The 110,926-nt window shown below is 70.0% G+C and carries 112 protein-coding genes, 1 tRNA gene and 1 pseudogene (1 of these 114 cut by a window edge); 38 read left to right on the plus strand and 76 right to left on the minus strand.

Features of this window, described 5'->3' with window-relative positions; all coding sequences use genetic code 11:
* Positions 1–342 precede the first annotated feature (342 nt).
* From RAC81_RS15515 to RAC81_RS15560, 10 genes are all read right to left on the minus strand, one after another.
* Positions 343–774: a heat shock protein transcriptional repressor HspR gene (locus tag RAC81_RS15515; RefSeq protein WP_375083187.1), complete on the minus strand. Its 432-nt coding sequence runs from the start codon at positions 772–774 to the stop codon at positions 343–345.
* Positions 775–819: 45 nt separating this feature from the next.
* Complete coding sequence (locus RAC81_RS15520) at positions 820–1,803, minus strand: DnaJ C-terminal domain-containing protein (protein ID WP_375083188.1); 984 nt, start codon at positions 1,801–1,803, stop codon at positions 820–822.
* A gap of 7 nt (positions 1,804–1,810) precedes the next feature.
* Positions 1,811–2,449, minus strand: a complete 639-nt coding sequence (locus RAC81_RS15525; protein ID WP_375083189.1) for a nucleotide exchange factor GrpE — start codon at positions 2,447–2,449, stop codon at positions 1,811–1,813.
* A 2-nt stretch (positions 2,450–2,451) separates the two neighbouring features.
* Positions 2,452–4,317 (minus strand): molecular chaperone DnaK, encoded by a 1,866-nt coding sequence (dnaK, locus tag RAC81_RS15530; protein ID WP_375083190.1) that lies wholly within the window; start codon positions 4,315–4,317, stop codon positions 2,452–2,454.
* Between the two features lie 151 nt (positions 4,318–4,468).
* Positions 4,469–5,836: an NtaA/DmoA family FMN-dependent monooxygenase gene (locus RAC81_RS15535; RefSeq protein WP_375083191.1), complete on the minus strand. Its 1,368-nt coding sequence runs from the start codon at positions 5,834–5,836 to the stop codon at positions 4,469–4,471.
* Positions 5,833–7,020, minus strand: a complete 1,188-nt coding sequence (locus RAC81_RS15540; protein ID WP_375083192.1) for a hypothetical protein — start codon at positions 7,018–7,020, stop codon at positions 5,833–5,835. The genes RAC81_RS15535 and RAC81_RS15540 overlap by 4 nt, the downstream gene beginning before the upstream one ends.
* Before the next feature lie 19 nt (positions 7,021–7,039).
* Positions 7,040–7,867, minus strand: coding sequence for a carbohydrate ABC transporter permease (locus tag RAC81_RS15545; protein ID WP_375083193.1), 828 nt, complete (start codon positions 7,865–7,867; stop codon positions 7,040–7,042).
* Positions 7,864–8,790, minus strand: a complete 927-nt coding sequence (locus tag RAC81_RS15550; protein WP_375083194.1) for a carbohydrate ABC transporter permease — start codon at positions 8,788–8,790, stop codon at positions 7,864–7,866. The genes RAC81_RS15545 and RAC81_RS15550 overlap by 4 nt, the downstream gene beginning before the upstream one ends.
* Positions 8,787–10,058 carry an ABC transporter substrate-binding protein gene (locus RAC81_RS15555; protein ID WP_375083195.1) on the minus strand — a complete coding sequence of 424 codons (1,272 nt, stop codon included), beginning with the start codon at positions 10,056–10,058 and terminating at the stop codon, positions 8,787–8,789. Before RAC81_RS15555 ends, RAC81_RS15550 begins: the two co-directional genes overlap by 4 nt.
* A gap of 174 nt (positions 10,059–10,232) precedes the next feature.
* On the minus strand, positions 10,233–10,694 hold the full coding sequence (locus RAC81_RS15560; protein WP_375083196.1) for a DUF3817 domain-containing protein: 462 nt from the start codon (positions 10,692–10,694) through the stop codon (positions 10,233–10,235).
* Between the two features lie 93 nt (positions 10,695–10,787).
* On the opposite strand from RAC81_RS15560, the gene RAC81_RS15565 reads away from it, so the two are divergent.
* Positions 10,788–11,702 (plus strand): helix-turn-helix domain-containing protein, encoded by a 915-nt coding sequence (locus RAC81_RS15565; protein ID WP_375083197.1) that lies wholly within the window; start codon positions 10,788–10,790, stop codon positions 11,700–11,702.
* Positions 11,703–11,837: 135 nt separating this feature from the next.
* Here RAC81_RS15565 and RAC81_RS15570 read toward each other — a convergent pair whose 3' ends face one another.
* Positions 11,838–13,049 carry an MFS transporter gene (locus RAC81_RS15570; protein WP_375083198.1) on the minus strand — a complete coding sequence of 404 codons (1,212 nt, stop codon included), beginning with the start codon at positions 13,047–13,049 and terminating at the stop codon, positions 11,838–11,840.
* Positions 13,050–13,346: 297 nt separating this feature from the next.
* Between RAC81_RS15570 and RAC81_RS15575 the strand changes: the two genes are divergently transcribed.
* Positions 13,347–14,216 carry a serine protein kinase RIO gene (locus RAC81_RS15575; protein ID WP_375083199.1) on the plus strand — a complete coding sequence of 290 codons (870 nt, stop codon included), beginning with the start codon at positions 13,347–13,349 and terminating at the stop codon, positions 14,214–14,216.
* A gap of 187 nt (positions 14,217–14,403) precedes the next feature.
* On the opposite strand, the gene speB is transcribed toward RAC81_RS15575, so the two are convergent.
* From speB to RAC81_RS15595, 4 genes are read right to left on the minus strand one after another with little or no spacing between them, the layout of a single operon-like run.
* A complete protein-coding gene (gene speB, locus RAC81_RS15580; RefSeq protein WP_375083200.1) occupies positions 14,404–15,354 on the minus strand; it encodes an agmatinase in 951 nt (316 codons plus the stop codon).
* Between the two features lie 35 nt (positions 15,355–15,389).
* Complete coding sequence (locus RAC81_RS15585; RefSeq protein WP_375083201.1) at positions 15,390–17,009, minus strand: thiamine pyrophosphate-binding protein; 1,620 nt, start codon at positions 17,007–17,009, stop codon at positions 15,390–15,392.
* Between the two features lies 1 nt (position 17,010).
* Positions 17,011–18,678 (minus strand): amidohydrolase, encoded by a 1,668-nt coding sequence (locus tag RAC81_RS15590; RefSeq protein ID WP_375083202.1) that lies wholly within the window; start codon positions 18,676–18,678, stop codon positions 17,011–17,013.
* A gap of 49 nt (positions 18,679–18,727) precedes the next feature.
* Complete coding sequence (locus RAC81_RS15595) at positions 18,728–20,050, minus strand: MFS transporter (protein ID WP_375083203.1); 1,323 nt, start codon at positions 20,048–20,050, stop codon at positions 18,728–18,730.
* A 221-nt stretch (positions 20,051–20,271) separates the two neighbouring features.
* On the opposite strand from RAC81_RS15595, the gene RAC81_RS15600 reads away from it, so the two are divergent.
* Genes RAC81_RS15600 through RAC81_RS15610 form a run of 3 tightly spaced genes read left to right on the plus strand, consistent with a single transcriptional unit; the run spans position 20,272 to position 23,739 of the window.
* The gene (locus tag RAC81_RS15600) at positions 20,272–21,186 is read left to right on the plus strand and encodes an Lrp/AsnC family transcriptional regulator (protein WP_341933104.1); all 915 of its coding nucleotides are present in this window, start codon (positions 20,272–20,274) and stop codon (positions 21,184–21,186) included.
* Positions 21,187–21,234: 48 nt separating this feature from the next.
* Positions 21,235–22,644, plus strand: coding sequence for an MFS transporter (locus RAC81_RS15605; protein WP_375083204.1), 1,410 nt, complete (start codon positions 21,235–21,237; stop codon positions 22,642–22,644).
* A gap of 39 nt (positions 22,645–22,683) precedes the next feature.
* A complete protein-coding gene (locus tag RAC81_RS15610; RefSeq protein WP_375083205.1) occupies positions 22,684–23,739 on the plus strand; it encodes a cation diffusion facilitator family transporter in 1,056 nt (351 codons plus the stop codon).
* Here the strand turns inward: RAC81_RS15610 and RAC81_RS15615 are convergent.
* Positions 23,736–24,281, minus strand: coding sequence for an HNH endonuclease (locus RAC81_RS15615; protein WP_375083301.1), 546 nt, complete (start codon positions 24,279–24,281; stop codon positions 23,736–23,738). The two genes, RAC81_RS15610 and RAC81_RS15615, sit on opposite strands and share 4 nt — an antisense overlap.
* 187 nt (positions 24,282–24,468) lie before the next feature.
* A pseudogene (locus RAC81_RS15620) lies at positions 24,469–24,690 on the minus strand (DUF222 domain-containing protein); the annotation flags it as partial.
* Here RAC81_RS15620 and RAC81_RS15625 point away from each other — a divergent pair.
* Positions 24,595–25,269: a hypothetical protein gene (locus tag RAC81_RS15625; protein ID WP_375083304.1), complete on the plus strand. Its 675-nt coding sequence runs from the start codon at positions 24,595–24,597 to the stop codon at positions 25,267–25,269. The pseudogene RAC81_RS15620 and the gene RAC81_RS15625 sit on opposite strands and share 96 nt — an antisense overlap.
* A 130-nt stretch (positions 25,270–25,399) precedes the next feature.
* Here the strand turns inward: RAC81_RS15625 and RAC81_RS15630 are convergent, their stop codons facing one another.
* On the minus strand, positions 25,400–25,969 hold the full coding sequence (locus tag RAC81_RS15630) for a MarR family winged helix-turn-helix transcriptional regulator (RefSeq protein ID WP_375083206.1): 570 nt from the start codon (positions 25,967–25,969) through the stop codon (positions 25,400–25,402).
* Between the two features lie 105 nt (positions 25,970–26,074).
* Here RAC81_RS15630 and RAC81_RS15635 point away from each other — a divergent pair, with 105 nt between their 5' ends.
* The gene (locus RAC81_RS15635) at positions 26,075–26,887 is read left to right on the plus strand and encodes a hypothetical protein (protein WP_375083207.1); all 813 of its coding nucleotides are present in this window, start codon (positions 26,075–26,077) and stop codon (positions 26,885–26,887) included.
* Between the two features lie 104 nt (positions 26,888–26,991).
* Here RAC81_RS15635 and RAC81_RS15640 read toward each other — a convergent pair whose 3' ends face one another.
* The gene (locus tag RAC81_RS15640) at positions 26,992–27,576 is read right to left on the minus strand and encodes a TetR/AcrR family transcriptional regulator (protein ID WP_375083208.1); all 585 of its coding nucleotides are present in this window, start codon (positions 27,574–27,576) and stop codon (positions 26,992–26,994) included.
* A gap of 83 nt (positions 27,577–27,659) precedes the next feature.
* Between RAC81_RS15640 and RAC81_RS15645 the strand changes: the two genes are divergently transcribed.
* Positions 27,660–28,091 carry a DUF6069 family protein gene (locus RAC81_RS15645; protein WP_375083209.1) on the plus strand — a complete coding sequence of 144 codons (432 nt, stop codon included), beginning with the start codon at positions 27,660–27,662 and terminating at the stop codon, positions 28,089–28,091.
* Positions 28,092–28,184: 93 nt separating this feature from the next.
* Here RAC81_RS15645 and RAC81_RS15650 read toward each other — a convergent pair whose 3' ends face one another.
* Both RAC81_RS15650 and dcd read right to left on the minus strand, forming a co-directional pair.
* Positions 28,185–28,703: a hypothetical protein gene (locus RAC81_RS15650; protein ID WP_375083210.1), complete on the minus strand. Its 519-nt coding sequence runs from the start codon at positions 28,701–28,703 to the stop codon at positions 28,185–28,187.
* Between the two features lies 1 nt (position 28,704).
* Positions 28,705–29,310 carry a dCTP deaminase gene (gene dcd / locus RAC81_RS15655; protein WP_375083211.1) on the minus strand — a complete coding sequence of 202 codons (606 nt, stop codon included), beginning with the start codon at positions 29,308–29,310 and terminating at the stop codon, positions 28,705–28,707.
* Positions 29,311–29,402: 92 nt separating this feature from the next.
* Here dcd and RAC81_RS15660 point away from each other — a divergent pair.
* Positions 29,403–29,476 (plus strand) — tRNA-Gly (locus tag RAC81_RS15660).
* Between the two features lie 123 nt (positions 29,477–29,599).
* Here the strand turns inward: RAC81_RS15660 and RAC81_RS15665 are convergent.
* The 6 genes from RAC81_RS15665 to RAC81_RS15690 all read right to left on the minus strand — a co-directional run bounded on the left by RAC81_RS15665 (position 29,600) and on the right by RAC81_RS15690 (position 35,821).
* Positions 29,600–30,529 carry a carbohydrate ABC transporter permease gene (locus RAC81_RS15665; RefSeq protein WP_375083212.1) on the minus strand — a complete coding sequence of 310 codons (930 nt, stop codon included), beginning with the start codon at positions 30,527–30,529 and terminating at the stop codon, positions 29,600–29,602.
* Positions 30,519–31,469 carry a carbohydrate ABC transporter permease gene (locus tag RAC81_RS15670; RefSeq protein WP_096714479.1) on the minus strand — a complete coding sequence of 317 codons (951 nt, stop codon included), beginning with the start codon at positions 31,467–31,469 and terminating at the stop codon, positions 30,519–30,521. Before RAC81_RS15670 ends, RAC81_RS15665 begins: the two co-directional genes overlap by 11 nt.
* A 4-nt stretch (positions 31,470–31,473) precedes the next feature.
* Positions 31,474–32,781, minus strand: coding sequence for an ABC transporter substrate-binding protein (locus RAC81_RS15675; RefSeq protein WP_375083213.1), 1,308 nt, complete (start codon positions 32,779–32,781; stop codon positions 31,474–31,476).
* Positions 32,782–32,831: 50 nt separating this feature from the next.
* On the minus strand, positions 32,832–34,457 hold the full coding sequence (locus tag RAC81_RS15680; protein WP_375083214.1) for an FAD-dependent oxidoreductase: 1,626 nt from the start codon (positions 34,455–34,457) through the stop codon (positions 32,832–32,834).
* On the minus strand, positions 34,454–35,560 hold the full coding sequence (locus tag RAC81_RS15685; RefSeq protein WP_375083215.1) for a LacI family DNA-binding transcriptional regulator: 1,107 nt from the start codon (positions 35,558–35,560) through the stop codon (positions 34,454–34,456). The genes RAC81_RS15680 and RAC81_RS15685 overlap by 4 nt, the downstream gene beginning before the upstream one ends.
* Before the next feature lie 117 nt (positions 35,561–35,677).
* Complete coding sequence (locus RAC81_RS15690; protein WP_375083302.1) at positions 35,678–35,821, minus strand: helix-turn-helix domain-containing protein; 144 nt, start codon at positions 35,819–35,821, stop codon at positions 35,678–35,680.
* On the opposite strand from RAC81_RS15690, the gene RAC81_RS15695 reads away from it, so the two are divergent.
* Together RAC81_RS15695 and RAC81_RS15700 are read left to right on the plus strand one after the other, a co-directional pair.
* Complete coding sequence (locus RAC81_RS15695; protein ID WP_375083216.1) at positions 35,793–35,960, plus strand: hexameric tyrosine-coordinated heme protein; 168 nt, start codon at positions 35,793–35,795, stop codon at positions 35,958–35,960. The two genes, RAC81_RS15690 and RAC81_RS15695, sit on opposite strands and share 29 nt — an antisense overlap.
* A 78-nt stretch (positions 35,961–36,038) precedes the next feature.
* Positions 36,039–36,503: a sigma factor gene (locus RAC81_RS15700; RefSeq protein WP_375083217.1), complete on the plus strand. Its 465-nt coding sequence runs from the start codon at positions 36,039–36,041 to the stop codon at positions 36,501–36,503.
* 2 nt (positions 36,504–36,505) lie between these two features.
* On the opposite strand, the gene RAC81_RS15705 is transcribed toward RAC81_RS15700, so the two are convergent.
* Positions 36,506–37,492 carry an alpha/beta fold hydrolase gene (locus RAC81_RS15705; RefSeq protein WP_375083218.1) on the minus strand — a complete coding sequence of 329 codons (987 nt, stop codon included), beginning with the start codon at positions 37,490–37,492 and terminating at the stop codon, positions 36,506–36,508.
* Between the two features lie 88 nt (positions 37,493–37,580).
* Between RAC81_RS15705 and RAC81_RS15710 the strand changes: the two genes are divergently transcribed.
* Together RAC81_RS15710 and RAC81_RS15715 are read left to right on the plus strand one after the other, a co-directional pair.
* Positions 37,581–38,648: a spore photoproduct lyase family protein gene (locus RAC81_RS15710; protein WP_375083219.1), complete on the plus strand. Its 1,068-nt coding sequence runs from the start codon at positions 37,581–37,583 to the stop codon at positions 38,646–38,648.
* 128 nt (positions 38,649–38,776) lie between these two features.
* A complete protein-coding gene (locus RAC81_RS15715) occupies positions 38,777–40,426 on the plus strand; it encodes a RecQ family ATP-dependent DNA helicase (RefSeq protein WP_375083220.1) in 1,650 nt (549 codons plus the stop codon).
* Here the strand turns inward: RAC81_RS15715 and RAC81_RS15720 are convergent.
* Both RAC81_RS15720 and RAC81_RS15725 read right to left on the minus strand, forming a co-directional pair.
* Positions 40,360–41,124 carry a hypothetical protein gene (locus RAC81_RS15720; protein ID WP_375083221.1) on the minus strand — a complete coding sequence of 255 codons (765 nt, stop codon included), beginning with the start codon at positions 41,122–41,124 and terminating at the stop codon, positions 40,360–40,362. The genes RAC81_RS15715 and RAC81_RS15720 overlap by 67 nt on opposite strands.
* Before the next feature lie 85 nt (positions 41,125–41,209).
* Positions 41,210–43,675, minus strand: a complete 2,466-nt coding sequence (locus RAC81_RS15725) for a glycoside hydrolase family 2 protein (protein WP_375083222.1) — start codon at positions 43,673–43,675, stop codon at positions 41,210–41,212.
* A gap of 244 nt (positions 43,676–43,919) precedes the next feature.
* Here RAC81_RS15725 and RAC81_RS15730 point away from each other — a divergent pair, with 244 nt between their 5' ends.
* Both RAC81_RS15730 and RAC81_RS15735 read left to right on the plus strand, forming a co-directional pair.
* Complete coding sequence (locus RAC81_RS15730) at positions 43,920–45,080, plus strand: YihY/virulence factor BrkB family protein (protein ID WP_375083223.1); 1,161 nt, start codon at positions 43,920–43,922, stop codon at positions 45,078–45,080.
* A gap of 64 nt (positions 45,081–45,144) precedes the next feature.
* Complete coding sequence (locus RAC81_RS15735; protein WP_375083224.1) at positions 45,145–45,342, plus strand: hypothetical protein; 198 nt, start codon at positions 45,145–45,147, stop codon at positions 45,340–45,342.
* Between the two features lie 89 nt (positions 45,343–45,431).
* Here RAC81_RS15735 and hisD (RAC81_RS15740) read toward each other — a convergent pair whose 3' ends face one another.
* On the minus strand, positions 45,432–46,748 hold the full coding sequence (gene hisD / locus RAC81_RS15740; RefSeq protein ID WP_375083225.1) for a histidinol dehydrogenase: 1,317 nt from the start codon (positions 46,746–46,748) through the stop codon (positions 45,432–45,434).
* Between the two features lie 77 nt (positions 46,749–46,825).
* On the opposite strand from hisD (RAC81_RS15740), the gene RAC81_RS15745 reads away from it, so the two are divergent.
* On the plus strand, positions 46,826–47,752 hold the full coding sequence (locus RAC81_RS15745; protein WP_375083226.1) for a LysR family transcriptional regulator: 927 nt from the start codon (positions 46,826–46,828) through the stop codon (positions 47,750–47,752).
* A gap of 64 nt (positions 47,753–47,816) precedes the next feature.
* Here RAC81_RS15745 and RAC81_RS15750 read toward each other — a convergent pair whose 3' ends face one another.
* The 3 genes from RAC81_RS15750 to RAC81_RS15760 all read right to left on the minus strand — a co-directional run bounded on the left by RAC81_RS15750 (position 47,817) and on the right by RAC81_RS15760 (position 51,221).
* On the minus strand, positions 47,817–48,986 hold the full coding sequence (locus RAC81_RS15750; protein WP_375083227.1) for a cupin domain-containing protein: 1,170 nt from the start codon (positions 48,984–48,986) through the stop codon (positions 47,817–47,819).
* Positions 48,987–49,017: 31 nt separating this feature from the next.
* Positions 49,018–49,998, minus strand: coding sequence for an ester cyclase (locus RAC81_RS15755; protein ID WP_375083228.1), 981 nt, complete (start codon positions 49,996–49,998; stop codon positions 49,018–49,020).
* A gap of 221 nt (positions 49,999–50,219) precedes the next feature.
* Positions 50,220–51,221, minus strand: a complete 1,002-nt coding sequence (locus RAC81_RS15760; protein WP_375083229.1) for a LacI family DNA-binding transcriptional regulator — start codon at positions 51,219–51,221, stop codon at positions 50,220–50,222.
* 100 nt (positions 51,222–51,321) lie between these two features.
* Between RAC81_RS15760 and hisD (RAC81_RS15765) the strand changes: the two genes are divergently transcribed.
* Genes hisD (RAC81_RS15765) through RAC81_RS15775 form a run of 3 tightly spaced genes read left to right on the plus strand, consistent with a single transcriptional unit; the run spans position 51,322 to position 54,148 of the window.
* Positions 51,322–52,653, plus strand: a complete 1,332-nt coding sequence (hisD, locus tag RAC81_RS15765) for a histidinol dehydrogenase (RefSeq protein ID WP_375083230.1) — start codon at positions 51,322–51,324, stop codon at positions 52,651–52,653.
* Entirely contained in the window at positions 52,650–53,408 is a 759-nt protein-coding gene (locus RAC81_RS15770; protein ID WP_375083231.1) for an SDR family NAD(P)-dependent oxidoreductase, read from the plus strand. Before hisD (RAC81_RS15765) ends, RAC81_RS15770 begins: the two co-directional genes overlap by 4 nt.
* A complete protein-coding gene (locus RAC81_RS15775) occupies positions 53,405–54,148 on the plus strand; it encodes an HpcH/HpaI aldolase/citrate lyase family protein (RefSeq protein WP_375083232.1) in 744 nt (247 codons plus the stop codon). Before RAC81_RS15770 ends, RAC81_RS15775 begins: the two co-directional genes overlap by 4 nt.
* A 90-nt stretch (positions 54,149–54,238) precedes the next feature.
* Here the strand turns inward: RAC81_RS15775 and RAC81_RS15780 are convergent, their stop codons facing one another.
* The 6 genes from RAC81_RS15780 to RAC81_RS15805 form a co-directional block, all read right to left on the minus strand.
* Complete coding sequence (locus tag RAC81_RS15780; protein ID WP_375083233.1) at positions 54,239–54,964, minus strand: alpha/beta fold hydrolase; 726 nt, start codon at positions 54,962–54,964, stop codon at positions 54,239–54,241.
* Between the two features lies 1 nt (position 54,965).
* Positions 54,966–55,862, minus strand: coding sequence for a carbohydrate ABC transporter permease (locus RAC81_RS15785; protein ID WP_375083234.1), 897 nt, complete (start codon positions 55,860–55,862; stop codon positions 54,966–54,968).
* Complete coding sequence (locus RAC81_RS15790; RefSeq protein ID WP_375083235.1) at positions 55,859–56,731, minus strand: carbohydrate ABC transporter permease; 873 nt, start codon at positions 56,729–56,731, stop codon at positions 55,859–55,861. The genes RAC81_RS15785 and RAC81_RS15790 overlap by 4 nt, the downstream gene beginning before the upstream one ends.
* A 71-nt stretch (positions 56,732–56,802) precedes the next feature.
* A complete protein-coding gene (locus RAC81_RS15795; protein ID WP_375083236.1) occupies positions 56,803–58,110 on the minus strand; it encodes an ABC transporter substrate-binding protein in 1,308 nt (435 codons plus the stop codon).
* Between the two features lie 118 nt (positions 58,111–58,228).
* The gene (locus tag RAC81_RS15800) at positions 58,229–58,870 is read right to left on the minus strand and encodes an HAD family hydrolase (RefSeq protein WP_375083237.1); all 642 of its coding nucleotides are present in this window, start codon (positions 58,868–58,870) and stop codon (positions 58,229–58,231) included.
* The gene (locus tag RAC81_RS15805; RefSeq protein ID WP_375083238.1) at positions 58,867–59,607 is read right to left on the minus strand and encodes a GntR family transcriptional regulator; all 741 of its coding nucleotides are present in this window, start codon (positions 59,605–59,607) and stop codon (positions 58,867–58,869) included. Before RAC81_RS15805 ends, RAC81_RS15800 begins: the two co-directional genes overlap by 4 nt.
* A gap of 88 nt (positions 59,608–59,695) precedes the next feature.
* On the opposite strand from RAC81_RS15805, the gene RAC81_RS15810 reads away from it, so the two are divergent.
* Genes RAC81_RS15810 through RAC81_RS15820 form a run of 3 tightly spaced genes read left to right on the plus strand, consistent with a single transcriptional unit; the run spans position 59,696 to position 63,828 of the window.
* The gene (locus RAC81_RS15810; RefSeq protein WP_375083239.1) at positions 59,696–61,189 is read left to right on the plus strand and encodes an APC family permease; all 1,494 of its coding nucleotides are present in this window, start codon (positions 59,696–59,698) and stop codon (positions 61,187–61,189) included.
* 42 nt (positions 61,190–61,231) lie between these two features.
* Positions 61,232–62,416 (plus strand): NAD(P)/FAD-dependent oxidoreductase, encoded by a 1,185-nt coding sequence (locus tag RAC81_RS15815; protein WP_375083240.1) that lies wholly within the window; start codon positions 61,232–61,234, stop codon positions 62,414–62,416.
* Positions 62,413–63,828 (plus strand): FGGY family carbohydrate kinase, encoded by a 1,416-nt coding sequence (locus RAC81_RS15820; protein WP_375083241.1) that lies wholly within the window; start codon positions 62,413–62,415, stop codon positions 63,826–63,828. The genes RAC81_RS15815 and RAC81_RS15820 overlap by 4 nt, the downstream gene beginning before the upstream one ends.
* A 29-nt stretch (positions 63,829–63,857) precedes the next feature.
* On the opposite strand, the gene RAC81_RS15825 is transcribed toward RAC81_RS15820, so the two are convergent.
* Positions 63,858–64,490, minus strand: a complete 633-nt coding sequence (locus RAC81_RS15825) for a DUF1684 domain-containing protein (RefSeq protein ID WP_375083242.1) — start codon at positions 64,488–64,490, stop codon at positions 63,858–63,860.
* Between the two features lie 56 nt (positions 64,491–64,546).
* Here RAC81_RS15825 and RAC81_RS15830 point away from each other — a divergent pair, with 56 nt between their 5' ends.
* The gene (locus tag RAC81_RS15830; RefSeq protein ID WP_375083243.1) at positions 64,547–65,449 is read left to right on the plus strand and encodes an SDR family NAD(P)-dependent oxidoreductase; all 903 of its coding nucleotides are present in this window, start codon (positions 64,547–64,549) and stop codon (positions 65,447–65,449) included.
* 21 nt (positions 65,450–65,470) lie between these two features.
* On the opposite strand, the gene RAC81_RS15835 is transcribed toward RAC81_RS15830, so the two are convergent.
* Complete coding sequence (locus RAC81_RS15835; protein ID WP_375083244.1) at positions 65,471–65,839, minus strand: DUF4406 domain-containing protein; 369 nt, start codon at positions 65,837–65,839, stop codon at positions 65,471–65,473.
* Positions 65,840–65,901: 62 nt separating this feature from the next.
* Here RAC81_RS15835 and RAC81_RS15840 point away from each other — a divergent pair, with 62 nt between their 5' ends.
* Positions 65,902–66,636, plus strand: a complete 735-nt coding sequence (locus RAC81_RS15840) for a DeoR/GlpR family DNA-binding transcription regulator (protein WP_375083245.1) — start codon at positions 65,902–65,904, stop codon at positions 66,634–66,636.
* A 25-nt stretch (positions 66,637–66,661) separates the two neighbouring features.
* Here RAC81_RS15840 and RAC81_RS15845 read toward each other — a convergent pair whose 3' ends face one another.
* Positions 66,662–67,351 carry a GPP34 family phosphoprotein gene (locus RAC81_RS15845; protein WP_375083246.1) on the minus strand — a complete coding sequence of 230 codons (690 nt, stop codon included), beginning with the start codon at positions 67,349–67,351 and terminating at the stop codon, positions 66,662–66,664.
* Positions 67,352–67,514: 163 nt separating this feature from the next.
* On the opposite strand from RAC81_RS15845, the gene RAC81_RS15850 reads away from it, so the two are divergent.
* Entirely contained in the window at positions 67,515–68,918 is a 1,404-nt protein-coding gene (locus RAC81_RS15850; RefSeq protein WP_375083247.1) for an APC family permease, read from the plus strand.
* Positions 68,905–69,150: a multidrug transporter gene (locus tag RAC81_RS15855; protein WP_375083248.1), complete on the plus strand. Its 246-nt coding sequence runs from the start codon at positions 68,905–68,907 to the stop codon at positions 69,148–69,150. The genes RAC81_RS15850 and RAC81_RS15855 overlap by 14 nt, the downstream gene beginning before the upstream one ends.
* On the opposite strand, the gene corA is transcribed toward RAC81_RS15855, so the two are convergent.
* Complete coding sequence (gene corA / locus RAC81_RS15860) at positions 69,147–70,163, minus strand: magnesium/cobalt transporter CorA (RefSeq protein ID WP_375083249.1); 1,017 nt, start codon at positions 70,161–70,163, stop codon at positions 69,147–69,149. The genes RAC81_RS15855 and corA overlap by 4 nt on opposite strands.
* A gap of 34 nt (positions 70,164–70,197) precedes the next feature.
* A complete protein-coding gene (locus RAC81_RS15865) occupies positions 70,198–71,481 on the minus strand; it encodes a serine hydrolase domain-containing protein (protein ID WP_375083250.1) in 1,284 nt (427 codons plus the stop codon).
* Positions 71,482–71,567: 86 nt separating this feature from the next.
* Between RAC81_RS15865 and RAC81_RS15870 the strand changes: the two genes are divergently transcribed.
* Together RAC81_RS15870 and RAC81_RS15875 are read left to right on the plus strand one after the other, a co-directional pair.
* On the plus strand, positions 71,568–71,882 hold the full coding sequence (locus tag RAC81_RS15870; protein WP_375083251.1) for a DUF2470 domain-containing protein: 315 nt from the start codon (positions 71,568–71,570) through the stop codon (positions 71,880–71,882).
* Positions 71,883–72,055: 173 nt separating this feature from the next.
* A complete protein-coding gene (locus RAC81_RS15875; protein ID WP_375083252.1) occupies positions 72,056–72,703 on the plus strand; it encodes a heme oxygenase (biliverdin-producing) in 648 nt (215 codons plus the stop codon).
* 55 nt (positions 72,704–72,758) lie between these two features.
* On the opposite strand, the gene RAC81_RS15880 is transcribed toward RAC81_RS15875, so the two are convergent.
* The gene (locus tag RAC81_RS15880; protein WP_375083253.1) at positions 72,759–74,156 is read right to left on the minus strand and encodes an ATP-dependent RecD-like DNA helicase; all 1,398 of its coding nucleotides are present in this window, start codon (positions 74,154–74,156) and stop codon (positions 72,759–72,761) included.
* Positions 74,157–74,261: 105 nt separating this feature from the next.
* Here RAC81_RS15880 and RAC81_RS15885 point away from each other — a divergent pair, with 105 nt between their 5' ends.
* Positions 74,262–75,326 (plus strand): hypothetical protein, encoded by a 1,065-nt coding sequence (locus RAC81_RS15885; RefSeq protein ID WP_375083254.1) that lies wholly within the window; start codon positions 74,262–74,264, stop codon positions 75,324–75,326.
* A 28-nt stretch (positions 75,327–75,354) separates the two neighbouring features.
* Here the strand turns inward: RAC81_RS15885 and RAC81_RS15890 are convergent, their stop codons facing one another.
* From RAC81_RS15890 to RAC81_RS15900, 3 genes are all read right to left on the minus strand, one after another.
* Entirely contained in the window at positions 75,355–77,364 is a 2,010-nt protein-coding gene (locus RAC81_RS15890) for a cytochrome c oxidase assembly protein (protein WP_375083255.1), read from the minus strand.
* Between the two features lie 85 nt (positions 77,365–77,449).
* Complete coding sequence (locus RAC81_RS15895) at positions 77,450–77,737, minus strand: HU family DNA-binding protein (RefSeq protein ID WP_050724056.1); 288 nt, start codon at positions 77,735–77,737, stop codon at positions 77,450–77,452.
* 198 nt (positions 77,738–77,935) lie between these two features.
* Complete coding sequence (locus RAC81_RS15900) at positions 77,936–78,520, minus strand: TetR/AcrR family transcriptional regulator (RefSeq protein WP_375083256.1); 585 nt, start codon at positions 78,518–78,520, stop codon at positions 77,936–77,938.
* A gap of 149 nt (positions 78,521–78,669) precedes the next feature.
* Between RAC81_RS15900 and RAC81_RS15905 the strand changes: the two genes are divergently transcribed.
* Positions 78,670–79,494: an alpha/beta hydrolase gene (locus RAC81_RS15905; RefSeq protein ID WP_375083257.1), complete on the plus strand. Its 825-nt coding sequence runs from the start codon at positions 78,670–78,672 to the stop codon at positions 79,492–79,494.
* Between the two features lie 163 nt (positions 79,495–79,657).
* Here the strand turns inward: RAC81_RS15905 and RAC81_RS15910 are convergent, their stop codons facing one another.
* The 16 genes from RAC81_RS15910 to RAC81_RS15985 all read right to left on the minus strand — a co-directional run bounded on the left by RAC81_RS15910 (position 79,658) and on the right by RAC81_RS15985 (position 94,095).
* Positions 79,658–80,482: a DUF559 domain-containing protein gene (locus RAC81_RS15910; protein WP_375083258.1), complete on the minus strand. Its 825-nt coding sequence runs from the start codon at positions 80,480–80,482 to the stop codon at positions 79,658–79,660.
* A gap of 296 nt (positions 80,483–80,778) precedes the next feature.
* Positions 80,779–81,084 carry a 30S ribosomal protein S14 gene (gene rpsN / locus RAC81_RS15915; RefSeq protein WP_067195802.1) on the minus strand — a complete coding sequence of 102 codons (306 nt, stop codon included), beginning with the start codon at positions 81,082–81,084 and terminating at the stop codon, positions 80,779–80,781.
* Between the two features lie 3 nt (positions 81,085–81,087).
* The gene (gene rpmG / locus RAC81_RS15920) at positions 81,088–81,258 is read right to left on the minus strand and encodes a 50S ribosomal protein L33 (RefSeq protein WP_017203558.1); all 171 of its coding nucleotides are present in this window, start codon (positions 81,256–81,258) and stop codon (positions 81,088–81,090) included.
* A complete protein-coding gene (gene rpmB / locus RAC81_RS15925) occupies positions 81,258–81,494 on the minus strand; it encodes a 50S ribosomal protein L28 (RefSeq protein WP_025102729.1) in 237 nt (78 codons plus the stop codon). Before rpmB ends, rpmG begins: the two co-directional genes overlap by 1 nt.
* Positions 81,495–81,649: 155 nt before the next feature.
* Complete coding sequence (locus RAC81_RS15930; protein ID WP_375083259.1) at positions 81,650–82,348, minus strand: DNA-3-methyladenine glycosylase; 699 nt, start codon at positions 82,346–82,348, stop codon at positions 81,650–81,652.
* Positions 82,349–82,353: 5 nt separating this feature from the next.
* On the minus strand, positions 82,354–83,961 hold the full coding sequence (locus tag RAC81_RS15935) for a hypothetical protein (protein ID WP_375083260.1): 1,608 nt from the start codon (positions 83,959–83,961) through the stop codon (positions 82,354–82,356).
* On the minus strand, positions 83,951–84,748 hold the full coding sequence (locus RAC81_RS15940; protein WP_375083261.1) for a TIGR03943 family protein: 798 nt from the start codon (positions 84,746–84,748) through the stop codon (positions 83,951–83,953). Before RAC81_RS15940 ends, RAC81_RS15935 begins: the two co-directional genes overlap by 11 nt.
* The gene (locus tag RAC81_RS15945; protein WP_375083262.1) at positions 84,741–85,775 is read right to left on the minus strand and encodes a permease; all 1,035 of its coding nucleotides are present in this window, start codon (positions 85,773–85,775) and stop codon (positions 84,741–84,743) included. Before RAC81_RS15945 ends, RAC81_RS15940 begins: the two co-directional genes overlap by 8 nt.
* Entirely contained in the window at positions 85,772–86,188 is a 417-nt protein-coding gene (locus tag RAC81_RS15950; protein ID WP_375083263.1) for a Fur family transcriptional regulator, read from the minus strand. The genes RAC81_RS15945 and RAC81_RS15950 overlap by 4 nt, the downstream gene beginning before the upstream one ends.
* 119 nt (positions 86,189–86,307) lie before the next feature.
* On the minus strand, positions 86,308–87,186 hold the full coding sequence (locus RAC81_RS15955) for a metal ABC transporter permease (protein ID WP_375083264.1): 879 nt from the start codon (positions 87,184–87,186) through the stop codon (positions 86,308–86,310).
* Positions 87,183–88,025 carry a metal ABC transporter ATP-binding protein gene (locus RAC81_RS15960; protein ID WP_375083265.1) on the minus strand — a complete coding sequence of 281 codons (843 nt, stop codon included), beginning with the start codon at positions 88,023–88,025 and terminating at the stop codon, positions 87,183–87,185. Before RAC81_RS15960 ends, RAC81_RS15955 begins: the two co-directional genes overlap by 4 nt.
* Positions 88,022–89,026 (minus strand): metal ABC transporter substrate-binding protein, encoded by a 1,005-nt coding sequence (locus RAC81_RS15965; RefSeq protein WP_375083266.1) that lies wholly within the window; start codon positions 89,024–89,026, stop codon positions 88,022–88,024. Before RAC81_RS15965 ends, RAC81_RS15960 begins: the two co-directional genes overlap by 4 nt.
* A gap of 168 nt (positions 89,027–89,194) precedes the next feature.
* The gene (locus tag RAC81_RS15970) at positions 89,195–90,886 is read right to left on the minus strand and encodes a glycoside hydrolase family 13 protein (protein WP_375083267.1); all 1,692 of its coding nucleotides are present in this window, start codon (positions 90,884–90,886) and stop codon (positions 89,195–89,197) included.
* A gap of 43 nt (positions 90,887–90,929) precedes the next feature.
* Positions 90,930–91,808 carry a carbohydrate ABC transporter permease gene (locus RAC81_RS15975; protein WP_375083268.1) on the minus strand — a complete coding sequence of 293 codons (879 nt, stop codon included), beginning with the start codon at positions 91,806–91,808 and terminating at the stop codon, positions 90,930–90,932.
* On the minus strand, positions 91,808–92,776 hold the full coding sequence (locus tag RAC81_RS15980) for a carbohydrate ABC transporter permease (protein ID WP_375083269.1): 969 nt from the start codon (positions 92,774–92,776) through the stop codon (positions 91,808–91,810). Before RAC81_RS15980 ends, RAC81_RS15975 begins: the two co-directional genes overlap by 1 nt.
* Complete coding sequence (locus tag RAC81_RS15985) at positions 92,773–94,095, minus strand: ABC transporter substrate-binding protein (RefSeq protein ID WP_375083270.1); 1,323 nt, start codon at positions 94,093–94,095, stop codon at positions 92,773–92,775. Before RAC81_RS15985 ends, RAC81_RS15980 begins: the two co-directional genes overlap by 4 nt.
* A gap of 101 nt (positions 94,096–94,196) precedes the next feature.
* Here RAC81_RS15985 and RAC81_RS15990 point away from each other — a divergent pair, with 101 nt between their 5' ends.
* Entirely contained in the window at positions 94,197–95,417 is a 1,221-nt protein-coding gene (locus RAC81_RS15990; protein ID WP_375083271.1) for an ROK family protein, read from the plus strand.
* A gap of 12 nt (positions 95,418–95,429) precedes the next feature.
* Here the strand turns inward: RAC81_RS15990 and RAC81_RS15995 are convergent, their stop codons facing one another.
* Positions 95,430–96,485 carry a dipeptidase gene (locus RAC81_RS15995; RefSeq protein WP_375083272.1) on the minus strand — a complete coding sequence of 352 codons (1,056 nt, stop codon included), beginning with the start codon at positions 96,483–96,485 and terminating at the stop codon, positions 95,430–95,432.
* Positions 96,486–96,530: 45 nt separating this feature from the next.
* On the opposite strand from RAC81_RS15995, the gene RAC81_RS16000 reads away from it, so the two are divergent.
* Complete coding sequence (locus RAC81_RS16000) at positions 96,531–97,067, plus strand: 2'-5' RNA ligase family protein (RefSeq protein ID WP_375083273.1); 537 nt, start codon at positions 96,531–96,533, stop codon at positions 97,065–97,067.
* Between the two features lie 18 nt (positions 97,068–97,085).
* Here RAC81_RS16000 and RAC81_RS16005 read toward each other — a convergent pair whose 3' ends face one another.
* From RAC81_RS16005 to RAC81_RS16020, 4 genes are all read right to left on the minus strand, one after another.
* The gene (locus RAC81_RS16005) at positions 97,086–98,441 is read right to left on the minus strand and encodes a dihydrolipoamide acetyltransferase family protein (protein WP_375083274.1); all 1,356 of its coding nucleotides are present in this window, start codon (positions 98,439–98,441) and stop codon (positions 97,086–97,088) included.
* A gap of 52 nt (positions 98,442–98,493) precedes the next feature.
* Positions 98,494–99,474, minus strand: coding sequence for an alpha-ketoacid dehydrogenase subunit beta (locus tag RAC81_RS16010; RefSeq protein WP_251585330.1), 981 nt, complete (start codon positions 99,472–99,474; stop codon positions 98,494–98,496).
* A complete protein-coding gene (locus tag RAC81_RS16015) occupies positions 99,471–100,628 on the minus strand; it encodes a thiamine pyrophosphate-dependent dehydrogenase E1 component subunit alpha (protein WP_375083275.1) in 1,158 nt (385 codons plus the stop codon). The genes RAC81_RS16010 and RAC81_RS16015 overlap by 4 nt, the downstream gene beginning before the upstream one ends.
* Positions 100,629–100,714: 86 nt before the next feature.
* Positions 100,715–101,782, minus strand: a complete 1,068-nt coding sequence (locus RAC81_RS16020) for a histidinol-phosphate transaminase (protein ID WP_375083276.1) — start codon at positions 101,780–101,782, stop codon at positions 100,715–100,717.
* Between the two features lie 62 nt (positions 101,783–101,844).
* On the opposite strand from RAC81_RS16020, the gene RAC81_RS16025 reads away from it, so the two are divergent.
* Genes RAC81_RS16025 through RAC81_RS16035 form a run of 3 tightly spaced genes read left to right on the plus strand, consistent with a single transcriptional unit; the run spans position 101,845 to position 102,896 of the window.
* Complete coding sequence (locus RAC81_RS16025) at positions 101,845–102,051, plus strand: ribbon-helix-helix protein, CopG family (RefSeq protein WP_375083277.1); 207 nt, start codon at positions 101,845–101,847, stop codon at positions 102,049–102,051.
* The gene (locus RAC81_RS16030; RefSeq protein WP_375083278.1) at positions 102,048–102,443 is read left to right on the plus strand and encodes a type II toxin-antitoxin system death-on-curing family toxin; all 396 of its coding nucleotides are present in this window, start codon (positions 102,048–102,050) and stop codon (positions 102,441–102,443) included. The genes RAC81_RS16025 and RAC81_RS16030 overlap by 4 nt, the downstream gene beginning before the upstream one ends.
* A gap of 48 nt (positions 102,444–102,491) precedes the next feature.
* Positions 102,492–102,896 (plus strand): phage holin family protein, encoded by a 405-nt coding sequence (locus RAC81_RS16035; RefSeq protein ID WP_096713494.1) that lies wholly within the window; start codon positions 102,492–102,494, stop codon positions 102,894–102,896.
* Positions 102,897–102,913: 17 nt separating this feature from the next.
* On the opposite strand, the gene RAC81_RS16040 is transcribed toward RAC81_RS16035, so the two are convergent.
* Together RAC81_RS16040 and RAC81_RS16045 are read right to left on the minus strand one after the other, a co-directional pair.
* Positions 102,914–104,194, minus strand: a complete 1,281-nt coding sequence (locus RAC81_RS16040; RefSeq protein WP_375083279.1) for a hypothetical protein — start codon at positions 104,192–104,194, stop codon at positions 102,914–102,916.
* Positions 104,191–104,451, minus strand: coding sequence for a hypothetical protein (locus tag RAC81_RS16045; protein WP_375083280.1), 261 nt, complete (start codon positions 104,449–104,451; stop codon positions 104,191–104,193). Before RAC81_RS16045 ends, RAC81_RS16040 begins: the two co-directional genes overlap by 4 nt.
* A gap of 155 nt (positions 104,452–104,606) precedes the next feature.
* Here RAC81_RS16045 and RAC81_RS16050 point away from each other — a divergent pair, with 155 nt between their 5' ends.
* Positions 104,607–105,146 (plus strand): low molecular weight protein-tyrosine-phosphatase, encoded by a 540-nt coding sequence (locus RAC81_RS16050; RefSeq protein WP_375083281.1) that lies wholly within the window; start codon positions 104,607–104,609, stop codon positions 105,144–105,146.
* Entirely contained in the window at positions 105,143–106,525 is a 1,383-nt protein-coding gene (gene purB / locus RAC81_RS16055) for an adenylosuccinate lyase (RefSeq protein WP_375083303.1), read from the plus strand. Before RAC81_RS16050 ends, purB begins: the two co-directional genes overlap by 4 nt.
* A gap of 74 nt (positions 106,526–106,599) precedes the next feature.
* Here purB and RAC81_RS16060 read toward each other — a convergent pair whose 3' ends face one another.
* From RAC81_RS16060 to RAC81_RS16070, 3 genes are all read right to left on the minus strand, one after another.
* Entirely contained in the window at positions 106,600–108,063 is a 1,464-nt protein-coding gene (locus tag RAC81_RS16060) for an MFS transporter (protein WP_375083282.1), read from the minus strand.
* Between the two features lie 64 nt (positions 108,064–108,127).
* Positions 108,128–108,481: a hypothetical protein gene (locus RAC81_RS16065; protein ID WP_375083283.1), complete on the minus strand. Its 354-nt coding sequence runs from the start codon at positions 108,479–108,481 to the stop codon at positions 108,128–108,130.
* A complete protein-coding gene (locus RAC81_RS16070) occupies positions 108,478–109,116 on the minus strand; it encodes an acyl-CoA synthetase (RefSeq protein ID WP_375083284.1) in 639 nt (212 codons plus the stop codon). Before RAC81_RS16070 ends, RAC81_RS16065 begins: the two co-directional genes overlap by 4 nt.
* 301 nt (positions 109,117–109,417) lie before the next feature.
* Here RAC81_RS16070 and RAC81_RS16075 point away from each other — a divergent pair, with 301 nt between their 5' ends.
* Complete coding sequence (locus tag RAC81_RS16075) at positions 109,418–110,326, plus strand: helix-turn-helix domain-containing protein (RefSeq protein WP_375083285.1); 909 nt, start codon at positions 109,418–109,420, stop codon at positions 110,324–110,326.
* 18 nt (positions 110,327–110,344) lie between these two features.
* Here the strand turns inward: RAC81_RS16075 and RAC81_RS16080 are convergent, their stop codons facing one another.
* Positions 110,345–110,926: the 3' portion of a sulfurtransferase gene (locus RAC81_RS16080; RefSeq protein ID WP_375083286.1), read on the minus strand. Its footprint extends 255 nt past the window's final position; the window shows 582 of its 837 coding nt (coding positions 256–837); its start codon lies off the right edge, out of view; it ends in the stop codon at positions 110,345–110,347.

A 110,926-nucleotide genomic window follows, 5' to 3' on the forward strand; every position in this document is an offset into this window, starting at 1 on the left:
TGTGTCTTTCCGGCTGTCAAATCGACACGCCGTGAAGCTCAGGAGCAGTTCCGTGCCAGGCGCTGATCGCGCCGAGGCAACTTCACTAGTTTATCCGTTCCGTTCTGGCTGTCAAATCGACCGCCGTCCCGTTCGGGAAGCTCCCACGTCGGACAGAAGTGTGTCCGCGACCCGCTCCGAGGAGCTGATCTGAGGGAGGTGGTTCTCCGCTTGAGGGGGGTGAAGCTCTTCGGCCTCTCCGCTTCCCTGTGGGGCGAACAGGTAATAACTTACGTGGGATCCGCGAGTCCGGCAAATCGCGCTGATCCGCCGGGCGTGTCGAGGCGGATCAGGCACGTGCGTTCAGCCGCGACCGCTGCCCGGGTGCCAGAGCACCACGTCGGTGGATCGGCGAAGGCGACGCCCGCTGGGCATCGGCACGACACCCGACGAGCCCGCGGCGAAGACCCTGACCCCCGGGCGGCTCTCCCGCTCCGCGCGCAGGGCGGCATCGAGCTCGGACACACGGCGGCGCAGCATCCGATTCTCGTCTTCCAGATCGAGCAGTCGGGCGATGGCAGGAAGGCTCATGCCCTCCGACGAGAGCTGCGCGACCTCGCGGAGCTGCTCGATGTTGCGGGTCGAGTAGCGGCGAGAGCCGCCGGAGGTCCGGCCCGGCACCACGAGCCCGATCCGGTCGTACTGCCGCAGGGTCTGCGGGTGCATCCCGGCCAGTTCGGCCGCGACGGCGATCGCGAACACCGGGGTGTCGGCGTCCATCTGCATGTCAGCCATGGAGTGTCACCTTCTTCCGTCCGGTGTTCGTGATCGTCGTCATGGTCATCGCCGCGCCTTGGCCATGAGGTCGGCGCGGGGGTTCTCCGTGGGTTCGAGGGCCTGGAACTTCTGCAGCGCCTCCTTGGCCTCCTCGTCGAGGTGCGACGGCACCGCGATCTGGAGTTCGGCGAGCAGGTCCCCGGTGCCCTTGGATGTGGTGACACCCCGACCCTTGACGCGCAGGACGCGACCGGAGGGTGTGCCGGGCGCGACGCGCAGCTTCACCGTGTCGCCACCAAGGGCCGGAACCTCGATCGTCGCACCGAGCGCGGCCTCGGTGAACGTGACCGGAACCACGATCCGCAGGTTGAGGCCGTCACGGGTGAAGACGGGATGCGGTCGCACGGTGATCTGCACCACGATGTCGCCGCTCTCGCCGCCGTCCGGCGACGGGCGCCCCCGGCCGCGCAGGCGGATCTTCTGTCCGTCGGAGACGCCGGCGGGGATCTTCACCTTGAACGGCTTGCCGTCTTCGCCCTGCAGGGTGATGGTTTCGCCCTGCACGGCGGTGACGAAGTCGAGCGTGGTGCGCGCGGTGACATCGGCGCCCCGCTGGGGGCCGCCGAAGCCGCGGAACCCACCGGAGGTCTGACCGAACCGGCCGGAGCCGAACGAACCGCCCTGCCCCTGGTTGAACATCGCGAAGATGTCCTCGAAGTCGGCGGACTGTCCGCGCCCCTGCTGGCCGAACCGGCTGAAGACGTCTTCGAAGCCGCCGCCGGACTGGCCGCCCGCCGTGAAGCGGGCGCCCGAGCCCATGGCGCGGATCTCGTCGTACTCCTTGCGCTGCTCGGAGTCGGAGAGCACCGAGTACGCCTCGCTGATCTCCTTGAACTTCGCCTCCGCCTTCTCGTCACCCTGATTGGAGTCGGGGTGGTACTTGCGTGCGAGCTTGCGGTACGTCTTCTTGAGATCGGCGTCGCTGACGTCCTTCGAGACCCCGAGGGTCTTGTAGAAGTCCTTGTCGAACCAGTCCTGGCTAGCCATTCATCACCTACTCGGCAGGTACGGCGACGACGACCTTCGCTGGCCGCAGCTCGACGTCGCCGAGGCGGTATCCGACCTCCACCACCTCGAGGATCGTGGGGGTCGTGGCGCCGGGGGTGGGCTGCTGGAAGATGGCCTCGTGGCGCTGCGGGTCGAACTCCTCACCCTTCTCGCCGTACGAGACCACACCGAGGCGATCGACCACGGCGCGCACCTTGTCGGCGATCACGGCGAAGGGCGTGCCCTCGACGAGGTCGCCGTGCTGGGCCGCGCGGGCGAGATCGTCGAGCACGGGGATGAGCCCCTTGGCGGCCTCGCCCTTCGCGCGCTCGATCTCGACCTGACGCTGCTCCTCGGTGCGGCGGCGGTAATTGGCGTACTCGGCCTGCAGGCGCTTGAGATCGTGCAGCAGCGCGTCCTCGGCATCCGCCAGCGCGGCGTCGCCTGCCGCGGCCTCCTCGGTCTGTCCCGCATTGAGGATGTCGTCGACCGTGAGGTCGTCGGGGGCGCCGTCGACCGGCGTCTCGTCCGACCCCTCGGCGGCCATCGCCTCGCGGGAGTCCTGGTTCTGCGGCTCGGGGCCGGATGCCTGAGCATCCGACCCCTCGCTGCGAACCTCGTCGTCGTCGAAGTTCTTGTCCGTCATGATTACTTCTTCTCGTCCTCGTCGTCGACGACCTCGGCGTCGATGACGTCCTCGTCGGAGGAGGAGCCGTCGCCGGCCGGGGCGTCGCCCTCGGCGCCGGCGCTCGGAGCGCCCTCCGCCTGCGAGGAGGCGTACAGGGCCTCGCCGATCTTCGACTGCGACTGGTTGAGCTTGTCGAACGCCGTCTTCACGGCCTCGTCGTCGTCGCCGGCGAGCGCCGTCTTGAGCGCGTCGACGTCGGCCTTGACCTCGGTCTTCACGTCCTCGGGCAGCTTGTCGTCGTTCTCGGTCAGCAGCTTGTCGATCGAGTACGCGAGCGTCTCGGCCTGGTTGCGGACCTCGGCGGCCTCGCGGCGCTGCTTGTCTTCAGCGGCGTGCTCCTCGGCCTCGCGCACCATGCGCTCGATGTCCTCCTTCGACAGCGACGAGCCGCCGGAGATGACGATCGACTTCTCGGTGCCGGTGCCCTTGTCCTTCGCGGACACGTGCACGATGCCGTTGGCGTCGATGTCGAACGTGACCTCGATCTGCGGGATGCCGCGGGGAGCCGGCGCGATGCCGGTCAGCTCGAACGTGCCGAGCGGCTTGTTGTCACGCGTGAAGTCGCGCTCGCCCTGGAAGACCTGGATCGCGACGGACGGCTGATTGTCGTCGGCCGTGGTGAAGGTCTCGCTGCGCTTGGTCGGGATGGCCGTGTTGCGCTCGATGAGCTTGGTCATCATGCCGCCCTTGGTCTCGATGCCGAGGCTCAGGGGGGTGACGTCGATCAGCAGCACGTCCTTGCGCTCGCCCTTGAGGACACCGGCCTGCAGGGCTGCGCCCACGGCCACGACCTCGTCGGGGTTGACGCCCTTGTTGGCCTCCTTGCCGGTCTCGCGCTTGACGAGCTCGGCCACGGCGGGCATACGGGTCGATCCACCGACCAGCACGATGTGGTCGATGTCGGCGACCTTGATGCCGGCCTCGCGGATGACGTCCTCGAAGGGCTTCTTGGTGCGGTCGAGCAGGTCCTTCGTGAGGTCCTCGAACTTCGCGCGGGTGATGGTCTCGCTCAGCGACACCGGGCCCGACTCGGTCAGCGACAGGTACGGCAGGTTGATGCTGGTCGAGGTCGAGGAGGAGAGCTCCTTCTTCGCCTGCTCCGCTGCCTCCTTGAGGCGCTGCAGGGCGATCTTGTCACCCGAGACGTCGACGCCCGTGGTCTCCTTGAACTGCTTGATCAGGTAGTCGACCAGGCGCTGGTCCCAGTCGTCGCCGCCGAGGCGGTTGTCACCGGCGGTCGCGCGCACCTGGATGGTCGAGAAGTCGTCGTCCTTGCCCACCTCGAGGAGGGAGACGTCGAAGGTTCCGCCACCGAGGTCGAAGACGAGGATGAGCTCGTCCTCCTTGCCCTTGTCGAGGCCGTAGGCCAGAGCGGCGGCGGTCGGCTCGTTGATGATGCGCAGGACGTTGAGGCCCGAGATCTCGCCGGCCTCCTTGGTGGCCTGACGCTCGGCGTCGTTGAAGTACGCGGGGACCGTGATGACGGCATCCGTCACCGTGTCGCCGAGGTAGGACTCGGCGTCGCGCTTCAGCTTCTGGAGGATGCGCGCGGAGATCTCCTGCGGCGTCCACTTCTTGCCGTCGACGTCGAACGACCAGTCGGTGCCGATGTGACGCTTGACCGACGCGATGGTGCGGTCGACGTTGGTGACGGCCTGGCGCTTCGCGGTCTCGCCGACGAGCACCTCGCCGTCCTTCGTGAACGCGACGACCGAGGGGGTCGTGCGGAAGCCCTCGGCGTTGGCGATGACCTTCGGCTCGCCGCCCTCGAGGACGCTGACGACGGAGTTCGTCGTACCGAGGTCGATTCCTACAGCACGTGCCATGTTCTTCTCCTTTGTGTTGCTGAGTCTGATGGCCGGAAAGTCCGGGGCGATCAGGGAAACCTGAGTCGCGATGGCTCAACTGTACTCCGGAGGTCGGATGCTGTCAAACAAACTTGATATGAATCGGCTCAACTTTGATCGGGTGGAGCGGCTAGAGGTTCTCACCTCCGCGGTACCGCGCGGCAGGATGCCGGTCCGGAACGCGCGGACCCTCGCCGAAGATCCGTTCCCGCAGCGTCTCCCCCGGCTCGTACCGCTCACGCATCCGCCCGCGCCGCCGCAGCTCGGGCACGACCAGCTCACCGAAGTCGCGCGCCGTGTCGAACGAGTGGTACTGGCGCAGGTTGATGCCGTCGATCCCATCGTCGTCGAGCCAGCCCTCGATGACGTCGGCGACCTGCTGCGGGTCGCCGACCGCGAAGAACCGCGAGTCCCAGGCCTCGTCGACCGCCGCGGCGAACTGCCCCACCGTGAGGTGCAGGGGCAGGCCGCCGGCCTCGATCACGTCGTGCCGCCCCTCCCGCTCGAGGGCCTCGCGCACGGTGATGTCGGCCGGGTGATCCAGCGGATGGAACGGCACGCTCATGTGGATGAAAGGCCCCTCGGAGTCGCGGAACGAGCGATAGCGTTCGAGCTTCTCGCGGGCCTCCGCCTCGGTGCGCCCCACGATCACGGTCGCCATCACCAGGAACCGCGTGTCGTCGGGCCGACGGCCGCGCCGAACGCTCTCGTCGCGGATCGCGGCGATGTTGCGCTCGAGCGCACCCGGCGGGCGATCGGCGGTGAACAGCACCTCGGCGTGCTGCGCGGCGAACGCGATCCCGGCCTTCGACGCGGATGCCTGGAACAGCACCGGCACCCGTTGGCGCGAGGGCTCGCTGAGATGAGGGCCTGCGACACGGAAGTGCTCGCCGTCGTGGTCGATCGCACGCACGGATCCCGGCCGGCTGTACACCCCGGCGTCCTTGTCGACGACGACCGCGTGGTCGTCCCACGAGCCCTCCCACAGCTTGTAGAGGACCTCGACGTACTCGGCCGCGATCTCATAGCGGGTGTCGTGCTCGATCTGGTCGGCGAGACCGAAGTTGCGCGCGGCGTTCGGCAGGTACGAGGTGACGATGTTCCAGCCCACCCGACCGCCGGTCAGATGATCGAGGGTGGCCATGCGCCGCGCGAACGCGAACGGGGGCTCGTACGTCGTCGAGAACGTGACGCCGAAGCCGATGTGGTCGGTGACCGCCGCCATCGCCGCCACGAGCAGCAGCGGGTCGAGATTGGGTATCTGCAGTCCGCGCTCCAGCGCCGGCTCGAAGCTGTCGTCGTACACGTCGTACGCCCCGACGACGTCGGCGAGGAAGATCGCGTCGAAGCCGGCGTCCTCCGCGATCCGCGCCAGTTCGGTCCAGTACGCGATGTCGGCGTAGCGCTCGCGCTGGTTGTCGGGCTGCCGCCACAGACCGTGGGTGATGTGCCCCGGGGTCGCCATCTCGAACAGATTGACGATCAGGCGCTTCGTCATGAGGCCGTGACCGGACGGGTGGACGGCTGAGGCTGATTGAAGGCGGGCACCACCCCATTCAACTCCCAGTCGCCGAGAGCGCGCTGCCGCTGCACCGACGGGTTGTGCGTGGCGATCGTGCGCGCGTTGCGCCAGTGCCGATCGAGGCCGCGGCCGGTATCGACCGACGACGCCCCGCCCACCTCGAAGAGCTCGGCGGTCGCTGCGATCACCGTGGGCAGCACGGTCTGCTGCGCGCGGTAGACGTCGAGCTGGGCGCGGGTGAAGGCCGCGGCATCCGGGTCTCCGGCGCGATACCCGTCGAGGGCCGCATCGAGAGAGCGGGCGGCCTCCAGCACCGTCGCACGGGCGGCGAACGCCGCCGACGACAGCCGCCCGACGACCGCCTGCACCAGGGGATCCTCGCGCGGGAACGCCTCGCCCCCGTAGCCGAAGATGCGCCGACGCGGCTGCACGAACGCCACCGCGTCGTCGACCGCGGCCCGTCCGATGCCGGCGACGACCGCGAGCAGCACGAGCTGGAAGAACCCCATCAGATACGGATGCCGGAACCCGTCGTCATCGAGCGCATAGGGTCGCACGAGCGCCGGGTCGACGACGACGTCGGTGAACGTCGTCGTGCCGCTGCCGGTGAGGCGCTGCCCGAACCCGGCCCAGTCGTCGACCGACTCCACACCCTCGACGTGCGTCGAGACGATCACCTGATGGTCTTCGCCGCGGTAGCGGGCGGAGAGGTCGATCCAGTCGGCGTAGAGGCTGCCCGTCGTGTAGTACTTGCGCCCGTCGAGGCGCAAGATGCCGTCGCGCTCGGTGAGCGTCGTCGCGATGTCGGACGTCGCGGTCTGCTCGGACTGCGCGTTGCCGACCAGGTCGCCGGCGAGCACTCGCTCGTACCAAGCGCTGCGGCGCGCGGCATCCGGCTCGAACCACTGCTGCTCGACGACGGCGAGGTGACCTCGGAACACGTGCGCGACGTTCGAATCGGCCGCGGCGAGATCGATCAGCCGTGCGAACAGGATCGCCGCGCTCACTCCCTCGCCCCCGGCGGATGCGGGCACCCGCGCGCTGCCGAAACCCGAGTCGAGCACTTCCCGGATCTCGGCGCGTGGCAGCTCGCGCACCTGATCGCGCGTGGCGGCGCCCTTGCGCAGGCGCTGGAGGAACTCCGGGGACAGGTCAGGCATGATCTCTCATCTCACACGGTCATTTCACGGCGCCGAGCGAGAGCCCGGCGATCAGGCGTCGCTGCGACACGACGAACAACAGCAACAGGGGCAGGGAGGTGATGACGGCGAGCGCCATGAGGCTGTTCCACTCGGCCGAGTACGTCGAGTTCTGCTGTGCGAGCAGTCCGCTCACCGGGAGCACCACGCCCTGCGGCAGGAAGTTGATCGCGTACACGAACTCCCCCCAGGCCGAGATGAACACGATGCACACGACGGTGAGGATGCCGTTGCCCAGCAGCGGCACGGTGAGCGAGCGGAAGGTGCGCCAGCGCCCGGCGCCGTCGAGCTCGGCGGCCTCGTAGAGCGCCCCCGGGATGGCGAGCGCGAACGGCCGCAGCAGCATGATCGCGAACGGCAGCAGCAGAGCAATGTCGGCGACGATCACTCCGCCGAGCGAGCCCAGCAGCTTCCACGACGCCAGCACGCTGTACAGCGGGATCACCGTCATGGGCTGCGGCACCATCTGCAGCACCAGAAGGGCCGCGAGGAACACCGTGATGACGCGATTCCAGCCGCGCGACACCCGACGGGCGAGCGCCGCGGCCGCGGGGACCGCGATGAGAAGCGTGACCGCGGTGACCCCGATGCCGATCTGCACCGAGGTGAGGATGGCGCCGAGCCCGTCGCCGATCACGTTCGCGTAGGTGTCGAGAGTGGGCGTGAAGATCACACCGTTGGGCTCTTCGAGCACCTGCTGCTTCGTCTTGAGCGAGGTCAGCACGATCCAGAGCAGGGGCAGCAGGTACGCCAGGCCCAGGACGACGGCGAGCGCGCGGAACAGTGTGCGGGCGGGGCGGCTGATCATGCGTGCTCCTCCCGCCGCACGGCGCGGATGTACGGCACGGCGAAGATCGCGACCGCGAGCATCGACACCAGCGCGATCGTGGCGCCGGTGCTCATCTCGAACCCGGAGAACGCCGTGTTGTACGCCAGCACGGGCAGCGTGTTGGTCGTCGTCCCCGGACCGCCCTGTGTGGTCACGTAGAAGAAGTCGAAGCTCTTGAACGCGTACAGCACGGTGAGGATCGCGAGGATGCCGAGCGTCGGGCGCACCTGCGGCAGCACGATGCGCGCCTGGGTGCGCCAGTAGCCCGCGCCGTCGAGAGCGGCGGCCTCGACGAGGTCGACCGGCACGGCGAGGAGGGCGCCCCGGATGACCAGCACGGAGAACGGAAGCGCCGCCCACGCGATGATGCCGGTGACCGACCACAGCGCGAGATCCGGCGAGCTCAGCCACGACACCGGGGGGATGCCGAGGGCGCCCAGCGCGTCGTTGATCGGGCCGCGATCGTCGAGCAGGAACGAGAAGGCGCTTCCCGACACGATCGGAGGCAGCGCCCAGACGAACACCATCACCGCGAGCACGGTCTCGGTCACGCGACCGCCCACCGAGAGGATCGATGCGCCCACGAAGCCCAGCACGAAGTTCGAGACGAGCAGCACCGCTGCGACGCCGATCGTGCGCAGCAGCGCGAGCCAGATCTCGTCGTCGCCCAGCACCGCGGCGAAGTTCTCGAGCCCGGTGAACGGCCACTCCCCCACGATGTTGCTCGGCCCCACATCGCTGAGCGCCATGCGCACGAGCACGATGAGCGGGTACACCGCGAAGCCCCCGAGCAGACCGATCGCGGGCACGAGGAACCAGATCGGCGTGCGGGAGAGCGCGCGCGCGAAAGCGGAGCGCCCGGTCGGGCGCCCCGCATCCGTCAGGGAGAGGGAGGAGCTCACGAGCAGCCGCCGCCGCCGTCCTCGATCGCGGCCTTGATGTCGGCGATCGCCGCCGCGCTGGCCTCCGCCGCCGATGTCTGGCCGGAGATCACGCTCGACACGGCCTCGCCGAGTACGGTCTGGATGTTGGCGGTGTTCTCGTTCCTGGGCCACGAGCCCGAGGTCTGCGCCGCGGCGACGAACGGCTGCACGGCGACGTTCTCCTTGATGGCGGGAAGCTCGGCGACGTCCGCGCGCACCGGGATCGACCCCGCGATCTCGAAGATCGACTCGCCCGCCTCGGGTGTCAGCACCGCCTCTTCGAGGAACTTCCAGGCGAGGTCCTTCTTGTCGGAGTTCGCGCCGATGCCGAAGCCCTCACCGCCCGGGTAGACGATGCTCTCGCCTCCCGCCGGCGCGGGGTACTGCGTCGTGCCCCACTCGAACGACGCCTCCGCCGCATTGCCGAGCTGCCAGTTGCCGTTGATGCCGAAGGCGTAGTCGCCGGTCGCGAACTGCTGCCACGAGTCGTTCTGGTCCCACGTCGCGGTCGCCTGCGGGGTGTAGCCGGCCTTCGCCCAGGTCTCGGCGCGCTGGAACGCGGCCTCCACCTCGGGTCCCTCGAAGTTGCAGTAGTCGATGCCGAGGCCCAGCAGCTCGGGAGCGAACAGCCAGGCCCCCTCGACCGTCGGCGCACCCGACAGTGCGATGCCCTGGTACTGCCCGTGGGCCTTGACGGCCTCGAGGTCGGTCTGCAGCTCGTCGAGCGTGGTCGGAGGGGCGTCGATGCCGACCTCGGTCAGGATGTCCTGGTTGTAGTACAGCCCGATCAGGTTGGTGAAGGGCAGGAGGTTGTAGACCTTGTCGTCGGTCGACCAGGCGGCCGACTCCGCGAACTGGTCCTTGTCGGCGAAGCCCTCCCAGTACTCGGTGAGGTCGGCCGTGACGCCGCCGGCGACGAGGGTCGGGTAGTCGACGACGATGTTGTTGATGAACAGATCGGGGGTGTCGCCGGTCGCGACCGAGGCGAGCAGCTTCTGATCCTGCTGGTCGCCGACCGTCTCGACGATGTCGACCGTGACCCCGGGGTTGTTCTTCTCGAACTCGTCGGCCTGCGCCTGCAGCCAGTCGGCCTGGGTGCCCTGGTAGTAGCTCCAGAACGTCAGCGTCTGGTCGTCGGACGAACCGCCGCCCGCGCTGCCGTCGGAGATCGCGCAGGCGCTGAGACCGAAAGCCAGACCTGCCGTGATGATGAGCGCACCGCTGCGCCGTGCTCGGGATGAGTGCATGGGGGATCCTCGGATGCGGGGACGGATGCCGGTCGAACGACCGCGTCAGAACGCTAGGGGAACCCTCGATCACCGGCGACACGCCCGACGCAATTCGTCACGGGGCGTCATACGGGGCGTCACACAGCGCTATATACCGTGCGGTGCGCGCAGGTGTGCAAGCGGAGTGCGCTGTTACTTGCCGCCGGGAGGACCCACGAGCAGCAGGATCACGTACAGCGCCACGATCGCGACCACGAGCAGGATCGCCAGCACCCACGGCCGCTGCAGGAACCAGCGCATCAGACGGTCGTACCAGCGGGCGTCGCGCGGGTCGTCGGTCGCGGCGAGGCGCCACTCCCCGGTCAGCCGACCGGTGCGGTGCAGCCAGATCTCGGCGGGGATCGTCGCGTACGGCACGACGGCGCTCGCGATCGCGACGACCGCGACTCCGACGTGCCAGCGCTGGTTGAGGGCGACCAGCACGGCGGTCGCGCCGTAGGCGAGGAACACGAACCCGTGGATGCCGCCGCCCACCGTCACCACGATGCCGGGAGCGCCGAGCGCGCGGGCGATGATCGCCGCGATGAGGATGGTCCAGGTGATCGCCTCCGCGATCGCCAGAACACGGAACAGACGGCCGGGTGAGCGGAACACGGAACTCCTCGGATGGGTGTCCTGCCAGCGTAACCGGGGGCGCGTCGACGCTCGAATCGGAATACCGGTCGCCGCGCAGACGTTGCCGAAGGCATGGTGACGACCGTTCCCTCCGCCCTCACCCGGGTGCTCGACGGCGTCGACCTCACGGTCGGCGTCGCCCGCCGCGCCGCGTTGCGCCCCGGTGACCGGCTCCCGCTCCCAGCGGGGGCGGCGACCCTCGTCTACATCGCGGAGGGCACGGTGCACGGACACCCGCCGCTGAACACGGGATGCCGTCTCGACGTCGACCGCGTCTCGACACTCATCGAGGTCGACGACCGCCCGGCGGACACGGCCCTCACCGTCGGCGACGCATTCCTCACGCTGGGGCGCACCGCGTTCGCGCTCGAGGCCGACGAGCAGGCCGACCTGGTCGTCTTCGATCTCGAGTTCTCCGACGCTGCACGGACGCTCGTCGCCGGCATGCCGGATCCGATCACCGTGACCGCGTTCGACGCACTCGAGCCCGCGGCCGCCGCGCTCGCCGGCAGCATGGGGCCGACCGACCCTCCCGGCTCCCCCGCGCGCCAGGGCGATCCGCTGATCTGCCGCATGATGGCGAAGACCGTGCTCCTCTCGGTCATCCGGGCGTGGGCGTCGAACGGCTGCGCGCCGGAGGGCTGGCCCTCGGCATCCCCCGATCCGTTCCTCGACCGCGTCGTCGCGGCGATCCACGAGCAGCCCGGTCGCGAGTGGACCGTGGAGAGCCTCGCGACCGTGGGCGCGATGTCGCGGTCGGCGTTCGCCGAGCGCTTCCGCCACGCGATCGGCCGCTCGCCCGCCGACTACGTCACCGAGGTGCGCATCGACGTGGCCAAGGGAATGCTGTCCGCCGGCCGGTCCGTGTCGGAGACCTCACGCGAGCTGGGCTATGCGTCGGACGAGGGATTCAGCCGGGCGTTCCGTCGCCGCACGGGGCTGACGCCGTCGGCCTGGCGGGCGTCGCGCGCGGCCGTCCCTGTCTGAGCCCGCCGTCCCTGTCTGAGCCCCCCGGTCCGTGCCTGACCCCGCCCGGAGAACCCGGGTCCCCGGCGCGGAACGCGGCGTGTCGGCCCGCGACACGCCGTCGTGACACCCTGCGGTCTGCGTTTCCCGGGCCCCTCAGCCGAGCGCCCCGAGCGCCGCGCGCGAACTGACCCGGTTCGACGCCCCGAACAGCACCGCACCCAGCACGAGCACGACGGCGCCGATCACGTAGACAGCCTCGACGCTCAGGGTGTCGACGAGCAGTCCGCCGACGCCGGCCGCGAGCGTGATGGCGCCCTGGAACCCGACGACGACCAGGCTGCCGCCCGCCTCGAGCCGGTCCGGCATGCGGTGTCCGACCCAGGTGTTCGCGACGAGCAGCCACGACGAGAAGAAGAAGCCCCACACGAGCACGACGATCCCGACCCCGATGACGGTGCGGGAGAGCAGGATCATCGACAGCACCGACACCGCGATCACGGCGGGTGCGAACACGGCGAAGAACGCGAAGCGGCGGTCGATGATGAACCCGATCGACAGGTTGCCCGCGAGACCGCCGAGACCGAACAACGCGAGCAGCACCACGATCGTGGAGGCGTCGACGTCGGGGATCCGCTCGAGCGCGAGTCGCACGTACGTGTAGGCGAGGAAGTGCCCGAGCACGACGAACACGTGGCCGACCATGCCGAGCCCGATGCCCGGTCGGCGCAAGGTGTCGACGAGGAGTCGGATGCTGGACGCCTGCTCGGCCGGCACCGACGGCAGCGCGAACCGCAGCGCCACGGCCAGCAGCACCATGAGCACGCCGGCGATCGCGAACACCGTCTGCCAGTTCACGAACTCGCTGAGCATGACGCCGAGCGGCACGCCGGCGACCGTCGCGAGCGAGACCCCCGCCGAGGTGAACATGACCCCGCGGCCGAGGTGCTCGGGCCCGGCGAGACGCACCGCCACCGTGATCGACATGGCCCAGAAGGCGCTGATCGCGGCCCCGAGCAGGAACCGTGCGAGGAGCACGATCACGAGGTTCGGCGCGATCGCGACCACGAGGTTCGACACCGCCGCGGCGAGCGCCATCCACACGAGCAGCGACCGCCGATCGAGCCGCGGGAAGATCAGGCCGACCGTGGGGGCGACCACGAGGCCGACCAGCGCGGTGACCGTCACGGTCTGCCCCGCCTGACCGGGCGTGACGCCGAGCGCGTCTGCCATCTCGGTGAGCACGCCGTTGGGAAGGAACTCGGCCGTGACGAGCAGGAAGCCCATCAGCATCAGCACGACGAGTCCGCCGTAGCGGATGCCGTCGGCGCGGGAGGTCGTCACGGGAACGGGGGCGGTCGTGGTCATTCCTCCAGCATCGTCGGGCTGCGGCGCGCCCGCCCGACGGGGCGTCCACGGCATCCGACCGTTCGTCCGGACAGCTGGGCCCGGACAGCGGGGCCCGGACAGCGGGGTCCGGACAGCGGGTCTGGACAGCATCCGTCTCGCGCTCTAGGCTCGACGACGCACCGGGACCCGCCCGGAAGGCCACAGGAGAGGAGCCGCTGAGATGAACACCGTCTTCGTCGCGCCCCTCGCCGACATCCTTCCCGAGGCCGCCCGCTCCTGATCCGCGCGTGGCCTCCCTCTCCCCGGAGCCACACCGTGTCTGATCACTCCGCTTCCTCCGAAGCATCCTTCGTCTTCGACGCCTCTCCCTTCGAGGCCGTTCCCGTGTTCGCCGACGTCGAGCCCGGCGTCAACCAGAGATGGACGACCTGGCCGTCCGTCACTCCTTCCGAGCGAGGCCCTGAGCCGAGACCCGGATGGGTCGTGACCAGCGCCGGCGCTCTCGACACAGAACTCGGCATTCTCAAGACCGGCAAGGAGGCCGACGTCTTCCTCATCGAACGAGCAGTGCCCGGCGATCCGCGTCGGCGCACGCTGCTCGCGGCCAAGCGGTACCGCGACAGCGACCGCAGCGGTTTCCACCGGTCGGCGATCTACACCGAGGGCCGTGCGACGCGGAACACCCGCGACACCCGGGCGTTGGCGAAGAAGTCCACCCACGGTCGCGAGGTCGCCGCAGCCCAGTGGTCGTTCGCCGAGTTCGCGGCGCTGAGCCGGATGCACCAGCTCGGAGCTCCTGTCCCGTACCCCGTGCAGGTGAACGGGACGGAGGTGCTCATGGAGTTCCTGGGGGATGCCGACGGCGCTGCCGCCCCGCGCCTCTCCCAGGTGCGCTCGAGCCACACTGAGCTCACCGAGTACTTCTCGCAGGTCGTCGACCTCATGCGCGTGTTCGCCGCCGCGGGCTTCGCGCACGGCGACCTCTCGGCGTACAACCTGCTCGTGCACGAGGACCGCGTGCGAGTCATCGACCTGCCGCAGATCGTCGACGTCATCGCGAACCCACAGGGTCTCGACCTTCTGCACCGCGACTGCGTCAACGTGTGCGACTGGTTCGCCCGCCGTCGCGTCGATTGCGACGCCGAGGAGCTGTTCGCCGAGCTGGTGGCGGTGTCGTTCGGGTGAGTGCGGGTGCGGTCATTCGCTCCCGTCGCAGTTCGGGCCGCCTCGGAGGCGGACCCGTTCGCTCCCGTCGCAGTTCGTGCCGTCGCGGAGGCTCACGGGCGGCGCGAAGTGCGACCGGAACGAGTTGACTGCCCAGCCCGGCGGCACGAGGTGCGACAGGAACGGGATGCAGGCCCGGAGTTCCGGGTCAGTCCCGTGCCAGGCGCGCGGCGAGCAGGGTCACGAGCTCGTAGACGACGTGACTCGCCGCGATCCCGGTCATCTGCGCGTGGTCGTACGCGGGCGACACCTCGACGACGTCGGCGCCGACGATGTCGTGGTCGCGCAGCGCCCGGAGGATGCGCAGCAGCTCGCGGCTCGTGAGACCGCCGGCCTCGGGGGTTCCGGTACCGGGCGCGTGCGCGGGGTCGAGCACGTCGATGTCGATCGACACGTACAGCGGCCGGTCGCCGACGCGCTGCAGGATGCGCTGGATGCCGGCCTCGACGCCGTGCTCCTCGATGTACTCGCTCGACACGATCGAGAAGCCGAGGCGGGCGTCGTCCTCGAGGTCCTGCTTCGAGTACAGCGGCCCCCGCGTGCCGACGTGGCAGCTGGTGGTCAGGTCGATCAGCCCCTCCTCGCTCGCCCGGCGGAACGGCGTGCCGTGCGTGATCGGGGCGCCGAAGTACGTGTCCCACGTGTCGAGGTGGGCGTCGAAGTGCAGCACGGCGACCGGCCCGTGCTTCGCTGCGACCGCCCGCAGCAGCGGCAGCGCGACCGTGTGGTCGCCGCCGATCGTGACGATGCGCTGCACCTGCTCGCCCAGGGCGCGCGCTGCCGTCTCGACCTCGGTGACCGCCTCGGTCAGGTCGAACGGGTTGACCGGGATGTCGCCGGCATCCACCACCTGGGCCAGCTCGAACGGAGACACGTCCTGCGCGGGGTTGTACGGCCGCAGCAGTCGCGACGACTCGCGCACGTGCGAAGGACCGAAGCGCGTGCCGGGGCGGTAGCTCACCCCGGAGTCGAAGGGGATGCCGACGACCGCGATGTCGGCGCGCTCGACGTCTTCGATCCGAGGCAGCCGCGCGAAGGTCGCGATGCCGGAGTAACGGGGGTTCGCGGAGGCGTCGATGGGGCCGATGGGGTCGGTCATGGTCGTTCCTGTTCGTCTCGGAAGCGGGGGTGTGATCAGTCGAGGAGGTGCTGCGGGAGATGCACGAGCTGCACCCCGCCGGCCGCGATCGCGTCGCGGATGCCGGGCACGACGTCGTCGCGACGCTCGATACGACGCCCCTGCGCGCCGAAGGCGGCGGCGAGCGCGGCCCAGTCCGGCTGCACGAGGTCGACCCCGACGGGCTCCATGCCACGGTCGACCTCGTTCTGGCGGATCTCGGCGTACCCGCCGTTGTCGACGCACACGACGGTCACGTCGAGGCGCTGCTCGACCGCGGTGACGAGCTCGTTGACGCAGAACATGAGCGCGCCGTCGCCGATCACCGTGACGACCGGATGCTCGGTCTGCGCCACGCGCGCGCCGATCGCGGCCGGGAGTCCGTAGCCGAGGGTCGCGTAGGTCGGCGTGTACAGCAGTGCGTGCGGTCGGGATGAGGGCAACACGCTGCCGAGCGCCATGTACACGATCTGCGAGGAGTCGCCGGCGACGATCGCGTCGTCGGGCAGGGCCTCTGCGATGAGCTCGGCGAGGGCGACGGCCTCGGGAGCCGTCTCACGGGACTCCCGCTCGATCGCCGCACGCTCGGCGGTCATATCGCGTGCGGTCCGCTGACCGGCCGGCAGCAGGCGCAGCAGCTCGCCGGTCACGGCGGCGGCGTCTCCGACGAGGCCGACCGTCGCGGCGAGGTTCTTGTCGAGCTGCGCCGGGGAGATGTCGACCCGCACGACCGAGCCCGTGGCCTCGAGCCGCGGGGCCCACAGCTCGGCCTCGCCGAGCTTCGACCCGACCACGAGCAGCACGTCAGCGTCCTCGGCGACCGCGCGGGCGGCGGCCAGGCGCAGGTTCGACCCGAGGGAGAGCGGATGCCGTTCGTCGACGACGCCCTTGCCGTTCAGGGTCGTCAGCACCGGTGCTCCGAGGCGTTCGGCGAGCGCGGTGAGCTCGTGCGCGGCATCCGTCGATCCGCCGCCGGCGACGATGACCGGACGCTCGGCGCCGCCGAGGAGTCGGGCCGCCTCGGCGAGCGCTGCGGGGTCGCCCGACGCACGCGGCGGGAGGGGCCGCGGACGACGCGCTTCGGCGGGCACGCCGGCCGGCGCCTCGAGGACGTCGAGCGGGATCTCGATGTGCACGGGGCGCGGACGGCCGGTGCGGAACAGAGCGAACGCGTCGTGCACGGCATCCACCGCCTCCGCCGCGCTCGTGACCCGGCGCGACCACTCGGCGATCGCACTGACCATGGCCGTGGCGTCCTTCGTCTCGTGCAGCGTGCCGACGTCGGCGAACTCGGCGCCGAGTGCCACTCCCGGCGAGACGACGAGGAGCGGACGCGACTCGCAGAAGGCCGTGCCGATCGCGCTCATGGCGTTCTGCAGGCCGGGCCCCGAGGTGGTGATGACGACGCCGGGCAGGCCGGTCTGCTGAGCCCAGCCGTCGGCGCCGTAGCCCGAACCCTGCTCGTGACGGTTCGTCACGACGCGGATGCCGAGGTCGGCGAGCGGTCGGTACAGCTCGAGGTTGTGCGTGCCGGGGATGCCGAACACGGCGTCGACGCCGTACCCGCGGATGGTCTCGAGCACCGCCCGCCCCGCGGTGTCGGAGTGGTCGGGAGCGGCTGCGGAGACGGCGTTCACCTCAGGCACGGTACCGCCGCTCGCCGTCGACCCAGGTCTCGCGCACGGCGATCTGCGCGATGTCCACACCGGCCACCGAGAGCGGGTCGTCCGACAGCACGACGAAGTCGGCGTACTTGCCGACCTCGAGCGAGCCCAGGTCGTCTTCGCGGCCGATCGACACCGCTCCCTCGTACGTGTGCGCGCGGAGCGCGGCTGCGGCCGAGATGCGCAGATCATCCGAGCCGAGCTTGTGACCGCGCCGCGTGACCCGCGTGACGGCGGTCTGGATGGCCTCGAGCGGGATCGGCTCGGCGACCGGCGCGTCCGACGAGATCGTCATCGGCACGCCGGCGCGCTCGAACTCGCCGAGCGGGTTGAAGCGCTCGCCGGGGGTGCCGATGGCCTCCTCGACGCCCTCACCCCAGTTGAAGTAGTGCTGAGTCTGGTTCACGGGACGGATGCCCGACGCGGCCATCCGCTCGATCTGCTCGGGGGTCGGCAGGCCGCAGTGCTCGATGCGGTGACGGGCGTCGGCATCAGGATGCGCGGCGAGTGCCGCCTCGATCGCCGACACGACCATCTCGATCGCCGTGGGCGACTGGGCGTGCGTGGCGGTCTGCAGTCCGGCCGCGTGCGCCTTCGCGATGAGCGCCGCGTAGTCGGCGGGCTCGTGGTAGAGCTGCCCCGTGCGGCACGGGTCGCCGACGTAGCCGTCGGGGAAGTACGCCGTCCACCCGCCGAGCGTGCCGTCGGCGTAGAACTTGATGCCCGCGAAGCTCAGGTGCGCGTTGCCGAACTGTCCGACCAGGCCCATCTCGAGCGCCTCGTCGAGCAGGTGCGACAGCAGGTACATCGACACGCGCAGTTCGAGGCGTCCGGCCTCGGCGAGCCGCAGGTACATGTCGAACTCGCGCCGGGTGACCTGACAGTCGCCGATCGACGTGACCCCGCCGGCGAGGAAGCGCTGCGTCGCGGCATCCAGCTGCCTGAGGTGCTCCTCCGGTTCGTCGGCGAGATGGAAGTTGGGACCGTGATGGCCGATCTTCACGCCGTGCACGCCGGTGAGGATGTTGCACGCGGCATCCGACAGCTCTCCCGTCAGCTCGCCGCCGGCGTCGCGGAAGAACTCGCCGCCGTCGGGGTTCGGGGTGTCGCGGTCGACGCCGTTCAGGTCGAGCGTGTACGAGTTCACGACGCCGCCGTGACCCGAGGCGTTCATGAGGTACACCTCGCGGTCGCGGGCGACCTCGTCGAGCTCGAACCGGGTGGGGTGCCGCTTCTCGGCGAGGTTGCGCTGCTCGTAGCCGTACCCGCGCACCGGTCGTCCGGCCGGGGCCTCGGCCGCCGCGGCCGACAGCAGCGCCACGATCTCGGGGATGCTGCCGGCCTTCTCGGGCCCGCAGTCCACCCACGTCATCATCTGGCCGAACATCAGCGGGTGCGCGTGCGCGTCGACGAAGCCCGGCACCACGACCGCATCGCCCAGGTCTACCCGCTCGGGGCGCAGTCCCGCCCGCTCCGCCGCCTGTTCGCACTCCGCGAGGGAGCCGATCGCGACGATCCGACCGCGGTCGGTGAGCAGGGCCGTCGCGGTGGTGGCGTCGGCATCCACCGTGTGGATCGCTCGGGCCGTGATCAGTCGCGGCGTCGTCTGGGCGGAGCGGTCGAAGGGGGTGAGCTTTCTCATGGGCCTGTTCGCTGTCGATGCGGTCGGGGTGGGGCGGGAGCGGCGCGGGTCAGGGGAGCCGGTTCGCCGTCGTGTCGGTGCGGGCGGTGAACGATGCCGTGACCGGCGCCTCGTCGGAGTGCTGCGGCGCGAGACGCGTGCAGATGCCCGCGATGATCGCCATGCCGATGAACATCGCGATCACCGACCAGACGCTGCCGGTCCAGGCGATGAGCTGCGTCGCGAACCAGGGCGAGAAGCCGGCCCACACCGCGGCGCCGACGCCGTACGACAGAGCGATCGACGTATAGCGGGCCTGCGGCCGGAACATCTGCGCGAGGATCGCGGCGATCGGCGCGTAGGTCGCGCTCATCGCGATGCGCACGAGCGAGGCGAACAGGAAGATGAGCGGTTCGACGCGGCCCGGCATGATCAGCAGGAAAGGCACGAACGTGAGCACCGAGGTCACGAGGCCGATGTACATGACGTTCTTGCGGCCCCACTTGTCGCCCAGCCAGGCGACCGGGAGGGTCACGAGGAACTCGACGAACGAGGCGATCGTCATGGCGTCGAGGATGACCTGCTCGCTGATCGCAATGGGCTCGCCGGTGGCGTACGCGGTCGCGAACGTCGTGGCCAGGTAGTAGCCGCCGGTGGAGATGGGCAGGATGCCGATGCCGAGCAGGATCGGCTTCCAGTTGGCGCGCAGCGCGAAGGCGAGGGGCATGGACTGCTTGCGGCCCTCGATCTTCTTCTCGAAGACCGGCGACTCCTCGACGCGGTACCGCACCCAGAGGCCGACGCCCACGAGCACGATCGAGAGGAGGAACGGGATGCGCCAGCCGCCGTCGATGATGAAGTCCTCGCCGCCGCGCGACATGATCGCGAAGATGCCCGAGGCGAGCAGCGCACCGGCCGGATTGCCGAGCTGGGTGAACCCGCCGTAGAACGTCTTCGACTTCTCGGGCGCGTGCTCGACGCTCATGAGCACGGCACCGCCCCACTCGCCGCCCACCGCGAGACCCTGGATCGCACGGAGCAGGATGAGGAGGATCGGCGCGAGGATGCCGATGTTCTCGTAGGTGGGCAGGCAGCCGACCAGCACCGTCGCGACGCCCATCAGCAGCAGCGTGATGACGAGCGAGACGCGGCGGCCGAGCTTGTCGCCGATGTGGCCGAAGATGATGCCGCCGAGGGGACGCACGAGGAACGCGACGGCGAAGGTCGCGAACGCGGCGGCGGTCTCGGCGAGACGGTCGCCGCTCGGGAAGAACAGCGGGCCGAAGACGAGCGCCGCGGCGGTCGCGTAGACGTAGAAGTCGTACCACTCGATGGTGGTGCCGACGAAGGCGGCGATGCCCGCGCGCCGCGCCTTGCTGTGGGTGGAAGCCATGAGGCCCGCTCCTTTGCGGAAGTGTTCGGATAGCGAAGGATGCTACGGACGGGACCGGGTCTGCGACAAGACCAGAACTCCAGCGTGACAGACGATTCACTGGACTTCTGACTGCCAGGTGACGCATCTCTCGCCTTCCCGCCCGTGGTGAGTGCGCTTACACTGCAGATGTGTGCGCGCATCCGCGCGTTCGCGGGAAACTGACGAATGTGGGCTGACCCATGGATTTCGACGCCGAACTGATCCGCGCCCTGCAGGAGGACGGTCGCGCCAGCATCCGTTCGCTGTCGGTGCGACTCGGTCAGTCGCGCGCGGCCGTGGCGGCGCGGCTGCGGACGATGCTCGACGACCGCACGGTGCGGGTGGTCGCCGCGGTCGACCCGGTGTTCCTGGGGCAGCACGTGCTCGCGCACGTGTCGATCCGCACCGACGGATCGGTGGAGGTGGTCGCCGAGCACCTGCGTGACATGAGCGAGACCGTGCTCGTGTCGGCGGTCGGCGGAGCGCACGACCTGGTCACGGAGGTGCGCCTCGGGTCGATGGCGGAGCTGCACGACCTGCTCGCGCAGATCCGCGCGATCGGGGGCGTGCTCGACATCAACACGATCATCTACTCGACGGTCGTGAAGGGGTTCTTCGTGTCGGAATACCACGGCGACGTGACGCTCGACACGATCGACGAGGACCTCATCGAGCACCTGCAGTCGGACGGGCGGATGAGCTTTCGCGCACTCGGCGAGGCGGTGCGGCTCTCGCCGTCGGCAGTGGCGACCCGGGTGCAGCGGCTCATCGACGGCGGCGTGATCAAGATCAGCGCGGTCGAGGCGCGCGGTCTCGCGCACCGGCAGCTGTCGATGGGCGTGGGCCTGAACCTCAACCACGACGACGATGCGGTGATCGAGGAGCTGCGCACCGGGCGGGGCATCGACTTCGCGGCGCGCACCCTCGGCCGCTTCGACGCGGTGGCGACCCTCGTCGAGCCGTCGGCGGGGGCGCTGTACGCGAGCCTGGAGCGACTGCGGTCGCTTCCCGGCGTCACGCGCATCGAGGCGTGGCTGCATCTGGCGGTGCTTAAGGAGGATTACGCCCGCACCCTGCATGCGCCCGCGCTCACCCGGCTGGTCGGGCAGGGCTGAACGGCGCGCCGTCACCGTCCGTTCACCGCGCGCCGCCAGACTGCGAGGATGAGCGAATCCCCGCAGAGCGGCGCGGTACCCGACCCCGCCGCGACGGCGAACAGCGGCGCGGTCGGCGTCATCGGCCTCGATCTGCGCGGCGACACCCCCGCACCCAAGAAGCAGGTGTTCTCATGGGCGCTGTGGGATTGGGCGACGCAGCCGTTCAACACCGTCATCCTCACGTTCATCTTCACGGCGCTGTACCTGACGACCGAGGCGTTCCTGCCCGCCGACGTCGCAGCCCTCGGCGACAAGGATCCGGTACGACTGGCGGCCGAGGCCGACCTCGCCTCGGGCCTCGGTCTCGGTTCGACCATCGCGGGGATCGCGATCCTGCTCATCGCGCCCGTGTTGGGTCAGCGCGCTGACGCGGCCGGCAGGCAGAAGCTGTGGCTCGGGATCGGCACAGGTGCGCTCATCGCGTGCATGTTCGGCCTGTGGTTCGTCGAGCCGACGCCTGCCCTGTTCTGGCTCGGGGTGGCGCTGATCTCGGCGGGATCGGTGTTCGGCGAGATCGCCGCCGTGAACTCGAACGCGATGCTCATCGGCATCGCGAACCCGAAGACGGTGGGCCGCATCTCGGGTCTCGGCTGGGGATTCGGCTACATCGGCGGCATCCTCGCCCTCGTGCTGGTGGTCGTGTTCTACATGCTCGACTGGTTCGGGCTGCCCGAGGACGGCGGGCTGCCGTTCCGGATCATCGCGGTGGGGTGCGCGATCTGGGCGATCGTGTTCTCGATCCCGATCTTCCTCAACGTGCCCGAGCCGTCGCTCGGGCGTCCCGACCGCAAGGTCGGCTTCTTCGCGTCGTACGGGCTGCTGGTGAAGGACGTCGTCGGCCTGTACCGCAATCCGGAGACGCGCAACACGTTCTGGTTCCTGCTGTCGAGCGCGGTGTTCCGTGACGGGCTGGGCGGCGTCTTCGCGTTCGGTGCGATCATCGCGGGGCAGGTGTTCGGGTTCGGGTTCCTGGAGCTCGTGATCTTCGGTATCGCGGCGAACCTCATCGCGGGCGTCTCGACGATCATCGCCGGGCGTTTCGACGACACGTACGGCCCGAAGCGCATCATCCTCGTGTCGCTCGCCTCGATGATCGTCGCCGGTCTCGCCGTGTTCTTCCTCGTGGATGCCGGGACGGTCGTCTTCTGGATCGGCGGTCTGATCCTCTGCGCGTTCGTCGGGCCCGCGCAGGCGGCGGCGCGCTCGTTCCTCGCCCGAGTCACGCCCGCTGGCCGGGAGGGTGAGATCTTCGGCCTGTACGCGACGACGGGTCGCGCGGCGAGCTGGATGTCGTCAGGTGCGTGGACGGTGCTGATCGTTCTGACCGGCGCGACGGCGTTCGGCATCGTCGGGATCGTGATCGTGCTCATCGCCGGGTTCCTCCTGCTTCTGCCGGTCAGGGCCACGGCGCGCTGAGCCGCGCCCACCCCGCGTGGACGGGAGTAGCCTGACCGCGTGACGGTCATCATCGCGTTCCTCGCCAACGTCCTCGTGGCGATCGCCAAGACGGTGGCGGCCGTGCTCACGTCGTCGGCGTCGATGGTCGCCGAGGCCGCGCACTCGTGGGCGGATGCCGGGAACGAGATCTTCTTGCTCATCGCCGACCGGCACGGCGCGAAGGCGAAGGACGAGCGGCATCCGCTCGGGTACGGTCGCGCGGCGTTCGTGTGGTCGCTGGTCGCCGCGTTCGGCATCTTCACCGCCGGATCGATCGTGTCGATCATGCACGGCGTGCAGGAGCTGTCGGACTCCGGCCCGGTGGAGAGCCCCGGCATCGCCTACGCGATCCTCGGCATCGCGTTCGTGCTCGAGGGGGCGTCGTTCACACAGGCGCTCGTGCGGTCGCGCAAGCTCGCCCGCGAGCGGGGTTCGTCGACGTGGGACTACGTGCTCGAGACGAGCGACACCACCCTGCGGGCGGTGTTCTTCGAGGACGCCGCCGCCTTGATCGGCCTGGCGATCGCGGGCGGCGCGATCGCGATGCATCAGATCACGGGGGTCGCGGCCTGGGATGCCGTCGGCTCGATCCTCGTCGGCGTGCTGCTCGGTGTCGTGGCGCTCATCCTGATCCGGCGGAACATCGCGTTCCTCATCGGGTCGAACGCGTCGCCGGCTCTGCGGGAGCGGGTGGGGCGCGCGCTGCTGACGTCGCCGCAGATCCAACGGCTCACGTATCTGCACATCGAGTACGTCGGTCCGAACCGGCTGTTCATCGTCGCGGAGGTCGACCTCGCGGGTGATGCGCGCGAGCACGACGTCGCTCGCCGCCTGCGGAAGGTCGAACGGCAGATCGAGTCGCACCCGGTGGTCGAGACGGTCGTGCTGTCGCTGTCGGTCGACGACGAGACGTCGCTGGACTTCGGGACGAGCGCGGACGCACGAGCGAACGCCGACGCACGAGCGAACGCAGATGCAGGAGAGAACGCAGGATCGAGTGCCAGCACGGGCACCGCCACCGGCACCCACACCGAAACCGGCACCGGCACCGGCACCGGCACCGGCACCGATTAGCCCGCCCGAACGAGCCGAGGCGGCGCGCTGAGCCGAGGCGTTCGCCATCGTTGCTCGCGGTCCCACCACGCCGGACCTCGTACCCGGGGAACGCCGTCGTTCATGCGGATCTCCCACCCGGAGCCGTCAAGCGATCTGTGATGCCACCAGCACAGCGGCACTCCGTTGTCGGTGGTCGTCGGTCCGCCGCGGGCATGCTCGGTGACGTGATGGATCTCGCACCAGGCTGCCGGGACATGGCATCCCGGAATGAGGCATTCCTTGTCGCGAGCGACGATCGCGCGTCGCTGATGCGCGGTGAACACCCTGTCGGTGCTGTCGATGCCGACGATCCGCCCCTCGCGCATCGTGACGCGCTGGATCGTTCCGGAGCACCCCGCCTGCGCGGCGACCCTGACCGGCACCTGACCATGCGGATCGCCGTGGGCACCGGGCAGGCTCGCCCATCCCGCGCCCGCTTCGAGATCCCGCACGTCGACGGTGACGACGAGTGTCGGCGCCGCACCGCCCAGGGTCGGCATGTCTCGGTGGCGCGCGGCGATGCCGAGCGCGGCAGCGAACGCATCGTGACGCTTCTGCGTCGCCGTCGATCACCGCACGCGAATCGGAGTTGAAGGGGTCGGAGTCGAACGGATCGGAGTCGAGCGGATCGGAGCCGGACAGGTCTGGATCGTCGGCCTCGGCCCCGTCTGATCGCTCGGACGGGACGAACGCCACTCGCGACGCCGACCTCTCCCCCGCCGGATTGTTGACCGCATCCATCACGGCCTCGAGCTGCGCGGCGACCTCGGGCGAGAGCCATCCGCGGATCGATCGCAGGCCGTCACGAAGCCGCCCCAGCGTGATGCCGCGGCGATGCTGCGCATTGCGGTCGTCGGGCTCAGCGCCGTCCGGATCGAGCACGGCGACGATCGTGTGCGCGAGATACGCCAGGTCATCGGGAGTCGGCACCGGCCCCGCCGCGCCGGCCGGGCCGTCGGTGCCAGTGAGCTCGCCAGTGCTCTCATCGGCTTCAGCGCCGGTCTCGATGTCGGCGCCGCTCGCACCCGCACGAGCCGCCTCCGCGAGGCATTCGTCGGCACCCGCTCGCTCGTCGACGGTGAGGCGCTCCCACGCCTTCTCCACCGGCGCGGTCGCCGCGAGCATCCCCGCGATCCCGACCCGTCCGGCGAGCAGAGCATCTCGGAGCGCAGGCCATCGCGCCGGCATCCGCTCTCCGGACAGCAGATTGACGTCGCGTCGCACGAGGTCGACGACCCGGCCGAACCGTGTCGCGGCGGACGACTCGACGGCGAGAGCGCGCTGCAGCAGCTCGTTCTGCGAGCGGCACCCGGCGAGGTGCGGCAGGTCGACGGCGTCTCCGGTGGCGAGCGCCTCGACGACGACCGCCTCAGCGCGCCGCATGACCGCACCCGCCGCCGCGATGATCGCGATGCGCTCCTCGTCGGTTACTCCGGCGAGCGCGTCGTCGCCGAGCGCACGATCGAGGTCGGAGACGACCTGATCGAGGAGTTCGCGGGTGCGGGATGACATGCCCTCATCCAACCCGCGGCCACCGACATTCAGACGCGAAAACCGGTCGATTTATCCCAGTTCACAGCAGTATTCCGAAACACGCGACCATCGTTCCGGCATATCCCCGTAATCGCCGGGGGCGCACCTACGAGCCCCAGTTGTCGGCCAGCTTGCCCAGCAACCGAGCCAGCTCCGCCCGCTCCTCCTCGGTGAACGCGGCCAGAGCATTCCCCAACATCTCCCGCCGCTCGCCGCGCATCCCCTTCGCGAGCGCACGACCCTCGTCGGTCAGAGCGATCCGCGTCCGCCGGGCGTCGTCGGGGTCCGCCTCGCGCCGCACCCAGCCGTGCGCGACGCCCTGCTGGACCAGGCGGGAAGCCCGCGGCTGATCGACGCCGATCGCGGCACCGAGATCACTCACACTCAAGGGAGAGGATGCCGCGGCGAGCGCCTCCAGCATCCGCATCCGCGCCGGTCCGCCGAATCGCCCCGACGGGTCGGCCATCCAGGGCGGCATCCCGGGACGACCCGGGTCACCCGGGTGACCCGGGTGACCAGGATGTGCGTGCTCGACGTGGTCGGAATGCGGTCCGCCGTGCCACCCGTGCCGCCCATGCCCGCCCGGACCCCGCTCCCGCTCGCCCGGGCGTCTGCTACGCAACCGCGCGAGTGCGCGGGCGATCGCCTCGGTGGGGTCGTCATCTGAAGTCGTCACAGCTCGATTTTACATGCGACTTGACATGTAATCGGACTGCATGTCACACTACATATACATGCCCTATGACAAGCACATGCACACTGACATCTAAGGACTCACCCCATGAACACCACCGACACACAGAACACCGAGCAGACCCCTGACCGCCCCTTCGGCTACTGGTTGAAGGCGATCGACCGCCTGATGGCCGCGCAGTTCGAGGCCGCTTTCGCCGGCGAGCACGCGACGCGCCGCGACTGGCGGCTGCTGAACGTCGTCGACGGCACTGCCCCCGCCCGCCGCCCGCTCACGGCGCACAAGCTGAACGATCTCGTCGACCGCGGCTGGGTCGTCGCCGACGGCGACGGCTGGGCGCTCACCGACGAAGGACGCGCCACCAAGGAACGGCTCGGCGCCCTCGTCGACGGCATCCGCGCGACGGTCACCGACGCCGTCTCCCCTGACGACCTCGCCACGACGATGGCCTCCCTCGAGAGCATCGCCCGCGCATTCGGCTGGGACGAGGAGACGCCGCTCCCCCGCGGACGCGGACGGCACCACCGGCACGGACGCGGCCACCGCTTCGGCGGCCCTCGCGCCTTCGGTCACGTCCGCGGCTTCGGGCACCGGCACGGCTTCGACCCGCGTGACGGCTTCGACCCGCGTCTCGGCGTCGATCCGCGTCGCGGATACGACCACGAGCAGGGGCACGACTGCGGCCACCGCGGTCACCCCGCCCACGACCGCACGGCCCACCACCGGGGCCAGCACGACCGGGGCGAGCACGGCACGCGCGAGCACGAGCACGGCTTCGAGCCCGGCCGCGGCTACGGCTTCGGCCCCCAGCGCGGCCACGGTCGCCACCGCGCCGCCCGCCTCACCCACGCGTTCGAGCGTGGTTTCGACGCCGGTTTCCGTCGCGGTCGCGACGCCTGACCACGGCATCCCCTGGAGCCCCACCCTCACGCAGGGTGGGGCTCTCCGCGTCTCCGCGGATTTCTCCCGAGCCGACGACGCCGCACGGCGACCCACCCCGGCGACTACCGCAAGGCCGGCAGCACCACCTGGTCGATGAGCTCCGCGACCGTCTCCGGATCGAGCGCCCGTCGCCGCAGGCTCACGCTGCCGAACGCCGCCGTCGGCACGATCCCGGCGATGAGCGCGACGGGCGCATCGGCGCGCACCTCGCCGCGGTCCTTCCACCGCTCGATCACGGTCGTCAGCACGGCGACGGGCGGTCCGCCGATCACCCGATAGGCGACGGTTCTGAGCTCGTCGTCGCGGCCGATCTCGCTGAGGATGCCGGCGAGCACCGTCGCGGTCCGCTCGTCGGCGTCGGCGAAATGCAGCGCGGCGGCGAGCAGGTCACCGCGCAGGGTGCCGGTGTCGGGAGCCTCGGCCGTGACCTGCAGAGCGCGGACCGCCGCGACCACGAGCTCGGCCTTGGTCTCCCAGCGGCGGTAGATCGCCGACCGGCCGCACCGGGCCCGCTCCGCCACCGCCGCGATGGTCGTGCCGTCGTAGCCCTCTTCGATGAGCAGGTCCTGCACCGCCGAGAGGATCGCCGCCTCGACTCCGGGGTCGCGCGGGCGACCAGCCGCCCTGCTCGCCTCGTCCGCTCCCACGTGGCCATTGTACATTCCGGGATCGAGCAGTACCGTATATAGCGGTACTGGTCAGTACCGTATTCCTCGAGCAAGGAGTCGTCATGGTCACCACCACGTCCGCAGAGCCCACCGCGACCCGTTCACGGGCCGGCGCGGCGCTGATCCTCACCGCCGCCGTCGCCATCGCGATCGCACTCAATGCCGTGGTCGCCGCCGTCGCGATCGCGACCGGCGCACCCGCCGCCTACGGCCCCCTCACCCCGCCCGCGTTCGGACTCTTCACGGCGCTCGGAGTCGCCGCCGGGTGGGTCGGCTGGTCGCTCGTGACCCGGCGCGCGAAGGATCCGCGCCGGATGCTGTCGATACTCGTCCCGCTGGTGACGGTCGCCTCGTTCGTCCCCGACGTGCTGCTGCTGGCGCTGGGGTTCATCCCCGGCACGACCACCGGCGCCGTGATCGCGCTCATGGTCATGCACGTCGTCGTCGTGGCCGTCGCCGTCCCCGCGTTCGCGCTCGCCTCGCGAACGCGCTGAACGAGCCGCGCGAACGCGCTGAAAGAGCCGCGCAAACGCGCTGAAGGCGCCTCGCGAAGGCGCTGAAAGAGGGAGGGTGGCGGCGCGACCCCGTCAGCCCAGGAGCGCGGATGCCGTCGAGGTCGGCGGGGCGACGGCATCCGCCGCGAACGGCAGCCCGACCGACGTCGCGAGGTAGGCCGCGCCCGCGATCGCGCCGATCAGCAGCAACACGAGCACTGCGAAGACCGCGACCGCGAGGCCGCGATACGACCCGGGGTCCGGATCCTGCGGTGCCACCGACGGGCGGGCCCAGTCGTCGGCGACAGCCGACGGAGCGTCGTCCGCGAGCACGGCCGGACGGCGGCGAGCGCTGCGGGTCGCCGGCAGCTCGGCATCCGCCGGCGGAGGGGGGATCACGGCGCCCGCGGGTGCGATGTCGGCGGGCGGAGGCGTCAGCAGCCCCTCGGGCACGGGGGCGTCGGATGCCGGGGGCGGCGTCAGCAGCCCCTCCGGGACGGGGGTGGCGGATGCCGGGGGCGCGGCGAGCAGCTCGTCGGGATCCGGCGTCGCGGGCGGTGGCGCGACAGCATCCGCCGAGTCGTCCTGCGGGCGCGTGCTGTCGTCGCTCATGTCAGCCTCCGAGGGCTCCGACGTCGGTGACCCCGACGTCCGTGCGGTGGAAATTCTGGAACGACCGGGATGCCGTCGGCCCCCGCTGCCCCTGGTAACGGTTGCCGTAGGGACCCGATCCGTACGGGTTCTCGGCCGGGGACGTCAGGCGGAAGAAGCACAGCTGCCCGATCTTCATGCCCGGCCACAGCTTGATCGGCAGCGTCGCGACGTTCGCGAGCTCGAGCGTCACGTGCCCCGTGAAGCCGGGGTCGATGAAGCCGGCGGTCGAGTGGGTGATGAGCCCGAGGCGCCCCAGTGACGACTTGCCCTCGAGACGCGCAGCCACGTCTTCCGCGAGCGTGACCTGCTCGAACGTCGCCCCGAGCGCGAACTCCCCCGGGTGCAGGATGAACGGCTCGTCGGGGTCGACCTCGATCAGCCGCGTGAGCTCCGGCTGATCGACCGACGGATCGATGAACGGGTACTTGTGGTTGTCGAACAGCCGGAAGTAGCGGTCCAGACGCACGTCGACGCTCGACGGCTGGATCATCTCCGGCTCGTGCGGCTGCAGGCCGATCCGGCCCGATGCGAGTTCTGCCCTGATGTCGCGATCGCTGAGAAGCACGGCACCAGCCTAGTTGCCGTGTCGGCGCGACGCTTTGGTCGTGACGTGCCTGGCGGGTAGGCTTGCGATCACCCGGTCTTCGGAACGGGTACGGGGCTGTAGTTCAATGGCAGAACTTCTGCTTCCCAAGCAGACAGCGCGGGTTCGATTCCCGTCAGCCCCTCCACAAGCTCGCTGCAGCCTCTCCGTGCAGAACAGCGCGTAGACCGCGTCAGCGAAGAGGCCGCCTCCGAACAGAAGGAAGCCTCTTCGCTGTGCCCGTGGCTCCGGCCGGCACCGGAGTTGCGGGTCAGCCCTTCAGACCGGTGTGGGCGAGCCCCTGCACGAACTGCTTCTGCGCGAACAGGAACACGACCAGCACGGGCACGACCGTGAGCGTCGTGGCGGCGAGCTGCACGTTCCACATCGGCCCGCCGTAGGCGTCGACGTACTGCGTCAGCGCCTGCGGCAGCGTGAACATGTCCTTGCTCGACAGGTACACGATCGGCTCGAGGTACAGGTTCCACGACTTCAGGAACGTGAAGATCGCGACCGCGGCGAGCGCGGGTCGAGCCAGCGGGAACGCGATGCGCCAGAAGATGCCCCAGCGGCCGAGACCGTCCATGCGCCCGGCTTCCTCCAGCTCCGTCGGCAGCCCGAGGAAGAACTGGCGCATGATGAACACCGCGAGCACCGCCGGCGCCCCGAGCACGGGGATGACGATCAGCGGCCAGTGCGTGTTGATCAGCCCCAGGGAGTTCACGAAGCGGAACAGCGGGACGATCGTCACCTCGCTGGGCACCAGCAGCCCCACGAGCACCACGAGGAAGAGCGCGTTCGCGCCGGGGAAGCGGATGCGGGCGAACGCGTACCCGGCCATGGCGGCGACGAGCATCGTGCCCACCGTGACGAGCGCGGCGATGTAGAGGCTGTTCCCGTACTGCTGCGCGAACGGCTGCAGGCGGAACACCTCGCCGTACGCCTCGGCCGTCGGGTTCGCCGGCCACAGGGTCGGGACCTTCTGGAGGATCTCGCTCATCGGCTTGAAGCTGCTCGTGATCATCCACAGCGTCGGGAAGACGAAGGGGATGCTGAGCACGGCCATCAGCGCGATGAGGCCTCCCGCGAACCAGCGCCGGCGGCGGGTGGCGGCGCCCGGCCGCTCGCGCCGCTCCGGCGATCCGGTCGTGACGGCACGGGTGCTGAGGGACTCCGGCCGGTCGATGACGTCAGTTCTCATTGAAGACCCACCTCTTCCTGGTCTGCCATTGCACGAGCGTCAGCACGAGCACGATGAGGAACATCAGCACGGCGATGGCGCTCGCGTAGCCGAAGTCGTTGAAGCGGAACGCCTGTTGATACAGGTAGTACACGAGCACGGTCGTGGAGTTGCCAGGGCCGCCTCCGGTGAGCACCGCGATCTGCGCGAACACCTCGAGCGAGCCGACGATGGTGAGAATCATCACGAGCAGGATCGTCGGGCTGATCATCGGCAGCGTGATCGAGCGGAAGCGACGCCAGGCGCCGGCTCCGTCGATCTTCGCGGCCTCGCCGATCTCCTCGGGTACGCCCTGGAGCGCGGCGAGGAACAGGATCATGTTGAGGCCGACGTTCTTGAACACCTGGACGACGATCACGGCCAGCATCGCCGTGACGTCGTTGCGCAGCCAGTTCGGCCCCTCGATTCCCACGGTGGCGAGGAAGCCGTTGATGCCGCCGTCGGACTGCAGCAGGAAGCTCCAGACGATGGTCCACGCGACGAGCGAGACGACGACCGGCGAGAAGAAGAACGTGCGGAAGGTCGTCGTCCCCGGCAGCTTCTGGTTGAGCAGCACCGCGAGGAAGAGGGCGAGCGTGACGTTGAGCACGACCAGCCCGATCGAGAACCACAGGCTCGCGAGCAGCGAGTCCCTGAGTCCGGGGTCGGCCAGCATCCGCTCGTAGTTGTCGGCTCCTGCGAACACGAAGGTGTTGGCGAGCACGTTCCAGTCGTGCAGCGAGAACCAGATCACGGCGACGAGCGGGACGATGACGAAGGCGACGGCGCCGAGCACGACCGGAGCGACCATCGTGTACCCGACGATCCAGTCCTGCCGCGTCGCCGCGGAGCGGCGGGGGCGTGCGGGACGCCCCTTCCGCTCCGCGGTGTCGGCCGCCGCGAGGACGGCGGAGGATGTCATGCGATCAGCCCTCCAGAAGCGGAGCGATCGTCTCGCAGGTGCTGCCGAGCACGGACTCCACGTCGGCGTCCGCGGTCCACAGGGCGTCGAGCTGCGCACGCACCGTGTCCTGGATCTTGGCGAAGTTCGGGTGCGCCGGCTTCGTCACGGCATCCTGGATCCCGTCGACGACCACGGCCTGCAGCTGCTCCTCGGTCAGGCGCGGGTTGCCGGCGGCGAGGGTCTCGGCGTTCAGCAGCGACTCGCGGGGCGGCGGGAAGTACGCCGCGAGCTTCTCGGCGTTCTCCGGCGCCGTGAAGTAGGCGAGGAAGTCGGCGGCGACGCCGGGGTTCTCGGCGTTCGCGAACACGCCGATGCCGGCCTGTCCGATCACGTTCTGGCGCCCCTCCGGTCCGTCCGGCAGCGGCACGACGTCCCACCCGAACGAGTCGTCGAGAGCCGACGCACGACTGATCTGCGTGATCGTCATCGCGGCGTCCCCGGCGAAGAAGTCGGCGGTGACCCCCGGTCCGGGCATCGCCTTGTCGACGAAGATCGCGTCGTGGATCCACGTCATCGCGTCGACCATCTCGGGGTCGGTCAGCGTGCAGCTGGCGCCGTCCTCGCTCCACGGCGAGGCGCCGAACGACGACCAGATGGTGGCGAGGTTCTCCCACACCTTGTAGTCGAAGTCGCGCACCACGAGGCCCTGCTTGCCCGAGGTCGCGGCGGAGGCGGCGGAGATGTCGCGGGCCGCGTCGAACGTCCAGTCGCCCGAGGCCACGAGGTCGGCCGGGTTCGGCTGACCGGCCGCGGCGATCTGGTCGGTGTTCACGAACACGGCGAACGGGCTGTTCGAGAACGGGTACGCGAAGAGCTTGTCGTCCTGCTGCCACAGCGCGAGCGAGGAGTCGAGCAGGTCGTCGTACTCGTACCCTTCGTGGTCCTGCAGCGTGTCGGTGATGTCGTAGAGGGCGCCCGAGGAGACGAACTCCGGGGCGTAGCTCTCGAGGATCCAGCCGAGGTCGGGGGCGTTGCCTCCCGCGAGCTGGGTGGTGAGCGTCGTCGTGTAGTCGTCGAACGGGATCGGCTCGAAGGTGACCTTCGAGACCAGCTCCGGGTTCTCGGCGACGTACTCGTCGGCGATCTCCTGGAACAGGCCGAGCTGCGTCTCGTCGGCCGTCCAGACCGTCATGCGGAGCTCGACGGGCTCGTCGGGGGTGGCGGCGCCCTCGGGGCTCCCGCTGCATCCGGCGAGCACGAGGGCGACGGCGGCGATGCCGGCCCCGGCCGTCAGCGGCAGACGCCGACGACGCGATGCGGATGTGCTCATGGTTGTCTTCTCCTTGCTGTGCTGTGATTCGGGTGGGTAGTGGTGGGTGGTCAGTAGGCGTAGACGCGGCCCTCCGGCCAGTGCAGCTCGACGCCGGCGGCCTCCAGCTCGCGCTGGTAGTCGGAGCGGATGCCGGCGTCGCCGTGCACCTCGTGCGGAGTGGTGTCCGTCGCGGCGCAGAAGGCGGCGAGGTGGCCGGCCGCCTCTCCGACGTTCCACTCCACGGGGTGCAGCCGGTAGCAGCCGTTCGTGATGTGCGTCGTGCCGATGTTCTTGTTCGCGGCGAGCAGGTTGGCGGTGCGCTGCGGGATGAGCGCGCCGAGCGGGATCTCGAAGGGCGTGGAGGCCACGTCGATGTAGGTGTCGCCGCCCGTGGAGGGGTGCAGGTCGATGCGGTACATGCCGACGCCGACGGACTCCTCGTACCTGGTCGCGCCCTCGTCGCCGCGCACGTCGTACGACACATCGTTCTCGGTGACCGTGGTGAGCGCCCTGATGCGCCGCGACTCGCGGTGGTACGGGGCCTGGGCGAGCCCGTCGTCCGACCCCATCACGTCGGGGCGCAGCCGCAGACCGGGGTATCCGGTGCCGCCGTCGGCGCGCGGCGCCTCGGTCTGCATCCAGTACATCATCGACAACGAGAGCTGCCGTGCCCGCCGGTAGTGCTCGAGCTCCTCGTCGCGCGACACATCGAGCACCGGGGCGAGGAAGTAGTCGATGCTGGGCCAGTTCACGAGGCAGATGTCGCTCTCGTAGAAGCCCTGCTCGAACTGGTCGCGCGCGGCGATGCGGCGGAACGTCCACAGGTTCGCGTCGCCCGCATTGCGCGACTGGTCGGCGTCGACCTCGGCGACGTCGTCGCCCGGGTTGGGGTCGAACGCGCGCGTGCCCATCTCGAGGGTGCGGGGGTTCGGGGCCTCCCACGACAGCATCCGGCTGCCCTGCCAGGCCTCGGGCAGGTAGTCGCGCCAGAAGTCGTAGTCGGCTGGGCGCTCGATCGTGTGGTCGCCGTCGACGTGCTCGATCGCGAAGCACACGCTGAGCGCCTGCACGTTGTCGGGCTGGGCCTCGTCGGGGGCGCTGGGCTCGCCGGTCTCGGCGCGCGACTCGAAGCCGGTCACGTACTCGGTGCCCGACAGCGGCAGCAGCTCGCCCGTCTCGGTCGCGTCGAGCACGTACTGCGCGGTGACCGAGACGGTCTCGCCGTCGACCTCGGACTGCAGCGTGACGCGGGTGATGCGGTCTCCGTCGACGTCGGCCGAGACAGGGCGCACGCGTTCCAGCAGGCGGACGCGGCCCGTCGACCGGTGCGGGGCGAGCATCTCCTCCAGCACGCCGACCGCGATCCGCGGCTCGTGGCACAGCTTCGACACCCAGCCCGCACCGGGGTTGAGGTCGGCGCGGCCCTTCGCGGCATCCGTCAGCGGGTAGCGGCGACGGTAGACCTCGCGGATGCCGTCGCGCAGCTGCCGGTAGCGGGCGGTGATGCCGAACTCCTCCACCCAGGGGTGCTCGTCGGGCGGCACCGCCTGCGAGGTGAGCTGGCCGCCGATCCACGGGTACTCCTCGGTGAGGATCACGTGGGCACCTCGGTCGGCGGCGGCGAGGGCGGCGGCCACGCCGCCGAGTCCGGCGCCCACGACGAGGATGTCGGTGGTCAGTTCTCGCGTTGTCACGAAGGGTTCCTTTCGAAGGGTCGGGTGAGGGAGGGCGCCAGCGCGACGGTGTCGCCCTCGACGTCCGGACAGTCGATGATCTGGTGGTAGTCGGCGTCCGTGAGCCGCAGGGCGGCGGACGGGCGGACCGAGGAGCGGCGGTTCGGCTCGGCATCCTGATGCACGATCCGCGAGAGCAGCACGAGGGCGCGGGCGCCCATCTCCTCCCGCGGGACGGAGAAGCCCGACCACCGGCGCCCGCGGCGCAGCGGCAGGTGCGGCTGACCCAGCAGCACGACCGAGAGATCGCGTGGCACGGCGAGCCCCCTCGCCTCGAGCGCGTCGGCGATCTCGTCCGGGTCGTTCTCGGGGGCGAGCAGCAGGGCGGTGATGCCGCGCTCGACGATCTCGTCGATGCCGCGGGCGCCGTCTCGCAGGTCGAGGAAGCGGGGCGCGAGCCCCTTGGCCTTCATCGCGTCGCGGTAGCCGTCGACGCGGTCGCGGGTGGACTGGTCGTCGCTGCGCGCGCCCGCATAGGCGATCTGGGTGTGCCCGAGAGCGACGAGCCGATCAATCTGTCGGGCGGTGGCCGTGACGTAGTCGGCCCCGACGTACGGCAGCAGGTGCTTGTCGGTCTCGCGCTTGCCGATGAAGACGAACGGGTAGTTCGTGTCGAGCAGGTGCTGCAGCTCTTCGCGGTCCTCCTGCTGGCCGAGCAGCAGGCATCCGTCGGCGATGCCCAACCGCTGCCACCCGTCGCCCGCGAGCCGGCGTCGTCCGTCGACCACCCGGGCCGAGGTGAACAGCAGCATGTCGACGCCGAGCTGCTCGGCCGCCTCCTCGATGCCGTTCAGGAAAGCCCCGTAGAAGTCACGGCCTCCGCGCGGGAACGTCTTCTCGTAGGTGAAGACGCCGAGCAGCTGGTTCTTGCCGCCGGCGAGGCGCTGCGCCACCGGGTTGGCCGAGTACCCCGTGATGCGGAGCGCCTCGAGCACCCGGTTGCGCGTGGCCTCCGAGATGCGCACGCCCTTCGGCGTGTGCCCGCTCAGCACGATGCTGACCGTCGCCTGGCTGACGCCGGCGAGAGCCGCGACATCGGCCTGCGTCGAGCGGTGGTGCGGCATCGATCCTCCTTGATCGCCTGCGGGGTGTTCCCTCACTCTGGCGACAGAGGACCGAGATGGTCAACGTGATAATACGCATTATTAGCGCGGATGCTCAGGGCGTCCGCACCTGGCGCGTCAGGCGGCGAGCGCGAGCCACGCCCTCGGACTGCATCCGAGCCGCTGGGAGAACGCGCGCGAGAACGCCGAGGCGCTGGCATAGCCGAGCTCCGCCGCGATCGTGCCTACCGGGGTGCCGGCGCGCAGGTGCTCCTGCGCGATCGTGAGGCGCCATTCCGAGGTGCGCGAGCGCGTCCGATCCGCCTACGCCGAGGACTTCGGAGCGCTCATCGCCATCTCCCAGGTCGTCGCGACCAACTTCCAGACGGTGGCGGCGGCGAACGGACAATGGCGGGTCTGATCCGGGCGACCGGATACCACCTTTCCCGGCCCGTTTCAAGCAGGCGCGCGACGTCGTGCCGCGTGCGACGATCATGGCATGGACGCTCCCGCCCCGCTCTCCTCCTCCGGCGAGGATGCTGCGCGGGGTGCGGAGCGCCGGCTGATGGCCGAAGCCGCCGCAGGCGGCCAGGCCGCACTCGCCCAGGTGTACGACCTCACCTCCGCGCAGGTGTTCGGCCTGATCCTCGGCGTCGTCCGCGACAGGACCGCCGCCGAGGAGGCGCTGCAGGAGACCTATCTGCACGCGTGGCGGTACGCCGCCGACTTCGACGCCTCTCGTGACACGGTCGCCGTGTGGCTGTGCGGCATCGCGCACCGGTACGCCGTCGCGCGCACTCTCTCCCACTTCGCCGGTCTGACCCCGTACGAGATCGCCGCTCGCACGGCGCAGACCGTCGCGGCCGTGCGGTCGCACACGCGTGCGGGGCTCTCCGGACTGCACGACCACTCGCAGCGTTCCCGCTCTGAGCCCTCCGACACCAGAGCCCCCGAGCCCGCCTGAGGTCAGTCCTTCGGGTGCCTTACGCCGGCCCGGTACGCCCGCCAGAGGATGTGCGCGTGGTCCTCCTTCGCGTCCGCGACACCCGCCTCATCGCCGCGCAGCGCGCTCACCCACTCGCGCACCCGCGCCGCGACCGCACCGACGATCATCGCGAGATCGGTGCGGAGGGGCGGAGGCGTCAGCGCCTCCTCGTCGGACATCCGCCCCCGCCGCGGCAGCTCGTCGTCGACGTGCCGCATCGTGAGCTTCGCGACCCCCACGGCATGCGCGTTGATGATCGAGTGCGCCGCGCCCTTGATCTCCCAGCGAGACGCCGCGGGGCAGGCGGCGATCAGGCGCGAGTGGAATCGCCGCGACGAGGTCGCATCGTGCTCGCCGCGGATGAACAGCATCCGCGTGGAGAGCCCGCCGACGGCATCCGTGATCCGGTAGCGCAGCATGTGCGGGAGCACCCGGAGGAAGTACACCGGTCCGCAGAGGATGTAGGCCGAGACGGCGATCATGGCCAGATGCAGCGACTCCCGCAGCGATGACTGCAGGAACAGCACGGCCTGTCGGAACACCGTGGCCTCCTGCTCGTCGACCACGGGACTCACGAGCACGGCGTGCCGCAGGTCGGACCTGCGCGTCAGCACCTCGGTGACGATCTGCGACCCCATCGAGTGGCCGATGAGCACGGGCGTCGACAGTCCGTAGTGGTCCAGGACCGCCTCGACCTGGTCGGCGAAGAAGGAGATCGTCGGCGTGCGGCCGCGGGGTTTCGCGACGCCGGCGAATCCGGCGAGGTCGAGGGCGTACACGTCTCCCCGCTGCGCGAGCGTCGGCGCGAGGAACTCGAAGTAGCTCGCCGAGACGCCGATGCCCGCGACCAGCACGAACGGCTCTCGACCAGCCGCCGCGGTCGTCGTCACCCGCGTGACACGCGTGGTCGCCGACGGCGAGGTCACGTGCTCGACGATCACCTCTGGCCTGTCGGATCCGCTGGTCACCCCTCCACCCTGCCAGTCCGAGCCGTGCATGCCGCGCCACCGGCCGTCCGCGGGAGGCGATGTCGGTGGCCCGGAGTAGACAGGAGGCATGCGTGCGCCGTCTCCCCTGCTCGACGTCAGGCGGATCTATGCGGAACCGGACGCGGCGCGGTCGCCCCGTGGGCAGGAGATCATCGCCCGGTGGCCGGACGCGACGATCGTGCCCGTCGAATCTCACTGGCAGATACCGGAGGTGCACGGCGACGAGAGCAACGTCGCCCGCTGGGTGCGCATCAAGACCGAGGCGCTCGTGCTCGGCGAGAAGAAGAGCGTGGCCACGCGCCTCAACGGCCGCTCGGCGGACTTCATCGCCCCCTCGCTCGCGAACGGCTGCGCCATGGCCTGCGCCTACTGCTATGTGCCGCGGCGCAAGGGATACAGCAACCCGGTGACCGTGTTCACCAACATCGACCGCATCACCGCCCACCTCGCCAGGCACGTCAGCAAGCAGGGGCCGAAGACCGAGCCGAACCAGTGCGACCCCGACGCGTGGGTCTACGACATCGGCGAGAACAGCGACTGCTCGGTCGACGCGATGATCAGCGAGAACGTGCGCGACGTCTGCGACCTGTTCCGCATGCTGCCCACCGCGAAGGCGTCGTTCGCGACGAAGTACGTCAACCGCGATCTGCTCGACTGGGATCCGCTCGGGCGCACCCGCATCCGCTTCTCGCTGATGCCGGCATCCGTCGCGAAGGTCACCGACATCCGCACCTCGCCGATCGCCGAGCGCATCGCGGCGATCAACGACTTCGTCGAGGCCGGCTACGAGGTGCACCTCAACTTCTCGCCGATCATCGTCACGCCCACCTGGATCGAGGACTGGACCGAGCTGCTCGTCCACCTCGACGACGTGCTGTCCCCGGCCGCGAAGCAGCAGCTGGCGGCCGAGGTGATCTTCCTCACCCACAACGAGCGGCTGCACGAGGTCAACCTCGGCTGGCATCCGAAAGCCGAGGAGCTGCTGTGGACTCCGGCGACGCAGGAGACGAAGGTGTCGCAGAACGGCGCCGTCAACGTGCGGTACCGCGCCGACCTCAAGCGCGCGCACGTCGATGCGTTCACCCGGCTGGTCGCCCGACACCTGCCCTCGTGCCGCATCCGCTACGCGTTCTAGCGGCCCCGCCCCGGAAACACCACCCAGCCGTCTCGGCGACCGGCGACCGAGAGCGGATGCCGTGCGCCACCGGCATCCCGATGTCAACCCTCGCGCACGTTCCGGATCGCGGACTTACCGTCGCTGTCATGAGCTCTTCCGTCACGTCTCCCGCTTCCGTCGACGACATCGCCCGCGACGGATTCGGGTGGGAGGAGCTGCTGCCCGGGCAGCGCGAGGCCATCACCTCGGCGGCCGCCGGGCGCGACACCCTGCTCGTGCTGGCGACCGGAGGCGGGAAGTCGGCGGTCTACCAGGTCGCCGGCGCGCGGCGCGGCGGTGTGGTGCTCGTCGTCTCGCCCCTCCTGGCGCTGCAGGCCGACCAGCTGGCCTCGATCCGCGAGGCTCCGGCCGCCCCGCCCGCCGTCGCGCTCAACGGCTCGACCTCCGCCGCCGACACCGCTCGCGCCTGGGAGCTGATCGACCAGGGCGGCCCGGTGTACGTGCTGCTCGCCCCCGAGCAGCTGGCGAAGGAAGACACGGTGGCTCGCCTCGCGACGGCCGGCGTCTCGCTGTTCGTCGTCGACGAGGCGCACTGCGTGTCGTCGTGGGGGCACGACTTCCGGCCCGACTACGCCCGGCTCGGCGATGTGCGCCGCGACCTCGGCGACCCGCCCGTGCTCGCGATGACCGCGACGGCGTCGGAGCCGGTCCGCGCCGAGATCATCGAGAAGCTGTCGATGACCGACGTCGATGTGCAGGTGCACGGCGTCGACCGTCCGGAGATCCGTCTCGTCGTGCACCGGCACGAGAGCGACGCCGAGAAGAAGGCCGCGGTCGTGCAGGAGGCCCGCACGTGGACCGCGCCGGGCATCGTGTACGTCGCGACCCGGAAGGAGGCCGAGAGCTACGCCGCGGAGATCGCCTCGGACGACCGCCGCGTCGCCGCCTACCACGCGGGACTCAAGGCCGCGGAGCGGCGTGACGTGCAGGACCGCTGGCGCGACGGCACGCTCGACATCGTCGTGGCCACCTCGGCGTTCGGCATGGGCATCGACCGCGCCGACGTGCGCTTCGTGCTGCACGCGACCGTCACCGAGTCGCTGGACGCGTACTATCAGGAGGTCGGACGCGCCGGTCGCGACGGGGAGCCCGCGACCACCGCGCTGCACTACCGGCCCGAGGACCTCGGGCTGCGACGCTTCTTCACGAGACGCTCGGTGCAGACGGCTGACATCCGCGCGCTGCGCACCGCGATCGTCGCGAAGCCCGGCGCGCACCTGCGCGCTCTGGCGGATGCCGTCGGCAAGCCCCCGCGCACGGTGACCCGTCTCGTGAACGACCTCGTCGATGCGGGTCTCGTCGACACGACCGACGGGGTGCGCCTGGTCCGCCCGGTCACCGCCGCCCAGGCGGCGAAGGCCGTGCGGGAGACCCTGGAGTCTCGCGAGCGGATCGCCGACTCGCGTCTAGCGATGATGCGTGCGTACGCCGAGACCATGCAGTGCCGGCGCCGGGTGCTGCTCGAGTACTTCGGAGTCGACGGCCCGGCCTGGTGCGACAACTGCGACCGCTGCGAGCAGCGCGACAGCTCGGCCGCAGCCGACGACGAGGCCGCGATCGCCGAGGCGCCCGTCGCGATGGACCAGAATGTCCGCCACCGGGACTGGGGCGCCGGTACCGTCACGGGTGTCGAGGCGGATCGGGCGACGATCTACTTCGAGTCCGAGGGCTACAAGGTGCTGTCGTTCTCCGCGATCGACAGCGGTGTGCTGCTCGTCGAGGACGCCCTGGTCTGACCGGCGCCGACGGCCGTCCCCTGCGCCAGTCGGTACGACGGCCGGCGCAGCGCCCGCGCCCAGCCGTAGCTGTCGGCGCCGGGCAGCGGGTTGCGATCGATGTCGAAGCGCAGGTCCGGGTCGTCGCCCGCGCGCGGGTCACGCAGACGCAGCTCCCCGATCGGATGCCACTTTCCCCTCGGCGACGCGCAGTAGAGCCGCAGGACCCACGGATGCCGCGCGACGGCCTCGCGCAGCGCGTCGAGGTCGGCGGGCAGAGATCGTGGCGGCATCGTCCGGGCGGCGAGGAGGACCGGACCCTGCGGCGATCGGTACGGGAAGATGCTGCTCATCGTGGCGCGCGACGGCGACCGGCGGGGCAGGAGGAAGTGCCGACCGGGCACTCCGACGCCGGTCGACGCGAGCTCCAGGTCGACGTCGCGACCGTCGTGCGTCCACCGCACCCCCAGTCCCCACACGTCGGGCAGCCACGGCGGAAGCCCCACCGATCGCGACACGCGCACCACGACGGGTACGGCCGCTGCCGGCGGCGCGTCGAACCAGCGGATGCCGGAGGCCCTCCGTCCCTCGAGGAGCACGAGGTCGCCCTCGAAGACGACACCGTGCGCGTGGATGGGCCGCGGGCGCCGGAGCAGCAGGACGACGGCCATGACAGCGCGCAGCGCGCGGCCGCCGAGACGGAAGACGGTGGTCGGCATAGCGCCAGTGTGGAGGGCCGCGAGGGATGCGGGACCCCGGTGGCGCGCAGAACCGACGCGCGCTACCCTGCGGGAGCCGCGGGGCTCAGCCCTCGCGTCCGATCAGGTCGTTCATCGATCGCAGCACCAGACGGTCCGAGAACGCCGCGACGTCGGCATCCGTTGCTCCGCGCACGGTGAACCGGGCAGTCTCGCCGGGGAGCAGCGTGATGAGCGCCTCGTCGGTCTCGGCCGCCGGGTCGATCCGGTCGACGAGCAGAGTGAGATCGCGCACGAGCGTGCCGGCCGTGACCTCGACCGTCCACCCGTGCTCGGTGCGCTCCGCGGAGACCTCTGTCGACGCCGCCGGCAGCGACGAGTCGCGCGGTTCGGCGAAGAACCACTCCGCGGTCGCCTCGCCGGCGTCGGAGGTCGCGCGGATCAGTTCACCCGCGGCATCCTGCGCCGTGGCGACGTCGGCGTCGAGGTCGATCCGCTCGATGCCGCGCGGGGGCACGGCGACCGACCAGGTCTGCTCGGCGAGCGCCGCCCCGTCGAACGACCGCCGGGCGATCGCGAACTCGGCCCGCCACTCCTCGTCGGTGTCGTTCGTAACGGTGAGGGTCAGCCCCTCGGCGCCGGGCTGGATCGTCGTCAGGCGCGCAGCGTTCGCCGCACGCATCGCGAAGAGCAGCGGCTTGCGACGGCCGTCGCCGTCGACCGCGGCCCAGGAGGTCACCGGCCAGCAGTCGTTGAGCTGCCAGGTGATTGTGCCGGTGTTGTACGGGGCGAGCGACCGCCACCACTCGATCGCGGTGCGCACGGCCACCGCCTGATTGAGCGACATCGCCCAGTGCCAGTCGTCCATGTCGTTCGGCAGCGGCAGGTGCGGCGCGAGGCCGTCGGTGAGCTTGTCGTTGCCGGTCATCGCCTTCTGGTGCACGATCATCCCCGGCGACTCGGGGGTGAGCGGGTCGTCGCCGATGGCTCTGGTGAGCGTGCTCCACGTGGGCGGCCCCTGCCACCCGAACTCCGCGACGAACCGCGGACGGTGGTCGCGGTAGTGCGTCCAGTCCTTCTGGTTCCAGGTGTCCCAGACATGCATGGTGCCGCGCTCCGCGGCGTTCTGCCGATCGTCGCGGTCGGGGCTGAACGGGCTGCCCGGCGTGTAGGGCACGTGCGGGGCGAGCTCGGCGACGATCGCCGGCAGCAGCTCGTAGTAGTAGCCGGCGCCCCAGGTGCGGCCGTCGAGGCGACCCTCCCAGCGCCACTCCTGCCGGCCCCAGATGTTCTCGTTGTTGCCGTTGAGGATCACGAGCGACGGATGCGAGGCGAGGCGGACGACTGCCGCTCGCGCCTCGAGTTCGACCTCGGTCCGCAGCGGCTCGTCCTCCGAGTACGCCGCGCACGCGAACAGGAAGTCCTGCCAGGTCAGCAGGCCTCGTTCGTCGCACTCGGCGTAGAAGTCGTCGGACTCGTAGATGCCGCCGCCCCAGACGCGGATGAGGTTGAGGCCCGCGAACTCCGCCTGTGCGAGCCGCTCGGCGTACCGTGCGCGGTCGACGCGGTGCGGGAACGCGTCGTCAGGGATCCAGTTCGCCCCGCGGATCTCGATGACCCGGTCGTTCACGACGATGGCGAAGCCGACGCCGTGCTCGTCCTCGTCCAGTCGCGCCGCGACCGAGCGGAACCCGACGCGCCGCTCGTGCTCGTCGATCTCCTCGCCGTCGCGCAGCAGCACCAGCCTGGCCTCGTACAGCGGCTGTTCGCCGTGGCCGCGCGGCCACCAGAGCCCGGCCGACGGCACATCGCCCTCGACGAGCACCGCGCCGTCGCGCACCTCGGCCTCGAACTCGGCCTCGAAATCCGCGCCCGCGATGACGAGCCGTGCACGCAGACCCTCGACGACTCCGTCGACGGATGCCGTGGCCCGCACCCGCGGCACGCCGTCCACGACGTGACCCGCGATCAGCGCATCCACGAGTCGTGCGCCCGACCAGCTCTCGATGGCTACGGGACGCCAGATGCCGGAGGTCGCGGTGTCGATGCCCCAGTCCCACCCGAAGCTGCACGCCATCTTGCGGATCGAGTTGTACGGGTGGTGGTTCGCGTGCGGCCGGGCGCCGAGCGCGAGGCTCGCGGCGTCCGCGGCGCGGATCGGCGACCGGAACGCCACCTCCAGGTCGTTCTCGCCCGCGCGCAGCGCCGACGTGACGTCGATGCGGTGCGGACGGTGCATGTTCTGCACGCTCGCGAGCTCGACGCCGTTCAGACGGATCGTCGCGACGGTGTCCACGCCGGCGAACACGAGGTCGTGCCGCTCATCGGCATCCGACCCCGCCCAGTCGAACGCGGTGCGGTAGGTCCAGTCGACCAGCCCTACCCACGACAGCGTCTTCTCGTTCTCGTCGAGGTACGGGTCGGGGATGAGCCCGGCCGCCAGCAGGTCGGTGAGGATGCTGCCCGGCACCTGCGCCGGGATGGCACCGGCCTCGGCGATCTCGCGGGGCACGGGGCCGCGCTCCGGGGATACGGTCCATCCGTCGTGCAGGGGTCGTCGGGAGACGGTCACGGGGTGCCTTTCCTTCGCGCCATCACGAGTGCGCGTCGTCGCGGTCGGGGGTGGGGTCGTGGGAAGACGCCGGAGCATCATGGGCCCGCGCCACATCGTACTTGCGCGGCCGCGTCCACGGCATCCGACGAACCGGCGCACACCTCGCCCGATCACGCAACCCCCGTGTGACGCGCCCCCTCCCGGTCGTAGGACGTAAGACCCGGCGGACGCCCGTCCGACGGGCGGACGTCGAGGAGGCATCATGGCGGAGGACAGGACGGATCGGGGCGGGACGCGCACCGCGCCCGATCCCGAGCGGGAGGACAAGCCGGACAGCCCCGGCGATCTGCAGAAGCGCTCGTGGAAGTACGTGCTCGTCAAGAGCGTGCGCGAGTTCTCCGCCGATCAGTGCATGGACAGCGCGGCGGCTCTCACCTACTACGCCGTGCTGTCGATCTTCCCCGGCATGATCGCGGTGTTCTCGCTCCTCGGCGTCTTCGGTCAGGACGGAGCCGCCTCCGACGCCGTGCTGGGCATCCTCGGCGATATCGCCCCGAAGGAGACCGTCGACGCCCTGCGCGGACCGATCGAGCAGATCTCCCGGGCACCGGGCGCCGGTCTGGCTCTCGTCTCCGGCATCGTGCTCGCCCTGTGGTCGGCCTCGGGGTACGTCGGGGCGTTCAGCCGGGCCATGAACCGCATCTATGAGATCGAGGAGGGTCGGCCGTTCTGGAAGCTGCGGCCGATGCAGCTGCTGGTGACCGTCATCACCGTGGTGTCTCTCACGATCGTGGGCATCGTGCTCGTGCTCTCCGGTGACGTCGTGTCGGCGCTGGGTTCCGCCATCGGCGCGAGCGAGGCCGTGCAGATCGGGTGGAGCATCGCGAAGTGGCCGCTGCTGCTGTTCGTCGTCGTCTTCCTGGTCGCGGTGCTCTACTACGCGACCCCGAATGCGAAGCAGCCGCGGTTCCGCTGGATCAGCGTCGGCGCGGTCGTCGCGATCGTCGTGCTGGCGATCGCCACGCTCGGTTTCGTGCTCTACGTCACGACCTTCGCGAACTACCAGCGCACCTACGGGTCGATGGCCGGCGTGATCGTGTTCCTGCTCTGGCTGTGGATCGCCAATCTCGCCTTGCTCTTCGGTGCGGAGTTCGACGCCGAGCTCGAACGCGGCAGACAGCTGCAGGGCGGGATAGCGGCCGAGCGCGACATCCAGCTCCCCGCGCGGGACACGCGGCAGAGCGACAAGCGCGCCGAGAAGGAGCGGAAGGACGTCGAGGAGGGCCGTCGTATCCGATTGGAGAACGACGACGAGGGCGCGGACTCGGGCACCGGACGCGGCGCTGACGACCGGCACGGGGGAGATCGAGACGCGGAGAACGGGCGACCCTGGCACCGCGATCGGGACGGGTCAACCCCCTGACCGGTGAGACGGAGGGCGACCTACGGTCGTCGAACACGATCGACCACGAGCAGAGGAGGACGACATGAGCGATCCGTCGAACACGCAGGGCACCCCCGGTTCCGACGAGGAGGCCGACACGGCCTCGGGCGGCGCGCCCGACGACACGGGCGACAAGCGCTACACGGGCGAGACCGACGGCCCCGACGCCTCCGACGAGACTCTCGACGCCGAAACGACCGACGACGACGGCACTCCCGTCGAGAACCCCTCCGGCGGCTGAACGAGGCACGCAGACGAAGAGCCCGCGTCATCGACGCGGGCTCTTCGTCTGTCATCGCCGCGGGCTCTTCCCCGACCTCGGCGCAGTCGTCAGCCGAGGCGGGCGGTGCGCAGCGTGGCGGTCGCGCTGTGCGCGGCCATGCCCTCCGAGTCCGAGATCACCTGCACGGCATCCGCGAGCGCGGGCGTCGCCTCCCGGCTGATGCGCTGGTAGGTGAGCGGCTTGAGGAAGCGCGACACCGAGAGGCCGGCGCTGTGCTTGGCTCCGCCGGCCGTGGGGAGCACGTGGTTCGTGCCCGCCATGCCCTTGTCGGAGTACGCCACCGTGCTCCACGGGCCGAGGAAGATCGAGCCGTAGTTGCGCAGGTTCTCGTGGTACCAGTCGTCGTCGGCCGTCAGGATCTCCAGGTGCTCCGGAGCGAGGTCGTCCATGAGGGCGACGGCCGTCTCGCGGTCCTTCGCAACCGTCACGACGCCGTAGTCGCGCCACGCGGCGCCGGCGATCTCGGCGGTCGCGAGGGTCTCGAGCTGTCGATCGATCTCGGCGATCACCGCACGACCGTGCTCCTCCGACGTCGTGATGAGCGCGGCCGGGGAGTTGGGCCCGTGCTCGGCCTGCCCCAGCAGGTCGGCGGCGACGAGCTCGGGGTCGGCCGTCTCGTCGGAGATGACCGCGACCTCGCTCGGACCCGCGAGCAGGTCGATCGCGACCGTGCCGAAGAGCTGACGCTTGGCCTCGGCGACGAAGGCGTTGCCGGCGCCGACGAGCATGTCGACGGGCAGCTCGCCCAGCAGACCGTAGGCCATGGCCGCGAGGGCCTGCACCCCGCCGATCACGAAGACGCGGTCGACGCCGGAGAGATGCGCGGCGTACACGACGGCGTCGTTGGCTCCGCCGTCGGGCTGCGGCGGCGTGCAGGCGATCACGGTCGGCACGCCGGCGGCCTTCGCGACGCCCACGGTCATGAACGCGCTCGCGGTGAGGGGGAAGCGTCCGGCGGGCAGGTAGGCGCCGACGCGGGAGACCGGGATGTACTTCGCCCCGGTCACGAGGCCGGGCACCAGCTCGGTCTCGAAGTCGGACAGGTGCGAGCGCTGCTCGCGGGCGAAGGCCTGCGTGCGCTCGGCCCCGAGTTCGATCGCCTCACGCAGAGCGGGGTCGAGACGCTCGCCGCTGCTCGCGATCTGCTCGGGCGTGAGCTCGATGGCGGCGCCCTGGTAGTTGTCGAGCTTCTTCGCGTAGTCGAGCACGGCGTCCATGCCGCGCTCGCGGATGTCGGCGAGCATCGACGTGACGGTGTCGATCACGGCAGGGTCGCGCTGTGCGGCCGGAGCGTCGACGCCCGGGGTCTTGAGGTGGTGGAAGGCGCCCTCGTGGCGCGCGAGGACTGCAGGAGAGTAACGCATGCAGGAAGGCTAGATGCGCGGCATCCATCCGACAAGCCTGATGATCCGTACGCACGCATCGGGTTTACCATTGGGCTGTGACCATCACCCAGCTCACCGCCTTCCTCGCGGCTCTCGAACACGGCTCGTTCACCGCGGCGGCGGCGAGCCTGGGTATGACGCAGGCCTCCGTGTCGGAGCTCGTGGCCCGACTCGAGCGCGAGCTCGACGCGACGCTCTTCGTGCGCGGCAGCCGCCGTCTCGTGCCGACGGCCGCCGCGCAGGAGCTGCGCCCGCACGCCGCCCAAGCAGTCAGCGCCGTGCAGAACGGCATCGACACCATCCAGTCGCTGGCCTCGCTCGACCGCGGCATCTGCACCTTCGGCGTGCTGCGCAACGCGGCGTACTACGCGCTGGCCGACCTGGCGGAGACGTTCCACCACCGGCATCCGAACGTGCGTCTGCGGCTGGTCGGCATCAACTCGGCGCACGTCGCGCGGTCCATCGCGCGCGGAGAGCTCGAGGCCGGCCTGCTCGTGCTGCCCATCGACGAGGACGGCCTCGAGGTCAAGCCGTTGTTCCGCGACGAAGTGCTCTACGCCTCCTCCACCCGCCCGGCTGACGGGGGGCCGGTGACGATCTCCGAGGTCGTCGACGCGAAGCTCGTGCTGTACGACGCCTTCGCCGGGTGGGACGATCCCACGCGCAGGCAGTTGCTGGAGCGCGCCCGCCTGCAGGGCCTCACGATCGAGCCGTCGGTCGAGGTCGAGCACGTCGAGACAGCGCTGAGCCTCGTCGCCGCCGGCACGGCCGACACCATCGTGTCGCGGTCGATCGCCGAGTCCGAGGCATTCCCCTCCGGCATCCGCACGTTCCCGTTCGCGGAGCCCATGCACGACACGATCGCGCTCGTGCAGCGCGAGGGGATGCTGCTGTCACCCGCGACCCGTAAGCTCGCGGAGCTCGCCGAGCGGATGCTGAGCGAGGCCCTTCCCGAGCACGCGGGGCGCACGCCCCTGCAGTGAAGCGCAGACGAGACGGGGCACGAGGAGCCTCAGCTCCCCGCGCCCCGTCTTCGTGCGTTGCGGCTCAGTCGTCTTCCGTGGCCGTGACCATCACGCCGAGCGGCGCGAGGTAGCCGTTGGGGTCGATCGTCCAGTCGGCGGCCGCTGCGGCCTCGACGACCTCGGGGGCCCACTCGAGGTAGACGCGGTCGTCGCCGCCGTTGATGACGAGCACCGTGCCGGAGCCGGTCTCGTCGCCCTCGACGCAGCGGTACTCCCGCCACGCACCCTCGGGGACGGAGAAGGTGTCGCCGGCGCCCAGGTTCACGGTCGTCGTCGGGTCGCCGTTGAGGGTGACCTCCCAGCGGCCGGTCTTGAACAGCAGCGCCTGCGTCTTGTCGTGACGGTGGCGCAGCACGCCCTGGCCGGGCTCGGCCTTGACCCACGCGAGGTTGAACGAGTGGGGCTCGTGCACGTTCGGCACCTGACGACGGTTCTCGCTCATGCCGTAGCCGATCGCGGTGGCGAGCTCGACGCGGCCGCCGTCGACCGCCGCGCACAGCAGCGCCGCGGCGGAGTACTTGCGGTCGCCGGGCTGGATGACCCGCGAGCGCATGTCCTCGACCGAGTACTCCGTGAGCTCGTCGATGTAGTGCTGCTTCATCGGCTTGATGAGCGCCACGTCGTCGGGCAGCACGTCGCCCGCGACCGTGTCGATCAGCTTGTTGTCGGCCGTGAGGTGCAGGCCGTAGGACTCCGCCTCGCGCAGCACCGACGGACCCCAGATGATGCCGCCGTTGTCGTCGCGGCCCAGCACCGTGTAGAGGATGCCGTCGTCCGGTCCCTCGTTGGTGAAGCCGCGGAAGATCCAGGTGGGGATCGTCACGATGTCGCCGTCGTGGCTGATGTACTCGCCCTGCTTGCCGTCGACGCCCCAGCGCAGCCGGAACTCGCCGCCGAGGTTGATGAAGACCTCGGCCGTGAAGTGCAGGTGCAGGTTGTTCGAGATGCCGTTCGGCATGCCCGCGGCGCCCGTGTTGAACCCGTGGTTGACCTCGAGGTTCACGTACTGGCTCGCGTTCTGCGAGACGCCGGCGCCGATGAAGGAGTAGTTCTCCTTGCGGTCGGACCCCGGGGTGCGGCAGTCGATGAACGCCGAGTTGCACGGCACCCAGTCCGAACGGCGGATGGTCCGCCGCTGGATCTCCTCGGTGTCGACGACGACGTCCGTCGTGCCCTCGATGACGGTACTCATTTCTTCTTCTCCCTTGTCGATCAGTGAATGATCAGTAGATGTTGGCGAAGGGCACCGGCTCGTCGCCCCGTGACCCTGCGATCTGCGCGCGGAGCGCGATGTCGTCCCACAGGCGCACCTCCTTGACGATGGCGCCGTTGTGGAAGGTGAACTGCGAGATGCCGATGAGATCGATCGGCTTCCCGGTCAGCGGGCCGTAGTTCGGCACGCCGTTGTAGTCGCCGACGAACTTCCAGACGACGGCGACGCGAAGGCCCGCGTAGCGCACGTCGTAGTTGGTCTGGATGTCGCGGATCTCGAACTGCCCGCCGGGGAACGACTCGAGAAGACGCAGGAGCGCACGGCGGTACCCCTCGGGGCGGATGACGGTGCGGTCGCCGACCGTGTGCAGCGTGAGGTCGCGGTCGAAGTACTTCTCGACCTTCTGCAGATCGCGGTCGTTCCAGACGGTCTGGATCATGTCGAGGACCGTCTCGACCTCGGCGCGGTACTCGTCGGGGCGGACGCCCGAGTCGCCCTTCGCGATCGGGTCGGCCGGGGCGGGCTCGGTCCACGAGCCGGAGAAGCCGCGGAACGCCTGCGCCCGCGCCAGCTCGTCGAGGTCGTCGCCGCGACGGAGCGCGCCGGCGAGCGTGTCGCGCACGACCCACTCCTCGACCATGCGGCCGCGGCGGTAGAGGCAGTTCGCGATCGTGCGGCTCACGTACGGCGAGTGCAGGTCTCCCGAGAGCACGAGGTGGGAGCTGAGGAAGGCGTCGTCGCCGCGGGCCTCCCAGATGACATCCTCCGCCTGACCTGTGCGGTCCGGCGTCGCCGAGATCCGCATGAGCGACCCCTCGATGACCTCCTGTCGCGTGGTGGAGGTGCCGAGCGCGCCGTGCACGATCGAGTCGGGCTCGTAGTTGTCACGGATGAAACTGATCGACCGATCGACCCAGATGAGGTCGGTGACCTCGCGGATGAAGTCGTCGGGGTCTTTGTACGGCAGGTAGGCGACCGGGTCGAGAGACACGCTTTTCCACTCCTTCGAGATGCACGACTGCGGTTCATCGGTGATCGCACGTCGTGTTGTGGTCAGTGTATGCGTATGCACAACACAGCGCAAGAGAGTGTCGAGCGCACACGGTGGACATTCGTCGGGGACGGTGATCGAACGCCCGCCCGCATGCGGGTGCCGACCCTCGACGGGATGCGGGAGGAACCGTTGACGCCGGAGCGGAGATGCCCGCGGAGTCAGCGCGCCGGCGCGGGTGCCAGTGTGCGGCGCGCGATGAAGGTCGATGCGAACCCGGACATCCGGATCTCGGCATCCGGATCCTCGATGCGCCGGACGATGAGGTCGGCCGCCGCGCGCGCCATACCGACGATGTCGTAGCCCACGGTGGCGAGGTCGATGATGGGCCAGGCCGCCTCGGGAAGGTCGTCGAAGCCGATGACCGAGAGGTCGTCCGGCACGCGCAGGCCGGCGCGATGGGCGGCGTTGAGCGCGCCGTACGCGACGACGTCGTTGCCGCAGAAGAGAACCGTGGGGCGGTCGGGGCCGGCGAGCAGCTCGGCCGCGGCGGCCTCGCCCTCCGCCGCACCGTAGGGCGTGCGGCGCACGTCGCGCTCGTCGAGCTGCAGCCCCTCGGCGCCGAGCGCGTCGCGGAGCGACGCCTCCCGACCCTGCGCCGTGCTGGTGTTGCTCGGTCCCAGCACCGCTCCCACACGCCGATGCCCGAGGGCGACGGCCGCGCGGACGGCCTCGCGATAGCCCGGCACGGAGTTCACGACCGCGGAGTCCGCCTCGACGAAGGACCCGATGCGGTTGAAGTAGACGAAGGGCAGCCCGCGATCGCGCAGCCGCACGGGGGCGACGGAGTCGACGGTGGTGGTCGCCAGGATGACCCCGTCGAGGCCGTTGGCGAGGAGCCTTTCGACGATCGTGTCGTTGTCGGCGGTCTCGGTGTGCAGCATCAGTTGATAACCGAGGGCCTCGAGCTCGCGGTGCACCGGGGCGATGATGTGCGAGTAGAACTGGTTGTCGAGATCGGTGAGCAGCAGCCCGATGCGGCGGGTGCGCCCGGAGGAGAGCGCGCGACCGGCCTCGCTGGGCACGTACCCGAGCAGCTGCGCCGCCTCCCGCACGCGGAGCTTGGTGGCATCCGACACCCGCGCGTCGTCGCGCAGCGCCCGCGACACCGTGGGCTGCGACACCCCGGCCAAGCGAGCGACGTCCCGGCTCGTGACGACCATGTCAGGCCTCCCCCTCGATCTGTCGAATTCTACTGCCCTTGACGCTGGAATGCATACGCGGTCATAATCGGAGCATACGTATGCAACGAAAGGATGGGCCATGCCCCTGCATCTGAAGTCCGCGCCGACGAAGACGTTCGCGGACACCGCTCAGCAGGACGTCGCCGAACGGGTCCGGGGGATCATCGGCGACATCCGCGAGAACGGCGACGCCGCCGTCCGCCGCTACGCCGAGCAGTTCGACAAGTGGAGCCCCGAGTCGTACCGACTCTCCGACGCCCAGATCGACGAGATCATCGCGACCCTGCCCGACCAGGTCATCCGGGACATCGAGTTCGTGCAGAGCCAGGTGCGTCGGTTCGCCCAGGCGCAGCGCGACTCGCTCGTCGACATCGAGGTCGAGACCCTCCCCGGTGTCTTCCTCGGCCAGAAGCACGTGCCGGTGCAGGCCGCCGGCGCGTACATCCCCGGCGGCAAGTACCCGCTCACCGCCTCGGCCCACATGACGATCATCACCGCGAAGGTGGCCGGCGTACCCCGCGTGGTCGCCTGCACCCCGCCGATCCGCGGCGAGATCCCCGCCGCCACGGTGGCCGCCATGAAGATGGCCGGCGCCGACGAGATCTACATCCTCGGCGGCGTGCAGGCCGTGGCCGCCATGGCCGTCGGCACCGACACCATCGCGCCCGTCAACATGATCGCCGGCCCCGGCAACGCCTACGTCGCCGAGGCCAAGCGCCAGCTGTTCGGCGAGGTCGGCATCGACCTGTTCGCCGGGCCCACCGAGATCCTCATCGTCGCCGACGAGCACGCCGACCCGTTCTTCACCGCCGTCGACCTGCTCTCGCAGGCCGAGCACGGGCCCGACTCCCCCGCCGTGCTGGTCACCACCTCTCAGAAGCTCGCAGAGGAGGTCATCGACTGGATCGAGAAGATCCTGCCCGGCATGTCGACGCGCGACTACGCCGGCCCCGCCTGGCGCGACTGGGGTCAGGTGATCGTCGCCGACGACCTCGACGAGGCGTACCGCATCGCCGACGACTTCGCGTTCGAGCACGTGCAGATCTTCACCGAGAACCCGCGCGAGGCGCTGACGAAGATGCACGACTACGGCGCGCTCTTCCTCGGCGAGAACACCTGCGTCTCCTACGGCGACAAGGTCATCGGCACGAACCACGTGCTCCCGACGCTCGGCGCAGCCCGCTACACCGGCGGTCTCTGGGTGGGCAAATACCTCCGCACGGTGACCTACCAGGAGGTTCAGAACACCGAGTCCTCCGCCGAGCTCGGCGCCGTCTGCGGCCGCGCCGCCCGCGTCGAGCTGTTCGAGGGCCACGCCCGCTCGGGCGATGCGCGCGCGTGGCGTCACGCCGGCACGCGGTTCGACTGGATCGACGAGAGCCACGCCGCGGTCGACGCGGCCGCACGATGACCGACCTCTCCGGCCGCACGGCCGTGGTCACCGGCGGCGGCAGCGGACTCGGAGCGGCGATCGCCCGAGCCATGCACGCCGCCGGCGCCGCAGTGGTCGTGGTGGGTCGCGACACGGCGAAGCTCGATGCGGTGGTCGCCGAGCTCGGCGATCGCGGCCGAGCCCTCTCGTGCGACGTCGCGGACCCGGCATCCGTCGACGCGCTGCGCGACGCTCTCTCCGGCACCGAGGTGTCGATCCTCGTCAACAACGCCGGCATTCCCGGTCCAGTGGCGGCGCTCACCGACATCGACGTCGACGACTGGGACGAGGTCTTCGACGTCAACGTGCGCGGCACGTTCCTGCTGTGCAAGGCGCTGCTCCCGGGCATGGTCGAGCGCGGTGTCGGCGACGTCATCAACGTGGCATCGGTCTCGGGCAAGCGCCCGCTCGCCCATCGCACGCCCTACTGCGCCTCGAAGATGGCGGTCATCGGACTCACCTCGACCCTCGCGTTCGAGGTCGGACCGGCCGGCGTGCGCGTCAACACCCTCTCCCCCGGACCGGTGCAGGGCCCGCGCATGGCCCGCAACTTCCGCCTCGAGGCTGAGCGGTCCGGAACATCCGTCGACGACGCCGAGCAGGCGTTCGTCTCGCGGGCGGCGCTGGGACGCATGGTGACCGAGGAGGAGGTCGGCGCGGCCGTCGTCGCGATGCTCGGGATGCCGGGCATGTGCGGCGCAGACGTCGACCTCTCGGCGGGAATGGTCGCATGAGCCCTTCGCTGCGGCAGCGCACGAGCGCCGGTGAGAAGCTCATCGGCGCTCTGCTGCGCATGCCGGCGGAGGAGACCGTCGAGATGCTGGCCGTCGCCGGGTTCGACTTCGTGCTCATCGACTGCGAGCACGGACCGGCCGATATCGTCGCGCTGCGCCATCACATCGCCCTGGCGGCGGTGCACGACGTGCCGGTCATCGTGCGGGTCGGCGAGAAGGACCGCGGCCTCGTGCTGCGGGTGCTCGACCAGGGCGCGCAGGGCATCCTCGCCCCGCATCTCGACACGGCCGAGGATGCCGCCGACCTCGTCGACTCCGCGGTCTACCCGCCGGTCGGGTCGCGCGGCTTCGCGACCTACAGCCGCGCGGGTCGCTTCGGCGAGGTCGCGGCGGCCGACCACCGCGACTGGTGGCTCGATAACACCCTCGTGCTCGGCATGATCGAGTCGCCGCGGGGCGTCGCTAACGTCGAGGCCATCGCCGCGACGCCGCGCCTCGACGGCATCATGATCGGCCCGGCCGACCTCGCCGCGGCATCCGGTCCCGACGACCTCCCGGTGTCGGAGTCCGTCGCGGTCGTGAACGGAGCGCTCGCGCGCACCGGCGCCCTGCGCATGGACATCGTCGGCACGAAGGATGCCGCGGCAGCAGCCTTCGCGGGCGGTGCCGACCTCGTCGTCTACAACCTCGCGTCGTCGCTCATGGCGCACTTCCGCGATCTGACCGCGCCGGCGCGCTGAGCTTCCGCGGGAGATCTCGCGCAACGAAGGACGCCATCGCGGCATCCGTCCTTCGTTGCGTGAGATCTCCTGCAGTGCGTGCGACGCCGGTCACGCGACCGCGGAGGCCCTGACCCGCTGCGCGCACCACGAGCGCACGAGATCGCCGAACTCGCGCGGACGCTCGAGAGGCAGCAGGTGACCGGCATCCAGTGAGACCAGCCGCGCATCGGGCAGAGCCGAGACGATCTCGGTGTGGAAGTGCGGCGGGCAGATGACGTCGTCCAGTCCGGAGACGACCAGCGTCGGCATCCGCAGCGACGACAGCCGCGACAGCAGATCGACGCGGGTGAGCTGCAGCTGCAGTTGTGTGCGGAGCAGGTCGTCACCCGTCTCGTCGCCCATCCGCAGGGTCCGCTCGACGAGATCGGGGCGCTCGGCGGCGACGCTCTCGCCGAGCAGCGGTTCGAGGATGCTCTGCTGCAGCGCCCGAGCGCTCGCACCGTCGTCGAGACGGCGGATCCACTCGTTCCACCCGGCGCGCTGGGCGTCCGTCGGCGCCTTCGCGTTCGTCGACACGAGGCAGAGCCCCGTCACGCGGTGCGGAGCAGCGAGGGCGATCGCCATGCCGACGATCCCGCCGAGCGAGTGCCCGACGATCACCGACTGCGCGGGCATCTCCGCCAGCAGCGCCTCGACCTGCGCGCGGAGCGAGGGGCGATCCAGCGTCGGCCGGATCACCCCTCCGCCCTCCGTGTCGAAGCCGGCGTCCGCCCACAGATCTGCCGTGCAGTTCATGCCGGCGAGCAGAACCAGCTTCGGGGCGGATGCCGACACGTCAGCCCTTCACGGCGCCGTCGCTGAGGCCGGCGACGAGGTACTTCTGAGCGATGAAGGCGATCACGAACACGGGGATCGTCAGCAGCATCGACGCGGCTCCCGCCTGTTGCAGCATGGGCAGGGTCTGCCCGAGCTGCGTGGCGATGAACACCGGCACGGTCTTCGACGAGGTGTCGGTGAGCACGAGCGCCGTGAGGTACTCCTGGAACGCGAACAGGAAGACGAAGATGCCCGCGGTGAGGATGCCGGGTCCCATCAGCGGGATCATGACGCGTCGCAGCATCCCGATCCGCGTGCAGCCGTCGATCATCGCCGCCTCGTCGAGCTCCCGCGGGATCTCGGCGAAGAAGTTGCGCAGCAGCCAGATCGTGAACGGCTGGTTGATCGCGACGAGAGCGATCGCGAGCGCGAAGGTCGTGTCGTAGATCCCGAGTGCTCGGCTGATGTCGTACATGGGGAGCACGACCGAGAACCGGGGCAGCGCGCGGAAGATCAGGGCGAGCACGAGCAGGATCGACGAGACGTAGCTGGGGAACCGCGAGAGGGCGTAGGCGGCGGGGATGCCGATCACGAGGGCGATCACCGTCGAGACCACCGCGACGACGAGCGTGTTGACGAGATAGTCGGCGAAGTACGTCGTCTCCCAGAGATCCACGAAGGCCTGGAGCGTGGGCTGGTAGTCCCAGAGCACCGGCGGGTTCGAGAAGGCGACGTCGGTGGGCTTGGTCACCGACAGTGTCATCCAGATGAACGGACTCAGCACCACCACGCAGAGGATGCCGAGGAGCACTCCCGTGATGACGGGCGGGCGGTTCGGACCGCCCCGGCGACGGCGCTTCGGCGCGCCGCTCGTGACGATGGCCCTCGTCGAGAGCTCGTTGGCGGTGAGACTCATCGTTCGGCCTTCGCTTCCTTGAAGATGCCCCGGATGAACGGGATCAGCATGATGAGGATCAGGAGGATGGTGAGCACGTTGATCGCGCTGCCGAGACCGAGGTTCTCGGCGCCGTCGGCGAAGGCCACCGAGTAGACGTAGAGCATGATCGACTCGTTCCCGATGTTCTGGGCCTGCGGCGACAGCGGGATGAGGTTGTCGAACATGCGCAGCACGTCCATGATCGTGATGAGCGTGACGAACCCGAGCACCCCGCGGATCGTCGGGATGATCACGTTGATGTGCGTCTGGAAGCCGTTCGCGCCGTCGATGACGGCGGCCTCCTTCAGCTCGTTCGGCACTCCCTGGAGACCCGCGAGGATGATGAGCATCGCGAAGGGGAGCATGTGCCAGACGGTGTTCGCGATGACGAGGATCGCGTTCGGCACCTGATCGGTGAACCACAGCACCTGCGTGCCGCCGAAGAACCCGATGAGGCGGTTCACGACCCCGCCGAAGTTGTCGTCGAAGAGCCACGAGAACGCGACGGCGCCCACCAGGTTCGGCAGCACGTAGGAGACGAGCATGATGCCGAGCACCAGGGGGCGCGACGTGGTGATGCGGTTGATGCCGGTGGCGATGATGTAGCCGAACACCAGCAGGATGGCGGTGGTGATGACCGTGACCACCACCGTGAACACGACCGCCTTGTGGAAGCGCGGATCGGTCAGCGCGTCCGTGAAGTTCTCCAGGCCGATGAACGTGCCGGGGGTGCCGTAGCGGACCTGTTCGAAGCTCCACTGAACCGTGCGCACCAGGGGGAGCACGAGAAGCGCCCCCATCACCAGCAGGCTCGGGAAGAAGAGCAGCCAGAACTCGCGTGCCTTCATATGCGTCCTCCCTTGGACGGACTGTGGCCTGAACTCGCGCTCAGGCCACAGTCATGACGTCGGTGCGTCGGTCAGCCGGCGATCTTCTCGCCGGCGGCCTGCATCTGGGCGAGTCCTTCGTCGACCGCGATCTGGCCGTTCAGGATCGAGACCAGGATCGGCCGGATCTCGTTGGTGATGTCGGCCGCGATCGGCGACACGATGGGCGGCATGGCGCTGGCGATCGAGTCGTTCGCCGCCGCGCCGTACGGAGAGTTCTTCTCCGTCACCATGCCCTCGCGCGCCGGGTACGCCGCCGGGACGGATGCCTTCGACGCGTCCTCGCTGACGGCGGAGGCCATCATCTGGAAGAGCATGTCGTGGTCGAGCTTCGTGTTGAACGGGATCGACCAGCCGTCGATCGAGAGGCGGTTGTAGGAGTACTCCGCGTCGGAGGTGACCTTCGGCGCACCGGCGAACCCGAACGAATCCGCGAACTTCGAGTTGGAGTCGAGCGTGAGGTCGAACATGCGACCCGAGAACATGATCGACATGGCCGCGGTGCCGTTGAACATCTGCTGCTGGACCTTGGGCTGGTCGAACGTCGTGACCTGCGGATCCATGTACGGCTTGAGCGCCAGCATCGCCTCGACCGCCTGCTTGGCCTCGGGGGTGTCGAGCGTGACCTCGCCGTCGGCGGTGACGAAATCGGCCCCGAGCGAGTTCATCGCGCCCTGGAAGCCGGTGGTGACGTCGGCCGTGGCGAGCCAGGGCAGCGCGATCGGGTAGTCCATGAGGCCCGCACCCTTGATCTGCTCGGCGGCGTCGATCATCTCGTCGAACGTCGTCGGGACCTCGAGGCCGAGGTCCTCGAAGATGTCGGTGCGGTACGCCATGACGAACATCTGCGCCTGCATCGGGATCGCGTAGATGTCGCCGTCGTACGACATGCCCTCGACCATCGAGGGGCTGATGTCGTCGAGACCGTAGTCGGCGGCGTACTCGTCCCACAGGTCGTTCAGGGGGACGAGCTTCTCCTCCTCGCCGAAGCCGGGGATGACGAAGCCGTAGGTCTCGATGATGTCGTAGGTGCCGGTGTCGCCGGCGAGCGTCGCCGTGGTCTTGGTGACCTGGCCGCCGAAGTCGATCGGGTCGTGCTTCAGAGTGACGTCATCGGTCGAACAGCTCGACACCATGGTGTCGGTGAACGGGTCGATCGCGGAGGAGTTGTAGGCGAGGACGTTGACCGTCGTCTTGCCTTCAGGTGCCGTGTAGTCGCAGGACACCGTCGTGGAATTCTCATTGTCGGTACGGGTGCCCGCGCCGCAGCTGGTGAGGGCGACGATGCCCACGGCTGCGAGTGCGAGGACCGGCAGTGCTCGGTGCTGTGTGTGTGCCATGTCGCTGATGGTATACGTATGCAGTCGACTTAGGGAAGCCTATATTTGAGCGAAATGCATAAATTGAATACGTATACTGCCGCGATGCCGCGGAGTCCGCCTGCTGTTCCCCGCGCGGTCACCCGACGAGTGGTTCGAACGCGATGCCGTGACGCCCGAATTCGCGCACAGACCGCGGCCGCGCGTCGACGAGAACGGTTCGCCTGCTCTGTCGAGCCAGCGGCAGGTCGCTCGCCGAATCCGTGTAGAGAGTATCCACGATCGCTCCCGGATGGATCGCCTCGAGCGTCTCGACCTTCCGACCGCCCACGTTGTGATCGGCGAAGCGCGGACCGCGATCAGAGAAGCGGAAGCGGGATGCGAGCAGCGGCATCCCTCCGACGCCGAGAGCCTCCAGGTACGCCGCGGCGAGAGTGCGCTCGGTGGCGGTGGTCACGATGCCCGTGCCGTCGGCGGCTGCCCGACGCAGTGCCGACAGCACGTCCGGCCCCACGTTGTCGGGTCTCGCGGCGAGCTGCCGCGCAGTACGGACGGCGAGCCGCGCGTACTCCCGCTCCGACAACCCGGAGAGGACCACGTGCACGACGGCGCGGTTGCATCGGGGACGCAGCGATCCGGCCGCCGGGGCGAGCGCAGCCGTGAGCGCGAGCACCGCGACGGGCAGGACGAGCCACGGCCGCGCGCGGAGTCGCGCCAGAACCAGCGTGGCCATGGTGTCGGCGCGGCTGAGGACGCCGTCGAGGTCGAAGACCGTGATCACTCCGCGTCGACCGCCCGGTCGATGGTGAGCGACACGCGATCCGCCCGGTACACGTCGACGGCGAACTCGACGCAGTCGCCGCCCGCGAGGAACGTGCGTCGCGTCAGCTGCAGCCCGCCCGCGGCGCGGCGGGTGCCCAGGCGGCGTGCATCGTCGGCATCCAGCACGACCACCTCCAGTTCGGCCGACGTGCGGGCGAGCGCGAGGCCGAACCGCGAGCGCAGCTCGTCCCACAGCGACCCCGCGAGGTCGCCGTCGAGCAGGCCCGGAACGAGATCAGCGCGGTAGTAGGTCGTCTCGACGGCGAGGGGTTCGTCGTTCGAGCGCCGCAGGCGCCGGAGCGCGTAGACGGGTGAGCCCGCGGGGATGCCGAGCCCCGCCGCGACGGTCTCGTCGGCCGATCGCTCCTCGGCCCAGAGCAGCTCGGCACCGGGATTCCCACCCGCGCGGGCGACCTCCTGCGAGAAGGACCCGAGCCTCAGGCGCACGCGGGGCTCCGAGACGAAGGTGCCGCGCGTCGCGTCGCGGTGCACGCGCCCCTCGTTCTCGAGCACGCCCAGCGCGCGGCGGAGGGTCATCCGGCTCACGCCGAGCTCGACGCTCAGGTCGCGTTCCGCCGGCAGGGGCGTGCCGGGCGTGAGCTCACCGCAGTCGATGCGGGTGCGCAGCTCGCCGGCGATGCGCACGTAGGCGGGCTCGCCAGATTTCGTCCGTGTGAATTCTTCCGTCTCGCGCATGCCCACCGTTGACACGCTACTCGTGCTCGCTCTACCGTGCCTTGGTATAGACCAGCTGTATCCACCGCCGTCGAATGAAGGTCGAGTCATGGAACCACCCGAAGCTCCCATCGCCCCGTCCGCCGCCCCGACCGGCACCCGCATGAAGCGGGAGCTCGGGCTCTACGCATCCTTCGCCGTCGCCTTCGGGTTCGTCTCGATCGCGACCGGCATCTTCACGACCTACGGGGCCGTGCTGAACAGCAGCGGCCCCCGCGGCATCTGGGCCTGGCCCATCGCCGTCGTCGGTCAGACCATGGTCGCGCTCATCTTCGGCGCGCTCGCCGCCCGCATCCCGATCAGCGGCTACGCCTACCAGTGGGTGTCGCGCCTGGCCAACCCGATCCTCGGCTGGCTCACCGGGTGGATCTCGTTCGCGTTCCTCGTCGTCGTGGTGGTCGCGGTCGACTACACGATCGCCGCGACGATCCTGCCCGAGCTGTTCGGCTACGCCCCGAGCCCCGCCAACTGCTGGGTCATCACGGCCCTCGTGATGCTGCTGCAGGCGATCCTCGTGGCCCTGAGCACAAAGGTCACCAACCGCGTCAACGAGGTCGCCGTGACCGTGCAGATCATCGGCATGATCGGCATCACCGTGCTGTTGTTCGCCGTCGGTGCGGCGCTCGGGCGCCTCGACTTCTCGCAGCTGTTCGCCACGGCACCCGTCGCCGAGGCGGGGTACTGGGACTTCGGCGGACTCACCGAGGCCGGCCCGTTCCCGCTCGCGTTCCTGCTCGGCGCGTTCACGATCGTCGGCTTCGAGTCGGCGGCGAACCTCGCCGAGGAGACGAAGAACCCGGAGCGCGTGATCCCCCGTGCCATGGTGCAGGCCGTCGTCGCCCTCGGTGTGCTGGGGATGCTGTTCCTCATCGCCGTGACCGCACCCGCGGGCGACACCGCGAAGCTCGCCGAGTCGGCGACCCCGGTGGCCACCGTCATCACCTCGGTGCTGGGTCCCGTGGTCGGGAAGATCCTGCTCGTGCTCGTCGTCATCTCGATCTTCTCGTGCGGCCTCGTCATCACCCTCAGCGGCACCCGCCTGATCTGGGCGATGTCGCGCGACGAACGCTTCCCCGCCTGGCAGCTGCTCCGCCGCGTCAGCCGCACCCGGCACACCCCGGTGGCGGCGACGCTCGGCTACCTCGTCATCACGCAGGCGATCCTCGCGATCTTCAGCGGCACGAGCGACGCGCTCTTCATCCTGTTCTCGGCGGCGACCCTGCTCCCGGCGATCATCTACGCGAGCACCGTGCTGCTGTACATCGTGAAGCGCCGCTCGCTCCCCGCGAGCGCCGGGTTCTCGCTCGGCCGGTGGGAGGTGCCCGTGCTGATCCTCGCGAGCGTCTGGCTCGTGTACGAGCTGCTCATCTTCCGCGACGTCTCGTTCGAGCAGCCGCGACTGTACGTCGGCGTCATGCTCGTGATCGGCATCGCGTACCTCGTCTACCTGCTCGCGACGCGCGGGCGCAGCGGCCTCACCATGCCAGACATGGCCGACGTCGACCGCGCGTTCGACGACGACACCGCGTCCGCCTTCCGGTGAGACGCCCCCTCCTCCAGAGAAATCAGCGAAAGTGGAACCATCATGAACTCCCCCTCTCCCGCCCTCCCCGTCGTCGTCATCGGCGGAGGAATCGTGGGGTCGGCCCTGCTCTACACGCTCGCGCACCGCGGAGTGGATGCCGTGCTCCTCGAGGCCGAGAGCGCGCTCGGTCTCGCGGCGAGCGGCACGAACTCGGGCGTGCTGCACACCGGATTCGACTCGGCGCCGGGCGCGCTCGAGACCGAGCTGATCCTGCGCGCCGCCCGCATCCGTCCGGCCATCCTCGACGCGCTCGGAGTGCCCGTCATCCACTGCGGCGCCGAGCTCGTGCCGCACACGGACGAGGATGCCGAGACGGTCGCCGCGCTCGCAGCCGGCGCCGCCGCGAACGGCGTGGAGGTCGAGATCCGCGAGTCGGACGGCGCCCTGCTGGTACCGGGCGAGTCTGTCAGCGACCCCGTCGCGTTCACGTCGGCGCTCGCGGCGTCGGCCGTCGCCGCCGGCGCACGGGTCGAGCTGGGCGCACGCGTCTCCGCGCTCTCGCCGGGCGAGGACGCCATCGTGGTCGAGACGATCGACGGCCGGACCATCCGAGCCGCCGCGGTCGTCAATGCCGCCGGGCTGCACGCCGACGACGTGGCCCGGCTCATCGGCGACGACTCGTTCGAGATCTACCCGCGCAAGGGCGAGTTCTTCGTGTTCGAGCTGCCGGGCGGCGCGACGCTCGACCGCATCATCCTGCCGGTGCCGACGAAGCGCACCAAGGGCGTGCTCGTCTTCCCCACGCTCGACGGCAAGGTGATCGCTGGTCCGACCGCGGTCGACCTCGACGACAAGGACGACTGGACGGTGCGCCCCGAGGCGCGGGAGGAGATCCTCGCGAAGGCCGTCACGCAGCTCCCCGCGCTGGACGGCCTCGAGCCGATCGCGAGCTACGCGGGGCTCCGCCCTGCCGGCCGCGGGAGCAACTACGTGATCGGGCCGTCGGAGAAGGATGCCCGTCTGATCAACGTCGCGGCCATCCGCTCGACGGGTCTCACCGCGTCACTCGGCATCGCCGATCATGTGGCGGAGCTGCTCCCCGCGGTCGGCATCGAGGTCGGTCCGCTGCAGCCGCCCACGCCCGCGGCGCCGGTACCGGCCGCGAACGCGCCGTGGTGGCGCCGCACGGCCGAGCACCGCGGCGTGCTGCCGGGTGCCGTCGCGGGCGAGGACCAGCCGTCATGACCACCGTGCTCGCGATCGACCAGGGCACGTCGGGCACCAAGGCGGTCGTCGTCGACGAGTCCGGGGAGATCCTCGCCCTGAGCGAGGTGGCCGTCCGGCCGGCATACCTCTCGGGCGGCGGGGTCGAGCAGGACCCGGAGGCGCTGCTCGACTCGGTGCTCCGCGCCGGACGCACCGCGGTCGGCGACGCGAAGGTGGACGTCGACATCGTCACCCTCGCGAACCAGGGCGAGACCGTGCTCGCGTGGGATCCCGACACGGGTGCCGCGTTGTCGCCCATGATCGTGTGGCAGGACCGCCGCGCCGAATCGGTCTGCGCCGAGCTGCGCGACCACGCGGATGACGTCGCCCGCCGCACCGGGCTCGTGCTCGACCCGTACTTCTCCGCGCCGAAGCAGGCGTGGCTCCGACGGAACGTCACGCGGGAGGGCGTCGTGACGACCTCCGACAGCTGGCTGCTGCACCGTCTCACCGGCGAGTTCGTCACCGACGCCTCGACCGCCAGCCGCTCCCTCGCGGTCGACCTCGACAGCGCCGCCTGGGACACCGAACTGCTCGGCCTGTTCGGACTCGCCGACGAGCGACTCCCCCGCATCCTCGCATCCGACGACATCGCGGGCACGACGACCGCCTTCGGTGGCACCGCTGCGGTCGGCGGGCTGATCGTCGACCAGCAGGCGGCGCTCGTCGCCCAGCACTGTCTGCAGCCCGGTGAGGCCAAGTGCACGTTCGGCACCGGAGCGTTCCTGCTCGCGAACACCGGTACGGAGGCCGTGCGCTCCACTTCCGGGCTCTCGTCGTCGGTGGCGTGGCAGCAGGGCGGGCAGACGAGCTACTGCCTCGACGGCCAGGTGTACACGGCGGCGTCCGCGGTGCGCTGGCTCGAGAAGCTCACGTTCATCGACACGGCCGCCGATCTCGACCGGGTCGCCGCCGACGACGCGGACGGCGTGCTGTGCGTGCCGGCCCTCGCGGGACTCGCCGCTCCCTGGTGGCGCCCGGACGCGACGGCGACGTTCACCGGCATGACCCTGTCCACCGGGAGCGAGCACCTGGTGCGCGCGGTGCTGGAGGGTATCGCGGCGCAGGTGGCCGAGCTGGCCCGCGCGATGTCGGCCGACCTCGGCTCCCCGCTCCAGCGGCTGCGGGTCGACGGCGGGCTGACGCGCAGCCGGGTGCTCATGCAGGCGGTCGCCGATCTCATGCGCGTCCCCGTCGACGTGTATCCGTCGCAGCACGCGACACCTCTCGGTGCTGCCGCGCTCGCCCGCTGCGCGGCGGACCCCTCGCTCACGCTCGACGAGGCGATCGTGCCGTGGTCGCCGTCGCACACGTACGAGCCGCAGTGGTCGGACGACAGAGCCGCGGAGTTCTCGGGGCGCTGGCGCGCGGTGGCGGAGTCGCTGTCCTGACCCGCCGGCAGCCGGTCCGGGAGGCGCGGTCAGGCGCCGCCGACGTACAACTCGCCGACCGGCACGGCCACCGGCAGCACGTTGCCCGGCTGCGCGAGGGGGCACGCCCATGCCGGGTCGTAGGCGCACGACGGGTTGTAGGCGAAGTTGAAGTCGAGCACGACGGTGCCGCGCTCGGCATCCGATCCGAGGTCCGCGCCCTTGATGGTGTCCAGCAGGTAGCGTCCGCCGCCGTACGTGCCGTCGGGCGCGCCGGCGAGTGCGTCGCGCACCGGCACGAACAGCCCGCCGCCATAGGTCGTCAGGCGCCAGACGTCGAGGCTGCCCACGCCGGGGATCTCGACGAGCCCGACGCGCTCGAACGGCACCACCCCGTCGGTGCCCGTCGCGAACTCGAAGCCGCCGGGCTCTGCGTCGAGGATCGGCAGCTCGAAGCGCCACTCCGGGTCGTACGAGGCGATCGGCACGCCCTCTAAGAGCACCCGGTCGTCGGGCAGGAGCGGGGTGGCCGGATGCCGCAGCAGCAGCTCGTCCCGCTCGATGCGCCACAGTTCGTGGGCCTCCTCGGGCGAATCGGCCTCACGGATCGCGGCATACAGCGCGAAGACGCGGCGTCGCCAGTCGGCGACCTCGAGGGCCGTTCGTGCACTCTGCGTGGTCATGCGCCCAGGCTACGGGAGGCAGCGCCACCCGGGGCCGGGCACCGTAGGTTGGTGTGATGACCCCGACCCCGCAGACTCGCGACCTGGCCGGCCGCACGTTCCTCGTCACCGGGGCAAACGCCGGCATCGGATACTGGTGCGCCGAGCTGCTCGCCGCCCGCGGGGCGCGGGTCGTGCTCGGCTGCCGCTCGGTCGAGCGCGCGGGCGTGGCCGAGCGGTCGATCCGCGAGCACGTCGAGGGCGCCGACGTCGGCATCCTCTCCCTCGACCTCGGATCCCTCACGAGCATCGCCACGGCCGCGGCGAGCCTGGACGAGCCTCTCCACGGCGTGATCTGCAACGCGGGGGTGAAGGCGGCCGATCGCGGCGAGCGCACCGCCGACGGGCACGACCTCATGGTCGGCACCAACGCCCTCGGCCACTTCGCTCTGCTCGCCGAGCTCACCCCCGCCTTCGCGCCGGATACCAGGGTCGTCGCCGTCGGGTCGATCGCGCACCGGTTCGCGCGCATCTCCCCCGACACGCTCGACGCCCCGTGGACCGGCAGCTCGCTACGGCAGTACGGGCGCTCGAAGGCCGCGCTCATGGCGCTCGCGTTCGAGCTCGACCGACGCTGGCGCGGCACCGCACGCTCGGCGCTCTGCGCGCACCCCGGGTACGCGGTCGACCCGCTCACCCCGCAGCGCGACGGCCTCGCTCCCGTGCGCCCGCTCGCGCGGCGCCTCGCCTCACTGACGCGCGGACTCGTGCAGGGGAAGGATGCCGGCGCCGCGCCGATCGTGCACGCCGCGACGTCACCCGACGCGACCGGGAGCGACTACTGGGGGCCGGGCGGACTGCTGGAGTTCCGCGGCGCTCCGCGTCGCGTCCGCGCCTCGGACGAGGTGCGCTCGCTGGGGGTCGGCGGCGCACTCTGGACGGCCGCCGAGGAGCTCACCGGAGTGACTTTCCCGGCGTGATCGGTCGCGCCGCCCGTGCGCTCAGGCGACGCGGACCGCGGCCGGGATCTCGTCGAGCGAGCGGTAGACCGGGAGTCCGCGCTGGAGGGCGATCTCGACGTCCTTGTCCGCGCCCGCTGAGGCTCCGGGCAGGCGCAGCACCGCGTCGCAGTGCTGCAGCAGACGGCCGGCCGTCTCGTACATGACGTCGCCGTCGGCGGCCTCGCGCTCGTCGAGGCCGCGCAGGATCGGCAGCGCCACCCACTCCCCGATCATCGGCACGTGCCCGAGGCGGTGGATCGGAGCAGCCGCCTCTTCCAGGCGTGCGAGGTTGCGAGCGATGAGTTCGGGGGCTCCGCCGGTTCCGGAGCGGTAGGGGCCGGCGACGAGGATCAGGAGTGGTGTGTTCATGCCGAGCACTGTATCGTTAACCGTGCAGAAACGTGCAAGTCCATGAAAGAACGGGTTGTCGAATGCTGAGCGCGCAGCGCAAGACCCACCTCCGGGAGATCCTGCAGCGCGACGGTCGGATCGTCGCGAAGGACGTCGCCCGCGAGCTGTCGCTGTCGGAGGACTCCATCCGTCGCGACCTCCGCGAGATGGCCGAGGCCGGTGAGCTCGTCCGCGTCTACGGCGGAGCAGTCCCGGTCCCCGCCGCCGACCGCCCTGTCGACGCGCGACTCCGCCTCGCGACGGAGAGCAAGGAGCGCGTGGCCCGCCGAGCGGTCGACCTGATCGCCCCGGCATCCACCGTCGTGCTCGACGCGGGAACGACCACACTCGCCATGGCCAGGATGCTGCCGCCCGGCCCCGATCTGACCGTGATCACCCCGAGCCCTGCCGTCGCGCTGGCGGTGGCCGAGCACTCCGATGCGCGCGTCGTGATGATCGGCGGCGAGCTCTCGCGGCACTCGCTCGTCGCCAGCGGGCCGTTGGCGATCGAGGCCCTGCAGCACCTGGCCGCGGACATGTTCTTCCTCGGCGTCACCGGCATCGACCCCGAGAACGGCCTCACCACGGGTCGCCTCGACGACGCGGCGACGAAACGAGCAGTCGCCGCCCGGAGCCGACGCACCTACGTGCTGGGCAGCGAGGAGAAGATCGGGGCGACGTCGCACTTCCCCGTTCTCGATCTGGATGCGGTGACCGGGATCGTGGTCGACCCCGATGACCGCAATCCCCTCATCGGACGCCTCCCGACCGCCTGACGGGTGGCGCGTCAGGTGACCGCGCTCAGCTGACGGTGGCCGCGACGATCGCCGGAGTCATGGCCGCCATCATCGCCGCAGCCATCGCCGCGTTGAGGGCGCCGGCCACCGCGTCGCCGACCGCGGTGCCGTCGGCCTGCGGCGCGTCCGCCGTCAGCTGTTCGATCCGCTTCTTGAGGTCGCGCGCCGAGGCACCGGCGCACTCCTCCCGGAGGATCGCGTGCGCCGCGTTCAGGTTCTGCAGGATCGACAGCAGCGAGAGGTCGGCCCTGGTGGCCGCGCGGTCGCCGGCGATCACGTCGGCGAGGCGGGCGCGCAACACGCGCTCGGGCGCCGGGTCGGACTCGGGCGTGCGCACCGACCCCCAGCCGAAGAACCCTCGCTCACCGCGCACGAGCACGCCCTGCACCACGAGCGACTCGACGACCACCTCGAGCGGGTCGAGCTTGGGGCGTGCGATGAGCGACTGCAGACGCTTGCCGCGCAGCGGGATGAGCCGCTCGAGCGTCGTGTCGAGCACGGGATGCCCGGTCGGCTCGGTCGACGCGATCTCGACGACAGGGTGACGCTCGTCGGTCAGGGCGATGCGGCCGCGCAGCGCGAGGTCGGTGAGCACGGCGGCGATCTCGCCGTAGAGGCGATTGACGCTCACCGAGGAGTCGACCCGGCCGTCAGGACGCAGGAGGAGCATGTGGAGCTCTTCGACGATCAGCATGACTCCACGGTATGCATGAGCGCCGACGTCCGGCATCCACCGCAGGAATGATTCCCCGTGCCGGCTCCGGACCGACCGGACCAGGGCGAGTCATACCTGGCGACGGAACCTGGCCGTGTCAACCCCGTCGCCCGATGACGGCAACGTTCCTAGGGTTCAGCGCATGACCTCCGAGACGACTGCCGCGCCCGCCGGCGCGGAGACGCCCACGAAGCTGCGGCGCGCGATCACCGGCCCCCTGCTGTTCGCCTTCATCCTCGGCGACGTGCTGGGCGCCGGCATCTACGCGCTCATGGGCGTGCTCTCCGAGGAGGTCGGCGGGATGCTGTGGGCACCCCTGCTGCTCGCACTCCTGCTCGCGCTGCTGACCGCCGGCTCCTACGCCGAGCTCGTCACGAAGTACCCGCGCGCGGGCGGCGCCTCCGTCTTCGCCGAGCGGGCTTTCCGCAGTCCGATCGTGTCGTTCCTCGTCGGCTTCAGCATGCTCGCCGCCGGCGTCACGAGCGCCGCGGGCCTGGCGATCGCCTTCGCCGGCGACTACTTCGGCACCTTCTTCGACCTGCCGGCGACACCGGTCGCCATCGTGTTCCTCGCCATCGTGGCCGCGCTCAACGCCCGCGGCATCAGGGAGTCGATGGGCGCGAACCTGGTCATGACAGCGATCGAGCTCAGCGGCCTCGTGATCGTGATCGCCGTGGTCGGCATCTTCGTGGCGGGCGGGGGCGGCGACGCATCGCGTCTGACCGCGACGCCCGAGGGCACACCTGTCGCCCTCGCGGTGCTGGGCGGAGCGGTGATCGCGTACTACTCCTTCGTGGGCTTCGAGACCTCGGCGAACATGATCGAAGAGGTCAAGAACCCGCGCCGCACCTACCCGCGGGCGCTGTTCGGCGCGCTGTTCACCGCCGGGGCGGTCTATGTGCTCGTCGGCGTCGCGAGTTCCCTCACCCTCCCCGCCTCCGAGCTGCAGGAGTCGAGCGGCCCGCTGCTCGCGGTGGTCGAGGCCACCGGCGTCAGCATCCCCTCTTGGCTGTTCAGCCTCATCGCGCTCATCGCGGTCGCCAACGGCGCGTTGCTGACCATGATCATGGTGAGCCGCCTCACCTACGGCATGGCCGAGCAGCGCCTCCTCCCCGGTGTGCTCGGGCGGGTGCTCCCGAACCGCAAGACGCCGTGGGTGGCGATCCTCACCACGACCCTCGTCGCGATGGGACTCACCCTCGTCGGCGACCTCGCGACGCTCGCCGAGACCGTGGTGCTGCTCCTGCTGTTCGTGTTCCTCAGCGTCAACGTCTCGGTACTGGTGCTGCGTCGCGACCGGGTCGAGCACGACCACTTCCGGGTCTGGACGTTCGTTCCGGTGCTCGGCGTCGCGTCCTGCATCCTTCTTCTCACCCAGCAGCGGCCGGTGGTGTGGCTCTTCGGCGCCATCCTGCTCGCCGTGGGCGTGGTGCTGTTCGCCCTCGCCCGCTGGGGACGCGCACGCTCCGACCGCGCGGCGAGCACTGCTTCCGACTCCCCCACGACCACCGCCCACACCCAGGAGGACACCCATGGCAACGCCTGACGACACCAGCAGCGTCGACGACATGACCTTCGACGAGAAGCGTCACGACCAGTTGACCGCCGCCCCGAACGCGACGGAGGAGGACGCTGCGCCGCGCATCGAGGTCACCGAGCACGACGGCGTCACGCGCCTCGACATCGCTCCGGATGCCGCGGTGCGCCCCGGCCCCGGACCGGGCGTCGAGTTCGACGACCAGGGCCGACCGGTGGACCGCGAGCCCGAAGGCCGCTAGAGCCAGCCCTTGCGCTTGAACGCGACGTACAGGCCGACGCCCATCGCGAGCATGAGCCCGATCGCCATCGGATAACCGAACGCCCAGTGCAGTTCGGGCATGTTGTCGAAGTTCATGCCGTAGACGGTGCCGACGAGCGTCGGCGCGAAGAGGATCGCGGCCCACCCCGAGATGCGCTTGACCTCGTCGTTCTGTCGGATGCTGAGCTCGGTCATGCGCCGCATCTCCTCGTTCTGACGACGGGCGACGATCGTCGACTCCACCGTGAGCGCGTTGTCAAGGACGGTGCGGAACGTGGTGACCCGGTCGGCGATCCGCAGCGTGTGGTCGAGCACGTCGCGGAGGTACCGCTGCAGCTCCTCGTCGACGTGGTACTTCTCCGAGCCGCGCAGCAGGGCGTCGAGCATCCCCGACAGCGGCTGGGTCGCCCGCTGGAAGTCGATGACCTCTCGCCCGAGCTCGTAGATGCGCTGCGTCGCGTCGACGCCCTCTTCGAACAGCTGGCTCTCGATCTCGTCGATGTCGTTCTCCAGGCCGGCGAGCACGGGCGCATACTCGTCGACGACCTCGTCGAGGATCGCGTAGAGCACCGCTTCCGGCCCCTGCCTCAGCAGCGAGGGATCGCCCTCGAGGCGACGACGCACCCTGCCCAGGTCCGGAGACTCGGCATGGCGGATCGTGACGACGAACTCGGGTCCGACGAGCACGTGGATCTCGCCGAACTCGACCTCCTCGGTCGCGTCGAGGTAGCGGGCGGAGCGCAGCACCATGAACAGCACGTCGCCGTAGCGCTCCAGCTTCGAGCGCTGGTGGCCGGCGAGTGCGTCTTCGACCACGAGCTGATGGATGCCGAACTCGTCGGCCACCTCGCGGATCTCCTCGTCGTTCGGGCGGTACAGCCCGATCCAGCTCATGCCGCCCCGCGCGTGCATGAGCTCGAAGGTCTCACTGAGGCTCGTGGGGTTCTCGGTGCGGACACCGTCGACGTAGATGGCGTTGTCGATGATCGGCATGGCGCTCCTCCCGCTCCGGCCGCGCCGGGTGCGCTCAGCCCTCGGCGGGGGCGACGCAGGCGACGGCCGTGTCGGCGATCGCCTGGTGGTACTGCTCCGCGGTGAACGGCAGCCCGAACTCGGGGGCCGTCTGCCCGGATGCTGCAGGGGCCTTCGACGCGATGGCGGCGAGCTCCCACGCGAGGTACGCGGCGATCGTGCCGCCCTGCGTCGAGTCGTTGAGCGACACGGCGACCGTGAACCCGGTGGTCGGGTCGGAGTACGCGGCGGTGGCGTAACCCGGAGTCCAGCCGTACTGTCCGATCATCGAGCCGACGAGGCTCGCACCGCCGGTCGCCTGCTGCCACGACGGCGCGCCCTCGAAAGCGGGCAGCGGGGCTCCGAAGCGGTTCGGCTCCTCCTTGGTCCGCAGCACCTGGGCCGCCTCGGCCTGGGCGTACCGACCGAGGTCCTCGATGGTCGACACGACGCCCGAGTCGGTGAACCCGGTGCTCGACGACAGGGTCGTGATGTCGACGGGGGCCGCGCAGTTGTAGCCGCCCTCGACCGCCGAGAGGTAATGGCCGTTCATGAAGGGACCGGTCGACGGCGGCGCCGCCGTCGCCCCCGGCAGCGACGTGTTCGCGAGCCCGAGGGGCTCGGTGACGTACTCGGAGATCAGCTCGGCGGCCGTCATCCCGGAGGCGCGCTCCAGTGCGAGGCCGAGGATCAGGTACCCGGCGTCGGACTCGCGGTAGGCGGTGTGCGGCGCGATGCGGCCGGCACCCAGGCCGTAGGAGGCGAGCTCGAGCGGAGCCCAGACGCGCTCCGGGGTGTTCAGCCACGCGGACTTCGCGACGGCCTCGGACGAGCCGATGCCGCTCGTGCCGTTGCACAGGTCGACCAGGGTGATGTCGGTCATGTCGGGCACACCCGAGACGTAGTCGGGAACGGGGTCGTCGAGCTCGACAGTCCCCTCGTCGGCGAGCGCGTACAGCACGTCGCAGGTCATCAGACGGGTCACATCGCCGATGCGGAACGCCATGTCGGTGCTGATCTCGTCACCAGCGCCAGGATCCTGCGTGCCGACACCCGTGACCCAGCGGCCGCTCCACGGCACCCAGACGCCCACGACGGCCCCGGTCGCACCGGAAGCAGTGAGGGCGTTGTTCACGGCATCCTGCATCGCCGCGACCGTGTCGTCGGGCAGAGCACCGTCGACCTGAGCGGGCGGCTCGTAGCTGAACGACGGCTCGGACGTGCACCCGGTGAGGAAGATCCCGAGCATGGCGACGCCGGCCGCTGCTGCGCGGAACCTGCGCGACGAGAGAAGCTGCATGAAGGGGACCCCCGGAAGACGTGTCTCCCGAGTCTAGAACGCGGATGCTGAAAGTACGCATCGGGCGTGCCCGTAGGGTGATGATCATGCCCCACACCTTCGATGCCGACATCATCGCCGCCGTCCTCCGGCACATGAACGGCGACCACACCGACGACAACCTGCTGATCGCCAGGGCCTTCTCCACGGAGGAGGAGGGCGAGGTCACGGGGTCGACCATGACCGGCTTCGACGGCGACGGAGGCACGTGGAGCGTGACCCGCGGCGGCACGGCATCCGAGCTGCGCGTCCCCTGGCCCGGCGGCCCCATCACCGAGCGTCCGGCGGTGCGGCGCGAGGTCGTCGCGATCTACGACCTCGCCTGCGCGAAGCTCGGCATCGAACCCCGGCCCCACGACTGACCCGCGCCGCCTTTCGTTTCGCCGAGCCACCCCCTTCTCGCCGAGCCACCCCCTACGGCACGGTGGGAAGAGGGTGGTTCGATGCGAAGGGGGTGGCTCGGCGTGGGGGTGGGGCGCAGGCGGGGCGACATCGAGGGTTTCGCTTCAAGTTAGGTAACCCTTACACTGAGGGCATGTCCGAGATCCTCTCCTTCTCCGCCGCCCTCCGTGAGCGCTCCTCCGGTTCGCATTCGCGCAGCGAAGGGGCGGGCTTCATGTCCGATCTGCTCAAGGGCGAAGGGTCTCGCGAGGACTACATCTCGCTCGTCGCTCAGCACTACTTCATCTACGAGGCGCTCGAGGGCGCGGGCGACCGGATGCGTCAGGACCCCGTCGCGTCGGTCTTCCTCAGCGACAGGCTCACACGCCTCCCCGCGCTCGAGGCGGACCTGGCGTTCCTGCTCGGCGACGACTGGCGCGAGCTCATCAGCCCGCTGCCGACCACGCAGCGCTACGTCGAGCGCATCCGACAGGTCGGCGCGACCTGGGCCGGCGGGTTCGTCGCCCACCACTACACGCGGTACCTCGGCGACCTGTCGGGCGGCATCTTCATCGGCCGGGTCATGGCGCGCCGCTTCGGCTTCGAGACCAACGGGATCGGCTTCTACCTCTTCGACGACATCGCCGACCCGAATGCCTTCAAGGATGTCTACCGCGAGCAGCTCGACGCCGCACCCTGGGATGACGCGGAGCGCGAGCGCGTGATCGACGAGGTGCTGCTGGCCTACCGCTTCAACACCGAGCTCTTCGAGGACCTCGACCGGGCGCGCGTCGCCGCCTGACGCAGCTCACCGCGTTTCGTCTCGCTCCGCCCGCTCGACGACCTCCCGGGACGCGTCAGGCCCGGCCCACCTCCGGGGTCGACCGCGCAAGCCACGCGTCGCGCATGAACCGACGTACGTCCTCGTCGACCCGGATGTCGCTCGGGCGCAGCGGGCGCGACAGGTACAGCCCGTCGAGCGACGTGAGCCGCGACAGCGCGACATACGTCTGACCCGGGGCGAACGCTCCCGATCCGAGGTCGATGATCGCCCGGTCGTAGGTCTTCCCCTGCGACTTGTGGATCGTCACGGCCCACGCCAGACGCAGCGGGAACTGCGTGAACTCGGCGATGACGTCGCGCGTCAGCTTCTTCGTCGTCGGCTCGTACGAGTAGCGGAACCGCTCCCAGACGGCGGGCTCGACGTCGACCTCCTCGCCGTCGATCTCGACGCGCACGGTCTCGCCGAGGATGCGCACGACCGTGCCGATCGTGCCGTTCACCCACCGTGGCGGCTCGCCCGACATCGAGGTGTCGTTGCGCAGGAACATCACCTGGGCCCCGACCTTGAGCTTGAGCTCGGTCTCGGCGGGCAGCGACGCCTCTCCGCGGCCGAACTCGCCATTGATCTCGGCCTTCGCGGTCTGCTCCTTGCCTGGCAGCGCCGCGAGGTGACGGCTGTTGATGCCGTTCACGATGTCGTTGCGGGTCGCGAGCGTGATCATCGGCACCTCCCCCGGCTCCGGCTCGGGCGGCGTCCGCGCGCCCTGCGTGTTGAGCACGCCGGCGATCTCGGCGGTCACACGGCCGTAGCGCACGGCGTTCAGCATGGCCTTGAACCCGTCGTCGGACTGCCGGTGGATCTGCACGAGCTCGCGCACATGCAGCTCCGCACGGGTGTCGACCGCGAACAGGGCATCGCCCGACGGGGTCTCCGCATCGCCGCCGTCGAAGCCGGCCCAGACCTTCGCGTCGAAGAACCAGAACGACCGGTAGTGATCCTTCACGTACCGGAGCTCGTCGCCGCGCGGCGGCACCGGCGCCAGCTGGTACGGGTCGCCGAACATGACGACCTGCACCCCGCCGAACGGGATGCCGCGCTTGCCGCGCGCCTGCCGGAGCGAGCGGTCGATCGCATCCATGAGGTCGGCGTTCACCATGGAGATCTCGTCGATCACGAGCGTCTCGATCGCGTTGAGGATGCGGCGGGTGTTGTCGTTCTGGTCGATGTCGGAGTCGCCGATCAGCCCGATCGGCAGCCGGAACAGCGAGTGGATCGTCTGCCCCTCGACGTTGAGGGCGGCGACGCCGGTCGGCGCGCAGATGGCGATCTGCTTCTTGGTGTTCCAGGAGAAGTACTGCAGCAGGGTCGACTTGCCCGTGCCGGCACGTCCCGTGATGAAGACGTGCTCGCTCGTGTCCTCGATCAGCCGGAACAGCTCCTGCTGCTCGTCTGACAGGGCGGGGAAGGACACGACTCTCATGGTACGTGGCGCGGGGGCACGGCATCCCTCTGACACGGAGGCGACGCCCCCGTCGACGCTCGGCGTCCCCTCAGCGCCCCCTCCTAGACTTGCGCCATGCAGCAGGTCGAGACGAAGGCGCCCCGGCGCTCCCGTCTCGCTGCCGATCTCGCGCTCCTCGCCGTGGTCGGGCTCGTGCTCGTCGCCGCCCTCGCGGCGGGCGGCGTCACGCTGTACCAGCAGTTCTACGGCCCGTCCGCGTTCGTCGAGCGGTACCTCGACCTGCTGACGCAGGGCAGGGCGGCCGACGCGCTCCGCGTGCCGGGCGTGGCGATCGACAGCGAGACGCTGGAGGAGGCGGGCATCATGGTCTCGGCATCCGAAGCCATGCTGCGCCAGGCCGCGCTCGCACCGCTCTCGCAGGTCGAGGTCGTGTCGGAGAAGCCCGAGGGCGACCACGTGGCGGTCACGGTGTCGTACCGCGCGGGCGAGCACGAGGGCACGACGACGTTCTCGGTCGCGCAGGACGGCTGGGCAGGGGTCACCCCGAACTGGCGCTTCACCACCAGCCCGCTCGCCGTCGTGAACCTCACGCTGCGCGGGGCCGACCGGTTCGCGATCAACGGCTTCGAGGTGGACCGACGGCAGATCTCCGCCGATGCCGCGCCGCTCGATCCGCTTCCGATGCTGGTGTTCACGCCCGGCATCTACTCCGTGACCGTCGATACCGCGATCTCGACGTCGACGGGGGTGGGCGTGCTCGCCGACACCCCGCTCGCCGTCACGCCCCTCGACGTGCAGACCGAGCCGACCGAGGAGTTCGTGGCGGTCGTGCAGCAGCGGGTCGAGGAGTTCCTGACCGAGTGCACCACGCAGGAGGTGCTGCAGCCGACGGCATGCCCGTTCGGGCTCGAGGTGTCGAACCGCATCGCATCGCTGCCGCAGTGGTCGATCGCCGCACAGCCGCAGGTCACGGTCGTCCCCTCCGACGACGGCCAGTGGAGCATCCCCCCGACGGATGCCGTCGCGCACGTCGAGGTCGAGATCCGCTCCCTCTTCGACGGCTCGGTGGAGGAGGTCTCGGAGGACGTGCCGTTCCAGGTGAACGGGACGATCGCGATCCTGCCGGACGGCTCGGCGTCGATCCGCGTGGGGTCGCCGGAGGACGCGCCGCAGGACTAGCGCACTGCGGGACGACCGCGCCGCGGGACTAGCGCGCCGCGCGCTCGGCCTCACGCCGATCGCGGTCGGCGAGCTCCGCGAGCCGGGCGTTGTACTCCTCCAGCTCGGCGTCGCCCGTGCGGTCGGCATGCCGGTCGCGGCGCTTCTGCAGCTTGGTGTCGCTGCGGCTCCACTGGATCGCCACCGTGATCGCGAGGATCAGGGTGGGGATCTCGCCGATCGACCACGCGATGCCGCCGCCGATGTACTGATCCTCCATCGGGCTGGGCCCCCAGTCACGGCCCATCGAGCCGAACCAATCGGCGACCATCAGCCCCTCCTGCATCATCATCGCCATGCCGAAGAACGCGTGCATGGCCATGACGGCGATGAGGGTGATGAGTCGCCCAGGGTACGGCAGCCGGTACGGCACGGGGTCGGCGCCGACGAGGCTCATGACGAACAGGTAGCCCGAGATGAGGAAGTGCGCCACCATCCACTCGTGACCGAGGTGCTCGTACATCGACCAGCGCACGAGATCGGTGAAGTAGAACGCCCAGAGCGACACGATGAAGATCGCCGCCGCCACGAACGGGTGCGTGACCACCTTCGCGAACGGCGAGTGCACGGCCCACATGATCCACTCGCGACCGCCGCGGGTGCCGTCGTCGCGTTTGTGGATCGCGCGCAGCGCGAGCGTGATCGGCGCGCCCGAGACCAGCAGCAGCGGGATCGCCATCGACAGCATCATGTGCCCGAGCATGTGCACGCTGAAGAGGTACTCCTGGTAGGCGTTGATCGGCCCACCGGTCACCCAGACGAGCATGATCATGCCCAGCACCCAGAACACCGTGCGGTGGATCGGCCAGCGATCGCCCCGCTTCTGCAGGCGACGGACGCCGGCGAGGTAGAAGAACAGACCGAACCCGGCCGCGACGAGCCAGAGGATGTCGATGTCCCACGCCGTGAACCACCGGTCAATCGTGAACTCGGGCGGCAGCGGGGAGCGCGTGAGGTTCTCCGCCGGCGTCTGCACGAAAGCCGCCTCCTCACCCGTGGGAGGGGGCGTGCGCGCGAGCGCGGCGGCGGCGCCGGACGCGAGGCCCATCAGCGCGATCTCGCCGAGCACCAGCATCCAGAACCAGCGCGCCGCCTGCGCACCGTCGAGACGCGGGATGAGGCGGATGCGGTACCAGGCGCCGAACAGTCCCATGCCGACGAGCAGCACGACCTTGGCGATGAGGATGCCGCCGTACGGCGTCATGAGCTGCGTGATGTCTCCGAGGGCGACCACCGAGCGGGCGAGTCCCGAGACGGCGACGACGACGAACGCGGCGATCGCGAGGCTCGAGTAGCGGGCGACGAGCTTGGCCGTGCCGATGTCGGAACGACCGCGCAGCACGATCACGAGCAGCAGGCCGCCGAGCCAGACCGCCGCGCCGATCGTGTGCAGCAGGATCGAGTTCACGGCCACGTTGTGCCCGGACAGCTCGCCGGAGTGCCCCTGCGTCGCAAGCGGGAGGAAGGATGCCGCGGCGAGGATCGCCGTGAGCAGTGTGGGCAGCCAGCTGCGCCACGCGAAGACGAGCACCGTGATGACCGATCCCATGATCGTCGTGATCAGCCACGACTGACCGAGCGCGGTCTCGAGCAGGAAGCGGCCGAGCTGGGTGCCGAACTCCCGCTCGGCGCTCAACTGCGGGTTGAACGCGGCCATGAACGTGAGGAAAGCATTGATCCCGGCGGTGATCGTGAAGACCGCCGCGCCGACGGACGCCGTGTTGAGCGCGACCTCGAAGGACTTCTGCTCCGACTTCAGCGCGAACAGGGCGAGGACGAGGGAGCCGAGCATGGCCGCGGCGGCGATGTTCATGACGAGCTTGACGACGGGGATCGCCCAGCGCACGAACGGTCCGGGGTCCTGGAGCAGCAACGGGGCCGCGCCTCCGCCGAGGATCAGGGCGACGACCACGGCGACGAGTCCGCCCGCGAGCAGGATGCCGACGCCGACTGCACGATAGGCAGGGCTCGTCGGGGCTGATACGGCGCGGGAACTCACCCCTCCAGCCTAAGCCGCGTGGCCGGGGAGGACGCGCCGAAGGCCGCCCCCGAGGCATCGGGAGCGGCCTTCGAGAGGTGCGGTCTTACTTGACGGCAGCCTTGAGCTTGGAACCGGCGGTCACCTTGACGCGCTTGCCGGCCGGGATCTTGATCTCGGCGCCGGTCTGCGGGTTGCGGCCCGTGCGAGCGGCGGTCGCGACCTGCTCGAACGAGATCCAGCCCGGGATCGAGACCTTGCTGCCCTTGGCAACAGCGTCGGAGACCGAGGAGAACAGCGCGTCGAGAACGCCCGAGACGGTGGCCTGGCTCTGGCCGGTGGCGGAAGCGATGCTCGCGACGAGCTCGGTCTTGGTGATGGACTTGTCAGCCATGTCATCCTCCAGCGACGGATCCGTCGCATCGTTTGTGGTTCGGCAGACGGGCGCCTGCCGTTGGTCGTGTGACCGCCTTGAATGTACCAACGACGACCCACATTTCCGCGTCATTTCGCGGGTTTTGGGCTTTTCCTTGGCGTGTCGTGGTGCAGATGTGGCGAATGTGACGCCTGAGGACGCCCCGCGGGGGGCCGCTCAGACCCCTCGGTGGCCTTCCACGACGGCCCGCGCGGTGCGCTCGAAGGCCGGAGCGACGCGGTCCTCGCCGTCGAGATAGCCGCCGACGAGCGCCGCATCGCGGAGCAGGACGAGGGATGCCGCGACCTCCGAGGGCTGCCGAAGGCCCGCCGCTGCCGCGACGTCCTCGAGGGTCGAGCGGAACCACTCGCGGTGTTCGTCGATGAGCGTGCGCACCGGACCCGCGGCGTCGGGATATTCCGCCGCCGCGTTGATGAAGGGGCACCCTCGCGTGTGGCGCTGCCGGATGTCGGCGGCGATGCCGTCGATGACGGCGTCGACGAGGGTCGCCGGGCCCGTGGCATCCGCCCCCGCCTCGTCGAACATCGCCCGAAGCATCTCGTCCTCATTGCGGAGGTAGGCGAGGACGAGGTTCTCCTTGCCGCCGAACTGCTTGTAGAGGGTGGCTCGCGTCACCTCCGCCTCCTCGATGATCCGGTCGACGCCGACCGCGTGAATACCTTCCTCGTAGAAGAGACGGGTAGCCGTGTCGATCAGGCGCGTGCGCGCGGCGCTGGGCCGCCGGGGAGTCGTGGTGTCCATGGTGATCCCTCTCATCGTGGCATCCGTCGTGTCGTTCCCTCGATCACGACTTCCGTCTTTCGGGAATGCTTGCGGTGGATAGAACGTTCGGTCTACTATCACCATATCGCATCCCGCACCGGTGGGATTGGAACAGAGGAGAAGATGAAATGGCCACCACCGACAAGACACCGATCGTCCTGATCCACGGCCTGTGGATGACGCCGAAGAGCTGGGACACCTGGGCGGAGCGCTACCGCGCGCTCGGCCACGAGGTCATCGTTCCCGGCTGGCCGGGAATCGACGACCGCGACGTCGCCGACATCCGCCGCGACCCGTCGGCGCTGAAGGGCATCGGCCTCGCACAGATCGCCGATCACTACGAGCGCATCATCCGCGCCCTCCCGGTGAAGCCGATCATCATGGGGCATTCGTTCGGCGGCGTCATCACTCAGATGCTCGCCGATCGCGGACTCGGGGTCGCCTACGTCGGCGTCGCCCCCGGGCAGACGGCCGGCGTGACCGCTCTTCCGCTCTCGACGCTCTGGACCGGCACACCGATCCTGTCCAACCCGTTCGGCATCAAGGGTGCGAAGCCGCTGTCGAAGCGCCACTTCCACTTCACCTTCGGCAACGACCTGAGCCGCGCCGAGTCGGACGCGCTCTGGGAGGAGTACGCCGTGAACTCCTACGACCGGGTGTTCTTCGAAGGCGTCAGCTCGGTGCTCAACGAAAAAGGCGGCGTCACGCACGTCGACTACGCGCGTGCCGACCGCGCCCCGCTGCTCGTCATCACCGGCGAGATCGACCACGTCGTGCCGCCGGCGATCGGCAGGGCGATCGTCAAGAAGTACCGCTCGACCGGAAGCCCCTCGGTCGTCGAGTACCGCGAGTACGCGGGCCGCACCCACCGCCTCGTCAGCCAGGACGGCTGGGAGGAGATCGCCGACGACGCCCTCGCCTGGGCGACGGAGCACGCCGCGGCGACCGCCTGAGGCGAGCGGGTGCTGCAGTGTTGCAGGAGATCACACGTATCGAAGGACCGGATGCGGCATCCGGTCCTTCGATATGCGTGATCTCCTGCGTTGCGTGCGTGCATGGGCGTGCATGGGCGTGCCGGGGCGGGCGAGCGTTGGCGGGTGGGGTGGGGCGGACGCACTACGCCCGGTGTCGCCCCTGGGCCACGGCCTCCATCACCACGGCCTGCACCTCCGGCCACCGTTCCATGACCTGCTCGTATGAGAAACGCAGCACGTGATAGCCGCGGAGCATGAGCTGAGCGTCGTGCTCGATGTCGCGCGTGCGCTGTGCGCCCGTGTGAGTGGCCCCGTCGAGCTGGATCACCAGTCGCTCGCCGATCAGCACGTCGACCCGGTGCCCGAGCACCCACGCCTGAGGGACGATCGACACTCGCAGCCATCGGAGGCGGGAGACGAAGATCGTCTCCAGGCCGGAGTCGGAGTACGGACGAGCGTGTTCGAGGAGTTCCCGCGCCGCCGGGGTGAGATCGAACTGCTGCAGCTGCTCCCGGTCGACGACGCCGCGGTTGAGCGCGGACTCCCACACGACGAGCGCGGTCTCCGACGGTTGGCACGCAGCCACGAGCGAGAGCGTATTGAGGATGCCGTCGACGACGGCATCCGGATCCCGCTCGACGAGCGGAACGGCCCAGTGCACGACCACCCCCTCGGGCACGGCCAGGCGCGCGGCGTTCGGGCGCGCGGCCACGTGGATCGGCCTCGCATCGGGCACCCAGAGCCCGTGCCGAACCGCCGCGGTGAGACAGCTCAGCACGACGCCGCGCGAGGCGGCCCCGACGAGGAGGGGATCCGCATCAGGAAGCGCCACCCACCCGCGACGGATGCGGCGGACGGCGCCGACCTCCTTCGCTCGGCGAAGCGCGTGGGCGCTGACGCCGGCCGAGACGAGCGATGCGGTGCGAGCGACACCGCCGCGGCGGGACAACTCTGCGAGCGGATCCATCGTCCGATTCTGCGACGCGGAGGTGGCAGCATCCGCGGTGTCCACAGGCTTCGAGGCGTGAGGTCACGTCGGTGCGCTGGTGCAGAAGGGGTGGAACGAAGGAGTTCGCACGTATCGAAGGACCGGATGCGGCATCCGATCCTTCGATATGTGCGAACTCCTTCGTTGTGCGTGCGCGCGCCGGGGGGACAGGACGCGGGCGCCGGGGCGAGCGACGTGAGTGCGAGACAGAGCCCGGGGATGCAGAAGGGGCGAGGATCCGAAGATCCTCGCCCCTTCCGACTGGATGCTGTGGCTTACCAGCTCGACTTGGTCACGCCGGGCAGCTCGCCGCGGTGCGCCATGTCACGGAAGCGGACACGCGAGATGCCGAACTTCGTGAGGACACCACGGGGGCGGCCGTCGATGACGTCGCGCGAGCGCAGGCGGACCGGCGACGCGTTGCGCGGCAGCTTCTGCAGGCCGACGCGAGCGGCCTCGCGGGCCTCGTCCGACGCGTTCGGGTCGACGAGGGTCTTCTTCAGCTCGAGACGACGCTCCGCGTAGCGGTCCACGACTGCCTTGCGCTGCTCGTTGCGAGCGATCTTGCTCTTCTTAGCCATGGATCAACGCTCCTCTCGGAATTCGACGTGCTGACGGATGACCGGGTCGTACTTCTTGAGCACGAGACGGTCGGGGGTGTTGCGGCGGTTCTTCTTCGTCACGTACGTGTAACCCGTACCTGCCGTCGAACGCAGCTTGATGATCGGACGGACGTCCTGTGCCTTCTTGGCCATTAGAGCTTCACACCCTTCGCCTGGAGGTCCTTGACCACGTTCTCGATGCCGCGGGCGTCGATCACCTTGATGCCCTTGGCGGACACGTTGAGCGTGATCTTACGACCGAGCGACGGGACGAAATAGGTCTTCTTCTGCACGTTCGGGTCGAAGCGGCGCTTCGTCCGGCGGTGCGAGTGCGAGACGTTGTGACCGAAGCCGGGAACAGCACCGGTCACCTGGCACACTGCTGCCATGATGTGACTCCTTCATTACCGTGAGGCCGGACGGCCCCACCCAAGATCCCTTGTCTGCGCGCACCCTCTCGACCACCGATCGCTCGGCTGAGAAGAGGGGGAGCACACGAACTACGCACAGGAGTGTGCGCAGACAAAGATTCAGTCTAGCACGGTCACGCTTCGGCGACCGACGCGGCCTGCGCGCCCCTCCCCCAGCGGAAGGGCGAGACGGTCGGGTCGTCGGCGATCCAGAAGCGCCAGGGGAATGCGTCCGTCCCTGCGACTCCCGCGACGCCGACCCGCGGGCCCGTCGCGACGTCGGCGACCGGCTCGTCGCGGAGCCAGAGCTCCGCCCGCGCACCCTCCTGCTCGGCACCCGTGACCGCGTCGATCCCGTCGTGGATCGGATGCCGCAGCCCCGCCGCCTGACCGAAGCGGCCGGGTCCGCGAGCGAGATCGCGGAGCAGCCGCGGTGTCAAGGGCGGTTCGGCGCCGCGGCGGATGGCAGCGGCATCCGCTCCGTGCACGACTTGGCCGGCGCGCAGCAGGATCCCGCCGGCCTGTCCCTCTAGTCCCGAGACGACGTTCACGCACGAGTGGATGCCGTGGCTGAGGTACACGTAGAGGTGCCCCGGCTCGCCCCACATCGTGGCGTTGCGCGCCGTGCGGCCCATGCGGGCGTGCGAACCCGGGTCGGCGAGCGGCCCCGTGCCCTGACCGTGGTACGCCTCTGCCTCCGTTATCCGCAGGTGCACGGCGGACCCTGCGACGAGGGTGCGCAACTCGCCGCCCAGGAGCAGCGGGGCGACCTCGACCGGCAGACCGGACAGCTCGGTGCGCGTGGCGCGATGCAGGGCGGGCGCGTCGGGCATGGCGCTCAGAACTGCGGCGCCGTCTGGCACCACGACGCGTCGAAGCCGGTGAGCGCGACGAGCTCGTCGCCCGTGCGCAGGTCGATCAGGTGCGTCTCCATGTTCTCCGGCAGGGGAAGGAGCATCTGATCGTAGGGGTTGTCGGTGAGGTCGGGGGCGATCACGACGGCGGCGTACTGGCCGCTGGGAGAGGCGCACGCCTGCAGGATGGAGTCGGTCGGGCCGACCTCGACCAGTGGCGTCGCAGTGCCCTCGTCGTCGACCGTGATGATGGCCTGGCCGGACGGGATGCCGTTCGCGTCGCGCGCCACGACGTGCCGCAGGGTGCCACCCGGGTACGGGGTGATCGTCGTCGCCGTACCGTAGTCGGGGTTCGAGGCGGCGAGGGGCTGCTCGGATCCGTCCGTGAGGTTGAGCTCGACGACCGTGCCGTCGAGCCGCTCGACGATCGCCGTGTAGGTGCCGCGGGAGATGCCCTGGATCGTCGTCGCGAGCCCGAGCGACTGCACACCGGCATCCGACGACCGGTCGATCAGCGACAGGGCGCCGTCGAAGTCGATGAACAGCACCGCCGAGCTGTCGGGCACGAACCGCCAGACGAAGACGTTCGCCTCCTTGCCGCCGACCTCGGTCACCACCGGATCGTCGTCGCCGCTGAGCGACTGCGTGACCAGCACGCTCGCGCGGCCCTCGGTGTCGCTGAGCTCGCGGTCGGCGTAGCTGTAGCCGACGTAACCGCCGCGATCGGAGACCTGGATCTCCCTGACATAGCCGTCGCCGGGGAGCTTCAGCTCGCGCTGATCGGAGCCGTCGCGCTTCATCACGAGGAGCTTCGATCCCTCGTCCTCCTCGACCGAGACCACGAGCTGGGTCGACGTCGCGCGGAAGTCGTTGATCTTGTCGGCCGCGAAGACCGGCACGGCGTTCTCGCCGGTCAGATCGGTGCGGAAGATGGTGTCGTCGCCGTCGGCATCGCGGCGCAGCAGGAAGATGCTCGACGACGGCGTCGTGAAACTCGTCGACAGCGTCGTCGAGGGACCGCCGCCGGCGCCGGTCGCGTCGGCGATGCGCACCGTGTACTCGGTGTCGTCGTCGAGAGGAACGGTGAAGCGGATGCCGACACCCCGCCCCGCCGCGTCGAGCGTGAACGGCACGGACGGCTCGACCGTGACCTGCGACTCGTCGATCGCCGCGAGCGACTGATTCGTCGTGAGGATGACTCGGCTGCCCGACGTCTCGATCGCCTGCTCGGGGTTCACCTGGACCTCGGTGATGCGGGGACCTTGCGTGAGGCTCACGACACCGAGACCCGCTCCGACCAGGACGAGGATGCCGAGCACGGCGCCCAGCGCGACCAGGAAGCGGCGATCGCGCGGCGGTGAGAGCTTCTGGGTGGTCGTCGAGCGAGCCGCAGGCGAGACGGAACGCGGTTCCTCAGACGGAGGAGCGTCGAGCGGCACCCGTTGCGTTTCGTCTCGGTCGGCTCCGGCGTCCTCGCTCGGCGACCCGACAGCAGCCGCGGCGGCCTCGCGGGCCGCGGCCTCGCGGGCCGCGGCCTCGCGCGCGGCACGCATCTCAGCGCGTGTGCGCGGGACGGGCTCGTCAGTACTCATACGGGTCCCCGGGCTCGTCGATGGGCTGCACCGAGGTCGGGTCGACGTGCAGTCGGCCGTCGGCATCCGCCTTCACGGTGCCCTCGACCTGCACCCACTGTCCGGTCTTGAACTCGCCGGCGTCGATCGTGACGGGCAGCGTCGCCGTCTGCGCATCGATCACGCAGTGCGTGATGACGAGTCGCGTGAGGTTCACGCCGTCGGCATCCGCCGGGGTCACGAATCCCGTGAGCGACACCGCCTTGCCGTCGTACGCGGCGGTGTTCGTCGCGGAGGCGAACACGCTCGCCCAGTCGCCCACGCCGAACGTCGAGGTGTCGGCGACACCGAGCGTCACGTCGTCGGCGCCGGCGAAGAGCGCGGTCTGCTCCCCCGCGCGCGACATCGCGAGCTCGACCGAGAGCGACGCGGGCGGCAGCACGAGAGCGGCGATCACGACGCCCGACGCGATCACTCCGCCTGCGACCGTGCCGGCCGTCGCGAAGGCCCGCCGAGCGGAGGACGGCCCGCCCTCGGCATCCGCATTGTCCGATCCGTGATCGTGAGATCCGTGATCGTGTCCGTGGTCGCCCTCGGCGCCGAGCGGCAGGGTGCACGACCAGATGGCGGCGGCGAGCGTGACCACAGCCGCGGCGCAGGCGAACCACACCGACTCGGGGCTGATGTAGAGGGTGAGGCGTCCGGTCACGCCGAGGCCGAGCGTGACGATGGAGACGACGGACGCGAGCCCCACGCCGAGCCAGCGGGTGGCGAGGGCGCGACGCCGCGAGATCGAGTGCTCAGACAAAGACGTTCACCCCGATCCCGATGGCGAAGGCGGCGAGCACGACGACTCCGACGATGCCGGCCAGGGTGCGCGTGGTGAAGGTGGTGCGCATGAGCGCCAGCATCTTCACGTCGACGAGCGGCCCGACGAGCAGGAACGCCACGATCGCACCCGACGAGAATGTCGACGCGAACGACAGGGCGAAGAACGCGTCGACGTTCGAGCAGATGGCGACCGTCATGGCGAGCGCCATCATCGCGACGATCGAGAGCACGGGGTTCGAGCCGATCGCGAGCAGCAGCTCTCGTGGGATCAGCACCTGCACCGCCCCGGCGAGTGCGGATCCGATCACGAGCGCCGGCATGACCGCGCGCAGCTCGACGAGGAACTGCGTGAGGCTGCGGCGCACCGGGGTGCCCGGCTCGTGCGTCACCCGCTCGCACGTGTCGACGAACCGCTGCGTGAGCAGCGCGTCGGGCGAAGGGTGACGGCTGTAGATCCAGCCGATGAGGTTCGCGATGAGATAGCCGCCGACGAGACGGGCGACCAGGATGCCGTCGTCGAAGCCGAACGCGGCGTGCGTCGTGAGGATGACGATCGGGTTCACGATCGGCGCCGCGATGAGGAACGTCAGCGCCTCGGCCGGTGCGAGGCCGCGCATCATGAGCCCGCGGGCGAAGGGCACGTTGCCGCACTCGCAGACCGGGATCAGCATGCCGAGCAGCGACAGCACGGCGCGGCGCGCCCACGCGCGCTTTGGAAGCCAGCGGTGGATGACGTCGGACGGCAGCCACACCTGCACCACGATCGACAGCAACACGCCGAGGATGACGAAGGGCAGCGCTTCGATCAGGACGCTGAGCGCGAGGGTCAGGCCGTCCTGAGCCCGGCTGGGTAACGCCGCCTGGTACAGATTCGGGAGGAACGCATCGACGAGGAACAGCGCCGCGACGGTGGCGGCGCCGAGTGCGACGGCGACCCACGGCGACCGCGGCGGCCTGACGGGCCGATGCGAGTGCGCCGTCCGGGTCGTGGCCTGCGCCGTCACGCGATCGCTGCCTCTTCTGCGGCGCGCTTGTTCGTGCAGGGGGCGCAGAGGCCGAAGATGTCGACCACGTGCGCGGCGTCGGTGAAGCCGTGCAGAGCGGCGGTGCGGTGCGCCCACTGCTCGACGTCCTTGGCCTCGATCTCGACCGTGAGTCCGCAGTTGCGGCAGATCAGGTGGTGGTGGTGGCCCTGCGTGGTGCAGGCGCGGTACAGCGCCTCGCCCTCGGGGCTCTGCAGCGAGTCGGCGTCACCCGAGGCGGCGAGACCGGCGAGCGCGCGGTACACGGTCGCGAGGCCGATGCCCGTGTTGTCGTCGCGCAGCGACGCGTGCAGGTTCTGGGCGCTCACGAATCCGCGCGCGTCGGCGAGCGCTTCGCGCACGCGTTCGCGCTGCCAGGTGTTCCGCTGAGCCATACCCACGATTCTAGGCGCGCCGCCCTTGTCGGGGGCTGGGAGCGGGTGCGGGAGGTATTCGAATCGCTCAACTGGCAGTTTCGGGGTCGGATCGTTGCCAGTCAAGCGATTCGAATCGGTCAGGCCCGCACGCGCCGCACGCCGCCGCGCACCCGCTGCACGATCCAGCACACGACGTAGATCGTGAACGACAGCGTCGTGATGTACGGGCTCACCGGCAGGGTGCCGGCCAGCGCGAGCAGGATGCCGCCGACCGCCGACACGAACCCGAACAGCGCGGCGAGCAGAGGTACCGCGACTGGCCCCGCGCTGACGCGCATCGCCGCCGCCGCGGGTGTCACGAGCAGCGCCATCACCAGCAGGGCGCCGATGATGTGCACGCTCACCGCGACGATGAGCCCGAGCAGCACCATGAACAGCAGGCTCACGGCGCGCGTGGGCACGCCGCGCGCGGCGGCGGACTCGGGATCGAGCGAGTCGAAGCGCAGCGGGTGCCACATGAGCAGCAGGCCCAGCAGCACGACGATGCTGATGCCGAGCAGCCAGCCCAGGTCGGGGCTCGAGACGGAGACGATCTGACCCGTCAGCAGGCTGAAGCGGTTCGCGCTGCGCCCGTCGTAGAGGGAGAGGAACAGGATGCCGAGGCCGAGACCGAACGGCATGAGCACGCCGACGATCGAGTTGCGGTCACGCGCCTTCGCCCCGAGGACGCCGATCAGGATGGCAGCGACGAGCGCTCCGCCCAGTGATCCGGCCACGACGCTGCCGCCGAAGAGCAGCGCTGCGGCGGCCCCGGCGAACGACAGCTCACTCACGCCGTGCACCGCGAAAGCCAGGTCGCGCTGCATCACGAAGACGCCGATCAGTCCACCGACGATGCCGAGCACGGCGCCCGCGACGATCGAGTTCGCGAGCAGGGCGACGAGGTCGCCGTAGTCCTGGAACGAGAACACGTCGCTCCAGTCCACGGTCTGGACGATGTCGGTCGCGGCGGTCATGCGTGCGCCTCGTGATCGTGGTCGTGGTGGGGCTCGGCATCCGGCACTCCGACGACGACGAGTCGGTCGCCGGCGCGGAGCACGAAGACGGGTGTGCCGTAGAGCTCCGTGAGCACACGGGTCTGCAGCACCTCGTCCGGCGTGCCGAGCAGGAAGCGCCCGCCGGCGATGTAGAGGATGCGGTCGACGCGCCCCAGGATCGGATTGATGTCGTGCGTGACGAACAGCACGGCGGCGTCGCGCTCGCGGCGCTGCCGGTCGATGATGTCGGTCACGGCGACCTGGTTGGCGAGGTCGAGGTTCGAGAGCGGCTCGTCGCAGAGGAGCAGAGACGGCTCGTCGGCGAGAGCCTGCCCCACCCGCAGTCGCTGCTGCTCGCCGCCCGAGAGCAGGCCGACCCTGCGGTCGGCGAAGTGCGAGGCGCCGACGGCCTGGAGCAGCCCGTCGACCTTCGCCCTGTCCCCGCGGTGCGGCACGGGGAATCCGAACCGGCTGCCCTGCACGCCGAGCGCCACGAGGTCACGGGCGCGCATGCTCGTGTCGGGCGCGAGCGAGCGCTGCTGCGGCACGTATCCGATGCGCCGGTTGCCCTTGCGCACGGGCTCCCCCGCGACCCGGATCTCTCCCGTCGACAGGGGCTGCAGGCCCAGGATGCTGCGCAGCAGCGTGGTCTTGCCCGACCCCGACGGACCGAGCACCGCGATGAACTCGCCCGGTTCGACGGTCAGGTCGAGACCCGACCACAGTTCGCGGTCGCCGCGGTGCAGGGCGGCGCCGCGCACCTCCAGGACGGGGGTGCGCGGCGCAGGACCTGCCTCGGTGTCGGCGGTGCCGCTCACGACGTCAATGCGTCGGCGAGGCTCTGGATCGCGTCACTCATCCACTCAGCGTACGACGATCCCTCCGGCAGCAGCTCGGTGAAGGCCACGACGGGGATGCCGGCCTCGGCCGCGGCATCCTCGACGCGCTGCGTCTCGGCGCCCCCGGTCTGGGCGTTCGTCAGCACGGCGCGCACGTCGCCCGAGGCGACGACGTCCAGGGTCGCGAGCAGGGTGGCCGGGGCGACGTCCGAGCCCTCCTCGACCGACTCTGCGAAGCCCTCGGGCGTGACGTCGGTGAGACCGGCGGCCTCGGCCAGGTATCCGGGGACCGGCTCGGTGATGACGACGTTCGCGCCGGCGGCATCCGCCTTCAGGGTCTCGAGGTCGGCCTCGAATCCCTCCAGGTCGGCGACGATCTTCTCGGCGTTGGCGGTGAAGTCGGCCTCGCCCTCGGGGTCGAGCTCGGTCAGCTCGTCGGCGATGGCCTCGACCACGTGGATCATGGTGTGCACGTCGAACCACACGTGCTCGTTGAAGCCCTCGATGTGGTCGTGCCCCTCTTCGCCCTCGGCGTGATCGTGCTCGTGGGCCTCTTCGGTCGCCTCGGCATCCGAGTGCTCTTCGCCCTCTGCGCTCTCGTGCCCCTCGTTGCCGGGGTAGTCGTGCGCGTACTCGACGGCGGTGACGACGTGCGGCCCATCGGCGTCCTGCAGCAGCGTGTCGATGAAGGAGTCGTATCCGCCGCCGTTCTCGATCACGAGGTCGGCCTTCTGCACCGTGAGGCGGTCGCGCGCGCTCGCCTCGTACGAATGCGGATCCTGGGTGGCCGAGGTGATGATCGAGTCGACCTCGATGCGGTCGCCGCCGATCTGCTCGGCCAGCGAGCCGTACACGTTGGTGCTGGCGACGACCGTGATGCCGTCGTCGCCGCCCTCTCCCGCGGCCGGAGCGGATGAGCATCCCGCCAGGGTCAGAGCGGCGACGGATACGAGGGCGAGTGCGACGACCGGCTTCTTCATGCTCCCATGCTACGCGCTAATGAGAACCATTATCAAACTGACCCTGCGTCCGGCCTGGCGCCCCTCCTCGAGACCCACCTCGCGCGCCGAGACCCACCATCCGCGACGAACGGGATGGTGAGTCTCGGCGGGGGTGAGGGGTCTCGGCGCGAGCGGGCGCGCCCGCACTCAGGCGATGAGGCCCTGCGGTGCGAGCCAGACCGTCGAATCCCCGAGAACGGCGCCGTCGGCGAGCGTCCCGAGCACGAGGTCGTCGGCCTCCGCGCCCAGGTCGAACGGCTCCGCGCCGAAGTTCGTCACGATCTGCCAGCCGTTCGGCCGCGCGAAGCGCAGCACGTCGGCACGCCCGGTCTCGACCCACTCCAGGCTCTCGTCGGTCTGCAGCAGGCGACGGAGCCGCAGCGCCTCACGGTACAGCGCGAGGGTCGACGACGGATCCGCCTCCTCCACCTCGACCGCGTACTCGGCGAACCACTCGGGCTGCGGCAGGTGGGCGTCGCCGGCACCGAAGCCGAACGACGGACCGGATGCCGTCCACGGCAGCGGCACGCGGCATCCGTCCCTCCCGAGCCCGTCGAAGTCGGCGCCGCGGAAGAACGACGGGTCCTGCCGCTGATCCGGTGCGATCTCGGCGACCTCCTGCAGCCCGAGCTCCTCGCCCTGGTACAGATACGTGCTGCCGGGGAGCCCGAGCAGAAGCAGCGTCGCAGCGTGCGCCCTGCGCAGACCTCTCTCGCGGTCGAGCTGATCGGCCTGCCCGCCGTCCCGCACCCACTCCACGCCCTGCTTGACGCCGGTGCGTCCGTTGAGCGGAGCCAGGCCGTACCGAGTCGCGTGCCGAGTTACGTCGTGGTTCGACAGCACCCACGTGGTCGACGATCCCGTGATGCGCGCCTGGGCGAGGTTGTCGGTGATGACCGTGCGGAACTGCTCCGCGTCGAAGTCGGCCACGAGCAGGTCGAAGTTGAACGCCTGCCCGAGTCCCTCGGCCGACGCGTAGCGCGCACGGCGCTCCGGGGTGCTCACCCACGCCTCGGCCACGGCGGTTCGCGGCGGGTCGTACTCGTTGAACACCCGCCGCCACTCGGCGTAGATCTCGTGCACGTCGTCGCGGTCGTGCAGCGGGTGGTTGCCGTCGTGCGGCAGCGCGTCGAGCTCGGCGGTGCTGGGCAGCGGCTCGCTGAGGTCCTTGGTCAGCATGTGTGCCACGTCGATGCGGAAGCCGTCGACCCCGCGGTCCGACCAGAAGCGGAGCGTCTTCAAGAAGTCCTCGCGAACCTCCGGGTGGTCCCAGTTCAGGTCCGGCTGCTCCGGCGCGAAGCTGTGCAGGTACCACTGACCGTCCTCGACGCGCTCCCACGCCGACCCGCCGAACGCGGCGGTCCAGTCGGTGGGCGGCTCGGAGCCGTCCGGACCCGATCCCTCCCGGAAGATGTACCGCTCGCGCGCGGCCGATCCGCGCCCTGCGGCGAGCGCCTCCTGGAACCACTCATGCAGATCCGACGAATGGTTCGGCACGATGTCGACGACGACGCGGATGCCGCGCTCGTGCAGCGCCGCGACCATCTCGTCGAAGTCCGCGAGCGTGCCCAGCCGCGGGTCGACGTCACGGTAGTCGGCGACGTCGTAGCCGCCGTCGGCCAGGGCCGATGGGTAGAACGGGCTCAGCCAGACGGCGTCGATCCCGAGCTCGGCGAGGTAATCGGCGCGCGAGACGATGCCGGGGATGTCGCCCAGGCCGTCGCCGTTCGCGTCCGCGAAGCTGCGGGGGTAGATCTGGTAGACGATCGCCTGACGCCACCAGGCCGCCGTGTCGTCGGAGTGGTCGTTGCGGGTCTCGGTGAGAGTCGCATCGGTCATGAGAGGGTGGTGCTCCTTCTTGTTGTGGCGGTGGTTCGGATGGTCAGCCCTTGACCGCGCCCTGCGTCACGCCCTCCATCACGAAGCGCTGCGTGAACAGGTACGCGAGGATCGCCGGGGCCATGGCCATGAGGTACGACGCGAAGGCGACGTTGTAGTTGTTGCTGAACTGGTTCTGGAAGAGGTTCTGCCGCACCGGCAGGGTCTGCAGGGCCGGGTCGGAGATGATGAGCGACGGCATCATGAAGTCGTTCCACGCATAGAGGAAGGCGAAGATGCCGACGGTCGCGCTCATCGGTGCGAGCAGCGGGAAGATGAGCCGCCAGAACGTCTGCCACGTCGACGCACCGTCGATGCGGGCGCTCTCCTCGAGCTCGATCGGGATCGAGCGGAGGAAGGCGGTGAAGAGCAGCACGCTGAAGCTCAGCTGGAACATCGTCGCGAGGATGATCACGCCGAAGGGGTTGTCGAGGCCGACGCGCCCGGTGAGCTGGATCTGCGGCAGCGCCACCACGGGGAACGGGATGAACATGGCCGCGAGCAGGTAGAAGAACGACCAGCGGAACAGCTTGCGGTCCCAGTTGCGCACGATCGCGTACGAGGCGAACGCCGCGAGGACGATCGTGGCCACGACGGTGCCCGCGGTGACGAGCAGCGAGATGCCGGCGCCGACGGGGAACTTCGTGAGGTTCCAGGCCTGCACGAATCCGTCGATGCTGAACGGCGCGGGGAGCGAGAACGCGTTGCCGTCGACGGCCTGCCCGGTCGTCTTGAACGCCATCGAGATGGTGACGTACAGCGGCAGCAGCACGGTGACCGCGCAGAGGATGAGGATGACGGTGCCCGACCAGTTGACGCGCTCCATGCGGATGCGCGGCTTCTTGCCGTCGGCGGTGACGGTCGTGAGTGTCTGCGTCGACATCAGAGTGCGTTCCTTCCGCGAGTCAGCGAGAGCTGCAGCAGCGAGATGAGCACGGCGACGATGAAGAAGATGGTCGCGTTGGCCATCTGGTAGGCGTAGTCGCCGCCGTTGAAGCCGGCGATGATGGTCATCGCGACGCTGCGGGTCGCGGTACCCGGACCGCCGTTCGTGAGGCCGACGATGATGTCGTACGCGTTGAGGAAGCCCTTGAACCCGAGGATCACGTTGATCACCACGTACCCGGCCACGAGCGGGACCGTGATCCGCAGCAGCTGTTGGGTCTTGCTCGCGCCGTCGATGCTCGCCGCCTCGTACACCTCGCCGGGTACCGACAGCAGACCGGCGATGTAGATGAGCAGCGTGCCCGGCGTCGCCTGCCAGGCGGTCACGATCACGATCGCGACCCAGGCGAGGTCGGGGTTCGCGAGCAGGCTGGTCTCCAACCACGGGATGCCGGTGGCTGCACCCGCCGCGGGGATCGAGTTCGAGAACAGGAAGTTGAAGACGTAGGCGATGATGATGCCCGAGATCACCATGGGGATCACGAAGATCGTGCGGAGCCCGGTCTTGAAGCGGATGCGAGAGGTCAGCCCCACCGCCAGCAGGAACGCGATCACGTTGACGACGATCACGGTCGCGATCGAGAAGCCGAACGTGAAGAGGTAGCTCTGCAGGATCGACGGGTCGCTGAACATCGCGATGTAGTTGGTGAAGCCGTTGAAGCTCCACTCGCCGATGCCGATCGAGTCGGTGAAGCTGAAGAAGATGCCCATGACGCCGGGAACCGTGATCGCCAGCGTGAAGATCACCAGCGTCGGCAGCAGGAACAGGTAGTAGATCGGCTCGACGCGCTTGCGGTGCCGTCGGAGACCGCGCGCACCTCCCGTGACGATCGCGGTCGTGTCGGTGGTCTGGGTGTTGGGTTTCGTGAGGTTCGACGCGGAGCGCGTCGTAGCGGCGTTCGTCATGGCGTGGACTCCTCTGTCTCGCCTGCGGCTTCGTCGGTCGACGGGATGGGGGCGCGGAACGCGATGCGCGCCCAGTCCGCGTCCATGGTGCGCAGGGTCGACTCCGGGGCGGCCCCGAGCACCATCGCCTGCACGTAGTTGTTCAGCGGCAGAGTCTTCGGCACCAGCACCGATGGGCCCTGATAGATCTGTCCGTTGTCGTAGTACTCGATCATGCCCTCGATGCGCGGGTCGTCCGGGGCAGGGGCGTCCGTCGTCGGCGTGAAGCCGAGCTGCGACTCGTTGTACGCCTGGATGTTCTCGGGCAGGAACAGGTACTCGAGGAAGTCGCGGGCGGCCTCCTGGTGGCGCGAACCCTCGGGGATCATCGCGGCGAGGTCCATGTTCACGCGGACGCCGAGCTCGGACGGATCGTTCGTCATCGGCAGCGGGAACGTGCCGAGGGCCAGGTCGGGAGAGGTCTTCGCGATCTCGCTGAACGCCCATGGGCCCTGCAGGTACATCGCCGCCTCGCCCTTCGCGAAGGCCAGGTTGCCGTCTCCGTAGCCGCGGCTCGGAGCATCCTCGTTGGTGTACTCGTTCGCGAGCTGGAGCATCTTGTCCATCGGCTCGGCGAAGTCCTTCTCGAACGAGACCGACGAGTCCGGGCCGACCTCGGTGCCCTCGGTGGCCATGGCGTCGAAGAAGTCGATGACGTCGACCGAGCCGCCCGCGGTGTAGTCGTACCACCCTTGCGCGACCGTCCAGTCGTCCTTGAACGTCGCGTAGAACGGGTCGATGCCCGCGGCCTTGAGCTGGTCGCACACGGCAATCAGCTCGTCCCACGTGGTCGGGACCTCGAGACCCTGCTGCTCGAAGATGTCCTTGTTGTAGATGACGGATGCCGCCATCACCGAGTACGGCAGGGCGCTGGTGCGTCCTTCGCAGGAGCCGTACTGGTCCATGAGCGGGCCGAGGTCGTCGCGGATCTGGCCGGCCGCCTCTGTACCGGAGAGGTCGGTGAGCGCGCAGCGCTGCACGAAACGGGCGACCTCGTAGTTGTAGTTAGCGAGCATGATGTCGGGCGGATTTCCTCGGACGAAGCTCGCCGAGATCACGTCGACTCCCGACGTGTCGACCTCGACGTGCACCTTGTCCTGCGAGGAGTTGTACTGCGCGACGAGTTCGGTCATGAACTCGATGGCCTCACGCTTGTTGAACGTGAAGCGGATGGTCTCGGCGCCGCCCGCCGAGGAGCATCCGGTGAGCGCTGCGCCGACGAGCGCGAGCGCGGCGACCCCGGCCGCGATGCGAGCCGGGCGTGGGGATCTGTCAGACACCGTCGTCCTTTCGTCCTGTAAATCAGCAGACTAAATCTAGTGAGCGAATTTACTTCGATGAACGGTACTCTCTCATCTGGACGAGAGGAAGGTCAAGACCCGTGACGGAAGCCAGTGCCGGACTGGGCACCGGACGCGCGAGCGTCAGTGCGGTGCTCGACTTCGCCTGGACGGTGGGCGAGTTCACGGCGACCGAGGTCATGGCCGGCACCTCTCTGACCCGCTCGACGGCCATCGACGCGATCGACACCCTCGTCAGCGCGCAGGTGCTGCGCGAGCTGCCCAATGCCCGTGCGGCCGGCAGCTACCGCTCCGGCCGACCGGCACGGCGCTTCGTGCTGGCGCAGGACCTCGGCGTGGTGATCGGCGTCGACGCCGGGGACACTCACCTCACCGTGACGGTCGCGGACGTGCTCGACCGCACCCTCGTCCACCACCGCACCGACCTGGACTCCACGCAGTCCGCTCGCGCGAGGCGCGAGACGATCCTCGGCCAGATGACGCGAGCGCTGGAGGAAGCAGATGCCGTGCGCGACGACATCCTCGCGATCTGCGTCGGGGTCGCCGCGCCGGTCAACCGCGACGGCATCTCTCCGCCGCACCCCGACGGCTTCTGGGAGCGCACGAACCCCGGCCTCGCCGCCGCTCTGGCCGACTGGGCTCGCGTGGTCGAGATCAAGAACGACGCCCAGCTCGCCGCGATCGCCGAGGGGTCGTCGGGGGCGGCGATCGGATGCCGCGATTACGTCGCCCTCCTGGCGAGCGAACGTTTCGGCGGCGGCGTCGTCGTCGACGGACACGTGCTGCACGGCGCGCACGGCGGCGTCGGCGAGGGCGTCGTGTTCGATCACATCATCGGCGTCGGGTCGGCCGTCGGGCTGCGCTATGCGCTGCAGGACCAGGTGCGCGCCGCCGTCGACAGCGGCGAGATCGGGCACGACACGGCGATCGGCCGCCTCGCGGATGCCGAGCAGGTCGACCCACGGATCGTGCTGATGGCCGCGGCGTCCGGCGATGCCGACGCCCTTCTCGCGACGGCCCGGGTCGGCGAGACGCTCGCCCGCGTCGTCGGCGTGCTGGGCAGCATGTACGACCCGGCGCGCGTCATCGTGTGCGGCGCCGTCGCCGAGAGCATCGAGCCCGTGCTCGCCGCGGCGCGCGAGGTGCTCCCGACGCAACTGCACCTGCCCGCGCCCGAGATCCTCGCCTCCACTCTGGGTGCCGAGGTCGTCTCGATCGGCGCGGTCACGACCGCGCGGCGTGCGGCGCGAGAGCGGGCCGTGCCGCTGCTCGCCGAGCGTCGGCTCGCCGCGCTGGCGTAGCGATCCGGCTCGCTACCCGGCCAGCGGCGCGGCGAACCGCTCGTCCGTCGCGCGCAGCACCCGCAGGATGTTGCCCGACCAGACCCTGTCGATGTCGGCATCCGACCACCCGGACGCCGAGAGGGCCTCGCGCAGCCGTGCGAATCCCGTGACGTCGCCGAGCCCCTCGGGGAACTGGTCGAACCCGTCGAAGTCGCTGCCGATGCCGACGTGGTCGATGCCGGCGACCTCGCGGGCGTGGTCGAGGTGCGCCACGACGTGGTCTATGGTCACCGGCGGGGCGTCGCCCTCCTGCCCGGCCGCGAACCAGTCGGCCCAGTCGCGCGACACGAAGACGGGCACGAACGAGACCATGATCACGCCGCCGTTGCCCGCCAGCCGCTGCAGGATGCCGTCGGGCACGTTCCGCGGATGGTCGGTGATCGCCCGGCACGACGAGTGGCTGAAGATGACGGGCGAGTCGGTGACGCGCAGCGCGTGGTCCATCGTCGCCTCCGACACGTGCGAGAGGTCGACGAGCATGCCGAGGGTGTTCATCTCGCGGACCACCGACTCGCCGAAGGCGCTCAGCCCGTCATGCTGCGGTTCGTCGGTCGCCGAGTCGGCCCAGGGCGTGTTGTTGTTGTGCGTGAGGGTCATGTACCGCACACCGAGCCGCGCGAGCATCCGCAGCGTCGCGAGCGATCCGCCGATGCTGTGGCCGCCCTCCGCGCCGAGCAGGCTGGCGATCCGTCCCTCTCGCGCGGCGCGTTCGACGTCGGCCGCCGTGTGCGCGAGGGCGAGTCGGTCCGGGTAGCGTCGCACAAGGCGATGCACGAAGTCGATCTGCTCCAGGGTGTACTGCACGGCATCCACGCCCGGCTCGTCTTCCGCGTAGACCGACCAGAACTGTCCGAGCACGCCGCCCTGCTGCATCCGAGGCAGATCGGTCTGGAACGGGAAGGGCGCCGCGGCCTCGTCCAGCCCCTCGACGGAGTAGGCGGCGAGGGTGCGCGCCGCCCAGGCCAGGTCGTTGTGTCCGTCGATGAGTCCGGCCGGCGATGAATCGGTCAGCGGTGAGTCGGTCATACGACGAGGCTAGAGGCATCGTCACCGTCACGGGATAATCGCACCGTGCACGATTCCGAGCCGCGGCGCTCCCCCTCCGCGATCGAGCTGCTGCTCGACCCCGAGACCGAGTCCGCGGTGCGCGCCGAGTGGGACGCTCTCGCCGCCCTCGGGGTGTCGAGTCTCGCGGCGCACACATCGCCGAGCAACCGCCCGCACGTCACCCTGGTCGCGCGCGCGGGTCTCGCGCCGGTCGCGACGGAGGTCTTCGCCGCGATGACGGGTTTCCCGATCACGCTCGGCGCTCCGCTGCTCTTCGGCAGCGGGGAGCGGCGGGTTCTGGCGCGCAGCGTCGTCCCGACGGCTGAGCTGTTGGCACTGCGGGAGGCGATCCTGTCCGCCGCCGGTCCCGGCGACGACGCGCCGCACACCCGACCCGGCGAATGGATGCCGCACGCCGCCCTCGCCCGTCGGATCCGCGTCGCCGACCTGCCCGCGGCGCTCGCCTGTGTCGGCGAGGACGTTCACGGACGGGCCGGCGTCGTGCGGCACTGGGATGCGGATGCCGGGGTCACGTCCGTGCTGGCGACGCTGCCGCGGTAGCGGCGCGGCATCCTGCCATCACTCGACGAGCAGCGCGGGCTCCTCCAGCACGGACGCGACATCCGCGATGAAGCGGCTCATGCCGTCGCCGTCCACGACGCGGTGGTCGAACGATCCGGCGACCGTCGTGACCCAGCGCGGGCGGACTTCGCCGTCGACGACCCACGGCTTCTGGCTGATGGTCCCCATCGCCACGATCCCGGCCTCACCGGGGTTGATGATCGGCGTCCCGGCATCCATCCCGAACACGCCGATGTTGGTGATCGTGATGGTGCCGTGCTGCTGGTCGGCCGGCGTGGTCTTGCCCTCCCGCGCCGTGACCGTGAGCCGGTTCAGCGCCCGCGCCAGGTCCTTCATGCTGAGGTCCTGCGCGTCCTTGATGTTGGGCACGAGCAGGCCGCGCGGGGTCGCCGCGGCGATGCCCAGGTTGACGTAGTGGCGCACCGCGATCTCCGCGCCGCTCTCGGTCTCTATCCAGGCGGCGTTGACCATCGGCGTGCGGCGAGCCGCCCAGATCACGGCCCGCGCCACGATCAGCAGCGGCGAGATACGGATGTCGGCGTAGTCGGGCGAGGCCTTCAGACGCTTGACCAGTTCCATGGTGCGGGTCGCGTCGACGTCCTTCCACACCGTGACGTGCGGGGCGGAGTACGCACTCTGCACCATCGCCGACGACGTCGCCTTGCGCACGCCCTTGACCGGGATGGACTCGGTGCGATCGTCGGATGCCGGAGCGGATGCCGCGGCCGGCGCCACCCCGCGGGCGAGCCCGGCCGCGGCCGCCTGCGGTGCCGGCACGGTCTCCTCGCGCACATCGCCCCACTCGGGGGTCTGGATGTTGCGGAAGACGCTCGCCTGCTCGGCGTGCTTCACGACGTCGTCGCGGGTGACCTCGCCGTCGGTGCCGGTGGGGGTGACGGTCGTCAGGTCCACGCCCAGGTCGCGGGCGAGCTTGCGGATCGGCGGCTTCGCGATCACACCCACCGACGAGCGCACGGGGCGCTCCGCAGGGCGCTTGCGCCGCGAGGTCGCGCCACCGCCGGAGCCGTAGCCGACGAGCACCGATCCGCCGCCCTCCTCGGGAGCGGGCGCCTCGGCCGTTGCGATCACACCGGGTCCGGCGTCGTCGCGAGCATCCGTCACGAAGGTGATGATCGGCGATCCCACCTCGACCGTCGTGCCCTCGGCCGCCAGCAGCTCACCGACGACCCCCGCGTGCGGCGAGGGCAGCTCGACGAGCGACTTGGCCGTCTCGATCTCGCAGATCACGTCGTTGATCGCGACGGTGTCACCCGGGGCGACCTTCCACGCGACGATCTCGGCCTCGGTCAGGCCCTCGCCCACGTCCGGGAGGGTGAAGTTCTGCGTGCTCATGATTGATCCTTACTGCGTTTCGGCTCGCTGCGCTCGCTCGACGACCAGGTCGTCAGTAGGCCAGGGACCGGTCGACGGCCTCGAGGATGCGATCGGCATCCGGCAGGTACGCGCCCTCGAGTTTCGCGGGCGGGAACGGAGTGTCATACCCCGACACCCGCAGCACGGGGGCTTCGAGGGCGTAGAAGGCGCGCTCCATGACGGTCGCCGCGACCTCGGAGCCGAGGCTCGTGAAGCCCTGCGCCTCCTGCGCGTAGACCATGCGTCCGGTCTTGCGCACCGAACCGAGGATCGGCTCGTAGTCGATCGGGGACAGCGACCGCACGTCGACGACCTCGCAGCTCGTGCCCTCGCCCTCGGCGAGCGCGGCCGCCTGCAGCAGCGTGGTCACCATCGCGCCGTGCCCGACGAGAGTGACGTCGGACCCGGTGCGCACCACGCGCGAGGCGTGCAGCGGCGCGGCGGAGGCATCCAACTCGACCTCGCCCTTGGGCCAGTAGCGGCTCTTGGGCTCCATGAAGATCACCGGATCGTTCGACGCGATGGCCTCCTGGATCATCCAGTACGCGTCGTTCGGCGTCGACGGCGACACCACCCGCAGACCGGGCGTGTGCGTGAAGTACGCCTCGGGGCTCTCCTGGTGGTGCTCGACCGCGCCGATGTGCCCGCCGTAGGGGATGCGGATCACGATCGGCAGGCTCAGCGCGCCCTCGTGCCGGTTGGTGAGCTTCGCGAGCTGCGTCGTGATCTGGTCGAACGCGGGGAACACGAATCCGTCGAACTGGATCTCGATCACCGGGCGGAAGCCCGTCATTGCCAGACCGATGGCCGTGCCGACGATGCCCGACTCGGCGAGCGGGGTGTCGAGCACCCGGCGGTCGCCGAAGTCGCGCTGCAGGTGCTCTGTGACACGGAAGACTCCGCCGAGCTTGCCGATGTCCTCGCCCATGAGCAGGACCTTCGGGTCGTCCTCCATCGCCTTGCGCAGACCGGCGTTCAGGGCCTTGCTGAACGGCATCGTCTCGAGAGTCATGCCTGGCCTCCTGCGCTGTGTCCGGCCGCTCCGCTTGGGGCCTCGAACGACGCCTCGTAGCGGGCGCGCCACGCCTTCTGCTCGGCGATCAGCGGATGCGGGTCGCTGTACACGTGGTCGAACATCTTGTCGGCGCTGGGCGGTCCGAGCTCGACCGTGCGAGCACGCAGATCCTCCGCGGCGTCGGCCGCCTCGGCATCCGTGTCGGCGAAGAACTGCGCCGAGGCGCCGCGGTTCTCGAGGAACGCCCGCATGCGCACGATGGGGTCGCGGAGCGCCCACGACTCCTCCTCGTCGGATCCTCGGTACTTCGTGGGGTCGTCACTGGTGGTGTGCGCGCCGAGCCGGTAGGTGACGGCCTCGATGGCGCGGGGTCCGCCGCCGGCGCGCGCCTCGTCGAGCGCGACGCGAGAGACGGCGTAGCTCGCGAGCACGTCGTTGCCGTCGACCCGGACGCTCGGGATGCCGTAGCCAGCGCTGCGCTCGACGAGCGGCACCCGCGACTGGGTCGTGACGGGCACCGAGATCGCCCAGTGGTTGTTCTGCAGGAAGAACACGGTCGGGGCCTGGTAGCTCGCGGCGAAGACCATGGCCTCGTGCACGTCGCCCTGACTCGATGCGCCGTCTCCGTAGTAGACGATCACCGCCTCGTCGCGGTCGGGGTCTCCGGTGCCGGTGCGCCCGTCGAACGAGAGGCCCATCGCGTAGCCGGCGGCGTGCAGCGTCTGCGAGCCGAGCACGAGCGTGTAGAGCCGGGTGTTGCCGTTCTTCGGGTCGGTCGGGTCCCACCCGCCGTGCGACACCCCGCGCATGAGCCTGATGATGTCGACGGGATCGACGCCCCGGATGCGGGCGACGACGTGCTCGCGGTACGAGGGGAAGATCGTGTCCTGCGCGCGGGCCGCCCGACCGGAGCCGACCTGCGCCGCCTCCTGCCCGCGGCTCGGCGGCCACAGGGCGAGCTGCCCCTGCCGCTGCAGGTTCGTCGCCTGAGTGTCGATCGCCCTGATGGCGACCATGTCTCGGTAGAACTGCTCGAGCTCGGCGTCGCTGATCGCCTCGATCAGAGGCAGATACTGCTCCGCTGCGGGGCTCGGGGCGAAGCTGCCGTCGGCGTCAAGGACACGCACGAGGGGGGTCTCGGGGGTACTCACGCGCTCCACGCTACCCGCGGCCTCATGCCAGGTCACGTATACCTAGGACGCCCTCGTAACTGCCGGGGATCCGAAGAAAAGGCCGGTCAGCGCAGGATGGCGGCGACAGCGAGCACGCGGTCGACCGACGCCTCCTCGCCCACCGAGATGCGGATGCCGTCGCCCGAGAACGGACGGACGACGAGGTCGTTCTCGGCGAACGCGGCAGCCGCAGCATCCGTCTCCCCGCCCGTAGGGAGCCAGACGAAGTTGGCCTGCGAGTCGGGGACGTCCCACCCCTGCGCCCGCAGACCGTCGATGAGCCGGGTGCGGCGCTCGACGAGCACGGCGACGCGCTCCATCAGCTCGGACTCGGCGTCCAGGCTCGCGATCGCGGCGTTCTCCGCGGCGGAGGTGACGGACAGAGGGATGCCGGTGGTGCGCGCCGCGTCGAGGACCTTCTCGTTGCCGATCGCGTAGCCGACCCGCAGGCCGGCGAGGCCGTAGGCCTTCGAGAAGGTACGCAGAACGACGACGTTCGGGTGCTGCTCGAACACGCGCTCGGCGAGGCCGTCGATCGCGTCGTCGTCGGTGACGAACTCGGCGTACGCCTCATCGAGGATCACGAGCACGTCGGACGGCACTCGCTCGAGGAAGCGGGTGAACTCGGCGCGCGTGATGATCGGGCCGGTGGGGTTGTTGGGCGTGCAGAGGATGACGGCGCGCGTGCGTTCGGTGACGGCGTCCGCCATCGCATCGAGATCGTGGCGGGAGTCCGCCGTGAGCGGCACCTGCACGCCGGTCGCACCGGCGACGAGCGGGAGACTCGGATACGCCTCGAAGGACCGCCAGGCGTAGACGACCTCGTCGCCGACGGACGCCGTGGCGAGGATCAGCTGGTGCAGGATCGAGACGCTGCCCGCCGCGACGTGCACCTGGTCGGGCTCCACTCCGTACCGGGCCCCGAGGCGCTCGCGCAGCCGGCCCGCGGTCGCGTCGGGGTAGCGGTTGATCGGCGTCGTGTGCTGCAGAGCCTCGGCGACCGACGGGAGGGGCTCGAAGGGGTTCTCGTTGCTCGAGAGCTTGAACGCGTCGGGTCCGGCCTGCTTGCCCTGTCGGTACGGCGCGAGGGCGGCGATGGCGGGGCGGATACGCGGGAGGATCGGGTCGGTCACAGCACCACTCTAGGATCCACAGGCCTCTGGCAGCCAGGAGACGGCAGTAGTACCATTGTGGTATGGCGATGAATCTGCGACTCCCGGAAGAACTCGACGCGCAGCTCGAGGAGATCGCGCGTGCGCGACACACGTCGAAGCACGCAGTGATCATCGAAGCCGCGACGCGCTTCGCGAGGGACTCTTCCCGTACGTCGCAGGTGCACTCCGCGGTCGACTTCGTGCTGAACAACGACCGTGTGCTGCTGGAGCGGCTCGAAGACGCATGACCGAGTATCTGACGCTCGAAGACGGTCTGACGATCGTCGATCGGCTCGGCTTCCATGTCCGCGATGCGGGTCTGCTCTCGTCCGCCCTCGCGCGCCCTGCAGCTTCGCTCTTCGGCGACGACGCGTATCCGACCCTCGACCGCAAGGCGGCCGCGCTGTTGGAGTCCCTGACGCGTAACCATCCGCTGTTCGACGGCAACAAGCGAACGGCCTGGACGAGCGTCGTGGCGTTCCTCTGGATCAACGGATGGAAGCACGACTTCGACACGGATGACGCCTTCGACCTCGTGGTCGGGGTCGCATCCGGAGCGATCGACCTGGAGGAATCCGAGCGTCGGATCGCCGCGCACCGGGTGCCGCTCTCCGAGTCGGAGCGAACGGGCGATGCCTGACCCGCTCCTCCTGACTTCGCGCGGCGCTCGTGCGAGACTGGCCTGACCATGCGCTTCATCATCCGAGTCGTCGTCAATGCGTTCGCCCTCTGGGTCGTGACGCTGATCCCCGCTCTGCAGGTCACGGTCACGGCGTTCCCTCCGGGCGAGACGCTGCAGCTCGTGCTGACCCTGCTGGCTGTCGCTGCGATCTTCGCACTGGTGAACACGATCATCGGCACGGTCGTCAAGATCGTCGCGTTCCCGCTGTACATCATCACGTTCGGGCTCATCGGATTCGTGATCAACGGCTTCCTGCTGTGGCTCACCGCCTGGATCACGAGCGGCTTCGGCTGGGGACTCACGGTCGGCTCGTTCTGGTGGGGTGTGGTCGCCGCACTCATCATCTCCGTGATCAACGGCATCTTCGGCTTCATCCTGCGTCCGCAGCGCCGCAAGTCCCGCCGCGACTGACTCGGCGAACGCCGACCTCAGAGGCCCACCCGCTCGGCCCGGTACTCGGTGCGCTCGATCACGTCGGCATCGTCGAGTTCGTCCCAGAGGCGGTCGACGCTCTCGATGCGGGGGTCACCCGCGGCGTCGGCGTCCTCCGCGAGGTCGACGTACGACTCCAGCAGATGCGGATCCCCGAAGTCGCCCCGCGCGAACCCTGGCGAGTGCTCCGCGGTGACCATGACGCTGTCCGGTGAGCCCGTCCCCGCGGGAGAGCCACCGCCCGCGAGCGCCCGCACCGAGTCGTCGGTGTAGCCGAGCGCCACGAGGGTCTGGTCGTCCTCGAGCGTGGGGTCGACGGGGCTGCCCGCCGTCACGACGAGAGGCACGTCGTACTCGCTCTGCATCGCGAAGTGCGATGCGATCATGCCTCCCTGCGAGTGAGCGACGATCCGCACCTCGTCGCCGGGCTCCGCACCGGCCGCCTCGACCGCCGCGAGGGTCGCCTCGTAGGAGGCGGAGTTCTGTCCGACGTACAGCTGGGAGTTCGACTTCATATCCCACGGATCGGGCCCGCCCATGTCGCCGGGGGCGAACGTCTGAGTTCCCTTCACGTACACCACGTACTTCGCGACACCACCGTCGAACGAGTACTTCTCGACGGCGACCTGCGCTCCGCGCTTCTCGGGGATGCGACCCAGCGCACCCGCGAGACCCGAGGGCGCTGTTGACGGCGTCGCGGTCTTCACAGGCGTCACCGTGACCGCATCCGCCACCCCGCGCAGCCGGGACCCGCGCGAGATGACACCGCGCCCCGACGTGGCACCCAGGAGAGCCGGGAAGACGCCGACGGGCCCGAGGAGTCCGCCGAGCGGCACCTGCGTGATCAGTCCGGTGAACCGCTCGTCCTCCCACCGCTCGACCAGTCCGCGTGCCAGGCCGGGGATCCGCGGATCGGACTCCTCGAGCCGCCGCATCCCGGCGCGCGCCTCGTTCCCTGCCGCGCCCAGGCCATACGCCCGCGCCTCGACCAGCAGCTCGACGTACTCGTAGGTGTCGGCCATCAACCGGGTGCTCGAAGCCGCGTCGACGCATTCCCCGTGCAGCACCGCCGCCCGCTGACCGAGTGCCCACAGAGCGACAGTGTCGACGAGGGCGCTGAGCCCCGGGGTGTCGACGATCCGCTCGTACGCGCTGCGCAGCATCCGCGCCGCCTGGTCGTGGCCGATCGCCGCGGCATCCACCCGATCCGCCAGCTGCCGCAGTGCGTCGGGGTCGACCGAGATCGCCCCACCGTGGCCGATGTCCGGCCCGCTCACGCGCTCACGCTCGCGATCTGCGCCTCATGCAGTCCCGCGTCGGCCGCAGCGACCCGCGTCCGGGTCGCGAGGCCGCCCAGGGTGTCGCGGAGCGCCGTCACGCCGTCCGACCGCCACTCGGCGTCGTGGGACAGCGCGAGCACGTCTCCGGCGGCACCGTCGAGGGCTTCTCGCGCGACGCGCACCTCAGCCAGCGCCTGAAGCAGTACCCACAGGGCATCGGAGGTCAGGGGTCCGGCGGGAGCGATGGAGAGCATGCCCCCAGCATCCGTCGACCCGGCGACGCCCGCGCCGTCCGCCGGCGTCCGCGACCGGTGTCCGTGAGCATGTCGTCGGCGAGGATGTCGGTGCAGAACAGGTGGCCGCGGCATCCGGCATCGCGCGATCAGCGCTCGGAGGGCAGAATGGACCGGTGACGTCCGAAGATCCCTTCCGCGTGATCTTCGTGTGCACGGGGAACATCTGCCGCTCCCCGATGGCGGAGATCGTCTTCCGCGATCTGGCGGCGCGCCAGGGACTCGGGTCGCGCATCGTGTCCCGCAGCGCCGGCACCGGCGACTGGCACGTGGGCGAACGCGCCGACCATCGCACGATCGACGCTCTCGCCCGCCGCGACTACGACGGCTCGCAGCACCGGGCCAAGCAGTTCACGTACGCGTCGTTCGCCGAGAACGATCTGGTCGTCGCCCTCGATCGCACCCACGAGCGCGTGCTGCGGGAGTGGGCGCGCGATGAGGACGAGGACGGCAAGGTCACGCTGCTGCTCGCCTTCGACCCCGCAGCACCGTCGCTCGACGTGCCCGACCCGTACTACGCCGGCCCCGAGATGTTCGATTCGGTGCTCGGTATGATCGAGACGGCGACCCGCGGGCTGTTCCGCCAGCTCGAGCCGGCTCTTCGCCAGCCCCGCTCGCCCCGAGGGATCGGGGCCCGATCAGGAGGACTCCCCTGACTTTCACGCCCTCGCTCCCCCCGCAGCCCCTCAGTCCCCTCGACGGCCGCTACCGCGGCGCGGTCACCGGGCTGGCCGATTTCCTTTCGGAGGCGGGACTCAACCGCGCACGGGTGGAGGTCGAGGTCGAGTGGCTGATCGCCCTGACCGACCGGTCGCTGTTCGCGACGAGCCCGCTGTCGGATGCCGACAAGGAGCGCCTCCGCGCCCTCTACCGCGACTTCGGACAGGCCGAGATCGACTGGCTCGCCGAGAAGGAGGCGGTCACCCAGCACGACGTGAAGGCCATCGAGTACCTCGTGCGCGATCGCCTCAGCGCGCTGGGTCTCGACCGCATCGCCGAGCTGACGCACTTCGCCTGCACGAGCGAGGACATCAACTCCGCCTCCTACGCGCTCACCGTCAAGCGCGCCGTCGAGGAGGTATGGCTGCCCGCGCTCGACACCGTGATCGCCAAGCTGCGCGAGCTCGCCTCCGAGCACGCCGACGCCGCCATGCTGTCACGCACGCACGGGCAGCCCGCGACGCCCTCGACCATGGGCAAGGAGCTCGCCGTCTTCGCCTGGCGCCTGGAGCGCGTGCGTGCCCAGATCGCCGGGAACGACTACCTCGCCAAGTTCTCGGGCGCGACCGGCACCTGGTCGGCGCATCTCGCCGCCGATCCGGACGCCGACTGGCCGACCATCGCGCGAGAGTACATCGAGGGTCTGGGTCTCGGGTTCAACCTGCTGACCACGCAGATCGAGTCGCACGACTGGCAGGTCGAGCTCTACGACCGGGTGCGGCACGCCGGCGGCATCCTGCACAACCTCGCGACCGACATCTGGACGTACATCTCGCTCGGGTACTTCGCGCAGATCCCCGTCGCCGGTGCGACCGGCTCGTCGACCATGCCGCACAAGATCAACCCGATCCGCTTCGAGAACGCCGAGGCGAACCTCGAGATCTCAGGCGCCCTGCTCGCATCGCTGGGTCAGACCCTCGTCACGAGCCGACTGCAGCGCGACCTCACCGACTCGACGACGCAGCGCAACATCGGCGTCGCGTTCGGCCACTCGCTGCTCGCACTCGACAACCTGCGCCGCGGCCTCAACGCGATCTCGCTGTCGCGCGACGTGCTTCTCGCCGACCTCGACGTCAACTGGGAGGTCCTCGCCGAGGCCATCCAGACCGTGATCCGCGCGGAGGTCGTCGCCGGCCGCTCCACCATCCAGGACCCGTACGCGCTGCTCAAGGAGCTCACGCGCGGGCACCGGGTCGGCGCAGAGGACCTCGCCGCGTTCGTCGAGACGCTCGAGATCGGGGATGCCGCGAAGCAGCGCCTCCTCGCGCTGACCCCCGCGACGTACACGGGCATCGCCGAGCAGCTCGCGCGCTGAGTCAGGCGCTCAGCCCGGGGCCTTTCACGCGTTCGCCTGGCACCTGCTGCGGGAATTCGCCCAGGATTGCGGCGTCAGGTGCCGACCGAGACCGACCCGGGATCCCGTCGCCGACCCGGGGTGTCGGCCGCGCCGGCCGGATCGCGCGGCATGAAGAACGCCGCGGCGAGCGTCAGCACCGCCACGACCGCCGCGGCGACGAACACCCAGAACGAGGCGTTCACGATCGTCGCGGGGTCGTCGGATCCCGCTCCCCGCGCGATCACGGCGTTCGAGATCGCGCCGAACACGGCGACGCCCAGCGCGCTGCCGACCGACCGGGCGAACGCGTTCATGCCGGTGACCGCGCCGCGCTCGCCCCACCCGACCGAGGCCTGCGCGGCGATGAGGGTCGGCGCGGCACTCCAGCCGAGCCCGAAGCCGAGCACGAACGCCACCCCGGCGATCGCGAACGGATTCGGCCACGGCGATACTGCCGCGAGCGCGACCGCGGCGGCCGTGGTGATGCCGAGTCCAGTGAGCGCGGTGCGCCGGAAGCCGATGCGCAGGTACAGGCGTCCGGCGTTCGCGGCGGCGAGCGGCCAGCCGAGCGTCAAGGCGGCTACGGCCAGCCCCGACAGCAGCGGCGCGATGCCGATCGACCCCTCGAGGTAGGCGGGGGCGAAGCTCGTGACGCCGGTCATGAGCGCGCCGATGCCGAGCGACACGACCGTGGTGGTGAGGATCAGCGGCCGGGCGGCCAGCCGCAGGTCGACGATCGGCTCGGCGGCGCGGCGCTCGACGAGGGCGAACACCACGAGCGCTGCAGCGCCGAGCCCGAAGCACACGGCGCTCGGCCACGAGATCCAGTCCCACGCGTTGCCGCCCTCCAGCATCCCGAGGATGAGTCCGGTGAGACCGACCGTGAGCAGCGCGGCGCCCGCGTAGTCGATGCGATGCTGCTGCGTCTGCTTCTGCTCGTGATACCGCCTCAGCAGCATCCAGGCCGCGATCAGGCAGAGCGGGATGTTGATCCAGAAGATCCAGCGCCAGGCGTCGAGCTGCGCGAAGATGCCGCCGAGCGCGGGGCCGACGACCGACGAGATCGCCCACACCGAGGCGATGTAGCCCTGCACCTTCGCGCGTTCGGCGACCGTGTAGATGTCACCGACGATGGTCATCGAGATGGGCGCGACGGCGCCGGCGCCGAGCCCTTGCACGATGCGGAACACGATGAGCGCGGTCATGCTCCCCGCAAAGCCCGACAGCAGCGAGCCGAGCAGGAAGAGGCCGATCCCGAGCAGGATGATCGGCTTGCGTCCGACGGTGTCGGCGAAGCGCGAGTAGATCGGCACGCTCACGGCCTGCGCGAGCAGATAGACGGAGAACAACCAGGGGAACTGCTCGTAGCTGCCCAGGTCGCGCACGATGCTGGGCACCGCGGTGGCGAGGATGGTCGCGTCGATCGCGATGAGGCCGGTCGACAGCATGAGGGCGCCGAGCACCGGCCCGCGTTCCGAACGGAGTCCGACGGAGGCGCGGTCGATGGATGCTGTCACCCTGGGGACAAGCCTCGCGGCGTCCCCGATATTCCGCAAACGTGCAGAATCGGGGAGCGGGCGGTCAGGACTCGGAGTGCTTCGCCGGCCCGTCCGGGTCGGCGTCGGCATCGCGCTCGGCGTCGTAGAGCACCGGGCGGTCCACGGTCTTCGTGACGTCGGCGGGGTCGACCACGAGGATCAGCATCGCCAGGAACAACAGCGTCACGATGAACGCGCCGCCGCCGACGACGAGACCGAGCGCGATGGGCGTCAGCCCCTCGTAGCTGCCGTTCGCGATCGCCGTGTTCACGCGTGCGGTGAAGGCACCGGTCGACACGAGCGTCACGATCGCGGCGAAGACGCCGCACGCGAGCGCGATGCCCAGCAGGTGCAGGGGTCGCAGGATGTCGCGGCGGGTGGGCTTCTCTTCGCTCATCGGTCACCTCCGTGCTCGACCGGGGCGGGGGCGGATGCCGCGGCGGCGGGCTCCACGCGCTTCGGCGTAAGCCCGGCGATGCCGAGGAACACGGCCACGATCGCCGCGTAGCCGCCGAACATGCCCACGCCGAGGATGATGCCGGTCAGTTCGAACTCGCCGGCGCCCTGGATGGCGTACGGCTGCACGAAGCCGGCGGGGATGGTCAGCAGCAGCACCGCGAGCAGGATGCCGAAGGCGCCGACCGTGATCGAGTCGCGCGCGGTCGTCTCACCGGCTCGCCGAGCTCGCAGGCCGACGATGAGCTCGACGACCCCCGTGGTCAGCGCCCAGGCGATGACGACGACGAAGAAGAGGTCCTCCGTGCGCCAGGCCGGTACGCCCGCGGTCATGCCCGCGACGAAGCCGAGCAGGGCCAGCACCACCCACGACCAGCGCTGCCCGGCGGGGAAGACGAGCCAGACCGCGAGCAGCATGATGAGCGAGGTCGTGAGCACGAACCCGCTGAAGACCGAGAGGCCGACGGCCGCGGAGTGATCCGGGGAGAAGGTGATCATCACGGCCGCCGCCGCGGCGAAGAGCGCGCGCAGCAGTTGCACGTGGCGCGGGGTGAACGCGCGAGCAGGGGCAGACATGACGATCCAGAGTCCTCCGGGTGGTTCCTCCCAGTCTACGCGCGGGGCGCAGCGGGTGCGGACGGCCGGGAGCGTCCGTGAGGCCTGACGGATCTCCCCAGATCGATCGTCAGGCCCCACGTGATACGCAGTGACGGGGGCGGCACCGCGTCGAGCCGATCGAGCGCAAGGTCGGGCACCCTGCCTGCCTCGATGCAACCCTGTAGACCCCAGAAACAGCACCTCGTCCCCTTCGGGATGCCTGAGTGGTCGTATGCTCACTGTAGGGGCCGGTTCTTCACATACCGGTGGGGGTGGTGTGATGAGTTTCGAGAGAAGCATCCGTCGTTCTTCGGACGAGTTCTCCGGTGCCCTGCGCGACGCCATCAACGCCCGCGGACTGTCTCTCGCCCGCCTCCATGAGATGCTGCGCTCGCGCGGAAACGGCGTGTCGATGGCGACGCTCAGCTACTGGCGCTCCGGTCGCCGACGCCCTGAAGGAGTGCAGTCTCTGGCGGCGATCGCCGAGATCGAACGCCTCCTGCATCTGCGGCCGGGCGAGTTGACGGCGCGGCTGGGAGCGACGAACCGCACGGGGCCGATCGGCCCCAATCAGTTCCCGATGAACGAGCAGGAACTCGAGCGCGCGGTGCGAGACGCCTTCGCCGCACTCGGCGCGGAGTACCCCGATACCGCCCGGGAGCTCACGACTCATTCCGTGACCGATGTCGACGCGGCCGGCAACGTCGCGCACTGCGAGACCCGCAGCATCGTGCAGTCGACGGTCGGCACCGTCACGTCGATCCCCTTCCTCGAGCTCACGCCCGGAGAGCCGACACCGGCGCCGATCATCACCGCCATCGCGGGTGGACGGATCGCAGCGCGGTACTCGCATCCGAACGGCGAGGTGCATGGCGTCCTCTTCGAGCTCGACGCTCCGCTCCCCGCCCCCGACACGACCATCGTGGAGTGGGCCGTCGACTATCCGCCCGACTACCCCCCGCAGCGCGAGACCGGTCATGCCGTGGCGATGAAGTGCCGCGAGCTGCTGGTGTGGACCCGCTTCCACCCCGACGCGATCCCCGACCACGTCACCGAGCGCGTCGACAACCCGCAGGGCACCACCACGACGACGACGGAGATCGGCGGACGGACATCGGTGGCGCAGGTCCGTCGGGGTTTCGGCCCGGGCGCCCTGGGGCTCAGCTGGAGCTACGACGACGGACGATAGTCCGCGGAGCGGCGCGCCTCATCCGGGCTGCTCTCCCACCGCGACAGGGCGACCGGGGGTGTTCGACCACTGGCTCCACGAACCGGGGAAGACCTTGCCCTGGATGCCGACCTCGTCGAGCACGAGAGCGGTGTGCGCGGCCGTGATGCCCGAGCCGCAGTAGGCGGCGACGGCCGTGCCCTGCGTCACCCCCACGGCGGCGAAGGTCGCCCGCACGGTGTCGTGATCGAGGATGCGACCGGCGGAGTCGAAGTGCAGCACGGTCGGCAGGTTGATCGCGCCGGGGATGTGCCCCGCCTGCGGGTCGAGCGGCTCGACCTCGCCGCGGTAGCGCTCGCCCGCGCGCACGTCGAGGAGGACTCCGGATGCCGGCAGCGCGGCGGCCTCGTCGATGGTGATCGCGTCCGCGCCGATCTCGGCGAGCGTGACGTCTCCCGCCTCCGGCGTCACGTCATCGGTGGCCACGTCGTGTCCGGCCTCGCGCCAACCGCGGATGCCGCCTTCGAGCACCCGCACGTCGACGCCCGCCTGACGCAGCAGCCACCAGGCTCGTGCGGCGGCCACGCCCTTCGCGTCGTCGTAGGCGACGACGACGTCTCC

The sequence above is a fragment of the Microbacterium sp. CR_7 genome, assembly GCF_041954755.1.
Lineage (GTDB): Bacteria > Actinomycetota > Actinomycetes > Actinomycetales > Microbacteriaceae > Microbacterium.

What these genes read in the sequence shown, in the direction of transcription:
- RAC81_RS15515 (WP_375083187.1), bottom strand. Translation starts at nt 774, where the DNA reads ATGGCTGACATGCAGATGGACGCCGACACCCCGGTGTTCGCGATCGCC.
- RAC81_RS15520 (WP_375083188.1), bottom strand. Translation starts at nt 1,803, where the DNA reads ATGGCTAGCCAGGACTGGTTCGACAAGGACTTCTACAAGACCCTCGGG.
- RAC81_RS15525 (WP_375083189.1), bottom strand. Translation starts at nt 2,449, where the DNA reads ATGACGGACAAGAACTTCGACGACGACGAGGTTCGCAGCGAGGGGTCG.
- dnaK (WP_375083190.1), bottom strand. Translation starts at nt 4,317, where the DNA reads ATGGCACGTGCTGTAGGAATCGACCTCGGTACGACGAACTCCGTCGTC.
- RAC81_RS15535 (WP_375083191.1), bottom strand. Translation starts at nt 5,836, where the DNA reads ATGACGAAGCGCCTGATCGTCAATCTGTTCGAGATGGCGACCCCGGGG.
- RAC81_RS15540 (WP_375083192.1), bottom strand. Translation starts at nt 7,020, where the DNA reads ATGCCTGACCTGTCCCCGGAGTTCCTCCAGCGCCTGCGCAAGGGCGCC.
- RAC81_RS15545 (WP_375083193.1), bottom strand. Translation starts at nt 7,867, where the DNA reads ATGATCAGCCGCCCCGCCCGCACACTGTTCCGCGCGCTCGCCGTCGTC.
- RAC81_RS15555 (WP_375083195.1), bottom strand. Translation starts at nt 10,058, where the DNA reads ATGCACTCATCCCGAGCACGGCGCAGCGGTGCGCTCATCATCACGGCA.
- RAC81_RS15565 (WP_375083197.1), top strand. Translation starts at nt 10,788, where the DNA reads ATGGTGACGACCGTTCCCTCCGCCCTCACCCGGGTGCTCGACGGCGTC.
- RAC81_RS15570 (WP_375083198.1), bottom strand. Translation starts at nt 13,049, where the DNA reads ATGACCACGACCGCCCCCGTTCCCGTGACGACCTCCCGCGCCGACGGC.
- speB (WP_375083200.1), bottom strand. Translation starts at nt 15,354, where the DNA reads ATGACCGACCCCATCGGCCCCATCGACGCCTCCGCGAACCCCCGTTAC.
- RAC81_RS15590 (WP_375083202.1), bottom strand. Translation starts at nt 18,678, where the DNA reads ATGAGAAAGCTCACCCCCTTCGACCGCTCCGCCCAGACGACGCCGCGA.
- RAC81_RS15595 (WP_375083203.1), bottom strand. Translation starts at nt 20,050, where the DNA reads ATGGCTTCCACCCACAGCAAGGCGCGGCGCGCGGGCATCGCCGCCTTC.
- RAC81_RS15600 (WP_341933104.1), top strand. Translation starts at nt 20,272, where the DNA reads ATGGATTTCGACGCCGAACTGATCCGCGCCCTGCAGGAGGACGGTCGC.
- RAC81_RS15605 (WP_375083204.1), top strand. Translation starts at nt 21,235, where the DNA reads ATGAGCGAATCCCCGCAGAGCGGCGCGGTACCCGACCCCGCCGCGACG.
- RAC81_RS15625 (WP_375083304.1), top strand. Translation starts at nt 24,595, where the DNA reads ATGCTGCGCATTGCGGTCGTCGGGCTCAGCGCCGTCCGGATCGAGCAC.
- RAC81_RS15635 (WP_375083207.1), top strand. Translation starts at nt 26,075, where the DNA reads ATGAACACCACCGACACACAGAACACCGAGCAGACCCCTGACCGCCCC.
- RAC81_RS15645 (WP_375083209.1), top strand. Translation starts at nt 27,660, where the DNA reads ATGGTCACCACCACGTCCGCAGAGCCCACCGCGACCCGTTCACGGGCC.
- RAC81_RS15650 (WP_375083210.1), bottom strand. Translation starts at nt 28,703, where the DNA reads ATGAGCGACGACAGCACGCGCCCGCAGGACGACTCGGCGGATGCTGTC.
- RAC81_RS15665 (WP_375083212.1), bottom strand. Translation starts at nt 30,529, where the DNA reads ATGAGAACTGACGTCATCGACCGGCCGGAGTCCCTCAGCACCCGTGCC.
- RAC81_RS15670 (WP_096714479.1), bottom strand. Translation starts at nt 31,469, where the DNA reads ATGACATCCTCCGCCGTCCTCGCGGCGGCCGACACCGCGGAGCGGAAG.
- RAC81_RS15675 (WP_375083213.1), bottom strand. Translation starts at nt 32,781, where the DNA reads ATGAGCACATCCGCATCGCGTCGTCGGCGTCTGCCGCTGACGGCCGGG.
- RAC81_RS15685 (WP_375083215.1), bottom strand. Translation starts at nt 35,560, where the DNA reads ATGCCGCACCACCGCTCGACGCAGGCCGATGTCGCGGCTCTCGCCGGC.
- RAC81_RS15700 (WP_375083217.1), top strand. Translation starts at nt 36,039, where the DNA reads ATGGACGCTCCCGCCCCGCTCTCCTCCTCCGGCGAGGATGCTGCGCGG.
- RAC81_RS15710 (WP_375083219.1), top strand. Translation starts at nt 37,581, where the DNA reads ATGCGTGCGCCGTCTCCCCTGCTCGACGTCAGGCGGATCTATGCGGAA.
- RAC81_RS15715 (WP_375083220.1), top strand. Translation starts at nt 38,777, where the DNA reads ATGAGCTCTTCCGTCACGTCTCCCGCTTCCGTCGACGACATCGCCCGC.
- RAC81_RS15720 (WP_375083221.1), bottom strand. Translation starts at nt 41,124, where the DNA reads ATGCCGACCACCGTCTTCCGTCTCGGCGGCCGCGCGCTGCGCGCTGTC.
- RAC81_RS15730 (WP_375083223.1), top strand. Translation starts at nt 43,920, where the DNA reads ATGGCGGAGGACAGGACGGATCGGGGCGGGACGCGCACCGCGCCCGAT.
- RAC81_RS15735 (WP_375083224.1), top strand. Translation starts at nt 45,145, where the DNA reads ATGAGCGATCCGTCGAACACGCAGGGCACCCCCGGTTCCGACGAGGAG.
- hisD (WP_375083225.1), bottom strand. Translation starts at nt 46,748, where the DNA reads ATGCGTTACTCTCCTGCAGTCCTCGCGCGCCACGAGGGCGCCTTCCAC.
- RAC81_RS15750 (WP_375083227.1), bottom strand. Translation starts at nt 48,986, where the DNA reads ATGAGTACCGTCATCGAGGGCACGACGGACGTCGTCGTCGACACCGAG.
- RAC81_RS15760 (WP_375083229.1), bottom strand. Translation starts at nt 51,221, where the DNA reads ATGGTCGTCACGAGCCGGGACGTCGCTCGCTTGGCCGGGGTGTCGCAG.
- hisD (WP_375083230.1), top strand. Translation starts at nt 51,322, where the DNA reads ATGCCCCTGCATCTGAAGTCCGCGCCGACGAAGACGTTCGCGGACACC.
- RAC81_RS15770 (WP_375083231.1), top strand. Translation starts at nt 52,650, where the DNA reads ATGACCGACCTCTCCGGCCGCACGGCCGTGGTCACCGGCGGCGGCAGC.
- RAC81_RS15775 (WP_375083232.1), top strand. Translation starts at nt 53,405, where the DNA reads ATGAGCCCTTCGCTGCGGCAGCGCACGAGCGCCGGTGAGAAGCTCATC.
- RAC81_RS15785 (WP_375083234.1), bottom strand. Translation starts at nt 55,862, where the DNA reads ATGAGTCTCACCGCCAACGAGCTCTCGACGAGGGCCATCGTCACGAGC.
- RAC81_RS15790 (WP_375083235.1), bottom strand. Translation starts at nt 56,731, where the DNA reads ATGAAGGCACGCGAGTTCTGGCTGCTCTTCTTCCCGAGCCTGCTGGTG.
- RAC81_RS15795 (WP_375083236.1), bottom strand. Translation starts at nt 58,110, where the DNA reads ATGGCACACACACAGCACCGAGCACTGCCGGTCCTCGCACTCGCAGCC.
- RAC81_RS15805 (WP_375083238.1), bottom strand. Translation starts at nt 59,607, where the DNA reads ATGCGCGAGACGGAAGAATTCACACGGACGAAATCTGGCGAGCCCGCC.
- RAC81_RS15810 (WP_375083239.1), top strand. Translation starts at nt 59,696, where the DNA reads ATGGAACCACCCGAAGCTCCCATCGCCCCGTCCGCCGCCCCGACCGGC.
- RAC81_RS15815 (WP_375083240.1), top strand. Translation starts at nt 61,232, where the DNA reads ATGAACTCCCCCTCTCCCGCCCTCCCCGTCGTCGTCATCGGCGGAGGA.
- RAC81_RS15820 (WP_375083241.1), top strand. Translation starts at nt 62,413, where the DNA reads ATGACCACCGTGCTCGCGATCGACCAGGGCACGTCGGGCACCAAGGCG.
- RAC81_RS15825 (WP_375083242.1), bottom strand. Translation starts at nt 64,490, where the DNA reads ATGACCACGCAGAGTGCACGAACGGCCCTCGAGGTCGCCGACTGGCGA.
- RAC81_RS15830 (WP_375083243.1), top strand. Translation starts at nt 64,547, where the DNA reads ATGACCCCGACCCCGCAGACTCGCGACCTGGCCGGCCGCACGTTCCTC.
- RAC81_RS15835 (WP_375083244.1), bottom strand. Translation starts at nt 65,839, where the DNA reads ATGAACACACCACTCCTGATCCTCGTCGCCGGCCCCTACCGCTCCGGA.
- RAC81_RS15840 (WP_375083245.1), top strand. Translation starts at nt 65,902, where the DNA reads ATGCTGAGCGCGCAGCGCAAGACCCACCTCCGGGAGATCCTGCAGCGC.
- RAC81_RS15845 (WP_375083246.1), bottom strand. Translation starts at nt 67,351, where the DNA reads ATGCTGATCGTCGAAGAGCTCCACATGCTCCTCCTGCGTCCTGACGGC.
- RAC81_RS15850 (WP_375083247.1), top strand. Translation starts at nt 67,515, where the DNA reads ATGACCTCCGAGACGACTGCCGCGCCCGCCGGCGCGGAGACGCCCACG.
- RAC81_RS15855 (WP_375083248.1), top strand. Translation starts at nt 68,905, where the DNA reads ATGGCAACGCCTGACGACACCAGCAGCGTCGACGACATGACCTTCGAC.
- corA (WP_375083249.1), bottom strand. Translation starts at nt 70,163, where the DNA reads ATGCCGATCATCGACAACGCCATCTACGTCGACGGTGTCCGCACCGAG.
- RAC81_RS15865 (WP_375083250.1), bottom strand. Translation starts at nt 71,481, where the DNA reads ATGCAGCTTCTCTCGTCGCGCAGGTTCCGCGCAGCAGCGGCCGGCGTC.
- RAC81_RS15870 (WP_375083251.1), top strand. Translation starts at nt 71,568, where the DNA reads ATGCCCCACACCTTCGATGCCGACATCATCGCCGCCGTCCTCCGGCAC.
- RAC81_RS15875 (WP_375083252.1), top strand. Translation starts at nt 72,056, where the DNA reads ATGTCCGAGATCCTCTCCTTCTCCGCCGCCCTCCGTGAGCGCTCCTCC.
- RAC81_RS15885 (WP_375083254.1), top strand. Translation starts at nt 74,262, where the DNA reads ATGCAGCAGGTCGAGACGAAGGCGCCCCGGCGCTCCCGTCTCGCTGCC.
- RAC81_RS15895 (WP_050724056.1), bottom strand. Translation starts at nt 77,737, where the DNA reads ATGGCTGACAAGTCCATCACCAAGACCGAGCTCGTCGCGAGCATCGCT.
- RAC81_RS15900 (WP_375083256.1), bottom strand. Translation starts at nt 78,520, where the DNA reads ATGGACACCACGACTCCCCGGCGGCCCAGCGCCGCGCGCACGCGCCTG.
- RAC81_RS15905 (WP_375083257.1), top strand. Translation starts at nt 78,670, where the DNA reads ATGGCCACCACCGACAAGACACCGATCGTCCTGATCCACGGCCTGTGG.
- RAC81_RS15910 (WP_375083258.1), bottom strand. Translation starts at nt 80,482, where the DNA reads ATGGATCCGCTCGCAGAGTTGTCCCGCCGCGGCGGTGTCGCTCGCACC.
- rpsN (WP_067195802.1), bottom strand. Translation starts at nt 81,084, where the DNA reads ATGGCTAAGAAGAGCAAGATCGCTCGCAACGAGCAGCGCAAGGCAGTC.
- rpmG (WP_017203558.1), bottom strand. Translation starts at nt 81,258, where the DNA reads ATGGCCAAGAAGGCACAGGACGTCCGTCCGATCATCAAGCTGCGTTCG.
- rpmB (WP_025102729.1), bottom strand. Translation starts at nt 81,494, where the DNA reads ATGGCAGCAGTGTGCCAGGTGACCGGTGCTGTTCCCGGCTTCGGTCAC.
- RAC81_RS15930 (WP_375083259.1), bottom strand. Translation starts at nt 82,348, where the DNA reads ATGCCCGACGCGCCCGCCCTGCATCGCGCCACGCGCACCGAGCTGTCC.
- RAC81_RS15935 (WP_375083260.1), bottom strand. Translation starts at nt 83,961, where the DNA reads ATGAGTACTGACGAGCCCGTCCCGCGCACACGCGCTGAGATGCGTGCC.
- RAC81_RS15950 (WP_375083263.1), bottom strand. Translation starts at nt 86,188, where the DNA reads ATGGCTCAGCGGAACACCTGGCAGCGCGAACGCGTGCGCGAAGCGCTC.
- RAC81_RS15955 (WP_375083264.1), bottom strand. Translation starts at nt 87,186, where the DNA reads ATGACCGCCGCGACCGACATCGTCCAGACCGTGGACTGGAGCGACGTG.
- RAC81_RS15965 (WP_375083266.1), bottom strand. Translation starts at nt 89,026, where the DNA reads ATGAAGAAGCCGGTCGTCGCACTCGCCCTCGTATCCGTCGCCGCTCTG.
- RAC81_RS15970 (WP_375083267.1), bottom strand. Translation starts at nt 90,886, where the DNA reads ATGACCGATGCGACTCTCACCGAGACCCGCAACGACCACTCCGACGAC.
- RAC81_RS15975 (WP_375083268.1), bottom strand. Translation starts at nt 91,808, where the DNA reads ATGTCGACGCAGACACTCACGACCGTCACCGCCGACGGCAAGAAGCCG.
- RAC81_RS15980 (WP_375083269.1), bottom strand. Translation starts at nt 92,776, where the DNA reads ATGACGAACGCCGCTACGACGCGCTCCGCGTCGAACCTCACGAAACCC.
- RAC81_RS15995 (WP_375083272.1), bottom strand. Translation starts at nt 96,485, where the DNA reads ATGACCGACTCACCGCTGACCGATTCATCGCCGGCCGGACTCATCGAC.
- RAC81_RS16005 (WP_375083274.1), bottom strand. Translation starts at nt 98,441, where the DNA reads ATGAGCACGCAGAACTTCACCCTCCCGGACGTGGGCGAGGGCCTGACC.
- RAC81_RS16010 (WP_251585330.1), bottom strand. Translation starts at nt 99,474, where the DNA reads ATGACTCTCGAGACGATGCCGTTCAGCAAGGCCCTGAACGCCGGTCTG.
- RAC81_RS16025 (WP_375083277.1), top strand. Translation starts at nt 101,845, where the DNA reads ATGGCGATGAATCTGCGACTCCCGGAAGAACTCGACGCGCAGCTCGAG.
- RAC81_RS16030 (WP_375083278.1), top strand. Translation starts at nt 102,048, where the DNA reads ATGACCGAGTATCTGACGCTCGAAGACGGTCTGACGATCGTCGATCGG.
- RAC81_RS16035 (WP_096713494.1), top strand. Translation starts at nt 102,492, where the DNA reads ATGCGCTTCATCATCCGAGTCGTCGTCAATGCGTTCGCCCTCTGGGTC.
- RAC81_RS16045 (WP_375083280.1), bottom strand. Translation starts at nt 104,451, where the DNA reads ATGCTCTCCATCGCTCCCGCCGGACCCCTGACCTCCGATGCCCTGTGG.
- RAC81_RS16065 (WP_375083283.1), bottom strand. Translation starts at nt 108,481, where the DNA reads ATGAGCGAAGAGAAGCCCACCCGCCGCGACATCCTGCGACCCCTGCAC.
- RAC81_RS16070 (WP_375083284.1), bottom strand. Translation starts at nt 109,116, where the DNA reads ATGTCTGCCCCTGCTCGCGCGTTCACCCCGCGCCACGTGCAACTGCTG.
- RAC81_RS16075 (WP_375083285.1), top strand. Translation starts at nt 109,418, where the DNA reads ATGAGTTTCGAGAGAAGCATCCGTCGTTCTTCGGACGAGTTCTCCGGT.